This window comes from Sporacetigenium sp. TC11 (genome assembly GCF_058146105.1).
This window is the reverse complement of record NZ_JBYVNY010000009.1, coordinates 1-115343: the sequence shown is the minus strand read 5'-3', so window position 1 is coordinate 115343 and position 115343 is coordinate 1. Positions and strand designations below refer to the sequence as shown.

Sequence of the window (115343 nt, the reverse complement as noted above, 5' to 3'; positions counted from 1 at the left end):
AAAGGTGAGGTCGAGTAATGAATAAACTAGACTTTAAAAGTAAACTGGATATAATTGTAGCACTAGGGGTAGTAGGTATAGTTCTTATGATTATAATACCGCTGCCAACATTTATTCTAGATGCCCTGTTAGCTCTAAATATAAGTTTATCAGTTTTGATATTACTTATGACGTTATTTACGAAAGAAGTTTTAGAGTTATCCATATTCCCTACAATATTGCTAGTAACTACTTTGTTTAGATTGGGTCTTAACATATCGTCTACTAGACTTATATTAAGTCAAGGATATGCAGGAGAAGTTATAGAATCATTTGGTAGTTTTGTTGTAGGTGGGAATTATGTAGTTGGAGTAATAATATTCCTCATTATAATGATTGTACAGTTTATGGTTATAACTAATGGTTCAGGAAGAGTATCTGAAGTAACTGCTAGATTTACATTAGATGCTATGCCTGGTAAGCAAATGAGTATAGATGCAGATTTAAATGCAGGAATTATAAATGAAAAAGCAGCACAGAAAAGAAGAAAAGAATTACAACAAGAAGCTGATTTCTTTGGATCTATGGATGGGGCATCAAAGTTTGTAAAGGGAGATGCCATAGCTGGTATTATAGTTACCATAATAAATGTAATAGGCGGAATAATAATTGGAGTTTTGATGCTAGATATGACCTTTGGAGAATCTATCCAAACATATATTAGACTTACAATAGGCGACGGCTTGGTTAGCCAAATCCCAGCTCTATTAATATCAACGTCAGCAGGTATATTGGTAACTAGAGTTGCAAGTGAAGAGAACTTTGGTGATTTAGTTGGAAAACAGTTAACAGCCATACCTAAGGCTATAACTATAACAGGTGTAGTACTTCTGGTGTTAGGATTTATACCAGGGTTGCCTAAATTAGCGTTTTTCGTTTTGGGGGCTGGTGGTTTACTAATCGGATACCTATTAAACAAGGATGCAAAAGAAGAAATAGAAAGATCAATTACTAATGAAGGTGAAATAGAAGAGATAGAAAGTAATACTGTGGAGGATGTATCTTCTTTAGTAGAAATAGAGCCTATAGAAGTAGAAATAGGATACGGGTTAATACCTCTAGCAGATGAATCTAATGGAGGAGATCTTTTACAAAGAATAGCATCAATTAGGAGACAATGCGCAATAGAAATAGGAATTGTAGTTCAACCTATTAGAATTAGAGATAATCTACAACTAAATCCTAATCAATATAACATAAAAATTAAAGGAAATATAATTTCTGGATATGAGATTATGCCTAATATGGTACTTTGTATGGATCCAATGAATCAAGGGTTTGACATTGATGGAATACAAACAAAAGAGCCTACTTTTGGACTTGACGCTATATGGATAGATAAATTTAATCTTGAAGAGGCAGAATTAAGAGGGTATACAGTTGTAGATCCATCGACAATAATGATCACTCACTTATTAGATATTATAAAATCTAATGCCTATGAATTGTTGGGAAGACAAGAAGTTAAAAATATGCTAGATGCTGTAAAAGAGAAGTATAATGCTGTAGTAGATGAACTTATCCCAGATTTAATGACTTTAGGTGAAGTTCAAAAAGTACTTCAAAATTTATTGCGAGAAAAAATATGTATAAAGGATAGAGTGACTATATTAGAGACATTAGCAGATCAATCTCGAAATACTAAAGATTTGGAACTATTGACAGAGTATGTAAGGATATCTCTAAGTAGGACTATATGCTCTAATTTAGTGGATGAAAGTAAAACTATGGTAGTAGCCACTTTGGATATAGAAGTAGAGAATTTGGTAGCTAATAATTTACAAAGGTCTGTAAATGGAACGTATCCAGCTGTAGACCCTGAAACTACAAATAAAATATTTAGAAGCATACAAGATGTTGTACAAAATATTTATTTTAATCAAAACATACCAGTAATTATAGTATCTCCAAAAATAAGGGCTCCGTTTAGAAAATTAATAGAGATGGTATTTCCTAACTTAACAGTATTATCTCTAAACGAAATCCCTAATGATATTAAGATAAAGGCAGAAGGCGTGGTGAATATATAGATGTTTATAAAGAAATATGTTGCTGATACGTTAGAAGAAGCTATGTTTCTTATGAAACATGAATTGGGAGACAACACAGTAGTTATAAACAAAAAATATATAAGAAAACCAGGGATAAAAGGCCTTTTGGGTAAAAAGTCTATAGAAGTTACAGTTGCAGTAGACAACAGTAAAAAGGATAACGGGGATATTAGAAAAGAAGTAGATGAACTTAAAATCTTAATAAATAATATGGTTTCTAATAAAGAAGATGATAAAAATATAGAGAAGATAATAAAGAACTTAGAAGATATAGATGTAAATAAAAAAACAATAGATAATTTAGTTATAAATATTAAGGAAATGAATAAGGTAAGCAATAATACTAGTAAAAATCTAATAACTATATTAGAAAATAGTATAAATATATCTAGTATAAATATGGAAGGTAAAGTTATATTAGTAGGGCCTACAGGGGTAGGTAAAACTACAACTATTGCTAAGATAGCTGGAAACCTATCTTTTGTAGAGAAAAAGAAGGTCGGTATAATAACCATAGACACATATAGAATTGGAGCTGTTGAGCAGCTAAAAATATATTCAGAAATAATGAATATACCATTTAAAACTGTGATAAGCCCAACAGAAATGGAGTCTGCTATAGATGAATTTAAAGACTGTGATGTAATACTTATCGATACAACAGGTAGAAGTTGCAAAAACCTTATGCAAATTTCAGAATTAAGGGCATTTATAGATAATGCAAAAACAGAAAACATACATTTAGTAGTAAGTTGTACTACAAAGGATAGAGATATAGAAGCAATTATAAATTCATACAAAACTTTGAACTTTAACAATGTAATAATAACTAAATTAGATGAAACAACTACATATGGACCATTGTTAAACATATTAAATTACGCTAGTAAGCCATTGAGTTATATAACACTTGGACAAAGTGTTCCAGATGATATATTGAAACCAAGTAAAGAAAAATTAATAAAATTAATTTTAGGAGCTGAAGAAGTATGATAGATCAGGCAGAAAACCTTAGAAAATTAGCTATACAAAATACAGAAGGCAAGTCACGTCCTAAAATTATAACTATTGCATCTGGAAAAGGCGGTGTGGGAAAAAGTAACTTTACTGTTAACTTAGCTATATGTTTATCAAAATTAAATAAAAAAGTAGCTATATTAGATGCAGATATAGGTATGTCAAATATAGATATACTAATGGGGGAGTCCACCAATAAAACTATATGCGATGTAGTATACAATGATATAGATATAGAAGACATAATAATAGAGACAAAATATGGTGTAAAACTTATACCAGGAGGATCAGCCCTTAACCATGTAGAGGACTTTAATGAAAATCAGAGAAAAAAATTTTTAAATGAAATTGATAAAATAACAGATATAGACTATTTATTAATTGACACAGGAGCAGGTATAAATAAAAGTTTATTGGCCTTTATATCTTGTAGTAATGAATTTTTTGTAATAACTACACCAGAGCCTACATCTATAACGGATGCCTATAGTCTATTAAAGGCAACAAACAATCTTAATATAAAGGATAAGGCAAGTATTGTAATAAATAGATGTACTAGTGCTAAAGAAGCCAACTCTGTATATTTGAGAATAAAATCCGTTGTTGATAAGTTTCTAAATATGAATTTAGAATTTGGGGGCTATATATTAGATGATAAAAAGGTAAGTTCTTGTGTTAAAAAGCAGATTCCATTCTTTGCTGCTTACCCGAATATTGAAATTTCTAAATGTATAATGGCTATAGCAAAAAACATTTCAAAGGGTGAAGTTACCGAAACAACAGAAGTTAAAACTTTATTTAAAAAAGTATTAGGTTTATTTTCATAAGTAAAGAGGGGGAAGAGAAGTGCTTTTTGCTGATAAGGAACAAATCATACAAGAAAATATACCTCTTGTTAAACATATTGCATATAAATTATTTGTACCAAATAAAGGTTTAGAATATGATGATTTGGTTAGTTGCGGATATATGGGGCTTATAGATGCTATTGATAGATTTGATAAATCAAAGGGCGCTAAGTTTTCAACTTATGCAGCAATAAAAATAAAATCATATATATTAGATGAAATAAGAAGGCATTCGCCGGTATCAAAACACAATTTAACAAAGATAAATATATACAATAAAACAGTGAATTATTTACAGAATACCTTAATGAGAGAACCTAAAAGGAATGAAATAGCAGCACACATGAGTTCACCATTAAAAGAAATTATGGATATACAAAACAGTATAAGTTTATTAAGCGTTACCTCATTAGATGATATACCATTTAGTGATGATAATGAAGAGAGATTAGTAGATAAAATAAAAGACAGTGAGTCTATAATACCTATAAATATAGTAGAAAAAGAAGAAAAACTAGATACGTTATCAAAGGCAATAGATACATTGAAAGAAAGAGATAAACTTATATTATCACTATATTACTATGAAGAATTAAATTTAAAAGAGATAGGGTTAGTATTGGGATTATCAGAGTCAAGAGTCTGCCAACTTCATCAAAAGGCTATAACAAACTTAAGATCTATAATGAAAAAATATATTGATCTAGATAAAGGTGATTAACATGATAAATTTTTTATTAATTTTAACATCATTTATTATTATAATTATTTCAATAAAATTAATAATTAACGAAAAGAATAAATCTAATTTTGACTATATAATAAACTACAAACTAGAAGAAGAGGATATTGAATTATCAAATAACATAGTAGATATTACAACAAAAAAAGAAGACAAAATAAAGCAACTTATAAATGAAGGATATAAAGACGATGAAATTTGTAACGAGCTTAATATAGGAAGAGGTGAGTTGCTATTAATAAAGAAATGTTACAAAATATCATAGACATTCTTACCGATAAAAAATTTACACTAGGAATAGGGATAGGCATACTCATAGCAACCATAGTTATCACAATATGGGGTGGGAACTCCATGAACAAATCAGAAATAGAAATGAAGGCAAGGTCATATGGAATGAAATACCCAAGTGAGATTAAAGTTTTAGACTAGAAGGGGGAATATATTTTGATAAGAGGGCTATATACATCAGTTTCTTCTATGATTACATTAGAGCAAAAACAAAGTGTAGCTACTAACAACATAGCTAACATAAATTCATATGGATATAAAAGTGAAAAATTGCTATCAAAGAGTTTTGACGAAATGTTATTACAAAACAACGACAATTATAAAAATGGAGTTCCAGGCAAAACAGAATTAGGTGGTTTAAGTTTTGGTGTTTCAATAGATGAAACAGTTACTGATTTTTCTCAAGGAGTATTAAAAGAAACCAATAAAAAGGCAGATATGGGTATACAAGGAAGTGGCTTTTTTTCAGTTAGAAGTCCCGAAGGAAATATATCTTATACTAGGGATGGAAGTTTTAGAATAGATAATCAGGGAAATTTGACTACTAACACTGGTCATTATGTGTTAGGTAGTAATTTAAATACAGGTAATATAGAACCTATCAATGTAGGGCAAGGTAATATGGCCGTATCCCCTAATAATGTAATATCTGTAGATGGAGTAAATAAATATTCATTTAATATAGTAGATTTTGATGACTACAGTAATTTAAAAAAGCAAGGAGATAATATGTATTCTGGCGAAAATGGAAGGCCTACAGATAGTGCTCTTATAAAGCAAGGATTTATAGAAACATCTAATATAGATATTACATCAGAAATGGCTAATATGATGACCTTTGTAAGAGAATATGAAGCTAATCAAAAGGTAATACAAACTATAGATTCTACTTTGCAAAAAATAGCTAATGAAATAGGTGCGGTAAGATAATGAGGAGGATACATGTATACTATATTTAACAATAGTAAAAGCGCTATGAAGGCTAATCAAGAGAAAATGGATGTAATATCTAATAATATAGCCAATATAAATACAAATGGATATAAAAAAGTTGATTTGCAGTTTGTAGACTTATTAAGCCAAACACTAGATAGACAATCTTATCCTACTAATTCGGAAGATGCAATAACAGGTACGGGAGTAAAGACGACATCATTAGTTAGAGATAACACACAGGGGCCTCTAAGAGAAACAAGTACAAAAAGTGATATTGCTATAGATGGAGAAGGTTTTTATAGAGTTATAAGATCTAATGGAGAATATGCTTATACTAGAAATAGTAGCTTTATTATAGACTCTTCTGGTAAAATAGTAGATAATAATCAAAACATTTTGGATATACAATTTAATCAAGGATATGGATATAACAATGTAAATTTAAAAAATATGATTGTAAATAAGTCAGGCGAAGTATATATAGATAATGATAAGGTGGGACAAATTAATTTATATAAGCCAGTGGGGTCTAATGATCTTATATCTATAGGAGATAATTTATTTTCTACAGCACAAAACGCCCAATTAGCTATTACGAAAAACTCATCTATTTATCAAGGGTATGTTGAGTTATCTAATGTAAATATGCAAGAAGAAATGGTTGATATGCTAACAACTCAAAGGGCATATCAGTTGAGTTCTAGAGGAATTAAGACTGCTGATGATATGTGGGGTATGGCAAATAATTTACAATCTAGGTAATTATTAGATTTGAAGAGGACATATTTGGTTATGCGAAAAGAAGGGTTTTAATAAACGATTCTATAAATAAGGAGATATAGTATGTATAATGATCAAAATAATCTTATATCTGAAGAAGAAGCAAGACTGCTTTTAGGCGATACAGAAGATTTAATAGATTCTAACAAAAATATGGAAAGAGTGCTAGGTGTTGACCTAGAAATAACGGTCATAATTGGTAGGACGAAAATGTCTTTAAAAGATATATTCGAGCTAGGAAAAGGGTCATTAATAGAATTAGATGCATTAGCAAATCAAGATGTAGAGGTACTTATAAATGAAAAGGTATTAGCTTATGGAAAAGTTGTTGTTGTTGACCAACATTTTGGGGTGAAAATTACTAATATAGTAAGTGAAGAAGATAGGGTCAGAACAATATCTTAAAAATTGAACAAAAGTGAGGTTTAGGGTAAATATGTCTGAATCAAAGAATGAAGAAGCTAAAAATGAGAATATATTTCACTTAAATGCTATAAACAAATATAATAGTACAGCTCAAAGATGTGTAGATGCATGTTTAAATTATGGTGAAATTAGGCATAAAAACATGGATGGAAGTATAATGAAGGTAGAAGTCCCTCGAGATAAATATGAAGAAGCAGTTAGAGATATAGAGAAAAGAGTTTTTAATAAAGAAACTAGTTCAAATATAAAAATAGAAGATGCTGTAGAAATGTTAAAAAAAGGTAATGTAAGTTATACACAAGCTAAGACTTTAGCTAAAGAGGGAAAAATAGAAGGGTTATCATATTATGAGATAGATGGAAGTATAGAAAGTGACGGTATACTAGGTTTATCAGGGATGGTAGAATATGCACTTGCTATATGGGATGGACTTAGTAGAGAAGAAGCACTGGTAAAAGGGATAACAAGAACTATGAAAGTTTTTGATGCTTATTTTATAGACTGCTTAAAAATTAGCGATGAAAGTAAGAAAGATGAATACAAAAGGTTTGTTAAGAATAACAATGTTACAGGAAATGATGAAGAAATGAAACTTTACAGATACCCTACTAGTAATTTAAATTATGAAAATATGTACAATAGTATAGATATAAAAAGTTACAAAAGAAATAGTTTAGTAAATACATCTGAGATTGTAGGAACTATTACTAATGCAATATTTTCTAGCACAGATATGAAAAATGTATTATTAGGAGATACATCTAGTAAATCTTTTATTAAAAAGATATTAGTTATATTGCTTGGCGTATTAGGGGGAACTTTAGGCTGGATATTTGGTTCTTATGTAGGTAAGGTTATAGCTAGTGTGATTACATTTATACCATTAAATGTTGCATCAATAGTAGGTGGTATAATAGCATCTTTATTAATAGTAATGATATTTATAGGTGTAAGTAGGCTTTTATTGGACAAATACATAAAAGATGATGCAAAAGAAATTATAGATATATTTAATCAAGAGTTACAAATCGTTGAAATAGAAAATATGCTTACATCTAAAGAGGTATCTCTTATATTAAAACATATTACAAATGACAATATACCAAACTTACTAAGAGGTATGAAAGGTAGTGTTAATAAAAGAGTAACAGCATCTACAATGATAAATAAGGAATGTAGATTTATATTAGATGCAAGAAAACATATAGTAATTCCTTCAGAGCATGAAATTATTAATATGTTAGACTCTTTAGTTTATCAATATAGACAAAAACTAAATTTTGAATATAGTATTGAAACTGTGTAAAAGTCCTTTGAACTAAGGACTTTTTTTTACATAATATATCAGATAAGAGTATATAAAATTAAAAAGATTAGATTTCTAAAAATATTAATTGACTTGAAACTTAGGAAAGTGTAAAATTATGGTAATATTTTGTCGAAATATAATATGGTTAAACATGTAAACCATAAATATTAAGGCAATATGGCTTAATAATGATTACTTCTGGGGAGGAATATTTGTGAAAAATTTAACTATAGGCAAAAAGTTAGGCATATCATTTATTGTTTTATTGATAATTACAATATTTGCAAATGTTTATGTATTATCTAATTTAAAAAATTCAGCAAAACTAAGTAAGGATTTATTTGAGGGACCGTATGAATTAACAAATCAGTCTATGGGGATTCGAAGAGATATAGTTTCCATTGACCAAAATCTTATGAATGCAATTGCTATAGATAATCCTGCGGAATATGGAATTTACGCTATGAAAGATTTCGATAGTATTAATGAAAGAATTAAAATACTTAAAGAGGATTTTGCAGGAGATGAAAATTCACTTTCTAATCTTGAAAGCTCGTTATCAGAGTTAAGACAAGAATATGAAAAGGTTTATGAACTTAAAGAACAAGGAGAAGATAAGGCTGCACACGAAATGGCAACAAGTCCAGATAGTAAATATTATCAAGCGTATGATAAATGTGAAGCAAGTGCAATAGCACTTTATAAAGATGCAGAAATTCAAGGTATTGAATTTGACAAGAAAATACAAGATACAGCATCAACAGCATGGTTTATTTCTATAGCGCTGAGTGTATTTGCTATAGCAGCAGGAGTAGTTATAGCTGTGAATATTACAAAGAGATTAAAGCAGCCAATTGAAGAAATAAAAATAGCTGCAAATAAAATGGCTGTTGGTGACTTTGATACTATTATTAATTATGAATCAAAGGATGAATTAGGGAATTTATCAAATAGTATGCGCCAAATGAGTAACGAAATTAATGAAGTTATAAATGATACAGTTCGTGTTTTAGGAGAAATTGCATGTGGTAATTTTGATGTTACACCTGAAGTAGAATATATAGGAGTATTTAAAAATATTGAAAAATCAGTGATTAAAATTACTAATGATTTAAGTGAAACAGTATCACAAATAAATGTAGCGTCAGAAGAACTTGAGGCGGCATCAGAACAAGTGGCAGGAAGATCACAAATGTTATCACAAGGTGCTACTGAGCAAGCAAGTGCAATTGAAGAATTATCTGCTACTATGATTGAAATATCTGAAAAAATTAAAGATACTGCAGAAAATGCTAAAAAGGCTAATTCTTTAACATTAAATTCAAGTCGTCAAGTTAAAGAAGGTAATGAACAAATGAAACAAATGGTTAAAGCAATGGAGGAAATTTCACATACTTCTAATGAAATTGGTAGAATTATAAAAACAATAGATGATATTGCATTCCAAACAAATATATTAGCGTTAAATGCTGCTGTAGAAGCTGCTAGAGCTGGTTCTGCTGGAAAAGGATTTGCTGTTGTTGCCGATGAGGTGAGAAACCTTGCTGCCAAATCAGCAGAAGCTGCTAAAAATACAGCTACACTTATTGAAAATTCAATAAAAGCAGTTGACAATGGAAGTAAGATAGTGGATAATACAGCACAATCACTTCAAAAAATAATTAATACTACTAATAGAACTACTGAATTAGTTGACGAGATAGCTAGAGCATCTGAGGAAGAATCTAGTGCCATTGCTCAAGCTACACTAGGAGTAGAGCAAATTTCAGACGTAGTACAAACTAATTCTGCAACAGCAGAGGAAAGTGGCGCTGCTAGTGAAGAATTAAGCGGACAAGCAAAAATGTTAAAATCACTCATTGAAAACTTTAAATTAAAAGATAAATATTCTTCACATAAACATATAAACTTCGATAGTAATGAAATTGATTATTTCGGTATGAATGAATCTTAATAAAATATTATAATTCATAGTTTTAAAAAAGGAAGCTTTTAAGCTTCCTTTTTTATTTTAAAGATTAGATTTTTAAAATTAATAGTTAAATTATTCCATTTATTTTATTATTTGCGAAATATGCAGATTTATCACAAAATACACCAAAAAAATACAAAAATATAACTAAAGTATCTATATATTTATCCGATAAATTATTTAAGGTGATAAAAATGATTTATTGATTATGTAACATAAATTATAATAAATCAAATTATAGGGAGGAATGAGTATAATATGAAGGATTTAAAAATAGGTAAAAAGCTAATGGTATCTTTTGCTATTGTGTTGATACTTACAGCTTTTGCAAACCTTTATGCAGTGTCTAATTTGAAAAAAGCAGAAAAACTAAGTAATGATTTATTTACGGGGCCTTATGTAGTAACATCTGATTCTGTATGGATTCGTAGAGATTTAGCTAATATTGCAAGGAATATTAATAATACATTTCTTGAGAATGACCAAGAAGCATATAGAACAGTAATTTTAGCTGATTTTGATGATATTAATCAAAGAATTGAAAGTATTCGTAATGCTTCTACACTTCGTGATTCTGTTGAGGATCAAAGAACACTTGATGAGCTTGAGAATTTGGCGGCTGCGCTAAGACAAGAATATGAAAAAATATATTCAACTGCAAATAGTGAAGGTTTTAGTGGGAATATATTGGATATAGATACTAGCGGATGGGCTGATAAATTTGGTAAGATTTCAGAAATTATAATAGATTTTAGTGAACAGGCAGAGGTAGATGGTACTGAATTCAATAAAACCGTACATGATACAGTGTCAAAATCAACGTATGCTTCTATAGGAATGAGTGTATTTGCAATAATAGTAGGAGTAGTTATATCATTAAATATTACAAAGGGATTAAGAAAGCCAATTGAAGAAATAAAAATAGCTGCAAATAAAATGGCTATTGGTGATTTTGATATTAATATTAATTATGAATCAAAGGATGAATTAGGTGATTTATCAAATAGTATGCGCCAAATGAGTAATAAAACTAAGGAAATTATAAATGACACAGTTCGTGTTTTAGGAGACGTTGCATCAGGTAATTTTGATGTTGCACCTCAAGTAGAATACATAGGAGTATTTAAAAATATCGAAAAATCAGTGAATAGAATTACTAGTGATTTAAGTGAAACAATGTCACAAATTAATGTAGCTTCAGAAGAAGTTGGGGGAGCATCAGATCAAGTGGCAAGCGCATCACAAATGTTATCACAAGGTGCTACTGAGCAAGCAAGTGCAATTCAAGAGTTATCTGCAACTATTATAGAAATATCAGAAAAAATTAAAGATACTGCAGAGAATGCAAAAAAAGCTAATAATCTAACAATAAGTTCAGGCCGTCAAGTTAAAGAAGGTAATGAACAAATGAAACAAATGGTTAAAGCAATGGAAGAAATTTCATTTACTTCTAATGAGATAGGGAGAATAATAAAAACAATAGACGATATTGCATTCCAAACAAACATATTAGCATTAAATGCCGCTGTGGAAGCCGCTAGAGCAGGTTCTGCTGGTAAAGGATTTGCTGTCGTTGCTGATGAGGTGAGAAATCTTGCTGCTAAATCTGCAGAAGCTGCTAAGAACACAGCTACACTTATTGAAAATTCAATAAAATCAGTTGATAATGGAAGTAAGATTGTAGATAACACAGCTGAGTCACTACAGAAAATAATCAATACAACTAATAGAACTACTGTATTAGTGGATGAAATAGCTAAAGCATCTGAAGAACAAGCTACTGCTATTTCTCATGTTACATTAGGAGTAGAACAAATTTCAGAGGTAGTACAAACTAATTCTGCAACAGCAGAAGAGAGTGCTGCTAGTAGTGAAGAATTAAGCGGACAAGCACAGATGCTGAAATCACTTATCGAGAACTTTAAACTAAAGGATAAAAATCGTTCTCACAAACATATAAACTTCAATAGTGATGAAATTAATTATTTTGATATGGATGAATCTGAATCGTTCGCATAAACATATAAACTTCAATAGTAATGAAATTAATTATTTTATATAAATGAATCTAAATAATATATTATAATTTATGATTTTTTAAAATGGAAGCTTTTGGGCTTCCATTTTTAAAAACTGAACTTAAATATGAAGTAAGTTGAAATCTATAATGTTTAATTGATAAAGGAGAAAGAATATGAGCGGAATGGATTCTTTAACGGAATTTTACGTGCATGAAAATATGCAATTATTAGAGAAATTAGAAGTAATTTTACTTGTAAGTCAAGTAGATACTGGCAAGTTAGGGAAAGAAGAAATTGAAGAAATTTTCCGTGCAATGCACACTATTAAAGGTTCTTCAGCCATGATGGGATATGATAGTTTAACAAAACTTACTCATAGTATAGAAGATGTTTTTGATGAAATACGTAATGGTCTTGAGCTTTCTCATAGTAAGTGGGAAGAAGTCGTTGATGTTGTGTTAGCTATTATAGATTTCCTTAAAGCAGAAATGTTAAATGTACAAGAGGGATTACTTCCAGAGGCTAGCATTGATGAATTGCATGAAAGAGCTTTAGGTTTATTAAAAAATGATGATGAAAATAATGACGAAGATAACTTTTTAGATATAAACTTGCCTACACAAACAATTGGGGAAAGATACTTTGGGATAAAAGTTTTTTTCGAGAGTGGATGTGGTATGGAAGGAATTAGAGCACTTGGTGTAGCTACTATGATTGATGGCTTATGTTCTATTATGAAAACTATACCAGAAGATTTAAATGTAGAATGTGATGATGAGATAGTCAAAGATGGTTTTACAATGTATGTAAAAACAACTGTAGATAAATCTGAACTTGAAAAATCCATTGAGGAAACTATGTTTTTAAAAAGTCTTGAAATAATAGAAGCTACAGATGAAACACAATTAGAAAATGTTTTTGGCGTAGCTAATTCAATTGGTAGTCAGGACACTATAAATGATGAGATAGCAATCACCAATGATATACTTGAACAAGAAATTAAAGAAGAGATTGTTCAGTCAAATATATCTAATAAGATAAATGATGAAATAGCAATCACTAAGGATATATTAGAAAAAGAAATTAAAGAAGAAATTGTTCAGTCAAATATACCTAATAAGGTAAATGGTGAAATAGCAATCATTAATAATACATTAAAGAAAGAAATTAAAGAAGAAACTACTCAATCACAGGCATCTAATAAAAACAGTTATTTAACTGTAAATATCAATAAAGTTGATACATTAATGAACTTAGTTGGAGAAATTGTTACTACTGAATCTATGGTAGAAAAACAATCACAACTAGAAAATTTTGATCCAGAAAGCTTTGAAAAACAGGCAAGAAGGTTACATCAATTGACAAATGAATTACAAGATGTTGTTATGTCGATTCGTATGGTACCAATTTCTTCTACTTTTACTAAAATGCAAAGAGTTGTAAGAGATATGAGCAAAAAAACTGGCAAATTAGTAGATTTAGTATTGATTGGTGAACAAACTGAGGTAGATAAGAACATCTTGGAAAATATATCAGATCCTTTAATGCATATGATAAGGAATAGTATGGATCATGGTATTGAGATGCCACAAGAGCGTAGAGAACAGCTAAAACCAGAGAAGGCAACTATTACATTAGAAGCAAAAAATACTGGTGGAGATGTTGTCATTATTATTAAAGATGATGGGCGAGGGTTAAATAAAGAGGCTATTATTAAAAAAGCAATTGAAAAAGGAATTACAAGTAAAAGCATTGAAGAAATCAGTGATAAAGAGGCATACAACTTTATATTATCACCTGGATTTTCTACAAAAGATGCTGTAACTGAGTATTCAGGACGAGGCGTAGGTATGGATGTTGTATATACAAACATTCGTAAGTTAAGAGGTTCTATTAGTATAGATAGTGAAAAAGGAAAGGGTACTATGATTGTACTCCGTATTCCACTAACATTGGCAATTATAGATGGAATGAAAGTACAAATAGGTGATGAAATATATATTATTCCATCACTTAATATAAAAGAAGTGTTTAGGCATGGTGCTTATGAGATTGTTAAAAACCCAAATGGAGAAGAACATAGTATTATTAGAGGTAATTGCTATGAAATTCGTAGATTATCAAAGATACTTGATATAACTGCAAAATCTAATGAAGGTATTATGATTTTAGTAGAGTCTGAAATGGGAAATGTTTGTATCATCGTAGATAGTATTATTGGTCAACAACAAGTGGTAATTAAACCAATACCTACATTGTTGACACAGTTTGAAAAGGTTCAATCTTACATGTCAGGTTGTTCTATTTTAGAAGACGGTTCTATTAGTTTGATATTTGATGTAAACGCCGTTATAAATAAGTAAATAGTGTTAGTACAATATCATGTACAGAATTACTATAGATGAATCTGCCAAAATTGCTGATAAATTAGGCAAAAATCGTGTAGTAAGACAGCGGGGGCATTTAAAAGGAGAGGTAGTCTATGGAAGATAATAAAAAGATAAAAGTATTGGTAATTGATGACTCTATTATGTTTCGACGTGTTATAGCAAAGTATCTTCAAGAATATCCAGATTTGGAAGTTGTGGGAACGGCTAAAGACTCATATGATGCTAGAGATAAAATACTGCAACTTAGACCAGATGTATTAACATTAGACATCGAAATGCCAGGAATGAATGGAATTGAATTTTTAAAGATTTTAATGAATCAATACCCTATTCCTACAATTGTTATTAGTGGTGCTGATGATAGGTGTTTCGAAGCTATAAGTGCTGGAGCTGTTGGATTTGTTGAAAAACCAACAGCAAATACAATGAACGATTTTTCGAATGAGTTAGCATCTAAAATTAGAGAAGCATCCGTTGCTAAATTGGGCAAGGTGATTAATAATTCTGTACAGAAAAAAAGCACAGTAGACAGTACAAGTATAAGAAGAAAAAATAATAAAGAGATAATTGCTATTGGGGCATCTATGGGCGGTGTAGAAGCTGTTAGTAAATTATTAAGGCAATTACCTTTAGGATTACCTGGAATTGTTATTACGCAACATATGCCACCTGTATTCACCCAAAAATATGCAGAACGTTTAAATAGAGAATGTTCGATAACCGTGTCAGAGGCTAAAGATGGAGAAGAAGTATTAAGTGGACATGCATATATCGCACCTGGAGCTTTACATATGGGTATTGTAAATAAAGGTAATAAATATATATTACAAGTTAAAGAAGGAGAAAAAATTAGTGGCCATTGTCCTTCAGTAGATTACTTATTTGAATCTGTAGCAAAAGTTGCTAAAGAAAATGCTATAGGTGTTATATTAACTGGAATGGGCTCTGATGGAGCTAAAGGACTACTTGATATAAAGAAAGCAGGAGGCTATACTGTAGGTCAAAATAAACATTCTTGTGTTGTATATGGAATGCCAATGGCCGCGATGAATTTAGGGGCAGTTTTAAAAGAATCTTCCTTAGAAATGATTCCAAATGTAATATTAAATCAATTAAAGAGAAGAACATTAACAGTAAAATCTATAGATTAGGTAGAAAGTAGGTATATATGAGATTTGAATGTGATAAATTGAATGTATTTAGTGAGATTAGTAATATAGGTTCAGGAAATGCATCGAATTCATTAGCTATGATGTTAAATGAAATAGTTGATATAGGTCTTCCTAAAAGTGATATGATTAAGTTTTCAGATATAACTAATAGCTATAGTTCTCCCGAAGAGTTAGTTGTAGGAACTGTTTTACAACTTTCAGGAGATATGGAAGGGTTTATTATGGTTATTATGAAAATTGATTCGGCACTTAATTTATTATCAAAACTTTCTGGAAAAGAAATTATATGTGATAGAGATGATTACAATTCGGTTTGTGAAGAATTAAATTCAATAGGAGAAATTTGCAATATACTTTGTGGAACATACTTAACTGCAATATCTGATATGACAAATTTAACTATAGATCCATCAATTCCTTATTTTAGTGTAGATATGGTTATGGCAATTATGAATTTACCAGCTTCATTATATGGTGAGGTTGCTGACTCAATTTTATGTATTGAAACAGATTTTTTCACTACAGATCAAAAAATTGATGGAAAATATTATTTTATTCCTAAAGTAGAGTCATGTAAAAAACTATTAGCATCACTAGGATTTGTGGATTAATGGAAAATGTAACAGTGGGTATAGCAGAATTTAAGATTATAAAAGCGCCTAATCAAATTATGACTATAGGTTTGGGATCTTGTTGTGGGGTAGTACTTTACGACGAGGTAAATAAGATTGCTGGATTAGTTCATGTTTTACTTCCGAATTCAAACAATGAAAAAAACATAGTAAATAAGGCAAAATATGCAGATACTGGAATTGCATTATTATATAATGAAATGAAAAAAGCAGGTGCTAATACCAGATTTATAAAAGGGAAGTTAGCTGGTGGAGCACATATGTTTAATTTTAAAAATACAGGCAGTAGTATATTTACTGTTGGAGAAAAAAATGTAAAAGCATGCAAAGAAACATTAGCAAAATTGAATATTTCTATTGTTTCTGAAGATGTATTAGGTTCTAATGGAAGAACTATCATCTTTGATACTCTTACAAATAAACTGCGTATCAAGAGTATTGGAAAAATTGAAAAAGTAATTTAAAAGGATGGTGTATTACTTGTGAATACAAATGATGAGATAATAGAGAATAAAATAGATGATTTGTACATGGTATTTGTTATAAATAATCAAAAATATGCATTATCATCAAAATATATTATAGAAATTATTGAAATGTTGCCAATAACTAAAGTTCCATTCCTTCCTAAGTATATGAAAGGGATTATAAATTTAAGAAGTACTATTATTCCTGTAATGGATGCTAGGATGAGATTTGATATGGAGCCAATTGATTATAATGAGAGAACTTGTATTATTATAATAGAAAACAATATGGATAAAATGGGTTTAATAGTTGATGCTGTGAATGAAGTTATTAATATTTCACCTAATCAAAGTATGAAAATGACATCAAATAAAGAAGAAAGTAAGCAAAATTTCATAAAAGGTGTTAGTGAAATAAATAATGAAATTCAGTTAATATTAGACTGCGACTCGTTAATTGAAATTGTAGAGGATATGAATAATGGAATTAACTAATAAAGACTTTGTGCGATTAAAAAATTTTATGTATAATAATTATGGGATAAATCTTGAAAAGAAAAAAACACTGATTGAAACACGACTAGTATCGATAGTAAAGCGTTTAGGATTTGCTGACTTTAAAAGTTATATAGATAACCTGATGCAAGATAAGAGTGGAGAGCAAGTAACTATTTTAGTAGATAAGCTAACAACAAATTTTACTTATTTTATGCGTGAGGAACAACACTTTGAATTTTTAAAAGATGAGGTATTATTACCTAAGTTAAAAAGGCCATCAATCGGAGGAATAAAGATTTGGTGTGCAGCCTCATCAACCGGAGAAGAACCATACTGTATCGCTATGTCAGCAGCATCTATTTTTGGAAAGAACTCAAGGGCAAAAGTGTCTATAACAGCATCAGATATTTCAAATAGTGTGCTAAAACAAGCAAAGGCAGGTATTTATTCAGAAGACAAAGTATTGAAATTGCCACAATCATGGGTGAAAAATTTCTTTCAAAGGATAAACGATAAAAATTATGTAGTTATTGAAAATATCAAAAACTTAGTTGAATTTAAATATTTCAATTTAAATAATAGTATAGGTTGGGATAAGTGTAAATACGATGTTATTTTTTGTAGAAATGTTATGATTTATTTTGATAATGCTACAAACAAAAAATTATCTAAAAGATTATACGACTCGCTTAAACCAGGAGGATATTTGATAATTGGAATGTCTGAAAGTTTATCTAATTTAGAAACAGATTTTGAACGTGTAAAACCATCAGTGTATAGAAAACGATTATAATTGATAAAAAGGGAGGAAATTGTATGAAAAGAGTATTAATAGTTGATGACGCAGCATTTATGCGTATGTCTATTAAAAATATGCTTCAGAATTATGAGTTCGAGATAGTTGGTGAGGCAGAAAATGGTTTGATGGCAATTGAAAAATATAAAGAATTACAACCGGATATTGTAACGCTAGATATTACTATGCCAGAAATGGATGGTTTACAGGCCTTAAGAGAAATCAAAAAAATTGATCCAGGGGCATCAATTGTTATGGTATCAGCATTAGGGCAAGAAGCGAGAATGAAAGAGGCAATTATTTATGGAGCAAAAGGTTTTATTGTAAAGCCTTTTAAAGAAGAAATTATTGTGTCTGCTTTATCTAAACTGTAATTTATTTTGATGATAAATAATTAAACTTAGAGAACAACATATAGAATTAGTATTATAAAAGTAAGATGTTTAGACATCTTACTTTTATAATATTGGTGCTAGTATAATATTATAGACACATTTAAGAGGACAAATTATAATGGAGTGAGATAAAACAAAATTTAGAAAGGAGATACGATAAAATTTATGAAAAAAGAAATAATTGTATATGACTTTAAAAAGCCGCAAAAATATTCTACAGACAATATGCGATTTTTATCTGTAATATCAGAAGAATTTTGTAAGAGTATAAATCTATTTATAGCTTATGAATTAAAAAGGCCAAATATAGTATGTAAATTAGAAAAGACAGAACAAACAAACTACGAAGAATTTATAAATATGATATCCAATGATTCTGTAATTATTGAACATGCAATACAACCTTTAGTTCAAGGTCTTATATATCAATTAGACAAAAGTGTTGCGCTTTCACTGATAGATTTAATGCTTAGTGGAGATGGAATACTTGATGATTATAAAAGACAACTTGCTAAAATTGATAGAGAATTAATATCATATATAGCGAGTAACTTTTTAACAAAAATGCATATCTTTGAAGGTTGTGAATATAGAGAAGTTTCTAATGTTTATACTAATGTAGGCTCTAGTAAAAAATATCCAGTAAGTGAACCAGTTCTTATTTCTCATATGAAAATGATGAATGGCAATAAAGAAGTAGGAAAAATGAGTTTTTGTAATCCATATAGTTGTATGGAGCCAGTATTAGACCAATTAGAATCAAAGAGACTTTTTATAAGGGAAAACAAAGAATATGATTTTGAATTTACAAGTGCACTATACAACAGTATTTGTGGTGCAAATACTGATATAGTTGCAAGGCTAGGAAAGACAAAAATAAGTGTAGAAGAACTCTTAGACCTAAAAGTAGGTGATGTTATAACTCTAGATACTAAAATAAATGGAGATATAGATCTTAATGTAGGCTGTTCAAAGTCATTTAAATGTAAACCCGGTATTATTAAAAATAAAAAGGGCGTTATTATAACAAATAGCATGAAAGAGGAAGTGTAGAATAGAAATCTATTCTCAGTTAATTATCATTCTGAAGATATTCAATATATTAATAAGAGATGAACATAAAAAACCAAATAATAACATGGAAATGTAAAGGTTGTATCCAAATGGACACAATCTTTTTTATGTTTTAATGTATAATATATATAATAAACATTTAAGGGGATATATTAAAAATGGAAATTATAAATTCGTTAAAAAATATAGTTAATGACAACATAACGTCATTTCATATGCCAGGTCATAAAAAAGGAAGTATATATGAAAGACTCGGATATAAAGATATAGTATCAAATTTATATACTATGGACACAACAGAAATACCAGGTACTGATAACTTACATAATCCAGAAGAGGCTATAAAAGTGTCTCAAGAAAATGTATCTAATATATTTGGAAGCGATTATACATTCTATCTTGTGAATGGATCAACATGTGGTATACAATCAGCTATTATGAGTATATGTAATTCCAAGGAAAAAATAATAGTAAATAGAGACTGTCACCAATCGGTTATAAATGCTTGTATACTAGGAGATATAGAACCTATATATATAAATCCAAATATAGATTTAGAATATGGAATATCTACAGGATACACACTTAATGATATAAAGAATGTAGTAGAAGATAATATAGATGCTAAGGGTGTACTTCTTACATATCCATCTTACTTTGGAAATACATATGATTTAAAATCTATAGCAGATTATATACACAGTAAGGAAATGATATTAATAATAGATGAAGCTCACGGGTCACATTTAGAATTAAGTGAGAAGTTGCCAAATTCAGCACTAAAACTAGGAGCAGACATTGTTATACATAGTATTCACAAGACTCTACCTTCGTTTACACAATCTTCTATGATCCATATAAAAGGAGACAAAGTAAATATAGGTAAAATTAAATCATATTTGAGAATACTAGAATCATCTAGCCCATCTTACATATTGTTGTCATCATTAGAATTAGCAGTTGAGATATATAAAAATAATGGTAAGGATTTAATGGGAGAGCTTATATATAATATAATTGATTTAAAAAAATTCATAAAGAAATTAGACAACATAAAAGTATACGAACAAGATAGCCAAGATATTACCAAAGTTTATATATTAACTAAGGATTTAGGAATTACAGGATATGAATTAGGTAGTATTCTGAGAAATAAGTATAAGATTCAAGTGGAGTTATCAAATTACTATGGCGTATTATTAATAAGTAGTATAGGAAATACAAAACAAGACTTTGATAAATTAAAGCATGCATTAAGTGAAATAGACAAGCTTAAAAAAGATAATAAGTTATCTAAAACAATAAAATATCCAACTACACTTCCTAAAAAAATAATGAGTCCTAGAGATGCGTTTTATAGGAAGAAAATAGATATAAATATAAATGAATCTATAGGTAAGATTTGTGGAGAATATATAATACCTTATCCTCCTGGAGTTAGCTTGATATCACCTGGAGAAGAAATAACCAAAGAAGCTATAGATTATGTACTAAATTGCAAAAAATTAGGAATGGAAGTAAATGGAGTTAAGGATAATAATTTAGAATATGTACAAATAATAGATAAAGAATAAATACGGAGGAAAAAATGAGAGGAAAGCTAATCATAATAGAAAGTGGTTCAGATGCAAGTGGAAAAGCAACTCAAACTTCTAAGATATATGAAAGACTATTAAATGAAGGATATAAAATAAAAAAGGTTGAGTATCCTAATTACAAAAGTGATTCATCATCATTAGTAAAGATGTATTTAAGAGGAGACTTCGGGAAAAATCCATCAGATGTAGATCCATATGTAGCATCTACTTTTTACGCAGGGGATAGATATGCATCATATAAAACTGAATGGGAAAAATTCCATGAAGAGGGCGGAATAGTAATATGTGATAGATATACTACGTCAAATATGGTACATCAAGCATCTAAAATGGATACAAAAGAAAGAGATAAATTCTTGGATTGGCTATTTGACTTTGAATTTAATTTATATAAATTGCCACAGCCAGATTGTGTTGTGTTTTTAGATGTTCCAATAGAATACAGCCAAAGGCTTATGGCAAATAGAAAAAACAAAATAACAGGAGAATCAAAAAAGGATATACATGAAAGTGATATAGAGTATCTAACTAGATCATACAATAATTCACTGTATATAGCAGATAAATATAATTGGAAGAAGATAAGCTGCGTTACTAATGATAATTTAAGAAGTATAGAAGATATACATGAAGAAATATATAATAGTATAATATCTATAATAGATAAAAAATAAATTTTTTTGGAGAATACGGAGATATAATTATGTATTTTGAGAATATTATTGGGCAAGACTTTGCAAAAAAATATATGATAAACAGTTTAAATAAAAGTAGAGTAAGTCATGCCTATATTTTTGAAGGTAGTAATGGAATAGGAAAACATAAGTTTTCCGTGGAACTTTCAAAGATATTATTAGACATGAATAACTTAGAAAATAGTCCAGATTATATAGAGATAAATCCCAGTGGAAGTAGTATAAAAATATCTCAAATAAGGGAATTACAGTCAGATATAGTAATCAAGCCTCATAAAAACTACAAAATATATGTAATAAATGAAGCAGAAAAAATGACCGTAGAAGCTCAAAATGCCCTTTTAAAAACTCTAGAAGAACCGCCTGGATACGTTATTATAATACTTATAACAGAAAATAAAGAAACACTACTTAATACTATAAAATCTAGATGTGAAATAATGAAATTTACTCCGTTATCAATAATAGATATACAAAACTATCTTGTAGATAGACATAATATAGATGAAAAAAAAGCAAAATATATATCTTCTTTTTGCAGGGGAAGTATAGCAAAGGCATTGGAGTTAGTAGATTCTGAAGAATTTAAAAATACAAGAGCCAATATACAAAAGCTTATAGATTTAAGTATAGAAGGAAATATAGTTGATATACTCGATTTAATATCAAACTTTGAACAATATAAAGAAAATATAGTAGACACATTAGATATAATGATAACTTATTTTAGAGATATTATGATTATCAAGGAAAAAGCAAATAAGGAAATGTTAATAAACATAGACCAACTAGTGTACCTGCAAAACTTAAATAAAAAAATTTCCTATTCTCAAGTAGCTACTATTATTGATATAATAGAGGGAACTAAAAAAAAGCTAAGTAGCAATTGTAACTTTAATATAAGCCTACAAGTTATGGCTTTGAATATACATGAGGTGATCAAATGATAAATATAGTAGGAGTTAGATTTAAAAATGCAGGTAAGATATACTATTTTGATCCAATGGACCTTGAAATAGAAGAAGGAATAAATGTAGTGGTAGAAACTGCTAGAGGGCTTGAGTATGGTCTTGTAGTAGTAGGACCTAAAGAAGTAAGTGAAAATGAAATAGTATCCCCTCTTAAACCTATAGTTAGAATAGCTAATGACGAAGATACAAAAATATACAATGAAAATAAAGAAAGAGCCAAAGAAACATATGAAGTATGTACTCAAAAAATAAAAGAGCATAACTTAGATATGTTCCTTACAGACTGTGAATATACATTTGATAGAAATAAGCTTATATTCTACTTTACAGCAGAGGGAAGAATAGATTTTAGGGAGCTTGTAAAGGACTTAGCCTCAATATTTAAAACTAGAATAGAATTAAGGCAAATAGGTGTAAGAGATGAAGCAAAAACAATAGGAGGTCTAGGGCCTTGTGGAAGACCTTTATGCTGTTCTTATTGGCTTGGAGATTTCCAACCAGTATCTATAAAAATGGCAAAGGATCAAAACCTTTCTCTTAATCCAACAAAAATATCTGGTGTATGTGGAAGATTATTCTGTTGCTTAAAATATGAACATAATTCATATAGTGAGTCACTAGAAAAAATACCGCCAGTATCATCGATAGTAAAAACTCCAGATGGAAAAGGAAAAATAATAGATACTAATACACTATTAGAACAAATAAAGGTAGAATTAGAAAATAAGACTGTTAAATTATATGAAATACACGAAGTAACAGTTGTAGAAGCAGCTAAAAAATGTGGCGGTGGATGTTGTGGCAGTGGGGGTGGATGCAAACACGACCATGATGATTTAGACCCAGCTACACTAAAAATGTTAAAAAAATTAGAAGACTAATAAGAGGTAGGATTTTTCCTACCTTTTTTATATAATTTAAGGCAATAATAAATACATAATAATTTGTAAGGAGAATAATTATGGACATAATTTTAAAAGAAAATGAAAGAATAGATGATTTGCAATTAAAAGGACTTAAAATAATACAAGATACAACTGGATTTTGTTTTGGAGTAGATGCTGTATTACTTGCAAACTTTGCAACTGTAAAAAAGGATGCAAAGGTTGTTGATTTAGGGACGGGAACAGGTATAATACCTATACTTATAGCTGGCAAAAGTAATGCAAAGGAAATAATAGGAGTAGAAATACAAGAAGAAGTTTATGAAATGGCAAATCGCTCAGTTAAGCTAAATAGGTTAGAAGATAGATTAAAAATAATAAATGAGGATATAAAAAATATAGATAAGGTTTTACCTATTAATGGATTTCATGTCGTAACATCTAATCCACCGTATATGCACGAAGGTGGAATAAAAAATCCTAATGACAAAAAAGCAATATCAAGACATGAAGTAAAATGTACATTAGAAGATGTTATGAAAGCTGCTTCAAGGCTTCTTATGCCCCAAGGAAAATTTTTTATGGTACATAGACCAATTAGGCTTGTTGATATAATAACATTAGGAAGACAATACAAACTAGAACCAAAAAAAATTCAGTTTATACATCCTAAGCCTGGAAAAGCGCCTAACATTATGCTTGTTGAATTTGTTAAATCTGGAAGACCAGAACTTAAAGTATTAGACCCACTTTATGTTTATGACAATGACGGAAATTATAGTAAAGAAATAAGAGATATATATGCAAATGAAGATATAGGAGAGATATAAATGAGCGGAAAATTATACGTATGCCCAACACCAATAGGGAACTTAGAGGATATAACTTACAGAACTTTAAATGTATTGAAGGAAGTAGACTTAATAGCAGCTGAGGATACTAGACATAGTATAAGGTTATTAAACCACTTTAATATATCAAAACCTCTTACTAGTTATCATGAACACAATGAAGATTCTAAGGGAAGTTATCTTGTAGAAAAGTTATTAAATGGAGAAAATATAGCTATAATAACTGATGCAGGCATGCCTGGCATATCAGATCCGGGTGAGGTTATAATAAGACAGGCTATAGATGAAGGAGTAGAAGTAGAAGTGCTTCCTGGAGCTACAGCATTTGTAACGGCATTAGTAGGTTCTGGACTTCCAACAAATAAGTTTGCCTTTGAAGGCTTCTTGAGTAGAGACAAAAAAGTAAGAAGAAAACAATTGGATGAATTAAAACAAGAAAGAAGAACTATTATATTTTATGAATCTCCTCATAGATTGAAAGATACTTTAGAGGATATGTTAAATATATTAGGAAATAGAAATATATGTATAAATAGAGAATTAACTAAAAAATATCAAGAAGTAATAAGAGATAATATACAAAACTGTATAAATATATTAAATGAAAGAGATATAAAAGGTGAATTTGTAATTATAGTAGAAGGCTTTACTGGAGAAATTGAAGTTGTATCTAAATATGATGAATTAGATGAAAGGGCATATGTTATAAAACTTGTAGAAGAGGGTATGAACAAAAAAGAAGCTATAAAAATAGTATGTAAAGAGAGAAAACTATCTAAAAATGATGTATATCAACAAGTATTAGATTTATAAATTTAGAGGTGAATCTATGGAATTGGGAAGAGAAATTTTAGAAATTTTTAACGAGGATATAAGTTATAAATATATAAAGGATTTAGACAAAACAAGTAAGCTTAAAGAAATATTTCCAGAAATAGAACCTATGAAAGAAGTAGGAGAATGTAAGTATCATGTTTTAAACTGTTACGACCACTCTATTTATGTTTTGAAGACATTAGAAAGAATCTTGTATTCAGAAGATTTTTTAGAAAGACATATACGAGGTTATAATAGAGAACACTTATATGAAGTTATAGAAGATGATATAACTAGAATCCAACTGCTAAAACTAGGAGCTCTATTTCATGATGTAGGAAAGCCAGCTGCAAGAAAGGTAGATGAAACCGGAAGAGTTAGATTTAAAGGCCATGAAGTAATAGGGGCAGATATTATAGTAGATATAGGAAAAAGGTTAGGACTAGGGGATAAATCAATAAAAATATTATACAATTATGTAAGATATCACATGTGGCCGTTGTACTTATATAAACACAATGATATGTCATCTGAAAATCTTTTTAAAATGTTTAACGAAACAAAGAATGAAAGTGTAGATATAGCTTTAATAGGATATGCAGATATAGTTGCAACTAGAAAATTATTAAATCCAGATGAAGATATGGGATTGATAAAAACATTTATGGAATATACTGCAACAAATTATATATTTAGATATAGAGAATGCGAGAATATAGATGACTTATTGGATGATAATGTAGACAATGATACAAAATATATAGTTAGAAAGACTATATTCTCTGGAAAAGTTCCAAGAGATAAAGATAGAATAAAAGAATATATAAAGACCATAAAATAACCTCCTTTAATAAGGAGGTTATTTTATGGTCTTCTAGCACCCTTATAAACTTTATTATAAAAACTATTATCCAAACTTGACTTAACTACCTTATCTTTTCCAGATGAAGCATGGATAAATTCATTGTTTCCTATGTACATACCAACATGGTTTACATCCCCATCTTTATCTGTATCAAAAAATACTAAATCCCCAGGCTGTAAGTCTTTTTTCTCAACATGTAATCCATAGTTACTTTGTTGTATAGAGGTTCTAGGAATATTTTTATTAAATGCATTTTTGTATATATAAGAAGTAAGTCCTGAACAATCAAAATTACTAGGTCCTGTTGCACCCCATACATATGGCTTGTCTATTTGTTTATAAGCAAGGTTTATCGCAGCATCTGTTTGATTAGAGCTATTTGAATTATTTGTATTTATAATTTTTTGGCTATTTATATTTCCTTGTAGAGTATCTAAAGTATTAATATTATTTTCAAAACTAATACTATCAATAGGGGTACTAATATATGAACTTTCTTTTGCAAAAGAACTCATAAGAGAATTAAGTACTAAATTAAAATTTGATGAACTTTCACTTTTTTTATTTGATAAATTGTTTAGCAAGCTAAGCATAATTATTTTTTCAATATTTTGAACTGACATTTAAATACCTCTTAAATTTCTATTTTTTATATTAATTATCTCACATACATTGAATAATTTCTATATATATAAATAATTTGTCTTAATGTATATATATAAAATATTTGGTAATAAATCATATATACGCCACATATACATTCAATATAACTTATGAAAATGGAGGACAAATTATGAATGATATTACATTTATAGTAGTTTCTATGTATGTGATGATTATTGCAAATTTAATACCCATAAATATACTTGCTTTTGAAAATGCATTTCAATATAAAGGAATATTAATAGCATTAAATATCGTTGTTTTTACTTTGTTAAGTATAATGGGATTTATAGCTATAAATTCCAATAGAAATAAAAGTCATAAGCTACAAAATAAAAGAAATGAATTAAAGGATAATCCTAGTATAGTATACAATACTACTGTAAATTACCATGGAGAAGATCAATTAAAGAGTAGAAATAGCTACTTAAAAGACACAGATAATTATAATGGTTTAGATAAATGGGTATAAAATTCGCTGCGCTCATATAAAAAATATCGCTGAAAATTCAGCGATATTTTTGTGTTATTGAAGTTCTTTATTTCTAAACTTATAATTTTCATGTATCTCGTCTATTGGAACTTCAACTCTTGTAGGTTTTGAACGAAAAACTATAAAAGCAGATTCATTTTCATTATTTATACTTTCTATTAAAATAGGTTGGTCTCTAAAAAAAGCTGTTATATATCCATTTGAATCTTTTATCTCATGAGCTCTCTTTAAATTCATATTAATTCCTCCTTATAAAATAATCACTTCAATAATATATTTCTCATAAATGAGGAAAAATATTTTTGTTATTTATTACAAATAATAAAGATATAGACAATTTCCATATTTTTGTATATTATTAAATTTGAAATATACTAAATTAAAGCAAAAAAAGAATAATGAATTTTTTTATTAGTCTTAAAATTATAGATACTTTAATTTATGAGTATACTCTTGGGGTATTAATTGATAATATAATTATATAGATATTTTTAACTAAAGAAAACGTTAACAAACAGGAGGTAATATCATGAAACAAATATCTAATAAACTAAAATCTATAGCGCCATCTGTTACATTGGCTATAACAGCTAAGGCAAAAAAATTAAAAGCAGAAGGTATAGACATAATAGGTTTTGGAGCTGGAGAACCAGATTTTAAAACTCCACAGTACATAAGAGAAGCAGCTATAAAAGCTATAGAAGAAGAGAACATAGGATACACAGCAGCTTCAGGAATGGAAGACTTAAGATTAGCCATATGTGAAAAACTTAAAGAAGATAATAACTTAGATTATACAATAGATCAAATAGTTGTATCAAATGGAGCAAAACATTCATTATATAATATATTGTCAGCTATATGTAATACAGGAGATGAAGTTATAGTTCCAAATCCATACTGGGTTAGTTATCCAGAATTAGTTAAGTTAGCAGACGCGACTCCAGTATTTGTAGACTGTCCAGAAGAAAATGAATTTAAATATTCAATAAACGATTTAAGAAAATCTGTAAATGAAAAAACTAAAGCTATAATATTAAATAGCCCAAATAATCCAACAGGAACAGTTTATAAAAGAGAAGATTTAGAAGAGATAGCAAAAATAGCAGTTGAAAATAATATATACGTTATATCTGATGAAATATATGAAAAACTGTTATATGAAGGAGAACATGTAAGTATAGCTTCTTTAGGAGAAGAAATAAAGGACTTAACAATAGTAGTAAATGGAGTAGCAAAAGCATATGCTATGACAGGATGGAGAATAGGATATACAGCATCAAATAAGGAGTTAGCTAAGGTTATGGGTAACTTCCAAAGTCATGCAACATCTAACCCAAATACAATAGCTCAATATGCTACCATAGCAGCATTAAAAGGATCACAAGAGCCTATTAATGAAATGATAAAGGCATTTAAAGAAAGAAGAGAGTTTATGGTAGACAAAATAAATTCAATAGAAAATTTATCTTGCCTAAAACCACAAGGTGCGTTTTATGTGATGGTTAATATAAGTAAATTGTTAGGTAAAAAATTAAATGGGTATACTATAAATAATTCTATTGATTTTGCTGATTACTTACTAGAACATGCTAAAGTAGCAGTAGTTCCGGGAGTTGGATTTGGTAACGACAATTACATGAGACTTTCTTATGCTACATCTTTAGAAAATATAAAAGAAGGTTTAGATAGAATAGAAAAAGCAATTCAAGGATAGTAAACTAAGAAGGGATGAGTTTTATGAATAAGGTTAAGTTTACAGAGACAGTTTTAAGAGACGGACATCAATCTCTTATAGCCACAAGACTTAAAACTGACGAGATAATTCCCATACTAGAAACTATGGATAAAGTAGGATATCACGCATTAGAAATGTGGGGTGGAGCTACCTTTGATGCTTGCTTAAGATTCTTAAACGAAGACCCTTGGGAACGATTGAGACAGATAAGGGTTAGGATAAAAAATACTAAATTACAGATGCTTCTTAGAGGTCAAAATCTTTTAGGATATAGAAATTATTCTGATGATATAGTTGAAAGATTTATAAGAAAATCTATAGAAAATGGAATAGATATAATAAGGGTATTTGATGCATTAAACGATATAAGAAATTTAGAAACATCTATAAAAACTATAAAAAAAGAAAGTGCACATTGTCAATGTGCTATATCATATACAACAAGCCCTGTTCATAACACTAATTATTATTTAGAATTAGTAAAATCAATGGAAATTATGGGTGCTGATTCTATATGCATAAAGGATATGGCTGGAGTATTAACTCCATACAATTCATATGAATTAGTGAAAAAAATTAAGGAAACAACTAAACTCCCAATAGAAGTTCACACTCATTGCACAAGTGGTATAGCTGATATGATATATATGAAGGCTGTAGAAGGTGGAGCAGATATAATAGATACAGCTATATCTCCATTTTCAGGTGGAACATCTCAGCCGCCAACAGAATCACTAGCTGTAACATTTAGTGAAATGAATAGAAATCCAGAACTTAATATGAGTGCACTTATAGAGGTTGCTGAGTATTTTAAGCCTATAAGGGATAAATATATGAAAGATGGTATACTAGACCCTAAGGTATTATTTACAGAGCCTCAAACACTTAATTATAAAGTTCCAGGAGGAATGTTATCTAATTTATTATCTCAATTAAAACAACAAAATGCAATTGACAAATATGAAGATGTTTTAAGAGAAGTTCCAAAGGTTAGGGAAGATTTAGGATATCCACCACTTGTTACTCCTATGAGTCAAATGGTTGGAACCCAATCTTTATTCAACGTATTAATGGGTGAGCGGTATAAATTAGTTCCAAAAGAAATAAAGGACTATGTAAAAGGTTTATATGGTACGCCTCCATATCCTATTAAAGAAGAAATTAAACAAAAGATAATAGGGGATGAAGAAATAATTACAGTAAGGCCAGCTGATTTATTAGAACCAGAATACGATAAAACAAAAAAAGAAATAGAAAATTTAGCTAGAAGTGAAGAAGATGTGCTTTCATATGCATTGTTTCCACAGGTAGCTAAGAAATTCTTTGAAAATAGAATAAAAAAAGAACAAGGAATAGTTGATGTTCCTAAAGCAGAAGACGATGACGACGATATAGATGACTTTATAGAGTATTATTTAGATTTTGTACAATAAAATTCGCTACGCTCATGTCGCCAACGACGAGATGGGACCTTGCTCAAGGTTATAATGTTCTTTTAATTGAAAAAAGTTCCCAAATGGGAACTTTTTTATTTACTATAATATAGGTTTTGTCTCTATAGGGGTAGATAATATAACTGATGTTTTAGTTCGACCTAGAGCTTTAATATCGTCAATTAGTTTTTCTAACTCGTCCATATTTTTAACTATAACCTTTAGTACTAGACAGTCATCTCCTGTTATATGATGGCATTCAATAATACTATTTCTATTTTCAGCAAGTTCTAAAAAATCCTTGTATTTATCTCCAGGTAAACCTACAGTTATAAAAGCCTTTATTATTTTATTTAATTTCTCAGGGTTTACTACAGCTTTATATCCAGTTATTATTCCTGCTTCTTCTAGCCTCTTTACTCTTTCAGAAACAGCTGGAGAAGTAAGTCCTACTATTTTTCCTAAATCTTTCATTGATATCCTACCGTCAGTTTGAAGCATTTCTATTATCTTGTGATCTGTAATATCCATTAACATACTCCTCTCTATTTTTGTCTTTTGGCATCTAGCATATCTTGTTTTAATTTCCAAAGTTTATTAGATAAGTCTACTTTATATAGTTGAGGAGAAGATGTTCTTCTATACTCACTCCATAAAGTATCTAGTTCTTTTTTTACATACTCTCTTATTTCCATAACTGGTTTTTTAATATGCTTACAGTCTCCATTTATAAATAAAGGCTTTAACATTTCTTTTATAGTATAGTCTTTGTATGTCTTAGTTTTCCATGTATATACAGGATGGAAAAGTGTAAGTGGTTTAGATGTATCTATAGTTTCATCATATAATGATATTAAATCAGCCTCCGCCTTTCCTTGCTCATTATATATTCTAACAACTTTTTTGTATCCTGGGTTAGTTATTTTTTCAGGATCTTCAGATACTTTTATTTTTGGATCAAATTTTCCGTTTTCATAAGATGCAACAATTTTATAAACTCCACCTAAAGATGGCGAATCACTAGATGTTATAAGCTTAGTACCTACACCCCAAGAATTTATTTTAGCACCAGCAAGTTTAAGCTCTGTAATAGCATGTTCATCTAAGTCATTAGACGCAGTTATAGATATATCTCCAAATCCCGCTTCATTGAGCATTTTATATGCTTCCTTAGATAAATATGCTAAATCTCCAGAATCTAATCTTATACCAAGTGGCTTATATCCCTTTTCAGCTAGCTCCTTAAATACAGTAATGGCATTTGGAACTCCACTATTTAATACATTGTAAGTATCTACTAATAACAAACATTTGCTAGGGTAAACCGCAGCATATGCTCTAAAGGCTTCAAGTTCATTATCAAATTTTTGTACCCAACTATGAGCATGAGTTCCAGCTATAGGAACATCAAACATTTGACCTGCTAAAACGTTAGCAGTACCTGCACAACCCCCTATAATAGCAGCCCTAGATCCATATAAAGCGGCATCAGGCCCTTGAGCACGTCTTGAACCGAATTCTAAAACAGCATCTCCTTGTGCAGCAGAACATACTCTAGATGCCTTAGTTGCTATAAGAGATTGGAAATTTACTATATTTAACAAAGCAGTTTCTATTAATTGTGATTGGTATAGAGGTGCCTTCACTGTAATTATAGGTTCATTTGGAAACATTATGCTCCCCTCTTCAACTGCATATATATCTCCTGTAAATTTAAATTCCTGTAAAAGTTTTAAAAATTTATCGGAAAATAAATTCAAGCTTTTTAGATATTCTATATCTTCATTTGAAAAGTGTAAATTATTAACATAATCTACAAATTGCTCTATACCACAAACTATTGTATATCCACCTTTACATGCATTTTTTCTAAAAAACATATCAAATACAACAATATCCTCATGGACACCGTTTTCAAAATAACCGTTCATCATTGTAAGTTGGTATAAATCCGTAAGAAGTGTTAAATTTCTCATGCTTATTCTCCTTATCATATTATGTATATAGTAAAAAAATTAGAAAAGCCCATAATATTATGAAAACATAATATTAATCAAGTTTCAAGTATAAACCCTTAACTTAAAATCATAAAATTTAGTTAAGGGGGGATTATTATAGCTAAAATTTGGTTTTATATGATGAGTATAGGCATAGTAGGGAGTATTTTATGCAATAAACTTCCTAGTCTAAATACAACTATTATAAGTGAAGCCTCAAGAGGCGTAGAGTTCACTATAAGCTTAATAGGAATAATGGCCCTATGGATGGGAATAATGAATATAGCAAAGGATTCAGGATTAATTGATAAACTAGGAAAATCCTTATATAAGGTTCTAAAAAAGCTATTTCCATCTATTCCAAAGGGTCATAAAGCAATGTCTTATATGCTTATGAATATGGCTTTAAATATTTTAGGTGCAGGAAATGGAGCAACTGCTTTTGGCCTTAAAGCTATGGAGGAATTACAAACTTTAAATCCTAAAAAGGATACAGCTAGCAATGATATGATTATGTTTTTAGTTATAAACATATCATCAATTCAGATAATACCTTTTACAATGTTAAAGATTAGATTTGACAATGGAGCAACAAATCCTAATGAAATAATAATGAGTACCTTATTTGCAACTACAATATCTACTATAGTAGGAATAGTATCTTGCAAGCTACTACAGAGGAGGATTAAATAATGATAGATTTATTATCTAACTTATTAGTTCCTCTTATAATACTCATAATAATTGTATATGGTAAAATGCAAAAAGTAGACATATATGATAGTTTTGTAAAAGGAGCACTTGATGGTATAAAAACTACATATAAAATAGCACCTGCTATAATAGGTATATTCTTAGCCATTGGTGTATTTAAAAACGGTCAAGGACTATACGTTCTAGAATTATTATTCTCACCTGTAGCTAAATTATTTAGCATACCTAAAGAATTAATAGGGTTAATACTAGTAAAGCCGCTATCTGGAAGCGGAGCACTTGCCATGTATGCAGAACTTGCATCTAGAGTTGGAATAGATTCTATAATAGAAAAAATGGGAGCAACTATAGTAGGAGCCTCAGAAACTATTTTTTATACCATGGCTATATACTATGGAAGCCTAAAAATAAAACACACTAGACATACTTTGACTTGTGCTATGCTTAGCCATATAGCAGGGGTTTTGGCATCTGTATTTATATGTTATGTAATTTTTTCCTAAATATATTAAAAAATTGTAAAAAAATACTACATGAATATTAACTCCTATACTATGTAAAAACTAATAGAGAATAAATACTCAAAAAAGGAGTGATATCATGAAATCTGATAAAATGAAAAGTCACAAAAGAAATCAATACGAAAATGCATTTATTTTAAAAGAAATGGTAGCAGATCCTCAAGTAAAAAATATGGGATTTGAGTATTCAAACGAAGTTCTTCAAGATATAGATTTAGATTTACCAAAGACGACGAATAAGACTATGAGCAAAAGAGTTTCTAAATAATATACTTGACAGAGATAATAATATTATATAGAATTTAATTTAAAAATATTGGTAATAATTATATTATAAAATACAAGCTATGAAGAGAAGAGTAAATAAAATATTTTATCTACAGAGAGCTAGAAAAGGTGAAAGCTAGCGTTAAAAGATTTATTGAACATGGTCTCTGAGCTTTTCATCCGAACAACATAAACTATGTTTTTAAGATGAAACGATTAGACTCGTTATAGTCTACAAAGATATCTAAAATTTTTAGATAACTAGGGTGGTACCGCGAATAAACTCGCCCCTATATTGTATAGGGGCGTTTTTTTATTACAAAAAAACAAGGAGGAAAACAAATGCAAAAACCAACTTATTATGTGACGACACCTATATACTATCCAAGTGGCAATCTTCATATAGGACATACTTATACAACTGTTGCAGCAGACGCTATAGCTAGATTTAAACGTTTTAGTGGATACGAGGTAAAGTTTTTAACAGGAACAGATGAACATGGAGAAAAAATACAAAAGACAGCTAAGGAAAAGGGATTAAAAGAAATAGAATACTTAGATGGAATGGTAAACAATATAAAAGAATTATGGAGTACAATGGATATATCTTATGATGATTTTATAAGAACAACAGAAGAAAGACATAAGGTAGTTGTTCAAAAAATATTTGCAAAGTTATACGATCAAGGGGATATATACAAAGGAGAATACAAAGGATGGTATTGTACTCCATGTGAAAGCTTTTGGACAGAATCTCAGTTATCAGAAGATAAAAAATGCCCTGATTGTGGCAGGGAAACTTATATAGCAAAGGAAGAAGCATATTTCTTTAAATTATCTAATTATCAAGATAAACTTAAAAAACTATTTATAGACAATCCTAACTTCTGTTTCCCTGAGGCTAGAAAAAATGAAATGATAAGCAATTTCTTAGATAAAGGTCTTGAAGACTTATGCGTATCAAGAACTACTTTTGATTGGGGTATAAAAGTTCCATTTGATGAAAGACACATTATATATGTATGGTTTGACGCTGTATGTAACTACATAACTGCACTTGGATATATGAGCGAAGATGATAGTGATTATAAAAAGTTCTGGCCAGCAGAAGTTCATATAGTAGGCAAGGAAATAGTTAGGTTCCACAGTATAATATGGCCTGCTATACTTATGGCATTAGGAGAAGAAGTACCTAAGCAAATATACGGTCATGGATGGATATTGTTTGCTGATGATAAGATGAGTAAGTCTAAAGGCAATATAGTTTATCCAGAGCCGTTAATAAATAAATATGGAATAGATGCTCTTAAATACTTCTTACTTAAAGAATTTGCATTTGGACAAGATGGAAGTTATACACATAGAAACTTTGTAAGTAGAATAAATTCGGATCTGGCAAATGATTTAGGTAACTTAGTAAGCAGAACTGTTGCAATGGTAGAAAAGTACAACAACGGAATAATACCTATGTCTACAGAATCTTCTGATGTAGATGTTGAACTTAAAACTCAAGTTTTATCTTCAAGAGAAAACTTTGAATCTGAAATGAACAAACTTCAGTTTAACGATGCGCTAGAAGAAGTATGGAGAGCAGTTAGAAGAACTAATAAATATATAGATCAAACTATGCCTTGGGCACTAGCTAAAGATGAGTCTAAAAAAGGTGAGTTAGATGCTGTATTATACAACTTATGTGAATCTATAAGAATAATAGCTACCCTTGTAAATCCAATAATGAAGGATACTGCTAGCAAGATATATAGACAACTTGGAATAGAAGGAATAGAAGATTTAACTAGCTGGGAAAGCACTGATAGATTTGGACTTATAAGAGAAAACACTAAGGTATCAAAAGGTGAAGTATTATTCCCAAGATTAGACATTGAAGAAGAAGTTAAAGCTTTAGAAGAATTATTTGCTCCAAAGGATGAAGTTAAAGAAGAACCACTAACTCACAAAGAAGAAATAACTATAGATGACTTTGACAAAGTAGAACTTAGAATAGGTAAAGTATTAAGTGCCGAAAAACATCCAAAGGCAGATAAATTATTAGTATTTAAAGTAAAAGTAGGAAGTGAAGAAAGACAAATAGTTTCTGGAATAGCTAAATACTATAAACCAGAAGAAATGGTAGGAAAACAAGTTATAGTTGTATGTAACTTGAAGCCTGTTAAACTAAGAGGTGTAGAATCACAAGGTATGTTACTTGCTGGATCTGATGATAATAATTTAGCAGTGGCAACAGTTGATGGAGTAAAAGACGGAAGTATTGTAAGCTAGGAGTGATAATATGTTATTTGACTCACATGCACATTTAGATAATTCTAGATTCGATGAAGACAGAGAAGATTTAATAAATAAGTTAAAAGAAGAAAAAATAAAATATGTATTAAATCCCGGAGCAGATATACCTACATCTATAAACAGTGTGAAGTTAGCTAATAAATACGATTTTATATATGCTGCTGTTGGAATACATCCACATGATGTAGAAGATATGGATGAAGGCGCTGTAGATGTACTAAGGGATCTTGCCAAATCAAATCCAAAGGTTGTAGCTATAGGAGAAATAGGACTTGATTATTACTACGATAATTCTCCTAGAGATTTACAAAGAAAGTGGTTTGAAAAACAAATACAACTTGCTAATGAATTAAAACTTCCAATAATAGTACACGACAGAGATGCACATGGAGATACTTTTGATATAATAAGAAATAATAAGTCTAAAGATATAGGATGTGTACTTCATTGTTATAGTGGAAATGTAGATTTAGCAAAAGAATATATAAAAATGGGATGCTATATATCTATAGCAGGACCTCTTACATTTAATAACAACAAAAAAACTCCAGAGGTAGTTAGAGAAATACCTCTAGAGCATTTATTAATAGAGACAGATTCCCCATATTTAGCACCTCATCCTCATAGAGGGAAGCGAAATGACCCATCTTTTGTTAGATATGTTGCGGAAAGAATAGCTATAGAAAAAGGAATATCCTATGAAAAAGTATGTCAAGCTACATTAGAAAATGCAAAGAAATTCTTCAATATAAAATAATTATTTAAAACCTTTACATTAATTGTAAAGGTTTTTCCTGTTTTTGGTAGAATTAATATATTAAATTTACAATTTTTGTAACTTATTTGTAATAATTGGACAAACTTATGAATATACTTACTTATATAACTAGAAAGTAAAAAAAGATTACATTTTCTAAAAAATGCAATCTAATTTGAAAGGGGTTCTAATTATGGCTTTCTTAAAGAAGAATTCAAGTGCTTTAGCCTTTATGGTTTCTGTACCTATGATGGTACTAGGGGGTTATGATGCACTAAATAACGATGTTACTCTTAAGGTTGATGATAAGGTTGTACAGATGAGTACATTTAGTGGGGATGTAGAAGGCTTACTAAAGGAAAGAGGTATACAAATAGATTCAACAGATAAGGTACTTCCAGGTCTAGATGCTAAATTAGAGGATGGAATGGAAGTTGAGTTTAAGAATTCTTTTAAGATTAATTTAACTGTGGCAGGACTTCAAAAAGAAATAACTACAACTGAAGATACAGTAAAAGATTTGTTAAATAAGCAAAATATAAGAGTAAGTAGACTTGATATATTAAGTCATTCTCTAAATCATAAATTACAGCCAAATGAAAAAATAGATATAATAAAAGTTGAAGAAAAAATAGTAAAAGAAACAGCAAAGATACCTTATGAAGTAAAGACGGTATTAGATAACAATTTGTATAAAGGAGAAACAAGAAAAGCTAAAGTAGGAAAATTAGGTGAAAAGCAAATAGCTTATAAAGTTGTATATCACAATGGCAAACCAGTTAAAAAAATAGTAGTAGCTGAAAACATCACAGTTGAGCCAACTAATGAAATAGTAAAGAAGGGTACTGCAGAAATTAAGGTAGCTTCAGCAGCATTATCAAGAGGGTCAGTTTCAAGAGGTTCTACGCTTCAAGCAACATCAACATCAGGAATTAATATGACAGTAACAGCTACAGCATACACCGGAGGGGGAACAACTTCTACAGGAGTGCCAGCTAGATATGGACTTATAGCAGTAGACCCAAGAGTTATACCTTACGGAACAAAGGTATACATACCACAATTTGGAGGTACTTTTGTAGCTGCAGATACTGGAGGAGCTATAAAAGGAAACAAAATTGACGTATACTTAAATTCATATTCTGAGTGTATAAACTTTGGAAGAAGAACATTAGATATAGTTGTATTAGGAAGATAAAATTCGTGACTTTGCTTAGAAATTCGCTTTACTCAAAATGCGCATCTAAAAATAGATGTGCATTTTATGTTGCTAAAATTAATTATAAGACTTAAAATATAATTATTGTTTTTTGATAAAAATATATACGTATTTAATTTATAGAAGGTGATAATTATGATAAAGGAAATAATAGTAGTAGAAGGAAGAGACGATATAACAGCTGTCAAAAGAGCTTTAGACGCAGAACTTATAGCTACTGGAGGATTTGGTTTCCCAAAAGGAGTTATGGAAAGAATAAAAGAAGCTCAGAGACGAAGAGGAGTTATAATATTTACAGACCCGGATTTTGCTGGTGAAAAAATAAGAAAAAAGATAGCAGCTGAGGTTCCAGGATGCAAACACGCATTTTTACCTAGAGAAGAAGCAAAAAAAGATGGAGACATAGGTATTGAAAATGCAACACCCGAAAACATATTAAAAGCACTTGCAAAGGTTAGAAGTGAGAGTCTTGATAAAAGAAATGAGTTTAGCCAAGTAGATTTAATAAAAAATGGCCTTATAGGAAACGATGAAGCTTCTATAAGAAGAGACGAACTTGGAAAAATCCTAGGAATAGGCTATGGTAATGCAAAACAATTTTTAAATAGATTGAACAATTATGGAGTTACTAGAGAAGAATTTAAAGAATCACTAAAAAGTTTAAAATAAGGAGATATTATATGGATAGACTTTCTTCACATAAAGCAACAAAAGAGATAGTTCAAAAGCACAACTTTAGGTTTTCAAAGTCATTAGGTCAAAACTTTTTAATAGACGATACTATAATAGATAGAATAGTGGATGGTGCTAATATAGGTGAAAATGACTACGTAATGGAAGTTGGACCGGGGATTGGAACACTAACTCGTGAAATGGCAAAAAGATCAAAAAAGGTAGTGGCAATAGAAATAGATAAGTCATTAATACCTATATTAAAGGATACATTATCAGACTTAGACAATGCAGAAGTAGTAAATAGTGATATATTAAGGGTAGATGTAAATGAACTTATAGATGAAAAGCTAAACGGAGGACCTATAAAACTTGTAGCAAATTTACCTTATTATATAACTACTCCAATAGTAATGAAATTTTTAGAAGAAGACATACCTGTTACAAACATAGTAGTTATGGTTCAAAAAGAAGTTGCAGATAGAATGAAGGCAGAACCAAATACAAAGGATTATGGAGCTTTATCTGTTGCAGTTCAATACTACTGTGATGTTGAAATAGTAGCTAAGGTTCCAAGACATCTTTTCATGCCTCAACCAAATGTAGACTCAACAGTTATAGCTTTAAATGTAAGAGAAAACCCTGTATATAAGGTGGATAATGAAGAGATATTTTTTAAGGTTGTAAAAGCTTCGTTTGGACAAAGAAGAAAAACACTTTTAAATTCACTGTCTACATTAGGGTTTTTAAATAAAGATGAGATAAAAGAAGTTTTACAAAATTCAAACATAGACGAGAAAAGAAGAGGCGAAACCTTGTCTATAGAAGAATTTTCTAATTTATCAAATACAATAAATTCTAAAGTACTTCCTAAATAGGAAGTACTTTTTTTATACCCTAATGCATATATTGTTTATAGGAATATATGAGAAGGGGGTATACTCTTGAGTACAACAACCAAGAAGTTTAAGAGAGATTATATAATATTAGAAGCAAAAGATATGAATTTTAGGCTGAAAGATAGGGCTACACCTAAGGCATTTGCAAAAGTTGAAATAAACGAAGATAAGGCTGTAGTTGCTTTGTATGTAGAAAACGTTAAATTTGTTAAGGAAGGATATAAGGTTGTAGTAATAGAAAGTGATTATGCTGTAAGAGATATAGGAAGAATTATAGTTAATCAACAAGGAAAAGGAGAGTTTGTTCTTAATTTAAACGATGAAGATATAGAGGTAAAGGCAGTAGCCCTTACATACGAAAGAAGAGTTCCGTTAATAGGATTTAAGGGAGCAAAGATAGATAATTATGAAGATATAATATTTATAGATGAAGAAGAATATGAAGACGAGTATGAAGAGGAAGAAAACGATGAAGAATATAGATCTGAAGAAGATGAAGAAGTAGATTATAAAGTTGAAGAGGAACCAAGATATGAAGGATATAGTGATAAAGAGAAATATGAAAAATATAAAGAACAAGAAAAATATGAAGAACATGAAGTAGAACAATCTAGTGTAGAACAAGAAAAACAGGAATATAGCGATGTTAAAAATGAGGAAGTTCAAAGAAATTATAATGAAAATTATGATTATGAAGAAAGTATTGATGAAAGAGAAAATAATTATGATGTTAGAAATAGTAGACCTTATTTGATGCCGAGAAAAGTAAAGAAAGTATTAAAGAAATATAAAGAAGTAAAACCATTTACACAAGATGTAATAAAAGATACAAGATGGTGGAAAATAGATATAAATCCTACAAGTTTATGCAATTATTCTCTTCCTTGTTTAGGATATGTGAACTATTTGAATTACACTATGTATACTGATTGTGTAATGCATTCTTATAAATACAGACATTATGTATTTGGAGTTCAATATGATGATTATGGAAGACGTAAATATTATATATATGGGGTTCCAGGAACTAGAGATGAGCAACCAGATCAAGGATTTACTGGATTCTATAAGTATATACCATGCGATTGCAAGGATAGTAAATTAGGATATTGGCTATGCTTTATAGATGCTAGAACAAGAGAGATATATTACGAATAATAATACAAAAGGGAATAGGATTTTTTCTATTCTCTTTTTATTGTAAAGAAAAGCTTGTTAAATAATTTACATATTACTAAAAAATGGTATAATTATATTAGACATAAAATGAATTTTTTAGGAGGTACATAAATGATAAATAAGCAAAGAATAATAGATGAATTTGTAGAACTAGTGCAAATAGACAGCCCGACATCTAAAGAAGGTGCTGTTGCAAAGGTTTTAGTAGAAAAACTAAAAGAATTAGGATTAGATGTATATGTAGATGATGCTGGTGTTAAATCTGGTGGAGAAACTGGAAATGTTATAGCAACATTAAAGGGAAATAGAGAAGGTAAATCTGTATTATTCAGCGCTCATATGGATACGGTTAGTCCATGTATAGGAATAAAGCCTATAATAGATGAAGCTAACGGAATTATAAAAAGTGATGGAACGACTATATTAGGTTCTGATGATAAAGGCGGTATAGCTGCTATATTAGAAGCTATAAAAGTAATAAAGGAAAATAATATAGACCATGGAGATATACAAATAGTATTCTCTATATGGGAAGAAGGCGGACTGTTTGGCGCTAAATACCTAGATTACTCTAAGGTAAATGCTGATTATGCATTCGTATTAGATAGTGGAGGATCTCCTGGGGAAATAATAGTTAAGGCTCCTGCTCAAGATAAAATAGAAGTTAAAATAAAAGGTAGACCAGCACATGCAGGACTAGCTCCAGAAGAAGGTATAAGTGCAGTAATGGTTGCATCTAGAGCTATAGAAAAAATGAAACTACTTAGAATAGATGAAGAAACTACAGCAAACATAGGAAATATAAACGGTGGAGTTGCCACTAATATAGTTATGCCAGAGCTTGAAATAATAGCAGAAGCTAGAAGTTTAGACAACTCTAAATTAGATGTTCAAACTCAACATATGGTAGATACATTTAAAGAGGCTGCATCACAGTTTGGTGCAGAGATAGAAGTAAACACTGAAAGAATGTATGGCGCTTTCAACGTAGATGAAAATGATGATATAGTTAATATGGCAAAGAAAGTATTCTCTAACATGGGTGTAGATGTTAATGTTACTTCTACTGGAGGTGGAAGTGATACTAATATATTAAATGCCAACGGTTTAAAAGCTATTAACTTAGGAATAGGTATGAAGAAAGCTCATACGTTAGAAGAGTATATAGCTATAGAAGATTTATTGAATTCAGCTAGAATGGTAGTTGAAATAATAAAAGAAGCTTAATATGTAAGTTTTACAACCACTTAGTCTATTTGGCTAGGTGGTTTTTTGAATTTTTTGTTGTCGAGTTATGAAATTTCCCGGGAAATAATTGTAGGAAATAGTAGAAAGATGCTATAATTATCTGTATAGAATTTTCGTAATAGGGAGTGGAATTATGAGTAACAAAAAAAGAAAAGTAAGGAAAGAGTTTTTAATAGTGGGATGGATATTAGTGTTTTTTTGCGTATACCTTGTAACATTCAATAATATATCCAGTAAGCAAGATAAAATAACAGAAGAAAATATTAAAAAAACTCAAACTCCTAAAATAGATAATAGAGACCTATTGACGCAGATAAAAGATCAAGAGGCTATATATATAGACGATGACCAATTGAAGGATGTTTATTTAGAAGAAGAATATTGGCGTCAATTTAAATTTTTCTTTGAAGACTTCAAAGGTGGAGTCAGAAAACCTGATACTTATAAACCTATATATGAAGGCCATTCAGATAATAATATAAGATTTTCTACGGATTTAAGTTATTTTAGGGTATATACTGTAAATAAGGAAGAATATTATAAAGTGCCTGCTTATGAAAAGAAAGAATTTGAAACATTTTTAAACAAGAGTATTTATACATCTTTTGATGTTATCAAAAAATATAAGTCATGGGATGAGGTAACTGTAACATATAATGGAGATACAAAAGATATAAGTAATAGAAAGTATAATGACTTAACTTATAAGATGACTCAAAAGAGAATAGTTGGAAAGGTACAACCTGAGAAAAGTAAAGAAAGAAGCAAGTACAATTTTACAATTGATATAAAAGGAAATAAGTATAAAATAAAGGTAGATACTATGGGTAAGGACTATGTAAAGATAACTTACAACTCGGATATAGCTTACTATGAAGTCCATGAAAGTTTATACAACTACTTAAAAAATGATATATTTAAAATAGGACAACCGAAAAAATGGTGGCAAACTATATTTGAATAGATTAAAAAAACCTAGATTTGAAAATCTAGGTTTTTTATTATACATTTTTAGATGTTTTTACTACCATTTCAGCAACTTGGTATATAGGACCTGCGCCGGCAGTTATAACAAGATCATTTTCTTGTATATTTTCACATAAGAAAGATGCTATTTCTTCAAAAGTTTGCATATATACAACATCTACGCTATTTTGAGATATTCTATTTGTTAAATCTTTTGAATGAATATCTCCTGGATCATTTTCTCTAGCAGCATATATATCTGTTATTATAACTTTATCAGCTGAGTAAAATGCTTCAGAAAATTCATTTAATAAAGATTTAGTTCTAGTATAAGTATGTGGTTGGAATATACACCATAAGTTTCCTTTACATATTCTTCTAGCAGCAGCTAAAGTTGCTTTTAATTCTGTAGGATGATGAGCGTAATCATCTATTATCATTGCATCGTTGTATTTTCCTTTATACTCAAATCTTCTTCCAACACCTTTGTATAAAGATATGTTGTTTCTTATAAGCTCTAGGTCTATACCTGAAACATAAGATGCAATTATAGCACTAGTAGCATTATAAACGTTGTGTATTCCAGGAACAGAGAGTTGGAAACTGCCTAAGTCATTTCCGTTATATTCCAATTTGAAGAATCCATGTCCTAGTTCGTTAAAACTTATATCTTTTATAATTACGTTATTATCTTCAGTTTGACCATATTTTAGCACTGTTGCTTTTATATCATATAATACATCTTCAGTATTAGGGTCGTCTCCGTTGATAATGAAGAATCCATCTTCAGGCAATAATTTACCGAACTTATTAAAAGAAGCCTTTATTTCATCGATTCCTGAGAAGTAATCAAGATGATCTGCTTCTATATTTAAAACTATAGATATTTTAGGATTAAAATTTAAAAAACTATCGACATATTCACAAGCTTCAGTTATAAAATGTTGTGAGTTTCCTATTTTAACGTTTCCACCTATTATACTTAAGTTCCCACCAACAAGTATTGTTGGATCTAAATCAGAATACTCAAATATAGCTGATAGCATAGAAGTAGTTGTTGTTTTACCGTGAGTACCGGCAACGGCTATAGAGTTTTCATATTCTCTCATTATTTGGCCCAAAAATGCAGCTCTATTTATTATAAGTTTATTTTTTTCCTTAGCTTCTACAAGTTCCTCGTTATCATTTTTAACAGCAGCAGTATAAACAACCATATCTACATCGTCAGTTATATGCTCTTTTTTATGTCCCACATAAATGTTTGCGCCTTGCTCTTTTAAGGTATCAAGTATTGGTGATTGTGAAGAATCCGAACCAGATACAGTATAACCTTTATTTAAGCATATCTTAGCTAAAGCACTCATGCTTATCCCGCCAACGCCTATAAAAAATATATGCATAACAAAACTCCCTCTCTTTTCAAGTTAATTATCAAAGTGAACAATTTTTGTGTTATAATTAAATAATGTTCAAAATTTAATATTTTTAAAAAATACTACACATATTAATAATATGTTTAACCCTTAATAAAATGTGCAAAACATAGAAGATATTATATCATAGAACTCATTTTTATGCATTAGTTATTGATTTAATTCAGATATAGTAAATATAGGAGGAAACTATGAAGTTTAAGAGAACGGAGAGAATAGGTGCAATAGTTAAGATTCTTTCAGATAACCCAAATAGAGTTTTTACATTAAGTTATTTTACAGAAAAATTCAATGCAGCTAAGTCTACTATAAGTGAAGATTTGTTAGTTGTTAAAAATGTATTTGAAAAACTGGAGTTAGGCCAAGTTATAACTATAGCTGGAGCTGCAGGAGGGGTAAAATACATACCTAAAATATCCAAAGATGAAAACACTTCTTTTCTAGAAGAATTGTGTGGTTTAATAAATGACCCTGCTAGAATATTGCCAGGTGGTTTTTTATATCTTATAGACTTAATATACAACCCTACCATTGTTGCGAACATAGGTAAAATATTTGCATCATATATGGAGTATACAAAAGCTGATTATGTTGTCACTATGGAGACTAAGGGTATACCTATGGCTCTTATGACTGCAAAAGCTATGAATCTACCACTAGTTATAATAAGAAAAGATGCTAAGGTCTCAGAAGGGCCTACTCTAAGTATGACTTATATGAGCGGAAGCAGCAAAAAGGTAGAAAGTATGACCCTACCTAGGAAGGCATTAAAGCAAGGAAGCAAGGTTATTCTTATAGATGACTTCATGAAGGGCGGAGGAACTATAAAGGGAATGATAGATCTAATGAACGAGTTTGATGCAAAGGTTATAGCAACAGGGGTATTTATATCGACAAAAGAGCCTGAAGATAAAATGGTAAAAGACTATGTATCTTTATTAGAGCTTCAAAAAGTTGATGAAATAAATAATAAAATAGAGATTGAAGCTAATATAGATGTACTTAATGCTATAATGGACAAGATAACATACAAAAATATTGATAAAGAATAGGAAAAAGTAAGAAAATTTTACAAAAAATTTAAATTTTATAGAAGGATTACGAAAAACCATATAGAATAATACAAATATAACTAAAAATAAATTTAGAACCTAACTATTTTTATCTAATGGGGAAAGGTCAAAAATTACAAGGGGGATAAAACAAAATGAAAATAACAGACGTAAGAGTAAGAAAATTAACTGATGAAGGAAAAATGAAGTGCATAGTATCTGTAACTTTTAACAATTTATTTGTGATACACGATATAAAGGTTATAGAAGGTCACACTGGATTATTTATAGCTATGCCAAGTAGAAAAATAGGGGAAGGAAACTTCAGAGACATAGCTCATCCAATAAACTCAGAAATGAGACAAATATTGGAAGATGAAGTATTAAAAGCTTACAATGAAGCATTATCTACTTTAGAAGTAGCTGCTGAATAATAATATAAAATATAGAGAGCCGAACTGTAGGCTCTTTTTTTATTGTGAATTTGTGTAATAATGTGTACTTTTTTGTAAATTAGTGCTATATTATTTATTGTAATGTTTGTTGTATACATAAGATTTTTTTAACATATAATAATACGTAAAATTTTTGTTATAGGGGTGAAAAAATGAACTTCAAGGCTATAATACTTGCTGCAGGCAAAGGAACTAGGATGAAATCTAGATCCCCAAAGGTCGTTCACAAGGTATGCGGAAGAGAAATGGTCAACCATGTTATAGATATTTCTAAAAAAGCTGGAGTTAGCGATGTAGTGGTAATACTAGGCCATGAATCACATATAGTTGAAAATATATTGCCAGATAATACTAAGATAGCTATGCAAAATGAGCAATTAGGAACAGGTCATGCTGTTATGATGGCTAAAGATAATATAAGTGATGATGATACTATAGTAGTTTTATGTGGAGATACTCCTCTTATACAAGAAGATACTTTAAGAAGACTGTTTGACTATCATAAAGAAAATAGTTACTTTGCAACTGTTCTTACTACAGAAGTAGATAATCCTACGGGATATGGAAGAATAATAAGAGATGAAAATGGAGATTTACTAAAAATAGTAGAACAAAAGGATGCAAATGAAGAAGAAAAAGCTACAAAGGAAATAAATTCAGGTATATATTGTTTTAATGGCAAAGAGTTAAGAGTAAGCTTGGGAAGCTTGTCAAATGAAAATGCTCAAGGAGAATACTACTTAACTGATGTTATGGAAATACTAAGAAAACAAGGACTAAAAGTTGGAGCTTATAAAGGTTCTACTATAGAAGAGCTTATGGGTGTTAATTCAAGAATAGAGTTATCACAAGCTGAGAAAATAATGAGAAAAAGAATAAACCATAACCATATGGTAAATGGTGTAACTATAATAGATCCTGAAAATACATATATAGAATCTGATGTAATAATAGAAAACGATACAGTTGTATATCCAGGAGCAATGCTACAAGGGAAAACTGTAATAGGAAGCAACTGTGTAATAGGAATGAATTGTAGAATATCTAACTCTACTATAGGAGAGCATACCGAAGTCGAAAGTTCAGTTATAATAGATAGCAAAGTTGGATTTAATACTACTGTTGGTCCATTTGCTTATTTAAGACCAAATAGCAATATAGGAAATAACGTTAAAATTGGAGATTTCGTAGAAGTAAAAAATTCAACTATAGAAGATAATTCAAAGGCATCTCATCTTGCATACATAGGAGATGCTCATATAGGTAAAAATGTTAATATAGGTTGTGGCGTTGTGTTTGTAAATTACGATGGCAAAAACAAGTTTAAGTCAGTAATCAAAGACAATGCATTTATAGGGTCGAACTCTAATATAGTAGCTCCAGTTGTAGTTGAAGAAAAAGGATACGTAGCTACAGGTTCTACTATAACGAATGATGTTCCAAAAGGAGCGCTTGCAATAGCTAGAGAAAGACAGGTTAATAAAGAAGGCTGGGTAGAACAAAAAGGATTGTTAGATAAGAATGGTAAGTAATTAAACATAAATCTTTACTTTTAACTCGGGAGGTTAACAAATGAATATTAGCGGAAGCGAAATAAAATTACTAGCAGGGAATGCTTCGCCTGAATTAGCGAAGAAAATATCTGATTATTTAGGAGTACCTTTGGCGAAATGTGCAGTTGGAACATTTAGCGATGGAGAAATATCTGTAGATATAGGCGAAACAGTTAGAGGTGCAGACGTATTCGTAATTCAATCTACAAATAGTCCAGTTAATGACAATATAATGGAGTTATTAATAATGATAGATGCACTAAAAAGAGCATCTGCTGGTAGAATAACAGCTGTTATTCCTTACTATGGATATGCTAGACAAGATAGAAAAGCTAAGGCAAGAGATCCAATCACTGCTAAGTTATTTGCTGATATAATAACAGCAGCAGGAGCAGATAGAGTATTAACTATGGATTTACATGCTGCTCAAATACAAGGATATTTCGATATACCGCTTGATCATTTATTAGGGGGACCAATATTAGCTGAATACTTCAATGAAAAAGGTATAGAAGATTTAGTAGTTGTATCTCCTGACTTAGGAAGTGTTACAAGATCTAGAAAGTTTGCTAATTCGTTAGATGGAGATGTGCCACTAGCTATAATAGATAAGAGAAGACCGAGAGCTAACGTTTCTGAAATAATGAATATAATAGGAGACGTTAAAGGTAAAAATGTTATATTATTAGATGATATAATAGATACTGCAGGGACTATAGTAAATGCAGTTGATGCACTTAAAGAATTTGGTGCTAAAGATGTTTATGCTTGTTGTACACATGCAGTTTTATCAGGACCAGCTATAGAGAGAATACAAAATTCTGCTATGAAGGAATTAGTTATATTAGACACTATACAACTTCCTGAATCTAAGAATATAGATAAGATAAAGATAAAATCAGTTGCTCCATTATTTGGAAATGCTATAAAGAAAATATTCACAAATGAATCAGTAAGTAGATTATTTGACTAAGATAAAGATGGCTCTAGTAGCCATCTTTTTTGTTTAAATATTAATAATTTGCGGTATAAAAAATATTACGAAAATCTTACAAAAACTTTACAAAAGGTAAATCAAATGTGATATAATCAAAAAAGTATAATAATAGTACGTAAAATTACAAAAATTTCAGAGGGGGAAATCAAAAAATGTCGAAAATTTTAAAAATGTTAAACAAGAAGGTAAGAAAAGACAACAAAGGTTTTACATTAGTAGAGTTATTAGTAGTTATAGCAATTATAGGTATATTAGCAGCAGTAGCAGTGCCAACAATATTTAAGAATATTGATAAGTCAAAAGCTGCAGATTTAGAATCTGACTATAATGCAATTAAAACAGCGGTATTATCATTCTCAAGCGATAAAAGTGGCGCTCTTCCTACTGAGATTGGCGATTTAGACGCTTATTTAGATAAGCCTGCTGGAAATAGCCCATTTAAAGGTGCTTATTCAATAACAACATCGGATAATACTTGCACATTAAAATTCACTTCAGATCCAGTATTAAAAGATGAGGAAACTGTTATAGATAAACTTCAAGAAGACTTAGGCGAAGATGTAGTTTCAGTTGATGAGGATGGAGTTGTAAGTCTTATATTAGTAAAATAAATAATAAATTAAAGTAGGGAGTTTATTCCCTGCTTTTTTTTCAATATATTTTTAACATTCAGAAAATGATATAATATTGCATATAAGGAAATGAGGTGACATTATGTTAAGTTTAGGGATAAATAAAGTAAGATTGGGAGATAAATTAGTCGAAAATAAGCTTATAACTGAAGGACAATTAGCAGTTTGCTTACAAATACAAAAAAGTACTGGTAAAAAATTAGGGGAAATATTACTAGAAAAAGGACTCATAACACAAGAGGAGTTAGCAAATGTACTAAAAGAACACTTAGAGATAGAAAGTATATCTTTAACTCCATCTATTATAAATATAGAAGTAGCAAAAATAATTCCAGAAAATATATGCAAAAGACATGGAGTAATTCCATTTAAAATACAAGAGAATAAATTATGTTTGGCAATGCATGACCCTCAAGATAGAGAAGCGATACAAGATGTTAGACGTATATCAAACATGGATATTATACCATTTATAACAACTGCAAACGATATAGGTCAAGGTCTTGACTTAGTATATGCAAATTCACAGTTAGATAAAGCAATAGATGAATATGATACTGTGTCAAAACAAAATGTCAAAGAAGAGCCAAAAGAAGAAGAAGTAGATATAAATGCAGCTCCCATAGTTAGGCTAGTTAATAATATACTAGAAAGTGCTGTTAGAAATAGAGCCAGTGATATTCATATAGAGCCAGAAGAAACCTATATGAGAGTTAGATTTAGAATAGATGGAGTATTAAGTGAATACATGAGAACAAGTGTAAAGCCACATTTAGCAGTTGTAAGTCGTATTAAGATAATGGCTGGTCTTAATATATCAGAAAAAAGATTACCTCAAGATGGAAGAATATTTTTAAATATAGATAATAAACCAATAGATTTCAGAATCTCAACTATGCCAACAAGCAAATTAGAAAAGGTAGTTATGAGAGTATTAGACAAAAGTAACTTCTTAGTAAGTAAAGAAAAGCTTGGATTGAATCAGTATAGCATAGAAAAATATAATAGTTTGTTATCTAAACCATATGGGCTCATATTAGTTGTTGGACCAACGGGAAGTGGAAAGACAACAACTCTATACTCTATGGTAAGCCAATTAAACGATATAGAAACAAATGCATTAACCATAGAAGATCCTGTTGAATACGAATTAGAAGGTATAAATCAAAGTCAGATAAATTCCAAGGCAGGCCTTACTTTTGCCAGTGCACTAAGGTCCTTTTTAAGACAGGATCCAGACGTAATAATGGTTGGAGAAATAAGAGATCTTGAAACAGCAGAAATAGCAGTAAGGGCATCGCTTACAGGACATTTAGTTTTAAGTACACTACATGCAAACACTTCTGCAGGGGCTATTTCGAGACTTATTGATATGAAAGTAGATAATTTTTTAATAACATCTTCTTTAGTAGGGGTTATATCTCAAAGGTTAGTGAGAAAAATATGTCCACATTGTAGGGAAGAATATGTAGCTGAAAATAGAGAGAAACAAATATTAGGATACAACTTAAATGAAGAACTTATCTTATACAAAGGAAAAGGCTGCGATAAGTGCAATAACACTGGATATAGGGGAAGGATAGGGGTATACGAGGTAATGGAACTAACTAAATCTGTTAAAGATGCTATAGATAACAGTGGAAAAGAAGAAGATATATTTAATGCGGCCAAAGAACAAGGAATGTTAACCATGAAAGATGATTCAATTCAAAAGGTTGTAAATGGGGTAACTACTGTACAAGAAATGCTTAGAGTTACATTTATAAGTGAGTAAGGGAAGGTATTTAAATGAATGAATACAAATATAAAGCTTTATCACCTACCGGAACTAAAGTTAATGGAATAATTAGTGCTGAGAATCTAAAAGAAGCGAGAAATACACTAAAAAGTAGAAAGTTAATAGTAGTAAATATAGAGGAAGCCAAAAATAAGAGCTCTGTTTCTTTATTTGGACTTAATAAAAAATCCTTTGGAAAAAAATTAAAGTTAAATGAAGTCAGCCACTTTTGCAAACAATTTTCAATAATAATATCATCTGGAGTAAACAGTGTAGTAGGTCTTGAAACCTTAGCAAAAAGATCAAAAAATAAAATTTTAAAAGAAGAGTTACATAAAATAATCAGCGGAATAAAAATGGGAACAACTATATCTGAAGCTATGCTTCAAGATGGATCTAAATTCCCAAAGCTACTTGGAGCTATGGTGTCTACTGGAGAAGCAACAGGTACACTAGAAGAAGTATTAAAAAGTATGTCTGTGTTTTATGAAAGGGAATATAGGATTAGACAAAAGGTAAAAAATGCATCAACATATCCAACCATAGTAGTTTCTTTAACTACAGTTATGCTGTTTATATTTTCTAGTTTTGTAATGCCTAGAATGATGGAAACTGTTATACAAACAGGGGCTGAACTTCCAACTATAACTAAAATAGTTCTAGGATTTTCAGGCTTTATGAGTAACTATTGGTATATAGTATTAGCAGTATCAATAGTAGGCTTTTATTTTTTAAGGACATATATAAAAACTCCAGCAGGAAGATACCAAAAGGATGTATTGTTAAACAAAATACCTGGAGTAAGCAAGTCTTTAGGTGATATTGTTGCTATGAGATTTTCTAGGGCATTATATCTATTTACATCTTCTGGATATCCAATGCTTCAGGGATTAGATTATATAAAGGAAAACATGAACAATGCCATAGCTGAAAAAGCTATAGCTAATGCTAAAGAAGGATTGACAAAAGGGGAATCTTTGGCAGACAACATAGAAAAAGCTAATTATTTTGACCCAATATTAGTTCAGATGATATCGGTGGGTGAGCAAACAGGGCAATTAGAAACTATTATAAAGCAGATGGCTGATTTTTATGAACAAGAAGCGGAAATAGGATTAAACAGACTAGTATCTATGATAGAGCCTATTCTGATAATAGTAGTTGGAATAATAGTAGCTGTATTAGTAATATCAATATTTTTACCAATGATGAGTGTATATGATGCAATTTAGGAGGAGTATATAGAAGATGTCGAAGCTTTATATATCGTATTATGGGGACTATGTTTCCATTGTAGAAGGGACATATAACAAAAAAACAAAAAAATATGTTGTAGAAGAAAGTATGTTTGTGCCCTTACTACAAGATGATGAAACTGGGGATAGAGAAGAACAAAAATATAATTCATTTAAAAGAGCTTTAACAGCTAAGAATTTTAAAAGTAAAAAGGTAGTTTTGTGTTTAAGTAACAATGACATAATAGCTAAAAATATAAAAATTCCAAAGGTAAGCCCTAAGGATTTAAATTCTATTATGAATATGGAAATGGATGACATTATATCTTTGGATAGAGATGAATATGTACTTTCTTATGAGGTATTAGATGAAATAGAAGAAGATGAAAACAAGATGCTAGATATATTAGTAGCTGCAGCAAAAAAAGATAAGGTCAATGAAATATTAGATATCTTGGATAAATGCAAGTTACAAGTAGAATCTGTAGATGTACTTCCTAACTCTTATATAAAGTTTTTAAAGCAAATAGATTATAAAGATATTATGATTGTAAATTCAGGTCCTTATGGGACTATGATATCTATTTATAAAGAGGACTCATTATTTATTTATGATTATATACCAATAAAAATTGATGATACATTTGATTATATGAAATCTTTAGCTCTTGTAGATGAAGCAAAAGGACTTATAAATTATTATTCTTCTAGAAATTTTGGCAAGGTAGTTGATAGTATAGTTTTATTGGGAGAAGGCGCAAACAATCCAGATATTAAAAGGGCTTTTGAGTACTCATTCCAAAGTGAAGTTATATTTGGAATAGACAAATTATATGATATAAAAGAAGATATAGAAAATATATTTAATATTTCAGATGCTAGTTTATATGTTGAAAATCTAGGCATGATGTTAAGAGGAATAGATAAAAGAACTTATGCTGAAATGAATCTAATTCCTGATGAAATGAAATCAAAACAAAGAAAGAAGAAAATTGCTGCTCAATCATTAGCTTTGACTCCAATAGTATTAGCACTTATATTATCGCCTTATATGATATTTGGTTTATTAAATAAGTCTAACACTCAAAAGCTAGAAGAACTTAAAGATGAAATTGCTATTGCCAAGGAAGATGCAAAAGAAGCGGATGACTTGCAAGAGAGAATAAATTTAAAAAAGAAAGAACTAGAACAATATGATATTCTTCTTGAAAATCAAATCAGTTGGGGAAGAGTATTAAGTGATATGGATAAAGCCATACCATATAGGGCTGAACTTACTAATTTGAGTTTTAAGTATGAAGCAAAGGCAAAAGAGGATTCACAAGATAAAAAAGATACTGAGAATACACAAGCTAAAAATAATAATGATCAGAATACTAATAATCAAGATACGGTTACAACTGAAGCTGACAAGGAAATACCTGTATATAAACAGATACCTAATGTTGTTACTATAGAGGGAAGGGTAAGAACTTCTGATTTAGTAGGTAAGTTTGTATATGGTCTAAATAGGCTGGAATATTTTGAATCTGTAAAATTGGATAATATAACTAAGGATGAGAATGGACAGAAATTTTCTATAAAGGCATATATGAAAGAAGGTGCGATTATACATGAATAAAGACATATTAAATCAAGAAATAAGCATGAAAAATGTAGCTATAATAGCACTTGTCTTAGGAGCTTTATTTGTATATGCATACCTACTTTTATATCCTAAATACACAGAATATAAATCTGTCAGAGATAATTTGAATGCTGTTGAAACAGAGTTAAATTCTTATAAACAAAAATCAATGGATATGCCAAGACTTAAAGACGAATTAGCAAATACAAATTTACAGCTAAATACTAAGAGTAGAAGATTAAACTACGATATGGAAAATGGTATGTTTTTAATAGGTCTTTCTGATTATATGAAGACTTTCAATGTTAACTTGGATGAGTATACTGTAGCTGAAGCTATAAAATACGAAACTTTCTATGCAATACCAACAACTTTAAAGGTGTCAGGAAATTATAGATATATAAGAGAAGTTATGTATTACTTAGAAGAACAAAAAAATATGACTCAAATATTAGATTATGAAATGGTTTTAGTTGAACCAGAGGAAGTACCTCAAGAAGAAGTTATAACGACAATACAACCAGATGGAAGTGAGGTAACGATTCCAACAACACCTGTTGAAACTCCTAAGCCAAATGGAGATATAACTGCTACATTTAAACTTATGGTATATTCAGCTAATGATCCTACACTTGAGTTAAATACATCAAATCCTAACAAATGGAAATCAGGAAAGTTCAATCCATTTGTTCCAACTGTAGATTAAGGATGTGTATTATTATGAAGAATAGTAATAAAGGATTTACTTTAATAGAAGTATTAGTGGCTATGGGTATTGTTATGCTCATAGCTATGGCTTTTTTTAGTATTAATAATATGAGTATTAAAGTTAATGCAAAAAATGAAAAAAATATTCAATCTATGAATATAGCTCAAAGTGTAATGGAAGATGTAAGAGGTTATATAAAAGAAGGAACGGAAATTGGTTACCCTATAAATATTATTAGTGAAGTTAACTGGACAGAGAATAAATATAACAAAGATATAACAAGTACTCAAAATATAGGTTCTAGTATATATAATACAGATGTTAAAATAGAAAGACAAAAAATAGGTAGCAGATATTTATATACAGTAACAGTCAATGTATCAGCTCCAAATAGCAATAAAAATACTAAGCTTATAACTCAAATATTTGAGATGTAGATTAAGTGTAAGGAGATATTATATTGAATAAAAAAATATTGAATGAAAAGGGATTTACGTTGGTAGAAGTAATAATATCGATATCTATACTTATTGTAATTGTATCTATAGCTTATATGATTTTAAATAGTTCTAATAAGTTATTAGATAGTCAAAAAAACATATCAAATATACAGCAAGGTATGAACTTAGCTACAAGATATTTAACTAGGGATCTGGAGGATTCTGTATATATAAAACTTAAAAATAAAGATAATGAAGAGGTTATTTTAGATACAATTCTAAAGAATACTTCACAGGATACAGTTTATTACAAGTACGAGATAGTTACTACTGAAAATAATACTATAAGCTATGAAATACAGATAAGCAAAAAGGGAGATAAATATATTTATTCATTAAATAGAATTAGTAATAATAGTACTATAAATATAATATCTAATCAATTTATAAAGTACGAAAAGATAAATGGTATTCCAAGCATAGAGACACCTTTTGAAATAAAATACAATAATAAATTATATGATATATATATAGAATATCTAGATAAAAATCAAATAAAATCCTATAAATTCAAAGTCTATAAAAGAAATGATAAAATAGAAAATGTTGAATAGGGGGGTGTAAATTCTAGTGAGGGCGATAAAAAGTAAACTTAAAAATAGTAGGGGAGCGGCTTTAATATTGGTAATCTTTGCAATGCTAATGATTACAGCAGGAGTGGGAATAGTATCTTTGCAAGTTAATAATCAAATTGTATCCAATAAAAATAGAAGCAATAAATCTGAACAAGCATACTTAGCTGAAGCAGGCGTAGAAAAAACAATAGCGGATATATATGAAGCTATAGAATCTAAATTAAAGGATTTAAATAAAGGTACAGAACCAAAAACTAATGCTGATAAGTATATTGTTTATTGTTTAAAAGAATCTCAGAAGTACTTTATAAGGGCAAACGAAAATATGCCTGAAGGCCATAAGGATATAATAAATAATCAGATATTAAAAGTTTATACTGATGAAGAACTTATAAAAAACGCAGTTGCACCGTATACAAATACAAGTAGCAGTATAAGTAAAGTATTAGATGGGGTCAATAACCTTAAAATTCAGAGCTGGTATAATGGAGTAGCTAATAATTATAAAAAAGGAATAGGCTCAAATGTTGATATGGGAGTATATTATTTAAACTTAGCTAAGGAAACATTAGGTCATATGAATAGTAGAGATAGTGCTATTCATACTTCGCACACAAAGGGTACTAGTCAAGGAAGTGAAGATAAAACAATATACTTATCGCAGGCAGAATTAGATAAAGTAACTAATGCGTTATCTATATTTAGAACTAAGGTCTATAACTTTAAAGAGAGTCCATCAGAAAGAGACTCTGTATTTAATCAAAGCTGGCTACTTGCATATATAGATACTCTAAACAAAGAATTGACTATTAGTAATATAAATAGTGGTAACATAAAATTAAATTATATCCTAGCTAAATTAGAGAAGATAAAGGAAGTTGTTAAAATCTTAAAACCTCAGGGGAATGAAGTACGACCAACAATAGATGAAATTTATACAATTGAGAATGAATTTAAAAAGGCAACAATTTATTTATCAAATAAAGAATTATTAGCTAAAGCTACTACTGAATTATCCAACTACGGCAATATTATTGGAGAGTTTGCTGAGGGTTCAGGGAAAAACAAGTTAGTAACTAAAGCGGAGGTAACATCATCTATAGGAAAGATAAGTATGCAATTAAAGGCTATTGACATAAATAATAGTACTAATGATACAATAGCAAAAGCTTTAAATGAGATATTAGATGAATTGATTAAATTACAAGTAGATGTTACTAATTTAAAGCCTAAAGGAAATTCAGAGTTATCTAGTATCGCTGAAATAAATAGTATTAAAAGGTATTTAATAGAAGTAAAATGTAATATAGTAAGAACTGATTACTATGAAAAGCCTACAGATACAGTTACTGAAGTACAACTAGGAAAGTCTAAAGAGATTCTAGTGAGTATACCTGCATATACACATTATATAGATGGAAAATCTGTTTACAAAAGAGATGCAATAGAATTTAAGGTTATTGCTATTATTGATGAGTATAGAGTTAATGGATCTACTACAGAGATTATAAGAGAAATAAGGCCTACAACTGTAGATATAGTAGCATATGATTCTAACGATAAAAATAAAACAAAGGCTAATGTTACGTTTTATACTGAAACATTAAATGATGGAAGTAAATTTATGGTATATGATCATAAGGTAAATTCTTGGGATAGATAATAATTAAAACTAGGAGGAAATATGAATATATTTGATTTACTAAAGAAATCAATAGATATAGGGGCTTCTGATATTCATATAACAGTGGGGACACAGCCTGTTGCAAGATGTAAAGGTAGATTTGTTAAATTAAGTGAAGATACAATAACATCTAAATATGTTGAATCTATGGTTAGGGAAATTGCTGGAGATAAGAACTTTTCTAGAGTACTAGAAAACGGAGAGGCGGACTTTTCGGCATCTCTTGAAACTGGAGAGAGATTCAGGGTTAATGCATATAAGCAAAAGGGAAATTATGCCCTTGCTATAAGAACTATAACATCTGAAATTCCTACTTTTGATAAGTTAGGATTACCTAGTGTTATAAGTACTTTTGCAAATAAACATAAGGGGTTGGTACTTGTTACTGGTCCTACGGGAAGTGGTAAGAGTACTACTCTTGCAAGTATAATAGATATGATAAATGAAACTCGTGAAGCTCATATTATAACTTTAGAAGATCCTATTGAGTATGTTCACAATCACAAGAGAAGTATTGTAAATCAAAGGGAAATAGGAAGTGATTCACATAGTTTTGCAAGTGCTCTAAGAGCTGCTCTTCGTCAAGATCCAGATGTTATACTAATAGGTGAGATGAGAGATCCTGAGACTATTTCCATAGCTTTGACCGCTGCTGAAACTGGACACTTGGTTTTTTCTACTCTTCATACTATTGGATCTGCTAAGACTATAGATAGAATTGTAGATGTATTCCATCCAGAGCAACAACAACAAATTAAAACACAGCTTTCTATGGTTTGTGAAGGTGTTATATCTCAACAGCTTATACCATCTAGAGATGGAAATGGTAGGGTTGCAGCTGTTGAGGTTATGGTGGCAAATCCTGCTATAAGAAACCTTATAAGAGAAGGTAAGACTTATCAAATAGGCAATTTTATACAAACAGGGGCAAAGCAAGGGATGCAATCTATGGACCAACAGTTAGTAGATTTGTATAAAGCAGGAAAAATAAGTAGAGATAGTGTTTTAAGCCGTTGTGCGGATTATGAATATACATCAAGAATGATGGGTGGAGTATATTAATGGATAGTATTATGTTATTTGGTTATATATATTGTTTTATTGTAGGAATATGTATGGGAAGTTTTTTCAATGTTTGTATATACAGAATTCCAGGAGGAGAGTCTATAGTATCTCCTCCTTCTCATTGTTATAATTGTAATACAAAACTAAGAAGTGTCGATTTGGTACCTGTATTTAGTTATTTGTTTTTAGGAGGTAAATGTAGGTATTGTAGCACTAAGATATCCTTTAGATATCCATCTATAGAGCTTTTAACTGGATTTTTGTACTTACTAGTGTTTTCAGTTTACGGTTTTAGCGTGCAGAGTATATATTATATTGTATTAACATCATTATTAGTTATAATAAGTTTTATTGATTTAGATTATTTTATAATACCTGATAAATTGCTTATTATTGGAGCTGTATTTGGACTAGCTTTTAATATATTAGGTTATGGGATACCTTTTTTAGACGGCATATATGGAAGCCTAGTTTCTGTTGGCCTTCTTTTGTTCACTTTATTAATAGAGTTTATTATAAAAAAAGAGGCTATAGGTGGAGGAGATATAAAACTTCTTGGAATGATAGGTATTTTTTTAGGTCTAAAATATACTATATTGACAATAATATTAGCTATATATATTGGCGCTATATATGGAATCATAGTTATTTTATATAGTAAGATTAAAAATAAGAAATATAATGCTATGATACCATTTGGACCTTTTATTTCTTTAGGTGCTATTATATCTCTACTTTATGGAAGCAGTATAATAGACTTTTATTTTTATTTTATAATGTAAGGTAGGAAAAGTCCTACTATTGCTATAATTATTATGATATACATAATTTTATTTGGAGTTTTAATATCTTTAGTTACAAATATATCTATATATAAGGTTTGCAAAGATATAGATAAAAATAAGACTAGAGATACATTGGTAAGTATCATCACAGTTATTTTGCTTTGTCTTGTATACAATAAATATAAAATTAGTTTTGAATTCTTTAAGTATTCTGTGCTAATATATTTCTTAATGGTAATATCTATAATTGATTATTATACAACCTATATATACGATGTGGTTATTATAGGTGGGATATTGATAGGGATGGTATTCTTAGTAATATCATATTTTTCGGGATATCAATATGCCACTTATTTGCATGGAATGGTATTCGGTATAATAACTTCAAGTCTTCTGATATTCCTAACCAAATCTATGGGATGGGGAGATGTTGAAGTATATGCACTTTGCTGTTTGTATATAGGATTTGATTATAGTTTGATTATGATGTGCTTGTCTTTTATAGTTGGAAGTATTTATGGAATTTGCAGTATAATTTTAAAGGACAAGTGCAGAAAAGATATTATTCCATTTGCACCTAGTATAGCTATATCAACGATATTAGTTGTATTAACAGAATATGGTATACTGAATTGGTATGTAAATAAAATAATTTAATGCAATATAGCAAAAAATAGAACACACGAAGGAGGAGAATAAATGTATGTAATAGTAGGATTGGGAAATCCAGGAAAACAATATGAAAACACAAGGCACAACGTCGGTTTTAATTTAATAGATATATTATCAAAAGAACATAGTATACCAGTAAACAAAATAAAACATAAGGCCTTAATTGGAGAAGGAATAATAGGCGGCAATAAGGTATTATTGGTTAAGCCTCAAACATATATGAATTTGAGTGGAGAAACTCTAATAGGTATATATCAGTACTACAAAGTAGATCCTGAGAATATAATTGTAATATACGACGATATAGATTTGGATGTAGGAAAGCTTAGAATAAGGAAAAAGGGAAGTGGTGGCACTCACAATGGAATGAGATCTATAATAAAATGCCTAGGATTTGATAATTTTCCGAGAGTTAGGGTAGGTGTTTCAAAACCCGAACACGGACAAGACCTGGCATCTTTTGTGCTGTCGAGATTCCGAAAAGACGAAATAGAAGACTTACAAGAGGCTCTAGAGAGGGCTGCATTAGCCATAGAAACTACCATAAAGGACAACTTAGATTTGGCTATGAATAAATATAATGGATAGGTGAAAGGAAGATTTCTATGAATGATGTTTTCGTATATCCTTTGCAAAATTCAAAGGAATATAAAGATGTAATCAAAACTATAAAAACTAAAAAGTCATCATTACTTATAAATGGCCTTATACCTGTTCAAAGATCTCACATAACCTATGCTATGTTCAAAGATTTAAATAAACAGACATTGGTTATAACTCACAGTGATTTAGATGCAAAAAAGGTATATGAGGATTTGGTTTTTTATGCAAAAGATAAGGTAGAATATTTAGGATTTGAAGATATATATTTTTATTATTTAGATGCTAAAGATAGAAAAGAAGAAGCAAAAAAATTAAAGGTTCTCCTAAAGCTTTCTAGAGGAGAAGATATTATATTAGTCACTTCAATTGAAGCTGTTATGAGAAAATATATGCCAAAGGATGTTTTGAGGGAAAATATATTCTCATATAAAATTGGAGAGGTAATAAATATAGAAAACCTTGTAAATAAACTTGTAGCACTAGGATATGAAAGAGTTGCAAAGGTAGAAGGATTCGGCCAATTTAGTGTAAGAGGTGGAATAATAGACATATTCTCTTTAGAATACGATAATCCTATACGTATAGAATTATTCGATGATGAGATAGATTCTATAAGAACTTTTGACGTATTTACTCAAAAATCTATAGAAAAAATAAATAATTTTGAAATAACACCTTCTAGAGAATTTATATATCCAAAAGATATAAATTCATCTATTGATAGAATGAAAAGTGATATTAAAAAAGATACATCAGAAGATATATACACTAATTTAGAAAAGATAAACAATCATATATACTTTGATGGAATTGAAAATTATATAGATTATATATATACACAAGAAAATAAAAGTATATTTTCTTACTTGAAAAAAGATGCTCTTATAATGTTTAATGATATAACTAGAATAAAAGAAAAGTGTGACAATTATATAGATGAGTTTAAGGACAATTATAAGGTAAATTTAGAAAGAGGATTAGCCCTAAAATCACAAGGAAAGCTCCTTTATCATTATATAGACTTAGAACATTTAGTTGATGATAGATTTATAATATTAAACTCACTTTTACCTAAATCTATAAAAGACTTTAATATAAAATCTATAGTAAATTTTGAATGTAGAGAAGTTCCAACCTTTAACGGAAAGCTAGAACTTATAGGTGATGAAATTAAGTATTTAAGACATAACGGATATAAGGTTATACTTTCAACTAATACTTTTGATAGAGCTCAAAAATTACATGAAGATTTATTGAATATGGACGTAGAGACTATATTATTAAAGGGAAGAGATGCTGATATAAAATCATCTCAAGTTATAATAACTTCAGGTAATATATCATCAGGTTTCCAATATAACTCTATAAAGTTTGCGGTTATAACTGACAAAGAAATGATAGGAGTTCATAAAAGAGTAAATACCGGTAAATCTAAGAAAACTAGAAAAGGTCAAAAAATAGATACATTCTTAGATTTAGCAATAGGTGATTATGTTGTACATGAAAACCATGGTGTAGGTAGATATGTAGGTATAGAACAGTTAGTTGTAAATAATACAAAAAAGGATTATTTAAAAATAGTTTATGCTGCTGCTGATAACTTATATGTTCCTATAGACCAAATGGATAAAATTCAAAAATATATAGGAGCAGATGCAGAAAAAGTAAAGTTAAATAAGCTTGGTAATAGTGAATGGAGCAAAGCAAAGGCTAAGGTCAAAAAAGAAATAGAGGATATGACTAAGGATCTTATCGAACTTTATGCAAAAAGAGAAAAGGTAAAAGGATATAAATTTAGCGAAGATACACCTTGGCAAAGTGAATTCGAATCGTTATTCCCATATCAAGAAACAGAAGATCAATTAAATTCAATAGTAGATACAAAAAGAGATATGGAAAATGATAAGGTTATGGATAGGTTAATATGTGGAGATGTTGGATATGGCAAGACAGAAGTTGCGATAAGAGCTTTATTTAAAGCTTGTATGGAACAAAAGCAAGTTGCATTTTTGGTTCCAACCACTATACTAGCACAACAACATTACAACACAATAAAAGAAAGATTCAAAGACTACCCTATAAGAGTTGAGGTATTGAGTAGATTCAAAACTCCAAAGCAACAAAAGCAAATAATAGAAGATGCAAAAAAAGGATTAGTTGATATAGTTATTGGTACTCATAGAATAATATCTAAGGATATAGTATTCAAAGATTTAGGACTTGTTGTTATAGATGAAGAACAAAGATTTGGTGTAAAAGATAAGGAAAAATTGAAGAAGATAAAATCTACTGTAGATGTACTTACCTTATCGGCTACGCCTATACCTAGAACTCTTCATATGTCATTAAGTGGTATAAGAGATATGAGTGTTATAGAAGAGCCTCCTCAAGAGCGTCATCCAGTTTTAACTTATGTTGCTGAAGGAAAAGAAAGTATAATACAAGATGCCATAGAAAGAGAATTAGCTCGTGGCGGACAGGTATTCTTTGTATATAATAGGGTACAAGATATAGATGAAAAAGCTAGTATGATAAAAAGATTAGTTCCAGATGCAAATGTTGCAGTAGGTCATGGAAAAATGACTGGAAGGAATTTAGAGAATATAATATTCGGATTTTTAAATAAAGATTATGATGTTCTTGTATGTACAACTATAATAGAAACTGGAATGGATATATCTAATGCTAATACTATTATAGTTTATGATGCAGATAAAATGGGTCTTGCACAACTTTATCAATTAAGAGGTAGAGTCGGTAGAAGCACAAGACAAGGCTATGCATATTTTATGTATGAAAAAGATAAAGTATTAAGTGAAGTAGCAGAAAAAAGGCTAAAGGCTATAAAAGAATTTACTGAATTTGGATCTGGATTCAAAATAGCCATGAGAGACTTAGAAATAAGAGGGGCTGGTAATATACTTGGGCCTCAACAACATGGTCATATGGCTGTAATCGGTTACGATTTATATGTAAAAATGCTAAATGAAGCTATAAGAAAGGTAAAGGGAGAAGATGTAGCGCAAGAACTAGAAGTAGAAATAGATTTAAGTGTAAATGCATACATACCTGGAACTTATGTACAAGATGAACTTACTAAAATAGAAATGTACAAAAAAATAGCTTCTATAGAAAGTAAAAAAGATATGTATGAAGTTGAAGAAGAACTAGAAGATAGATTTTCAGATCTTCCTACTCCTGTCAAAACATTGCTATCTATAGCATATATAAAATCTATGTGTAAGAAGTTAAAAGTAGAAAGTGTAAAGCAAGTTGGAGATAAAATATTCCTAAAACCTCAGTATGTTCACAAAACTAAAGAAAAAAATCAATACAAAATGGTTAAAGAAATTGAAGAATTATTAGAAAAGATGTTATAATTTACCTAATTGTTTTATAAAACTAAGGAAGGGGTGTATGAATTGAAAAAAATATTATCTATAATAATGGCTTCTGTGTTGGCAATATCAATGTCAGCATGTACTAAAAAAAGTCCAGTGGCTACTGTAAACGGTGTAGATATAACTTTAGAGAAGTATCAAGATACTCTTAATGCATATAAAGTTACTTTTGAAAATATGTATGGAAAAGATGTATGGAATCAGCAAGTAGAAGGAGATAAAACTCGTGGAGATGAGTTTAAAGAAGATATATTAAACAGAATGATTCAAGATGAGTTGGTCTATCAAAAATCAGAAGACAAGAAGCTAGTACCTTCTGATGAAGAAGTAAATAAGCAATACGATGAATTCAAAAAAAGTATCGGAGATAATGGAGAATATATAAAAAAACTAAAAGATGCTGGTATAGATGAAGCGTTTCTTAAAGATCAAATGAAAAAAGATGTAGCTATACAAAACTATAGTGCAGAATATATTGCAAATCTTAAAACTAGTAATGATGATTTAAATAAATATTATAACAATAAAAAAGAAGAATTTAGAAAAGAAGAGGTTAAAGCATCTCATATATTAATATCTACTCAGGATGCTGAAGGTAAGGCACTTTCAGACAAAGATAAGGCTAATAAGAAAAAAGAAGCAGAAGATATACTTGCAAAAATAAAAGCAGGAGAAGACTTTGAAGATTTAGCTAAAAAGTATTCTAATGACCCAGGGTCAGCTAAAAATGGTGGGGATTTAGGTTTTTTTGCTAAAGGGGTAATGGTTGCTGAATTTGAAAATACTGCGTTTAGTTTAGAAAAAGGAAAGGTATCTGACTTAGTTGAAAGTGAATTTGGATATCATATAATAAAGGTTACAGATAAAGTAAATGAAATTAAGCCATTTGCAGAAGTAAAAGACGAAATTAAGGAAAAAATAGAACAAGAAAAGTATAATGCACATATAAATGAAATACAAAAAAATTCTAAAATACAAAAAAATGAAGATGTTATAAAAAATGTAAAACTATAAGAATTTAATAATGTTGGAAAAAAAACCTATATATTTCTATATATAGGTTTTTTTTGCATATTTTTTTTATAACTGGTAAAAAATATATTCAAAGTTATTTATGGAGGGATGAGCATAAAATGAGAGCAACAGGAATAGTTAGAAGAATAGATGATCTTGGAAGAGTTGTTATACCAAAAGAAATAAGAAAAACTTTGAGAATAAGAGAAGGAGACCCTCTTGAGATATTTACAGCTAAAGATGGAGAAGTGATACTTAAAAAGTATTCCCCAATAGGTGAATTAAATGAGTTCTCTCAAGAGTATGCAGAAACCCTAGGAGAAACTGTAGGGCATGGTGTTTTAGTAACAGACTTAGATAGTATAATAGCTGTATCTAAACTTCCAAAGAAAGATTATAAAGAAAAAAGTATAAGTAAAGAATTAGAAGATATTATAGAAAATAGAACAAGCTGTTTTGTAAAAGACAACAAGATAATCCCTATACACAAAGATGACTCAATGGAATACAAGCAACAGATAATTATGCCTATAATAAGTACATCAGGAGATTGCATAGGATCGATTATACTAGTGGCTAAAGAAAATGATAACTTAGTAGATAGTGATGAAAAGTTATTAAAGGTCGCTGTTAACTTCTTAGGTAAACAAGTTCAATAATATCAAGGATTGGAGACCCTAAAAGAAGGGTCTTTTTTCCGTTCTTTTTTCACCTAAAGAACATATTATATTGAAGTAATAAACATTAATATGGTATATTAGAGTTTGTTATCTATATAAATATGGAGGGAATACTATGAGTACCAAATCTAATAAAGATTCATTTTTAAAAGGTGCATTCATACTTGGGTTAGCTGGTATCGTAGTTAAGATAATAGGTGCTTTCTTTAGAATACCCCTTGGAAACTTAATAGGAGCTGAGGGTATGGGGTATTATCAAGCAGCATATCCTGTGTACGTATTATTCTTAACTTTAGCAACAGCTGGGTTCCCAACGGCATTGGCAAAGTTAGTATCAGAAAAAATAGCTTTTGGAGATTATGTAGGCGCAAATAAGGTATTTAAAGTGTCTCATAATGTGTTATTTATAACTGGGATAGTTTCATTTTGCATATTCTTCTTTGGGGCTAATTTTATAGTTAAAGATATACTACATAACCCTAATGCATACTATGCTATGTTAGCTATAGCACCGTCATTATTATTCGTACCTGTAATGTCTTCTTATAGAGGATATTTTCAAGGTAGAAGAGAAATGACACCGATAGCCTTATCACAGATAAATGAACAGTTTATAAGGGTTATTTTAGGCCTTGGATTAGCTTATGTGCTTATGAATACCAAAGGGTCACAATTAGGTGCTGCTGGAGCAATATCCGGTTCTACCTTTGGGGCAATAGCAGCAATGGTATATTTAATCTGGATTTACTTCAGAAAAGGTAAGATTATAAAAGGTGAGATAAAAAGCGCTAAAAAGTTTAAACCTGAAACTACTTGGAGTGTACTAAATAAATTACTTGTAATAGCTATTCCAATAACTATAGGAGCTTGCGTTATACCGTTGGTTAATACATTAGACTCTATAATAGTTATAAGAAGACTTGAAGTTGCTGGATATAGTTATGCACAAGCTAATGCATTATTTGGTCAATTGACAGGTATGGCTATGTCAATAATAAATATGCCAGCGGTTATAACAGTATCTCTTTCTATGAGTTTAGTCCCTGCAATATCTCAACATTATGCTATAGGAGATTTAAAAGCAGCTCAAAAAGAAATAAAAACAGGGCTAAAGGTTACTTTATACATGGTATTGCCAGCTGCATTTGGATTAGCATCGCTTGCCACTCCAATAATGCAGTTATTGTTCCCTAATGAGCCAGCGTCTATAGGAACTATACTATTTGTATTAACTCCTTCAGTAGTATTTTTAGGATTAATACAAACACTTACAGGGGCTCTACAAGGTATGGGCAAACCTATGATACCAGTTTTGGGGTTGGTAGTAGGAATGGCATTTAAAGCGGTTATAAGTTATGTTTTAACAGCTATACCAGAAATAAATGTAGTAGGGTCAGCACTTGGTACAATAACAGCTTATTTAATAGCAGCTGCTGTAGACATATACTATGTCAAAAAATATAGTAAGGTTAAGTTCCCTGTAAAGGAATTTATAATTAAGCCATTTACAACTGTTATAGTTATGAGTTTAGTTGTTGTTCTTGCTTATATGGGTCTACAAGGACTTATTGGCAATAAGATAGCAACTGTAATATCAATAGCTATAGGAGCATTAGTATATTTAGTAATGATATTTGCAATAGGTGGAATATCAAAAGAAGAGCTACTTAAGATGCCAAAAGGAAATAAATTATATAAACTACTTAAAAAAGTTAAATTAATGAGATAAATTAGAATATATATATGTAGATATTGGAAATACTTATATAATAAGTATTTCCTTTATTTTTGAGCAACGGACCTGCCTCTCAAGGTCGTTGGCGATATGAGCGTAGCGAATTTTAGTAATACAAAGGAGTGGGATTATGAGTAAAATCACCATAGTAGGACTTGGACCAGGAGATTACAATCTTATTAGCCAAGGAGCATTAGAATCTATAAAAAATAAAGAAAACGTGTATTTTAGGACAGTGAAGCATCCAATAGTTCACCAGTTTGATGATAGCATAAAATATCAAGGATTAGATTGTTTTTATGAATCTGAAGATGACTTTGAAAAGGTATATGAGAGTATATCAAATTTTATTATAGAAAAAGCTAAAGATAATAATATAGTATATGCAGTTCCTGGACATCCTAGGGTCGCTGAGAACACTGTTTCAATTATAGAAGGCAAAGCTAAGGAAAATAATATAGAATTAGAAATTATACCGTCTATGAGCTTTGTAGATGCAATGTTTAACTATATAGGAGTAGACCCTGTACATGGATTTAGCCTTATAGATGCACTTGAGATAAAAAATTCATATATAGACACCAAAAGCTCAACTATAATAACTCAGGTTTATGATAGGTTAATAGCTTCTAATGTAAAGCTATCTTTAATGGAATATTATAGTGATGAACAAGAAGTATGTATAATTAGGGCTGCAGGTGTTAAGAATGTAGAGAAAAAGACATTTGTTAAATTATATGAATTAGACAGAAGTGAAAACAACTTTGATTATTTAACTAGTTTGTACATAGCTAAATCTAATGAAAAGATATATAATAATGTATCTGACTTAGAAAATATAGTTTCTAGATTAAGAGCTCCAAATGGATGTCCTTGGGATGCAGAACAAACTCATCATAGTCTTAAAAAACATATAATAGAAGAGGCATATGAGCTTGCACAAGCAATAGATAACGATGATATAGACGAAATGATAGAGGAACTAGGTGACATACTTTTACACGTAGTATTTCATGCAGAAATAGGACAAGAAAAAGGATATTTTGATCTAAAAGAAATTATAGCATCTATATGCAATAAATTGGTATATAGACATCCTCATGTATTTGGTGAAGCTAAATATGAAAAAGACGAATACGACAAAACATGGGAAGAACTAAAGAAAAAGGAAAAAGGAGAAAAAACTGTAACAGAAAGTTTAAAAAGAATACCAAAATATCTTCCTGCATTGACTAAAGCTCATAAAGTTCAACATAAAGCTGCATTAGTTGGCTTTGATTGGGATAATATAGAAGATGTATACAAAAAAATACAAGAAGAATATAAAGAATTACTTGACGAATGTAAACTTGGGAATATACAATACATACAGGAAGAATTAGGAGATTTAATATTTTCTATAGTAAATCTGGCTAGATTTTTAGATTTAGACCCAGAAGAAGCTTTGAATAAAACTACTCAAAAGTTTATAAATAGATTTAGTTTTATAGAAGATACTGCTTTAAAAAGTGATATTCAACTAGAAAATATGACGTTAGAAGAGATGGACAAACTCTGGAATGAAGCTAAATTAAAAAAATAATCTAAAAAAGAGGAGTTTTGTAAAAAAGCTAGAATTTTACAGTTATGTAAAAACAATAAATTAACATACTTTTAGGGAGGTAACTATCGTGAACAAGGCTGAATTAGTAACAAAAATATCTGAAAAGAGTGGATTAACAAAGAAAGATGCAGAACAAGCATTAAACGCTTTTATGGGCGCAGTTGAAGAAGCATTAGTTTCTGGAGACAAGGTTCAATTAGTAGGATTTGGTACTTTCGAAACTAGAGAAAGAGCTGCTAGACAAGGTAGAAATCCAAGAAACCCAGAAGAAGTTATAGATATACCTGCTTCTAAGGCTCCAGTATTCAAAGCTGGTAAAGGCTTAAAAGACACTATAAACGCATAATATTATAATAACTAAAGTGTGGGGTATACCACACTTTTTTTATATTAAGGAAATTTTAATTTCCATCATATAAGCTTGAGCAAGGTCATTGGCGACATGAGCAAAGCGAATTTTAGGAGGTTAATTTATGAGATTAGATAAATTCTTAAAAGTATCTAGAGTTATAAAAAGAAGAACTGTAGCAAAGGAAGCTTGTGACAAAGGTATAGTTAGTATAAATGGAAAGGTAGCAAGAGCCTCTGCAGAAGTAAATATAGGTGATATACTAGAAATACAATTTGGAGAAAAAAAGGTAAAAGTAAAAGTATCTGAAGTAAGAGAGCATGTACTTAAAAATGAAGCTAAAGAAATGTATGAGATAATAGAATAAATTTAGAACTCACCTCGTATATTATAAGGAGAAAATAATATACGGGGGGGATATTATGGAACATAATGTGACTATGAAAAACAGAAGTGATTTAGTTGTGTCTGGGGTAGAACACATATATTCCTTTAATGATAAGAAAGTAGAAATAAGGACAGTTGCTGGAGATCTTGTAATAGAAGGCGAAAATTTAGACATGGGAAAGCTAAGTATAGATGATAAGATAATATCTGTAAAAGGAACTGTAAATTCAATGGCATATACTAAAGCTAAGAAGCCCCAAGAAAGCTTTATAAAAAAGGTATTTAGATAGTTATGATGCCATTTACAGAGGATATAGCAGTATTTCTAACAACTATATACGGTGGAATAATAATAGGACTTATATATGATTTTTATAGGGCAACCAAGAAAAATTTTAAGATTCCAAAATTATTCACAATAATCCATGATACTGCATTTTGGATTGTTATAACCATACTAGTATTTGTAACAATAAACTTAATAGAGTCGTTTGATTTAAGATATTATCATTTTGTGGCTTTAGGAATAGGGTATTTAATATATTTAAATACAATAAGTAAGTATATATTGTTGTTTTTCACCAAATTATTATATTTAATTACAAGTACTATAGTAACCATTGTGAAATATCTAGTCGCTATTTTAACCAATTTGTATTACGTTACCATCTACTCTATACACCTACTATTTGATATTATATTTTATATACCCAATTTAATTTTAAATTTCAGGCGCAAACAAAAAAGTAAGTTAAAAATTAAAAAGCCTAAGAAAGACAAAGTTAAAGGAAAAAATAAAAAATATAAAAAAAGTAAATTTTAAAGAGTGGGTGGGGGAAATGAACAAAAGAAAAAATTTTACAGGTCAATATGCTGTTGTTTCAATATTTTTAGTATTGACTGTTTTATCTATGGGATACGGTGTTGTAGATCAGGCTTTAAAAGTAAGAGAGTATAAGGAAGAAATGAAGTCTTTAAGATCTCAAATTAATAAGGTGGATGAAGATATAAGAGAATTACAGGAAAATAAGAAGTATATAAACGAAGATGAATACATAGAAAAAATAGCGAGAGAGAAGTTAAACATGGTTAAACCTGAAGAAATAATATATATAGACATAAACAAAAAGGAGTGAGAACTCCTTTTGTTTTGCGAAATTTTAAATAGGAGGTACGAAAGATGAGATTAGGTGCTATAGATATAGGAACTAACTCCATGAGGCTTTTAATAGCAGATTATGTTGATGGAAAGTTTTATAATAGACAAAAGTTCGTAAATACAACTAGAATAGGCCAAGATGTAGATAAAGAAGGATACATATCCAATGACGCAATAAGTAGAAATATAGATGCATTAAAAGAATTTGTAGATAAATCAAAAAAAGAAAACTGTGAATATATATATGCTATAGGTACCTCAGCTCTTAGGGATAGTAAAAATAAAGAAGAATTTCTTAAATTAGCGAAAGAAGAAGCTAATATAGAAGTTGAGATAATAGATGGGAAAAATGAAGCTAATTTGGGGTTCTTAGGTGTATTACATGGTTTAGAAGAAAAAGATAATATATTAGTTATTGATATTGGTGGAGGATCTACTGAATTTATAGTTGGGAATAAAGAAGGAATAATATTTTCTAAAAGTGAAAATATTGGAGCTCTCAGAATGACAGAGAAGTTTTTGACTATAGACCCGACAGATGAAATAGAATTTGAAAATATGGAAGGCTTTATACAAAAGAACATTGAGGATACACTAAAAAATATAAAAAATAATACTATATCAAAGTTAGTTGGTATAGGCGGTACAATAACTACTTTATGTGCTATGAATCAGGAATTGGAAGTTTATGATATGGATAAAATACATAACAGTAAAATATACATAAAAGAATTAGAAAATATTCTACAAAAAATTAAAAAAATGACAATAAATGATAAAAGAAGATTAAAAGGATTGCAGCCAAAAAGAGCAGATATTATAACGGCTGGTGTAGGAATATTGGATATAATAATGAAAAATATGGAATTTGATAAAATAATTGTAAGTGAATTTGATAATTTAGAAGGATTAATATGTCAAAAGGTAAAAAATATGTCTTAATTTTCTCAATAATTCACTACTTATTATGACAAAAAACTTTCTCCCTTTTTGTTACAATTTGATTAGAAACAAAAGGGGGGATTTTTATATGCAAAAAAGCATTGCTATAAATACTAAAGGATCAATAAAGACAAAGGATTTACCAAAATTCAATCAAATTAATTCAACGGTTATAATATTATCTCTTATAGGATTTCTTTTAAGTAGGGCTGTTATAGTAGATACAGTTGCACCACTGGGTATAGCCTACTATCTCTATATATCTAGAGTGAAAAAATATAGTATACCGGTATTTTTATCTGTAGCCTTAGGTATAATGTCTACTGGAAATATTGGACCACATACTATAAAATATATTGCTGCACTTATGTTAATAGGATTATTGACAAAACCTATAAGAAATATAACTTCTATATTCAAGGTTGCATTTATAGGTTTGGTAGTAATGATTATATCAGCTATGGGACAAGCATTTATAAGTGGGAGTTATATATATGATATTATAGTTGCTTTATTTGAAGGGTTAGCTGTATTTGCATTAGTCTATATATATTCATTTGGTGTTCCTCTTATAATAAAGAGAGATATGAGAGAGAGTATATCAAATGAAGAGATAATAGCACTATCTGTACTAATAACATTGAGTATAATGGGAATTGGAAATTTAGATATATTTGGAATATCAATACAAAAGGTATTATCGACGCTTCTTATATTAATATTCGCTTATACAGGTGGAGCATCTCTGGGTGCCTCTACAGGTGTAATAATAGGATTAGCAACAATAGTAAATGATATATCATCTTCTTTATATATAGGTATATACAGTTTTGCTGGATTACTTTCTGGAGGATTTAGTAAAATAAATAAATATTTAAGTATATGTGGTTATATAATAGGGTGGTCAATAATAATGATATATACTCAAGGATCAGCAGACTTAATATCAAGTTTAAGAGAAGTAATACTTGCTAGTTTGATTATGTTATTAATACCAAATGAAAAATTAGCATACATAGAAAAGTTCACCAAAGGAGTTTTAGGAAGTTATCAAAGTGCAAATGATCATATAAAAAGAGCGAAAGAAATAACTAATAATAGATTGATAAGCATGTACAAAACATACGGAGAGCTTGCAGATACCTTTGATAAAGTAAGGGAAAAGGATAGAATATTAGGACAAAAAGATATAGCAAGTGTTATAGATATGATACAGAATGATGAATGTAGACAATGTGGTATGAAAAGAAGCTGTTGGGATATGAAATTTAACCATACATATACAGCATTTACAAATATACTTCAGATACTAGAAGAAAGAGGAAAAATAGACTATAATAATCTGCCATATAGTTTTAACAAATCTTGTATAAAGCCTGAATCGGTGGTAAAAACAGCTAATCATTATTTCAGATTGTTTGCATTAGATTATGACTGGAATCAAAGACTTGTAGAGGCTAGAAGATTAGTATCAAATCAAATAAGATGCATATCTAGTTCTATAGAAGATCTTGCAAATGATTTACAGACAGGTATGGAATTTGATTTACAAATGGAAAATGATATTTTAGTAGAATTAGATAGAAGTAATATAGGTGTTAATAAGTTAAACTTCTTAAGAAAAGAAAACGATGATTTTGAAATAACTATAGAAAAAGAAACTTGCTATTCAGGTTCTATGTGTGATGAAAAACTTATAAACATAATATCCGAGGTAGTTGGATGTAAACTTTCTGCCCAAAAAGTTGGGTGTAGTTCAATAGGAGATAGATGTAAGGTTACTTTAAGTAAGGCTCAAGAATATAATGCTGTAACAGAAGTAGCATATATGTCCAAAGATGGTCACATATATTGTGGAGATAATTATACCTATATGGAGATATTTGATGGCAAGTATATGGCTGCATTAAGCGACGGTATGGGCAAAGGTAAAAAAGCATTCGAACAATCATCTGTAACAATAGACATATTAGAAAAGATGATGGAATCTAGAATAAAAGAAGAATTAACAATAGACACTATAAATAATATGTTAATGCTTAAATCATCAGAGGAAATGTTCTCGACTCTTGACTTAAGTATAATAGATCTTAAACAAGGAGAACTTGAAACTGTTAAAATGGGAGCTTGCTCAACGTTTATAAAAAGAGATAGAGGAAATGTGGAAGTTATATCATCTTCATCGTTACCAGTTGGAATAATATCCGAGGTAAAAGTAGATAGGGATAAAAGAAGAATAAAAGACGGAGATTATATAATAATGATGTCAGATGGTATAGTTGATGCAGGAAAGGATAAAAGCTTAGGAGATAACTGGCTATATTCATATATAGATAAAATAAATACTACAAATCCAAAAGAAATTTCTAAAATGATATTAAATTATGCACTTGATATTCAAGATGGGAATATACAAGACGATATGACTGTACTAGTGACTAAGATATGTAAAAATTAACATAGTAATCCACAAAACTGTTGATAAAGATGTTAGTATTGTGGATAAGTTAGTAACAAATTTTGAAGCATAGTATTTGCTATGGAAAACGCTTTACAACTAAGTTCGACATTAGATGATAAAATTAGAACTTAGTTGTAAAAAATTTTTTTTGTGAATAAGTTAATTGAATATGGGAAACATATGAAATTTATGTGTTTTTTGAGGAAAACTATTTAAAAAATGTGGATAATGTGAATTAATTTGTGCATAAGTTTATGAATAAATAAATAATATTATGGGTATAATATGGCTATAAATGTTGAAATTTCTTTTTTTTATGTAGAAATTTGCATGTGAATATGTGGATTAATATGTGTATAACATATAGATGTAAGTAGAGCGAATAATTGAATAATATATGATATTTTAGCCATCCTATATACTAAGTATACTTAGAGAAAGGATGGCTTTTTTATGAATAAAAGTAAACATAAATTGCTAAGTATTCTTCTTGTTGGATTGCTATCTTCTTTTATGCTAGTAGGATGCAAAGAAAGTTCTCTAGATACATTTAATCCTCAAGAGGGTACTGGAAAAACTAATGAAGATAAAAAGCAAGAGAATAAAGAAGTTAAACCAAAAATCGACTATACAAAGTATATATGGAATTTAACTGAGCTCTACAAAAGTGATAATGAATGGAATACTGATTTAAAAAAATTTGAAAAGGATATGAAGGAACTTGAAAATTACAAGGGAAAATTTACTAAGTCTCCTACACATTTATCTTTTGCACTTGGAATAAAGGAAAAATTAGATATAAAAGAAGAGAAATTATATGCTTATATAAATTTGAAAAAGGATGTAAACAAAGCTAATTATAGATATCTAGATATGACAGAAAAGTTTAAACAACTAGATATAGAATATAGCAAGATTTGTTCGGATTTAGAATTAGAAATAATAAAAGCCCCTGATAGACAAATACAAAAAATCATAAAGGATAAAAAGATATCTAAAAAATACGGAATGTATGTGAAAGATATAATGAGAAACAAAAGTAGATATCTTAAGGAAGAAAGTGAAGATATATTAGGACTTACGGGAATGATTTCTACTATTCCTAAAGATGTTTATGAATTATTTACTAATATGGATAAAAAGTCAACATTGACTCCTGCTCAATACTCAAAAAACTTGCAGTCTACAGATAGAGAGTTGAGAAAAAAGACATTCCAAACTGAATTTGTATTATACAATGACAATATAAATACTATATCTGGGTTACTTGCTGGGCAAGTAAGTAAAAATATATTTTATTCTAAAGTAAGAGATTATGATTCAGCTATGGAGATGTATTTATCAAGTGATGATGTAAACCCTAAGGTCTATAATAATTTAATAAGTTCTGTAGATAAAAATTTAAAATATTTACACAAATATGTAGAGTTGAGAAAAGAAGTTCTAAAATTAGATAAGGTATATTATTATGATATGTTTGTTCCTCTAACTAAAGAAGTTGAACAAAACATACCTTATGAAAGGGCCCAAAGTATAATATATTCAGCTTTAAAACCTTTGGGAAAAGAGTATAATGATACTCTATATAAGGCTTTTAATGAAAGATGGATAGATGTATATTCTAATAAGGATAAAGTAAGTGGTGCTTACTCTGCATCAGTATATTCAACCCATCCTTATGTACTGTTAAATTATAACGGAACTCTAAATTCCGTATCAACACTAGCTCATGAATTAGGTCATGCAGCTCATGGATATATGAGTGCTAAAAATCAAAATTACACTAATTATCATCCATCTATAGTTACTGCAGAAGTAGCATCTATAACTAATGAATCTTTATTATATGAGTCATTAATAAAAAATGCTGCTAATAAAGAACAAAAGGCATATTATATAAGCCAATATTTAGATTTAATAAAAGATACTTTATATACTCAGACAATGTATGCTGAGTTTGAAAAAATAATACATGAGAAATCTCAAAAAGGCGAGCCTATAAATGTATTGGTCATGAATGATACATGGGGAGGTCTTCTTAAAAAGTACTATGGAAAAGATTTTGAAGTAGAACCACTAGCTATGGTAGGATGGGCTAGAATACCACACTTTTATAACAGTTTCTATGTTTATAAGTATGCTACAGGATGTGCAGCAGCTATTAGTTTCTCACAAGATATATTGAACAACTCAAAGGGAACTGATAATTATATGAAATTTTTATCAAAAGGTGGATCTAACTATCCTATAGATATACTAAAACAAAGTGGAATAAACTTAAATAGTGATAAACCTATAGAAAAGACACTTAATAAATTTGAAAGTCTAGTAAAAGAATTAGATACTCTAATAAAGTAAATAATATATAAAAATCCTTTTCTATAATAGAAAGGGATTTTTTATAGTGAATACAATCAATGTATTTGATATAATTAAATAGATAAAGTAAATTTTGGAGGTAATATAATGTTAAAGACTGTAAGAAAAGCAGTAATCCCTGCAGCAGGACTAGGGACTAGGTTTTTACCTGCGACAAAGGCTCAGCCAAAAGAGATGCTGCCTATTGTTGACAAACCTACTTTACAGTACATAATAGAAGAAGCTGTTAATTCCGGAATAGAGGAAATACTTATAATAACAGGAAGAAATAAAAAGTCTATAGAGGACCATTTTGATAAATCAGTAGAACTTGAATTAGAGTTAGAACAAAAGGGAAAAACAGAGTTATTAGAGATAGTACAGAGTATATCTAATATGATAAATATACATTATATAAGACAAAAAGAGCCTAAAGGATTAGGAGATGCTATATATTGTGCTAGACATTTTATAGGTGATGAACCTTTTGCAGTCATGCTAGGAGATGATATAGTTGATGCGAAAAAACCTTGTCTAAAACAACTTATGGATGCCTATGAGGAGTATAGAACTACTATATTGGGAGTTCAAGAGGTATCAAAACAAGATACAAATAAGTATGGCATAGTAGGGGTTAAACATATAGAAGATAGAGTTTATAAAGTTAAGGACTTAGTAGAAAAGCCAGAGCCAGAAAAATCTCCTTCAAATATAGCTATATTAGGAAGATACATAATAACTCCTGAGATATTTGACATACTTGAAAACCTTCCTCCAGGAAAAGGTGGAGAAGTTCAATTGACTGATGCTTTAAAGGAGCTTGCTAAGAAAGAAGCTATGTATGCTTATAATTTTGAAGGAAGAAGATATGATGTTGGAGATAAATTAGGATTTTTACAAGCCACTGTAGATTTTGCTCTTAAGAGAGAAGATTTAAGAGATGGATTTATTAATTACTTACAAAGTGTAGCTTGTGAATATAGCAAAGTAGACAATAAAAATAAAGAAAAAATAGAAAAATAAGAAAAAATGAGGGGTGGGTAATCCATGGTTAAACATATCGTGTTTTTTAAATTTGATAATAAAGAAGATATAAAAGAGGTAAAGAAAAGACTTTTGGATATGGACGGAAAAATAGATGTTTTAAAATACATAGAGGTTGGTGAAAATTTCTTGGAAAGTGAAAGAAATTACGACTTATGTCTTATAACTCATTTTGACACTAAAGAAGATTTAAAAATATATGCAGATCACCTAGTTCATGTTCCTGTAAAGCAATACATAAGTACAGTTGCGAAGTCTTCAGTTGTTGTTGACTACGAGATATAATTTTGTATTTTGGACTAAATATATGGTATATTTAATTTATAAAAAATAGAAAATATAATGGAGTGATTATATGAGTAAAAAAAGAAACAAAGCTCAAAGAATAATAGCTCTAAGCATAATAGGCATATTCGTATTCACAACAGTTGTTATGTCTCTTATGTATGCGCTATAAAATAATTTGTAAGTATAGAAAGGATGTATTTTAGAATGAAGTTATTTATCGATACGGCAAACGTAGATGAAATAAAAGAAATAAATGAGTGGGGAGTTATACAAGGGGTAACTACTAACCCATCTCTTATAGCTAAAGAAGGAAGAATATTTGAAGAAGTAGTAAAAGAAATAACAGATATAGTGGATGGTCCTATATCTGCAGAAGTAATATCTATGAATAGTGAAGAAATGATAAAAGAAGGCATCGAGTTAAGTAAAATAAACAAAAATATAGTTATAAAAATACCTATGTGTGAAGAAGGATTAAAAGCTGTAAAAGAGTTATCACAAAAAGGAATAAAAACTAATGTTACTTTGATATTTTCATCATTACAAGCTTTACTTGCAGCTAGGTCTGGAGCAACTTATGTAAGTCCATTTGTTGGAAGACTTGATGATATAGGGCAAGAAGGAATAGATCTTATATCAGAAGTAGCAAATATATTTGATATACACGGTATAGATACAGAAATAATATCAGCAAGTATAAGACACCCTCAACATGTATTGGCTTCAGCTAAAGCTGGCGCTCATATATCAACTATTCCGTATAATGTATTTAAACAAATGGTTAAACACCCTATGACTGATAGTGGTATAGATAAATTTTTAAAAGATTGGGAAAGTGTTCCAAAAAATTAAGTAAATAAATTATTTAAAAGCCTTAATATACAGTTATATTAGGGCTTTTTTGTGTTATATAAATACAATATGTACTACACTACTTATAAAAAGTATACAATAAATATTTACTAATAATTAAATGTGATATATAATTTTTATGTAATCATAAATAAGGAGATGAGACAATGGATAGAAATCTTGCATTAGAGTTAGTAAGAGTAACAGAAATGGCTGCGTTAATATCTTCAAAGTTTATGGGCAGAGGAGATAAAAACGGAGCAGATGGTGCAGCTGTTGAAGGCATGAGAAGAGCATTTGAATCAGTAAATGTAAGAGGAGAAGTAGTTATAGGTGAAGGCGAATTAGATGAGGCACCTATGTTATATATAGGAGAAAAAGTTGGTTGTGGAACTATAGATAGTATGGAAGTTGATATAGCTGTAGACCCACTAGAGGGAACTTCATTAATAGCAAAAGGGCTACCAAACGCGATATCTGTAATGGCTGTAGGGAAAAAAGGAAGCTTGCTTAATGCTCCTGATACTTATATGAAAAAAATAATTGTAGGGCCAAAGGCTAAAGGATGTATAGATATAAATGCATCTGTAGAAGAAAATATAACTAATGTAGCTAAGGCATTAAATAAGGATATAACAGATATAACTATAATAGTACAAGATAGAGAAAGACATAATGATATAATTTCTGCTGCTAGAAAAATGGGAGCTAGAATAAAACTGTTTAGTGATGGAGACGTTGCTACTGGAATTGCAACTTGTTTTGAGGAAACTGGTATAGATATGTTACTAGGTATAGGTGGAGCACCAGAAGGTGTTATAACTGCTGCCGCAGTTAAATGTATGGGCGGAGATATGCAAGGACAGCTATATCCTATGAGTGATGAAGAAAAACAAAGATGTTATGAAATGAACTTTACAGATGAAGATATAGAGAAAGTGCTTTATATGGATGATTTAGCAAAAGGAGAAGATTTATTCTTCGCTGCAACAGGAATAACTGGTGGAGATTTATTAAAAGGGGTTGTATCTCTAGGAGATCATAGAGCAACAACACAATCAGTTGTAATGAGATGTAAAACTGGAACTATAAGATTTGTAGATGCAATACACAGACTAGATAAAAATGATATATTAATAGATTTAATGAAAAAATATAATAATATATAAACTAGTTAAATTAAAGCCATACACTTATATAAGTGTATGGCTTTTTTATTTCTTGACCATAATATCAACTAGTGATAATATTTATTTAATAAAGATAACTATTCTTTTTCACACCTTTTATTCCCAACTGCTTACCTTAGAATATATTTTCATTGTACGAGGAGGATTTTTTTTGAATTTACAGGATAAAACATTAACGGAGATTAGAGATATAGCTAAAAATTTAGGAATAAAGTCGATTACCAAATATAAGAAAAGTGAACTTATAGATATTATCATCGATAAAAATAAGGAAGATAATAAAAATATAATAGATGAAAATGTACAAATAAATGTAGAACCAATAAGTGTAGAAAAAGAGAATAACGATATACAACAAGTTAGTACTATAGTAAATGAAAAAAAGTCTACGGAAGAAGTAAAGGTCGTAGTGGAATCTAAAATTGTAAAAGAAGATATAGTAGGAGGGGTATTAGAGATATTACCTGATGGATTTGGATTTTTAAGAGGTCCAAATTATCTTTCTACAGATCAAGATGTTTACATATCACCGTCGCAAATAAGAAGATTTAATATGAAAACAGGGGATAAAGTTACGGGAATAACTAGGCCTCCTAAAAGCGGTGAAAAATTCAGAGCTTTATTATATGTTCAAAAAATAAATGATGAACAACCGGATACTGCTACAAGAAGAAGGTCATTTGAGACTTTAACTCCTATATATCCAGACCATAAGCTTAAATTAGAAAAGGACTGTAGTGAAATATCTACAAGACTGATAGATTTAATTGCACCTATAGGTATGGGTCAAAGAGGGTTGATTGTAGCTCCTCCAAAGGCTGGTAAGACAATATTACTAAAGAGTGTAGCTAACAGCATAGCAAAAAATCACCCTAATGTAGAGCTAATAGTCCTTCTTATAGATGAAAGACCTGAAGAAGTTACAGATATGCAAGAGTCTATAGATGGTGAAGTTATATATTCTACTTTTGATCAAGTATCAAGCCATCATGTGAAAGTTGCAGAAATGGTTTTAAATAGAGCGCAAAGACTTGTAGAACACGGCAAAGATGTAGTTATATTACTAGATAGTATAACTAGACTTGCTAGAGCTTACAACTTAACTATATCTCCAACAGGCAGAACTCTATCTGGAGGGTTAGATCCTGGAGCCCTTCACGGACCTAAGAAATTTTTTGGTGCAGCTAGAAATATAAGACAGGGAGGTTCCCTTACTATATTAGCAACAGCACTAGTTGAAACTGGGTCTAGAATGGACGATGTTATATTTGAAGAATTCAAAGGAACTGGAAACATGGAACTTCATTTAGATAGAAAACTAGCTGAAAAGAGAATATACCCAGCTGTAGATATATACAAATCAGGAACTAGAAGAGAAGATCTATTACTTACAGAAGAAGAAAAAACGTCTTTATGGAAACTAAGAAAAGAGATGAGTAATAAGTCTATTATAGAGGTTACAGAGGAAGTGTTACAACTTCTACAAAAAACTAAAAATAATGATCAATTTATAGAAATTATTAAAAGAATTTGGAATTAATAAACATCAATATTACTCTTGAACTACTAAAAGACCTATGATATAATGGTATAGTTGAAAAAAAGAGTAATTAAAATTAATATACTAATGAGTAAAAGAGAAGAGGTGACAATAATGCAAAACGAAATACAACCAAAATACAATGAAGTTGAAGTACATTGCGCTTGCGGAAATACATTCAAGGCTGGTTCAACTAATGATGAGATAAGAGTTGAAATATGTTCAGAATGCCATCCTTTCTATACAGGAAAGCAAAAGTCTATAGACAAAGGTGGAAGAATAGACAAGTTCAAGAAGAGATTCAAAATAGACTAATTGTAGATAGGGAGTTGGTAAACCAACTCCTATTTTTAATTATAAGAAAAGTATAATTTATCTGAGCAAAGCAATTTTTTTATGTAAAAGTGAGGTGCTAAAATGTACAGACCTGTCAATCATGGATACATAGAAGTGGCAATTGGGCCTATGTATAGTGGAAAAAGCGAAGAGCTTATTAGAAGAATGAAAAGGGCAAAAATAGCTAAGCAGAAAATAATGGTTTTTAAACCTGCCATAGATAATAGATATAGTAAAGATGATGTAGTATCTCATAGTGGAGACAGTATAGGTGCAATTCCTATAAAAGAATCAAAGGATATATACGGATATTTAGACGAAGATGTTCAAGTAGTAGGCATAGATGAGGTTCAATTCTTTGATGAAAATGTAGTTAACGTAGCTATAGATTTAGCTGATAAAGGAATAAGGGTAATATGTGCTGGTCTTGATATGGACTTTAGAGGAGAACCATTTGGACCCACTCCACAATTATTAGCTGTTGCTGAATTTGTAGATAAACTGCAAGCTATATGCTCTGTTTGTGGACAACCCGCTACAAGGTCTCAAAGACTTATAAATGAAAATCCAGCTAAGTACGATGATCCTATAATACAGATAGGAGCCGTAGAGAGCTATGAAGCTAGATGTAGAAAATGTCATGTTATAGACATGGAATAAATAATAAAGCACCTTATAATAAGGTGCTTTATTATTTATATATATGGTAATATTATAATGGAGGTGATGTTTTGAAAAAAGAATTTGTAGGTGGCCAAGCTGTTATAGAAGGCGTTATGATGCAAAATAAAACTAAAAGAGCTATAGCTGTTAGAAAATCAGATGGAAATATAGAACTTGATAAAAAAAATATAAAGAGTTGGGTAAGAGATAAAAATATTGACAAGGTACCTTTCGTTAGAGGTGCTTTTATGTTAATAGATAGTATGGTAGAAGGAATTAAAAGTCTTAATTTCTCATCGCAGTTTTTTTTAGAAGAAGAAGAAGAGTCAAAATTTGATGAGTTTATAAGAAAAATATTTAAGGATAAAGCCACAAATGTAATGATATATATATCTTTGTTTATATCAATTATAATATCTATGGGATTATTCGTTTTTGTACCAACTATGATAGGTGGAATTTTTAAGAGTGTAGTAGATAATACTATAATATTGCACTTAGTAGAAGGGGTTATCCGTATAACCATACTTTTGTTGTACTTGTACTTTATCTCAAAGGTTGAAGATATAAAAAGAGTCTTTGAATACCATGGAGCAGAACATAAAACCATACATTGTTATGAGAGTGGTTTAGATTTGACTGTAGAAAATGCAAGAAAATTTACTACACTACATCCTAGATGTGGAACTAACTTTTTATTTATAGTTATGATTATATCTATAATAGTTTTTTCATTTTCAGGATGGCCAAATTTAGTTATGAGAGTTATAACTAGGCTGTTGTGCATGCCTATAGTAGCTGGTATAGCTTATGAAATAATAAGATTTTTTGGGAAATTTGATAATATAACTACTAAGATATTTTCATATCCAGGGCTGATGCTTCAAAAGATAACTACAAGAGAGCCTGATGATAGGCAATTAGAAGTAGCTATAACTGCTTTAAGAGCAGTATTAGATATAGAGGTGAGATCTGATGACGATAAAAGATGCGATTTTACAGTACACTAATGAATTGAATAATATAAGTGATAGTCCTCGTCTGGACACAGAATTGCTAATTAGGAAAGCATTAGGAGATGTAGATAAATTATATATTCATTTAAATTTTAATAAAGATTTAACATGTGAAGAAAAAAATAAGCTAATAGACATGGTAGACCAACGAAAAAAAGGTAGACCTATAGCCTATATACTAGGGACCAGAGAATTTATGGGATTAGATTTTTATGTAAAAGAAGGTGTTTTAATCCCAAGACCTGATACAGAAATATTAGTAGAAGAAGTTATAAATTTATGTAAAAGTATACAAAATCCATTTATATTAGATATAGGAACTGGTTCTGGTGCTATAAGTATAAGCTTAGCTAAATATATATCACATTCAAAAATTTATTCATTTGATATATCGGATACAGCCCTAGAGGTGGGAAATATAAATGCTATAAGCAACAATGTAGAAGATAAAATAAGTTTTGTTAAATCTGATTTGTTTGATTTCATAGAAGATAAAGATATTATCTTTGATGCCATAGTATCTAATCCTCCATATATAAGAAAAAAGGACATGCCGACTTTACACACTCAAGTTAAAGATTATGAACCACATATAGCTCTAGAAGGTGGAGAAGATGGATTAGATTTTTATAGAAGAATAACAGAAGAATCTATAAATCATATAAAAGAAAATGGAATACTAGCTTATGAGGTAGGCCATGACCAAGCGTTAGATGTTAAGGATATAATGATACAAAATGGATATCATAATATAACGATAAGGCAAGACTTAAGTGGTATAGATAGAGTTGTTATAGGACATAAAATATGATATAATGAAAAATTGATATGCTACTAATAGAGAGGTGAACGGAAATGCTGGAAAAATTACAAGTTCTAGAAGTTAAATATAAAGAAATAAGTGAAAAGATAGCTGATCCAGAAGTAATAAATGATCAGAAGGTATGGCAAAAATATATTAAAGAACATTCAGATTTAGAAACTATAGTTATGAAGTATAGAGAGTATAGAGAAGTTATGGATAGTATAAAGGAATCTAAACAAATACTTCAGGAAGAATCTGATGAAGAATTAAGAGAATTAGCTAAAATGGAATTATCTGAATTAGAATGTCAAGTAGAGCCCTTAGAAAGTGAATTAAGAATATTAATGTTACCATCAGACCCTAATGATGATAAGAATGTTATTGTCGAAATAAGAGGTGGAGCTGGCGGAGATGAGGCGGCTTTATTTGCTGCAAATTTATTTAGAATGTATGCTAGATATGCAGAAAGACATCGTTGGAAAATAGAATTAATGAGTACAAATGAAACAGGCGTAGGGGGATATAAAGAAGTTTCTTTCTTAATAAAAGGTAAAGGTGCTTATTCTAAACTAAAATATGAATCTGGAGTTCATAGAGTTCAAAGAATACCTGCAACTGAATCAGGAGGTAGAATACACACATCAACAGCTACAGTAGCAGTTTTACCAGAAGTAGATGATGTTGAAGCTGTTAATATAAATCCAAATGATTTAAGAATAGATGTTTTCCGTTCTTCTGGTAATGGTGGACAAAGTGTTAACACTACTGACTCTGCAGTTAGAATAACACACATACCTAGTGGAGAAGTTGTATCATGCCAAGATGAAAAGTCACAGTTAAAAAATAAAGAAAAAGCATTAAAGGTATTACAGGCTAGATTATATGATAAAGCTTTAGCTGATCAAAATAAAGAAATAGCAGCTGAGAGAAAGAGTCAAGTTGGTACTGGAGATAGATCTGAAAGAATAAGAACTTATAACTATCCTCAAGGAAGAGTGACTGATCATAGAATAAATCTAACATTATATAAATTAGATTCTTTCTTAGATGGAGATATAACTGAGATGATAGACGCTTTAACAACTGTTGATCAAACAGAAAGAATGCAAGCTGTATAAATCCCTATTTTATAGGGGTTTTTTTGTAGGATTTTTCAAATCTTATTTCTATATAAGCATAATAGATTTATTTATTTCATAAATACTACTAATTATGTTTATTTGGAGGTGTATATAGTGTGATTTGGAAAATAACATTAATAGGTTTATTGGCTGGTGTAATAGGAACAGGTTTAGGGGGAATGATATCATCAATATTTAGAAAGAATGTAAGTAAATATTTAGACTTTTTTATGGGCTTGTCTGGAGGGATAATGCTTGCTGTAGTAGTATTTGACTTGTTAAAGGAGTCTATGAATGAGATAGGTGTAATATTTACGATTATAGCCACATTTATAGGTGCTTTAATAAGTATGTTTATAAAAGATAAAATTCATGTTGAAGGAAGCTTAAAAGCTGGATATCTTATATTTATAAGTATATTATTACATAATTTACCGGAAGGCTTAGCTATAGGGTCTTCATTTATGTCTGCTGAGAAGTTAGGTATGACTTTAGCAATAGTTATAGGAATACATAACATTCCAGAAGGTCTAGCCATGGGACTTAGTTTAGTAGGTGGAAAAATAAAGATTAGAACAATGATTTGGATGACTATAATAGCTGGAATTCCAATGGGAATAGGAAGTTTTTTTGGTGCTTATTTTGGAGGGTTGTTTCATGCTATGATAGGAGTTTTTTTGGCAGTAGCAGGAGGAACTATGATGTATGTAACGCTAGAAGAGATATTTCCATCTTCAAAGACTATGTACTCTATATTCGGTTTTTTGGTAGGTATGGTAATAGTGAAATTAATATAAACTAATGGGAGGAGAGAGACTAATGAAAAATACTATATTGAGTAATATAGATAAAGAAAATATAGATATTGATGAAATAAGAAAACATGCAAATTTATTAAAACAAGGGGCAACAGTAATATTTCCTACAGAAACAGTTTATGGATTAGGTGCAAATGCTCTTGATGAAGGAGCTGTAGCAAAGATTTATGAGGCTAAGGGAAGACCTAGTGATAATCCACTTATAGTTCATATATGTGATAAAAAAGATTTGTACAATCTAGCGAATAACATAAGTGAAAAAGCAGAAATGATAATGGATAAATTTTGGCCAGGCCCACTTACTATAATATTTCAAAAAAAGGATATAATACCTAATAGAACTAGCGGAGGACTGAATACAGTAGCTGTAAGAATGCCATCACATCCTATAGCAATATCTTTAATAAAAGAAAGTGGTGTTCCTATAGCTGCACCATCTGCAAATATATCAGGGAGACCTTCTCCAACAAATGAAAAGCATGTATATGAAGAAATGAATGGACGTGTAGATGGAATTATATTAGGTGGGGATTGTAATTATGGGTTGGAATCTACTGTACTAGATTTAACTAATAATATTCCTATGATATTAAGACCTGGAAGTATAACTAAAGAGGATTTAGAAGAATATTTGGGAAGAGTAGATATAGACCCTGCATTAATAAAAAAAGAAGATAATATAGTCGCTAAAGCTCCAGGAATGAAGTATACTCATTACTCACCAGAAGCAGATGTTTACATAGTGTATGGAAATAAAGAAGATACTATGAATAAGATAAACTACTTAATAAATGAAAATAATAATAATGGATTAAAGTGTGGAGTAATGTGTATGACTCAACATATAAATAGGTATAATGGAGAAGTGATAGGGTTAGGAGACAATCTAGAAGAAGTAGGATATAACTTATTTAAATCTTTAAGAGAAATGGATAAAAAGGGTGTAGATATAATATATTCTGAGGCTTTTGAAGATAGAGGAGTAGGTCAAGCTATAATGAATAGATTATTAAAATCTGCAGGATATAAAATAATACAAGCTTAGTAGAAGGTGATTAAATGAATATAGTTATAGTATGTACAGGAAATACATGTAGGAGCCCTATGGCAGAGGCAATACTTAAAGATGCTCTTATAAAAAGAGGAGAAGAAATAGATAAATTTAATATAACTTCATCAGGAATTTCAACTATAGACGGGTTAGATGCATCTAATCATTCAATAAGTGCTTTGAAAGAAATGAATATAGATTTAAAAAATCATAAAAGTAAATTATTAACTCTGGACTTAGTAAAAAAATCGGATTTAATACTAACTATGACTAAAGCACATAAGGATATAATATTAAACTCTATGCCGCAGTTTTCAGACAAGGTATTTACATTAAAAGAGTTTGCTGATGATAAAGATATGGATATAGTAGATCCATTTGGAGGAAATTTAGAAATTTATAAATTTACAGCAAGAGATATACAAAATACAATAAATAAACTTGTAGACAAAATTCTACAAAAAAAGAAGGATAAATAAAATCCTTGTCGAATATAATATAGATTTTAGTATTTTATATGGAGGTATTCAATATGAAAATAGGAATTGGAAGTGACCATGGCGGATACAGATTAAAAGAAGATATAAAAAAATACCTTGAAGATAAGGGTATAGAATATGTTGACTTTGGTGCAGATAGTGCTAATACTTCTGTTGACTATCCAAAATTTGGACTTGCAGTTGCTGAAGCAGTTGTAAATAAAGAAATAGAAAAAGGAATAGTATGTTGTGGTACAGGAATTGGTATATCTTTAGCAGCTAATAAAGTTCCTGGAATAAGATGTGCTGTAGTATCAGATACTTTTTCAGCAAAAATGTCTAGAGCTCACAATGATGCAAATATGTTATCTTTGGGAGAACGAGTTTTGGGCAGAGGATTGGCGCTTGAGATAGTTGAAGCTTGGTTAAATGAGGAATTTGAAGGAGATAGACACCAAAAAAGAATAGATATGTTATCTGAAATAGAAAAAAAATATAATAAATAGGAGGAATTAATATGGGAAAGGTTGTAGTTATAGATCATCCACTAATTCAGCACAAACTTACTTTAATGAGAGATAAAAATACTGGTTCTAAGGATTTTAGAGAATTACTAACAGAAATATCTATGATCATGGGATATGAAATAACAAGAGATTTACAATTAGAAGAAATAGAAATAGAAACGCCTGTTGTTAGAACTAAGTCAAAGATAATATCAGGTAAAAAATTAGGAATAATTCCTATATTAAGAGCTGGTCTTGGTATGGTAGATGGTCTTGTTAATTTAATACCGGCAGCTAAAGTTGGACATGTTGGATTATATAGAGATCCAGAAACTTTAAAACCTGTTGAGTATTATAGCAAGTTGCCTCAGGATATAAATGAAAGAGATATAATAATAGTTGATCCTATGCTTGCTACAGGAGGGTCTGCAGTCGCAGCAATAGACGTATTAAAGGCAAACGGTGCTAATAATATAAAACTAGTTAATATAGTATCTTGCCCGGAAGGAATAGAAGAAGTTCAAAGATGTCATCCTGATGTAGATATATATGTTGCATCTATAGATGAAAAGTTAAATGACCATGGATATATAGTTCCTGGTCTTGGAGATGCAGGAGATAGAATATTTGGAACTAAGTAATAGATTGTTGTATAATTTGAGTATCTATATTTTTATATAGATACTTTTTTTATAACTTAGAGGAGGAATAAATATGAGACCATCTTGGGATGAATACTTTATGGAGATAGCGGATATAGTTAAAAAGAGATCAACATGTTTAAGAAGGCAAGTGGGAGCTGTAATAGTAAAAAATAAGCAGATATTATGTACTGGATATAATGGAGCTCCAAAAGAATTAAAGCATTGTAGTGAAATAGGATGTAAAAGACAGGAATTAAATATTCCATCTGGAGAAAGACATGAATTATGTAGAGCTTTACATGCAGAACAAAATGCAATAATACAAGCTGCCTATAATGGTGTAAGCATAAAAGATTCAACGTTATATGCTACAACTAGACCTTGTATATTGTGTGCTAAGATGTGCATAAATGCTGGTATTAACAGGATTGTGTTTAAAGGAGATTATCCAGACGAAATGTCAGTTCAAATATTAAAAGAAGCTGGAATTGAGCTAGTGAATATTCTTCAAGATTAATTATTTTGATAAATTAGGAATAATTAGAATAGTAAAGGAATTGATGCAATAACAGGCGTAAATGAACTAAAAATGGTATAAAAACTGTTTTCTTGGCGGTTGTAAAAAGAATAATAATGAATATAATATAGTAATACCAATTAAGAAGGTTCTACAAATCCATAGATATTGCATATCATTTTGATAATAAGGGGCGGTAGACAAATTTTTAACAATTATGTAATAAAATATGTTGACTATGTAGAAATATGGAGTTAAAATTAAAAAAAGTGAATTGAAAAACTTTACAAAATATAAAGACAATTTATCAATTTGATAGGAGTTAAGTTTTTTATGAGCAAGAAAAAGGAAATTTTTGATGTTGTAAGTCTCTTAAGTTTAGTAACGCAATTAGGACTTATGATGGTTATACCAATTCTAGGGTGTACACTATTAGGAAAATATATAGATGATAAGTTAAACACAACTCCTATATTTTTGTTAATACTGTTAATACTAGGTATAGGTGGGGCCTTTTCTGGTGTTTATAAAACTGTAATTATGTATACAAGGACAAAAAGGAAGTGATGTTTTGGATGAAAAGGTACGTAATGAAGTCACGAGGGTAACTAAGGGAGTTTTAATATTTGATTTATTTGTTATAATAATTCTTTTAGCTACATCTCATTTTAATAAACCGATGTTGATAGGTCTTTTATTTGGAAGTATATTTTCCGTATTAAATTTTAGATTATTGGCTATTAGCCTCCACCATGCAGTTAGACGTGAACCTAGTAAAGCGCAATTATATGCTGCTAGCAGATATCTTGTAAGATTTATACTTACAGCTTTAGTAATATATGTATCTGTTAAGGCTCCTTACATAAATGTTATTGGAACTACAATAGGCCTTAGTGCCACAGTTATGGTAATATTAGCTACAAATCTACTTCCAGTAAGTAAAAAATTAAATAGAAAGGAGGAATAGTCATGAATGGACCTAGGATTATATTGCAAATAGGATCTATTGGTATAAGCGAAACAGTAGTTGTAAGTTGGATTATAATAGCATTCCTTGCAGTAGTTTCTTATTTTGCAACTAGAAATCTTCAGAAAGTTCCAAAAGGTCACCAAATTATAGTTGAGGCTTTGGTAGGAACTTTTAATAGTTTTGTACCGGAGACTATGGGCCACAATGTAGTAAAATTCATGCCAAACATAGTTCCGTACATAGGAAGTTTATTTTTATTCTTTGCATGTTCTAACTTAGCTGGGCTAATTGGGCTTAGATCGCCTACAACAGATTTAAACACAACAGTAGCTTGGGCTCTTATAACATTCTTTATGATCTACGTGAATGGAGTTAGAACTAAAGGTTTAGCTCACTTTAAGGAATTATTAGAACCAGTACCTTTTCTGTTACCATTAAATATTATAGGGGAGCTAGCTAAGCCAGTTTCACTAAGTTTCCGTCCATTCGGAAACATAACAGGTGGTACCGTTATAATGGCTCTGCTTTATAGTTTCTTAGGATTTCTAAGTAACGCTTTATTTAAAATAGAAATTCCAATTTTACAATTAGTAATACCAGTACCACTTCATTTATACTTTGATATATTTTCAGGGATATTACAATCATTCATATTTATAATGCTTACTATGGTATTTGTAAGTAGTGCAATGGAATTACCTGAAGAAGAAAAATCAGAAGAAATTAGTCCAAACACATCTATAATATAAATATAAACAAAAATCAAAAAAATTATAAATTCTAGAGGAGGAAATTATTATGGAAATGGCAATACTTTTAGCTGGATCAGCTATAGGAGCAGGTTTAGCAGTTATGACAGGTATAGGAGCAGGTATAGGTCAAGGATACGCTGCAGGTAAAGCTTCAGAAGCGGTTAGTAGAAACCCAGAAGCACAAGGTGATATAACAAGAACACTTTTACTAGGGGATGCTATCGCGGAATCTTCAGCAATATATGGACTTGTTATAGCGATAATTCTTATATTTGCTAATCCATTTATAGGGAAACTTTAATAATAATTAACTTGAAATTATAATTGGGAGATGGAATCATTCCATCTCCTAATTATAAATATGTGATTGGCAGAAAGGAGGACAAATATGGAAGTTAAACCACTTATAAATCTAAGTTACGAGCTTATATTTCAGCTTATAAATACATTTTTAGTATATTTAGTTCTAAAGAAGTTATTATTTAAACCAGTTACTGAATTTATGAACAAAAGAGCAGCAGAGGTTGAAAATAACTTGGCACTAGGAGAAAATACTAAAAGAGAAGGCGAAGAATACAAAAAGCAATATGAATCTAAGTTAGAGGAAGCTAAGCAAGAAAGCCACGATATAATAAAACAAGCTACTGTAAGAGCTGAGGAAAAATCAGAAGAGATAATATCTGGTGCGAAAACAGAGGCTTCTAGGTTAGTAGAAAGAGCAAATAGTGAGATACAAAAAGAGAGACAAAAGGTTATGAATGAGCTTAAGGAGGATATATCTTCTATAGCGTTAATGGCAGCATCTAAAGTAATAGAACAGGATTTAGACGAAGCTAAGCATGAGAAGTTAATAAACAACTTTATTAAAGAGGTAGGCGAAACTAAATGATAGGTGTAGTTGCCAATAGATATGCTCAAGCCTTATTTGAAGTTGGAGAAGAAAGTGGCAAATTACATATCTTCAATGAAGAACTAAAGGCTATAGTAGAAATATTAATAGACAATAAAGACTTCTATGAAGCGTTAAAGTCACCCTTAATACAAAAGCATGAAAAGAAAACATTATTAGGAAATGTATTTACTGATAATGTTGATATAGAGATATTAAACTTCTTAAGTATATTAGTGGATAAAGATAGAATATCTATAGTAGATAAGATATACGAAGGTTTCAAAGCACTTGTAAATAAGAAAAATAACGTAGTAGAAGCTGTTGCTATAACAGCTATACCTATGAAAGAAGAAATGTTGAAACAACTTCAGGATAGAATTTCTGATATGACTAAAAAGACAGTTATACTTAAAAATGAAGTAAATGAAAATGTAATAGGTGGAGTTCTTATAAGATTAGGTAACGAAGAAATAGATGGAACCGTAAAAGGACGTTTAGAAAAACTAAAAGAAGAACTATCACAAGTAATAGCTTAGGAGGGCGGTGAACCCATGAATTTAAGACCTGAAGAAATAAGTTCTATAATAAAAGATCAAATAAAAAATTATCAAAATAAAATACAATTAACTGATACAGGAAGCGTTTTAAAAGTTGGAGATGGTATAGCTAGCGTATATGGGTTAGAAAAGTGTATGGCTGGTGAACTTCTAGAATTCCCTGGAGAAGTATATGGTATGGCACTAAACCTTGAAGAAGATATGGTTGGTACAGTTATACTAGGTGATGATGAAGGTATAAAAGAGGGAGATATAGTTAAGAGAACAGGAAATATAGTTCAAGTTCCTGTTGGAGATGCGTTAATAGGAAGGGTTGTAAACTCATTGGGACAACCTATAGATGGAAAAGGACCTATATCAACTGATAAATATAGACCCATGGAATCAAATGCACCTGGTATAATAGATAGAAAATCAGTTCATGAACCACTTCAAACTGGTATAAAATCTATAGACTCTATGACACCTATTGGTAGAGGTCAAAGAGAGCTTATAATAGGTGATAGACAAACTGGTAAAACTTCAATAGTTATAGATACTATAATTAACCAAAAAGGAAAAGATGTTATATGTGTATACGTAGCTATAGGTCAAAAACGTTCTACTGTAGCTCAATTAGTTAATACACTTGAAAAAGCAGGAGCTATGGACTATACAATAGTAGTATCAGCTTCAGCTTCTGAATCAGCTCCTCTACAATACATAGCTCCATATGCAGGTACTTCAATAGCTGAAGAATTTATGCATAATGGTAAACACGTACTTGTAGTGTATGATGACTTAACAAAACATGCAGTAGCATATCGTCAAATGTCATTACTTTTAAGAAGACCACCAGGACGTGAAGCATATCCAGGGGATGTATTCTACTTACACTCAAGATTACTTGAGAGATCAGCTAAATTATCTGATGAATTAGGTGGAGGATCAATAACTTCATTACCTATAATAGAAACACAAGCAGGAGACGTTTCTGCTTATATACCAACTAACGTTATATCTATAACTGATGGTCAAATATTCCTCGAATCAGAGTTATTCTATGCAGGAGTAAGACCAGCTGTTAACCCAGGTATATCAGTATCGAGGGTTGGTGGTGCTGCACAGATAAAATCTATGAAAAAAGTTGCAGGATCATTAAAACTTATATACTCTCAATATAAAGAACTTGCAGCATTTGCTCAATTTGGTTCAGACCTTGATGCAGACACTAAGAGAAGACTTTCTCAAGGGGAAAGGGTTGTTGAGGTACTAAAACAACCAGAGCATAAACCTATGTCTGTTGATAAGCAAGTTATAATAATACATGCAGTTTCTAATAACTACTTATCAGATATACCAGTAAGTAACGTAGGTAGATTTGAAGAAGAACTATATGAATTTATAGATAATAACTATCCACAAATAGCTGTAAAAATAATGGACGGCTCTGACTTTATAGATGAATTAAATGTAGCTATAGATGAATTTAAAAAGAAATTCGTAATTGAAGAGTAATCCTCTTTATAAGGAGGTGGAATAAGTGGCAGGAGCAGGAATTAAAGATATTAAAAGACGTATGAAAAGTGTAGAAAGTACAAAGCAAATAACTAAGGCCATGGAACTTGTAGCTTCTTCTAAGCTTAGAAAGGCAAAAGAAAGAGCTGGAAATTCAAGACCGTATTTTTCTACTCTTTATAATACTGTTATAAGTATATCTAAAAATACTAGTGGAATAAAAAATGAATTTTTAGATAAAAGAGATGTTAAAAATAAGTGTTATATAGTTATAGCTGGAGATAGAGGATTAGCTGGAGGATATAATTCAAACATATTAAAAGCCTCAGTTGCCCATATGGAAGGCAAGAAAGAAAAAATTATAGCTGTAGGTAAAAAATCGTTAGAATTCTTTAAAAAAAGGGAATACGATATATTAGAAACTGTTAATAGTGTTGAGTATAGTGGATACGGTGAAGCTAGCAAGATAGCCAATGTAGCTATGAATGCTTATAAAAATGGAGATGTAGATGAAGTTTATGTATATTATACTGAATTTGTATCACCTTTAGTACAAGAGGTTAAAATGTTAAAGCTTCTTCCTATTACATTTGATGCTAATGAACAATATGAAGCAAAAGCTCCAGGGGTAGTTGAGTACGAGCCTTCTCCTGAAGATGTTTTAAATTATATAATACCTAAATATGTAGCAGGAAGTATATACGGATCGATATTAGAAGCCTTTGCTTCTGAACAAGGTGCGAGAAGAATTTCTATGGAATCGGCAACTGATAATGCTGATGATATGATAGATAAATTAGAATTAAGTTACAATAGAGCAAGACAATCTGCTATAACTCAAGAAATATCGGAAATAGTTGGGGGATCTGAAGCTCTAAAATAAGGAGGTAAGACAATGGCAAACGTAGGCAAAGTAGCTCAGGTTATAGGTGCGGTATTGGACGTTAAGTTTGATAGTGGAGAAAACTTACCTAATCTACTAAATGCTATAGTGATAAAGCAAGGGGACAGACAAATAGTAGCAGAGGTTGCACAACATATAGGAGACGATACAGTTAGATGTATAGCGATGAGTTCTACTGACGGTTTAGTTAGAGGTACAGATGCAGTAGATACAGGACAACCTATAAGTGTTCCAGTAGGAGATGAAACGTTGGGAAGGATATTCAACGTATTAGGTGAACCTGTAGATGCTAAGGAAGCACCAAAAAACGCTCATAAAATGTCTATACATAGACCAGCTCCAGCTTACGAAGATATACAACCTACTGCAGAAATGTTTGAAACAGGTATAAAGGTAGTTGATTTATTAGCACCTTACTTAAAGGGTGGTAAGATAGGTCTATTCGGCGGTGCCGGAGTTGGAAAAACAGTTCTTATACAAGAACTTATAAACAATATAGCTAAACAACACGGTGGTATATCAGTATTTGCCGGAGTTGGAGAAAGAACAAGAGAAGGTAATGACCTTTATCATGAAATGATAGATTCTGGAGTTATAGACAAAACAGCTCTAGTATTTGGACAAATGAATGAGCCCCCTGGAGCAAGAATGAGGGTTGCATTAACAGGTCTTACTATGGCTGAGCACTTCAGAGACGAACAAGGGCAAGACGTTTTATTATTCATAGATAATATATTCCGTTTCACTCAAGCTGGTTCAGAGGTTTCGGCTCTTCTTGGACGTATACCATCAGCAGTTGGTTACCAACCAACACTAGCAACGGAAATGGGTATGCTACAAGAAAGAATAACTTCAACTAAAAAAGGATCTATAACATCTGTTCAAGCAGTATATGTTCCAGCGGATGACTTAACAGACCCGGCTCCAGCTACTACATTTGCTCACTTAGATGCTAAAACAGTTTTATCAAGACAAATAGCATCGTTAGGTATATATCCTGCTGTTGATCCATTAGAGTCAACTTCAAGAATATTAGATCCAAGTGTAGTTGGTAAAGAACATTATGAAGTAGCTCGTGGAGTTCAATCTATACTTCAAAGATACAAAGAACTTCAAGATATTATAGCGATACTAGGGATGGATGAATTATCAGATGAAGATAAGCAAACTGTTTCTCGTGCAAGAAAGATACAAAGATTCTTGTCACAACCATTTAGTGTTGCAGAACAGTTTACAGGATTCCCAGGTAAATATGTATCTATAAAAGAAACTGTAAGAGGATTTAGAGAAATACTTGAAGGAAAACATGATGATTTACCAGAATCTGCATTCCTTTTTGTTGGAACTATAGATGAAGCGGTAGAGAATGCTAAAAGGGAGAGTAGATAACGATGGCAAATCCATTTGGACTTGAAATAGTTACTCCTGATAAGGTATTTTATAAAGGAACTGCAGAAATGGTTGTAGTTACAACTACAGAAGGAGACATAGGTATACTAAGAAATCATACACCTTATGTAGCCGGATTAGCTGTTGGAAAGTTAAGATTAAAACTTGAAGGCAAATTTACAGAAGCTGCTATAGCTGGTGGATTTATTCAAGTAGACAAAGAAAAAACTACTATACTAACAGAAGCTGCAGAATGGGCAGAAGATATAGATATAGATAGAGCAAAAAAGTCAAAAGAAAAAGTAGAGAATGAATTAAAAAACACTACAGACAAACAAAAAATAGAAGAATTAGAACTTAAGCTAAAAATGGCTGTAAACAGAATAAATATTTCTCAAAAATAAGACTAGAGTTTTCTCTAGTCTTTTTTTGAATAACGGGCGAATTTTTCAATATCTGTATAAAGAAAGGTCATATAAATATATAATACTTACATATAATAAATTTTGGAGGAGCATATGAATATATACGGTATTGGTATTGATATAGTAGAAATACATAGAATAAAAGAAGCTATAGATAAAAATAAAAAATTTTTAAATAGGGTGTTTACTAAAAAGGAAATTGAATACTTTGAATCGAAAAACTTAAATAACAATACAATATCAGGAAATTTTGCTGGAAAAGAAGCTGTAAGCAAGGCTATAGGAACTGGAATAAGAAATTATAATTTCAAGGATATAGAAATTTTAAGAGATAATCAAGGAAAACCATTTGTAAACATTCAAAATAATTTAATTAATATATGTGAAGAATTAAAAATAAAAGAAATAATGATATCTATATCGCATTCTAAAAACTATGCTGTTGCAAATGCAGTAGCAATTACAAAGGAGAGATAACTATTATGGGTAAAAAAGCAAAGGATATAATGACAAGTGATGTAATAGTTGCAAAAAAAGATAGCCTAATAAAAGACATAGCAAAAATACTTCTTGAAAAAAGAATAGGTGGAGTGCCTGTAGTTGATGAAGATGATAAGGTTATAGGCATAATATCTGAAACTGATATAATTAAAAAAGAAGGTAATATAGATACACCTACTATCATAACATTACTACAGGGAGTAATTTATTTTCCAGATTTAAAGAAAGTAGAAAGAGAGATATTAGACATAGCATCATATAAAGTAGAAGACCTTATGTCAACAGATGTTACAAAAGTAAATGAAGAAGATAGCTTTGAAGATGTAGCAAATCTTATGATAAAAAGATCTATAAATAGAGTCCCTGTTGTAGATTGTGATAACAAGTTAAAAGGCATAATTTGTAGATATGACATAATAAAATCTATGTATAGTGAATAATATAAGATAGGGGGGGATTTTGTGAAAGGCAAGTGGACTATCTTTATAAGCTTAATATTACTTATAAGCTTTTGGAGTGTAGGTTGTAATAAAGCTGAGTCCACAAAAGAAGAAGTCTATAAAGACTTTACAAACCAAATATCAAAGATGAAATCTTACTCATGTATAGCAGAAATAAATGTAGTAGGAAATAAGAATCCAAAAGAATATGTAATGCAACATAATTATACTAAACCCGATAATTTTAAAATAAAAATAATATCACCAGATGATTTAAAAGGCAAAATTATAATGTATGATAAGGAAAAAATAGTGATTAAAAATCCTAATGTAGATGACTATATAGAGTTACCAAACAAAGTAAAAGATAACCAATATTTATTTATAGGTGATTTTATTAAAAATTTATTTCAAAATGAGGAATTAAATATGTCATTAAAAGGGGATTACTTAATACTAGAGACTACTATACAAAATTCCTCAGAGTATTTTAATAAACAAGTTTTATATGTAGATAAAGAAAGTATTAAACCTGCTAAGCTAGAAATTTATGATAATGAAGGAAAAGCTAGGTTTACAGTAACATATAAAAACTTTAAGTACAATAAGTAAGGGGGACTAAAGAATGTTAAATAGAGTAACAGCTCCTACGTGGGCGGAGATAAGTTTGGATAATTTGAAATTTAATATGGGGAATATAAAAAAATTACTTAAAGAAGATACTAAAATTTGTGGAGTAGTAAAAGCTAATGCTTATGGCCATGGATCTGTAGAAATATCTAAAGCTTTAATAACTGAAGGAGTTGACTATATAGCTGTTGCTAGGTTAGAAGAGGCAATGGAACTAAGACAAAACAATATAATCATACCTATATTGTGTCTTGGATATATAGACGAAAATGCTTTAGAAAACGCTGTAAAAAATAATATAGATATAACTATATACTCTTATGAAGCAGCGTATAAATTAAATGAGATATGTAGAAAATTAGGAGAGCAATCTAAAATTCATATAAAAATAGACACAGGAATGTCTAGAATAGGATTTCTTCCAAATGTTAAATCTATAGACGAAATAGAGAATATAAGTAAACTATCTAACATAAGTATAGAAGGTATGTATACGCATTTCGCAGTTGCAGATGAAAAAGATAAAGATTTCACTTATAAACAAGTAGACAGATTTAATTATGTAGTAGAAGAACTTGAAAATAGAGATATATTCATACCTATAAAACATGTGTCAAATAGTGCAGCAACTATGGATTGTTGCGATTTAAATTTCAATATGGTAAGATGCGGAATAATATTATATGGTCATTATCCTTCTGATGATGTAAATAAAGAAATCCTTCCTTTAAAGCCTGTAATGACTTTAAAAACAAAAGTAGCTCACATAAAAGAGGTCGAATCAGATGTGGGGATAAGTTACGGTTTAAGGTATAAAACTTCAGAAAAAACAAAGATTGCTACTATTCCAATAGGATATGCAGATGGATTCACTAGATTACTTACAGATAAAGTAAAAGTTAAAGTAAATGGAGAAATGGTTCCAGTAGTTGGAAAAATTTGTATGGACCAATGCATGATAAAAATTAATAAAAATAATGACATAAAAGTCGGCGATGAGGTTATAATATTTGGGGAAGGCAATGAACTAAGAATAGAAAACTTAGCTAATGAGCTAGGAACTATAAATTATGAAATGTTATGTATGATATCTAGAAGAATAGAACGTGTATACATGGAAGGAAATGTAATTTTACAAAAGACTAATTATTTGATAAAATAGAGATAGTCATTATATCTTGGGAGGCGATTTTGTGTACAATTTAGAAAAGGAAAGAGTAGTGTTTACTTTACCAGACTCTCTAGTAACCGAAGTAGACAAAATAGTTAAAACTGAAAATACAAATAGAGAAGAGTTTGCGAAGGCAGCTTTCCAATTTTATATAACGCAAAAGAAAAAAACAGATTTAAAAGACGCTATGATAAAAGGCTATAAGGAAATGGGCCAAATAAATCTAGCATTAGCTGAATTAGGTATGACAATTGAGGTATCTTCCAATGAGTATTGTGAAGGGAAGATAGCACAAGGTGAGTTCTAATAATAATTTAGAAATAAAACGTGGAGATTTATTTTATGCAGATTTAAGCCCAGTAGTTGGATCTGAGCAAGGTGGAGTTAGACCAGTACTTATTATTCAAAATGACATTGGTAATAAGTACAGTCCAACTGTCATTGTAGCTGCTATAACATCACAAATTAACAAAGCAAAATTGCCTACTCATATAGAAATAAGTGCTAATGAATATGGGCTTAATAAAGATTCTGTAGTTCTTTTAGAGCAAATAAGAACAATAGACAAAAAAAGACTTAGAGAAAAAATAGGTAATTTAGACGAAGGTATAATGATAGCAGTAGATAATGGACTTCAAGTAAGTTTAGGTTTGTTTAGATTTTAAACTATCATACATTTTTAATATAAAAAATTATATATAATTAATATACAAATTCGCTTTATATACGTTATAAGGCGAATTTTTTATATTTATGGCATATTTTGTATACATTTTTTGACTAAAGTGCAGAAAACAATGATATAATAAAGGAGTATTGGGAAAAATAAGTTTAATATGTTGTTCAAAAGGAGTAATAATATGGACAAGAATAATAAACTTTTATATTATTTATATGTGTTATTCATGATTTTTTTGGGAACCTTTTTAATGGCTATATCCCTTAATATGTTTTTGGAGCCATATACAATAGCTCCAGGAGGTTTAACGGGTTTTGCAATAGTAGTAAACAAAATAACTGGAACTCCTCTATGGATTATAAATGTAGTTATAAACATACCTTTATTTTTACTAGGATATAAATTTTTAGGAAAAGAAGGGACGATAAAGACAGCTCTAGGAATAATACTACTAACTTATTTTTTAAATGCAACATTAAAATTAGGAAACATAAAAACTACGGATGATGTTTTGCTAGCCTCTATCTGTGGAGGCATAATAATGGGAATAGCTTTGGGATTAGTATTTAGGATTGAAGGTTCTACAGGAGGAACAGACCTCATAGGCCTTATATTAAATAAGTTTTTTCCAAATATAAGCGTTCCAAAACTTATGATGATTGTAGATTCAATGGTAGTTGTAATGGCAGGTATAGTAGATAAAAATATAGAAACTGCTCTATATTCAGCATTAGCTTTATATATTTCAGTTAGAGTTGCAGATGCTATAATAGAAGGATTTAGCTACTCAAAAGGATTTTTAATAATATCTAATAAATCAGATGATATAAGTAAAGCTATAATGGATGAATTAGGTAGAGGAGTTACATTGTTAGAAGGAAAAGGCGCATATACTAAACAACAAAAAGATATAATATTTGTTGTAGTAGGAAGAAATCAAGAAGTGTCAGTTAAACAAATAGTAAAAATGATAGATCCACATGCATTTATGACAGTAAATACTGTACATGAGGTTTTAGGAGAAGGGTTTAAGCCTTTTAAAGCATAGATATAGGAGGTAATTATATGAGAGATTACAAAGAACTAAAGGTAGCTACACGTAAAATAAGAGAAAATATAGTAACTATGATACATAGCGCAAATTCTGGACATCCAGGGGGTTCTCTTTCTGCTGTTGAAATACTAACAGCATTATATTTTGAAGAAATGAATATAGACCCTAAAAATCCAAAAAAAGATGATAGAGATAGATTTGTACTGTCTAAGGGTCATGCTGCTCCAGTTTTATATGCAACTTTAGCCGAAAAAGGATATTTTGATAAATCTGAATTAACTTCTCTTAGAAAAATAAACTCTATGCTACAAGGACATCCTGATATGAAAGGAATTCCAGGAGTAGAAATGTCTACAGGTTCTCTAGGCCAAGGTTTTTCAGTAGCTTGTGGTATGGCTATGGCTTCTAAGCTTGATGATGCATCATGGAGAGTATATGCTTTATTAGGAGATGGAGAAGTTCAGGAAGGTATAGTGTGGGAAGCGGCTATGAGTGCGGCTCATTATAAATTAGATAATTTAGTTGCATTCCTAGATTATAACGGTCTTCAAATAGATGGAGAAACTGAAAAGGTTATGAATATTAACCCTATAGTAGATAAATTTAAAGCATTTGGATGGAATGTAGTAGAAATAGATGGACACGATTTTGATCAAATATTTGCTGTATTAGATGTGGCTAAAGAAACAGTTGGAAAACCAACTATGGTTATAGCTAAAACTGTAAAAGGTAAGGGTGTATCATTTATGGAACACGCTGCTGGATGGCATGGAACAGCTCCTAGCGATGATGATGTTAGAAAAGCTTTAGAAGAATTAGGAGGTGCTGATAATGAGTAATGTAGCTACAAGAGACGCTTATGGTAAGGCATTAGTTAAATTAGGTGAAAAAAATAATAAAATAGTGGTTTTAGATGCAGACCTTTCGAAGTCTACTAAGACCAATGATTTTTACAAACAATATCCAGAGAGATTTTTTAATATGGGTATAGCAGAACAAAACTTAATAGGTGCAGCTTGCGGATTTGCAGCAGCTGGGAAAATACCTTTTGCGAGTACTTTTGCTATGTTTGCAACTGGAAGAGCTTTTGAAATAATAAGAAACTCAGTGTGTTACCCTAAGTTAAATGTTAAAGTATGTGCAACACATGCTGGATTAACAGTAGGAGAAGATGGTGCTTCTCATCAATCAGTTGAAGATATGGCTATAATGAGAGCTATACCAAATATGACAGTTATAGTACCCGCTGATGGAGTTGAAACAGAAAAGGTTATATTCAATGTAGCAGAATTCAATGGTCCTGTATATGTAAGACTAGGAAGATCTGCAGTTCCAACTTTATTTGATGAAAACTATGAATTTAAAATAGGTAAAGGTTCTGTACTTAGAGAAGGTAGCGATGTATCTATAATAGCTTGTGGTATAATGGTTAATGAAGCTATAATAGCACATGATATATTAAAAAGTGAAGGAATAAATGCCAAAGTTATAAATATGTCTACTATAAAACCTATAGATAAAGAATTAATAATTGAAGCAGCTAAAGAAACAGGAGCAATAGTAACTGCTGAAGAGCACAGTGTAATAGGTGGATTAGGATCTGCTGTATCTGAAGTATTATGTGAAGGACACCCTGTTGTTGTTAGAAAAGTAGGAGTAAAAGATACATTTGGTGAATCAGGAACTCCAAAAGAATTGCTAAAGAAATATGGACTAACAGCAGTAGATATAGCTATGGCAGCTAAAGATGCAATATCGAACAAAAGATAAAAAATTAACAATAAAATATTGTAAATGATTTATTTGTATGTTAATATATAATTAATTAAATATAATTGATAATTTAAACCATGAAGGTTTATACATCCTATATAAATATAGGGTTATATCTTCATGGTTTTTTGTTTTGAAATCAAGGGGAATAAAAAATTTAAAGGGGGATGTAGGAATGAAAATTAAAAAAATAATTTCCATAGCAATTGTAATAGCAATGTGTTTGGGATCATTAGTTGGATGTTCTACAAAGCAAGTGGACGATGTAAAAGCATCTAAAAGGAATACTTTAACATATGGAAGTAATGATTACAGCAGAATAAATTCAGCGTTAGATGAACATGGAGAAATACATAAACTTATATTTTCAGGTCTGACCAAACACGATGAAAATAACAAAGTAATTCCTGACTTAGCAGAGAATTGGTCATATGATGAATCTAATTATACATATACATTTAAATTAAAACATAATGTAAAGTGGCATGACGGAAAAGAATTTACAGCTGAAGATGTTAAATTTACAATAGATACTATAAAAGAACCTAAAAATAATTCTGAAATATCTTCTAACTACCAAGATGTAAAAAATGTAGAAGTAGTTGATAAGTATACAGTAAATATTACGTTATTAAACCACAACGTTGCAATATTAGATTATTTAAGTACAGGTATAATACCTAAACATTTATTAGAAGGAAAAGATATACAAAATGATGAATTTAATAAGAAGCCTATAGGAACAGGAATATACAAATTTAGTGATTGGAAAGATGGGCAATATATAAAATTAAATTCCAATAATGAATATTATGGAAATGTTCCTAAGATAGATGAAGTTGTATTTAAAATAATACCTGATGATAAAGCTAAAGCAATGCAATTAAAGTCAGGAGAAATAGATATAGCTCAGATAGATCCTAAAGATGTAAGTATGTTTGAAAATGATAAACAATTTACTACATATCAATTTAAAACAGCAGATTACAGAGGGTTAATGTATAACTTTAATAAACCTCTATTTAAAGAAAATAAAGAAGTTATAAAAGCTCTAAGTTATTCTGTAGATAGGAAAGCTATAATAGATGGCGTACTTATGGGAATGGGAGAGTCTGCCTATTCACCACTACAACTAGGCGAATACAATAATAAAGATGTAGAAAAATATGAGTATAATCCAACAAAATCTAGACAAATACTAGAAGGTGCTGGATGGAAGCTTAATAATGAAGGTATATATCAAAAAGGAAATCAAAAACTAGAGTTTAATATAACTTGTTTTGATGGAGACCAAGTGAGAATAGATATGGCTACTATTGTATCACAAAACTTTAAAGAAATAGGCGTTAATGCCAAGGTAGATATACAAAGTGATATAGATTGGGCTAATTTAGATTCATTCTTAATAGGATGGGGAAGTCCATTTGATCCAGATGATCATACTTATAAGGTGTTCCATTCAAGTCAAATAGAATCTGGAATGAATTTAAATGGTTATATAAACCCTAACGTTGATAAAGCTTTAGAAAAAGCTAGAAGTACTGATAATAATGAAGATAGAATTAAATATTATAAAGAATTCCAAGAAGAAATGAGTAATGACTTACCGTTTACATTTTTAGCATATATAGATTATATATATATATCTAAATCTAATATAAAAGGAATAGATGATAATAAAGTTTTAGGACATCATGGAGTAGGAATGTTATGGAATATAGAGGATTGGGATGTAAAATAAAATGATTAAATATGTATTGAATAAATTTATACATCTTGTTATGACATTATTTGTATTATCTTTTATTGTATTCACTATATCTCATTTAGCACCAGGAGATCCTTTAAGAGCATACTTTGGTGATATATCAGAGAGACTTTCTCATCAACAAAGAGAAAATGCCATAGAAGAACTGGGGCTAAATGAGCCCTTATTAATACAATATGAAACTTGGGTACAAAATGCTTTGAAAGGTGATTTAGGAGAATCATATAAATATAAAAGACCTGTAAGTGAAGTTATAGCAGGGGCATATGTTAATACTATAGTACTCACTGGTAGCTCATTTTTGATAATATTTTTAGGAGCTTTATCTTTGGGAGTATTATGTGCTATGAATGAAGGAAAGTTTATAGATAAGGTTTTATATCAAATAGGAACTGCTATGAACTGTATACCATCTTTTTGGATATCTCTTGTATTGATACTTATATTTAGTGTTAATCTAAGACTACTACCTTCAGGAGGAGTATACGACATAGGATATGAACAGAGTATATTAAATAGGGTAATTCATCTTATATTGCCCTTATTTGTCATGGTAGTAGGACATATATGGTACTATGCATTTTTTGTTAGAAATAAATTATTAGAAGAACTTAAAGAAGATTATGTTTTGTTAGCTAAGTCAATGGGATTTTCAAATAAAGAAATAGTATTCAAATATTGTATAAGAAATATAATGTCTTCATATACAACCTTAATGTCTATGTCATTACCTCATATACTAACTGGGGCATATATAGTAGAATATATATTTTCTTATCCAGGACTAGGCAGTTTAAGCTTTGAAAGTGCTAAGTTTCACGATTATAACTTACTTATGGCTTTATGTATAATAACAGGAATTATAGTTGTATTGTCTAGCTTTATATCCGATATTTTAAATATAGCTATAGACCCTAGAATGAGAAATTTGGAGATGAGTGAATAAATGGATTTAGTATCTAATAAATTTAAATTAGTTGGAATAGATAAGGAATTATCTCATAAGAGCATTCATAGTACTAAAGATAATAAGCATATATACAATAAAATAAAAAATACGCCTTATATATCTATATCTATACTAACGATAATATTATTAGGGTGTTTATTTGCTCCTTTTGTAAATAATAATGATCCTACCTATATGAACTTAACTAGCCAATATCAACAACCAAATAGTCAGTATTTATTTGGAACTGATTCTATGGGAAGAGATATATATTCAAGGATATGGTATGGAGGAAGGGTTTCTATATTAATAGGATTGTTGTCTTCTTTTATATCCACTTCTATAGGCATAACATACGGAAGTATAAGTGGATACATGGGAAAAAATATAGACGGCATAATGATGAGGTTTATAGATATAATGTTAAGTATACCATCAATACTCATAATGATACTTATACAGTCTATAACTGGAGCAGATAGCTACTTGAGCATAGCTTTTGTAATAGCTATAACTAGTTGGATGACAATGGCGAAGGTAGTTAGAAGTGAAGTTATGGAGTTGAAAAATAGAGAGTTTATATATGCTGCAAAGATTATGGGTGCTAGTTTTAAACATATATTTATAAAACATCTACTTCCAAATTTTTTGCCAACTATTATATATATGAGTGTTATGAACATAATAAGCGCTATAATAATGGAATCAACATTAAGTTTCTTAGGTATGGGGATACCTATAGAGTTGGCGTCTTGGGGAAGTATGTTATCTCAAGGCCAAGATGCAATTTTGGGAAATAGGTGGTGGATAATCTTAATCCCTGGGTTGTTCATATTAATAACTTTAGTTTGTATAAATAATATAGCTGATTATATAAGAAAGATAAATAATAAAAAACTTAATAACTTATAAAAAATCTACCTATTTAAAATAGGTAGATTTTTTTGAGCAACGGGCCTATTTTTCAAGGTCGTTGGCGAAAAGAAGGGCGCGAATTTTTATTTGTCTATTCTATTATATTCTAAATGTTCATATATTTAAATTAGATAAATTAGGGGGTGATTTAGATGAAGGTAAATTGGAATATTAAAGGCATAGTGTATGGTTTAATCGCTCTAGCTTTAGTAGTAGGTGGATTTGTGTTAATACCTAAGATGTTTTCTAATGAAGCAAAGGCTGTAGAGTATACCATAGTACAAAGAGATGCCATACCAGAGAAGATATTAGATGTAATGGGTAAATACGCTGATGAAGAAAGAGCTTTGGCTATAAAAACCGATGATAAAATATATGTTGTTGCTACTAGAGGAAAAGATATGAATCAAGGAATACAAATAGAAAAAATACAAATGACTAAAGATGAAGGAAAGGATGTTATGAAAGTAAATATCGTTTATAAAAATAAAGATGATGCACATCCTTACATAGTTGTAGAAACAGATCTAAAAGATTTACCAGATAGAATAGAACTAAACACTGATTTACAAGATGATACAAATAAAAAATAATAGAAGAAGGTCTCCTGTTTTAAATAGGAGGCCTTTTTTATATTATTTTTTATTTGTTTTAAAACTTTGTTATTATTTTTTCTAATTTAGGAGAAAATATTTTAATAACAACGACAAATCTAGGAGTGAATTAAATGCTAAATATAGATAAATATAAAGTTAAAATTGAAGATTTAAAGAAAGTATCTAACTTAGGAAACTTTGATTTCAAAAGCACTAAAGAATTGGTTCCTCTAAGGGGAATAATAGGTCAAGATAGAGCTGTACAAGCTATGAATTTTGGCCTTAAAATGAAGAAAAAAGGATATAATATATTTGTAGCAGGGGCTAGTGGAACAGGTAGAGCAAGTTATACATGTTCATTAATAGAACAATTAGCTCAAAATGAAAAGCAAAATAAGGACTGGGTATATGTAAATAACTTTAAAAATACTAATGAGCCTATAGCGTTATATCTAGAAGCTGGTGAAGGTAAAAATTTCAAAAAAGATATAGAAGAAATAATAGAAAAATTGAAAGAAGAAGTTCCGAAGGTATTTGATTCAAAGGAATATGAACAAAATAGCAGATTCTTAATGGAAGATTTAGAAAAAAATATAGAGTCTGTAATAGAGGAATTAAATAAATTTGCTCAAACTAGAGGATTTAAGTATCAAATAACGGAAAGAGGCCTGCTGAGTGTTCCTATTAAACAAGATGGAACGGTTATGCAAGAATCAGAGTACGGTCAATTAACTCCTGAACAAGTTGTGGCAATAAGAGAAGAAGCCATAAAATTAAATCAAGATAGTAAAGATTATTTAGATCAAATAAAATCAACTGAGGAAGATTATAAAAATAAGGTTCAAAACTTAGACAAAAATGTTGCAAAGAGTATAATAGATTTTTATTCTCATTATTTAATTGAAAAGTATGGTAAGTTTAAAAAGATAATAAGCTATATAAGAGATTTTAGTGATGACATAGTAGATAATATATCTAAGTTTAGAGCGCCACAAGAACAAGGGCAACAAGGCCCGATGGCCTTACTAGGGTTAATGCAACAAAAAGACGATGCTAAATTCTTTAATAGATATGGGGTAAACTTATTTATAGATAATAGCGATACTAAGTGTGCTAGTGTAGTAAGAGAAACAAATCCCACTTATTATAACTTGACAGGATCTATAGAATATAAAAATGAGATAGGAGCCCTAACTACAAGCTTTATGGAAATAAAGCCTGGAGCCCTTCATAAAGCAAACGGAGGTTTCTTAATATTAAATGTAAGAGATTTATTTTCACATCCATTTGCTTGGGAAGGACTAAAAAGATCATTAAAAACAAAAAAAATAGCTATGGAATCCTTAAATAAACAATATGGATATATAGTAACTTCTACTCTAAAGCCTGAACCCATAGATTTAGATACAAAGGTTATATTAATAGGAGATAGTTATACCTATAGTATTTTATATGCACATGATGAAGATTTTAGGAACTTATTTAAAATTATGGCCGATTTTGATATAGAACTTGAAAGAAATGAAGAAAATCTATACAAAACTGCTCAATTTATAGCTAGTCACTGCGAAGAAGAAAATCTAAAACACTTTGATAAGACTGCAGTTGAAAGGATAATAGAATACAGTTCAAGAATAAGTGATAATAAAGAAAAATTAACAGCTAAATTTAATAAAATAGTAGATGTGCTATATGAGGCAGATGCGTTAAGCGATCCAAATAAAGACTATGTAACTAAAGAAGATGTAGAAAATGCTATTAAACAAAAGGTATATAGAAACAATAAGTATGAAGAAAAATTAAATGAGATGTTTGAAGATGGAACTCTTCTTATAGATATAAGTGGAGAGAAAATAGGACAAATAAATGGATTAGCTGTTATGGGAACTGGAGAATATAGTTTTGGTAAGCCATCTAAGATAACTGCATCTACCTATAAAGGAAGAACAGGGATAATAAATGTAGAAAGAGAAGTTAAGCATAGTGGAAGTATACATGATAAAGGAGTTTTAATATTAAGTGGATATTTAGGAGAAAGATATGGAAAAGAAAAACCTTTATCTATATCTACATCTATAACATTTGAACAAAATTACTCTGGTATTGATGGAGACAGTGCATCTAGTACAGAATTGTATGTAGTTATATCAAATATTGCTCAATTACCTATAAAACAACATATAGCTGTTACGGGATCTGTAAGTCAAAAAGGAGAAATACAACCTATAGGTGGAGCAAATGAAAAAATAGAAGGATTCTTTGATGTATGTAAGTTAAAAGGGCTTACTGGAAATCAAGGGGTAATGATACCTATACAAAATGTCAAAAACCTAATGTTAAAAGACGAAGTAATAGAAGCTGTAAAAGAAGGTAAATTCCACATATACTCTGTATCTAAAATAGAAGAGGGATTAGAAATATTAACAGGATTTACTATGGATGAAATAGATAAGAAAGTAAATGAACAATTAGAAAAATATCGTAAATTTGATAAAGAGGAAAAAGAAAAAGAAGATAAGGAAGATAAATAAAAATATGAGCATGGTTTATCCATGCTCATTATTTTTATTTACAGGGACATTATAATTTATTTATTTTCAATATTTTGCTTTGAGTAATTATATAATCAAGTTGTGCGTCATGGGGTTCTTTTGGAATATTATCAAATATTTGAAGATCAAATGCTACACCTATTGTAGTAACATCATCTCTAAGGGTTTGTAAAAATCTATCATAAAAACCTCCACCGTATCCTAATCTATACCCATTTTCATCATATGCAACACCAGGAACTATAACTAAATCTATTTCCTTATTGTCTACTGGCCTTATAAATTGTTCCATTGGTTCTCTAATTCCAAAGGTCCCTATTTTTAATTCACTATCTAAATTTCTTATTTCAGAAGGAATAAGTTTTCTTTCTTTTAAAATTGTGATAGGAATTAGGACTTTTTTGTCTAAATATATAAGAGTGTCGATTAATTTGTCAGTTTTTACTTCATTATTAAAATCTAAGTAAGTCATTATTGTTTTTGCTTTTTTTACTTCATCCATATTAAGTAATTTTTGAATTATAAGTTTGGAATTGTGATCTACGGAATTGATGTCTTGATTATTTCTTAAATCTAGCACTTTTTTTCTGAATTCCTTTTTCATATGGTCAATCCCCCTTTTGAATATGGTATAATCATGTAAAATGTTACCATAAACATTATATCATATTAATAAAACTATTATAATACGTTGTTAATATTAGATTGGAGCTGGTAAAATGATAAAGTTTGTAGATGTAAATAAGGTTTATCCCAATGGGAATAAATCATTAGTTGATATAAATTTAAGTATAAATTCAGGGGAGTTTGTTTTTTTGATTGGGCATTCAGGGGCAGGAAAATCTACTCTTTTAAAACTTTTATTAAAAGAAGAGAATATAACATCTGGAAAGCTAAATATATTAGAACATGATATAAAAGCTATAAATAAAAAGAATATACATAAGTTTAGAAGGAAATTGGGGATAGTATTCCAGGATTTTAGATTATTAAATGATAAAACTGTATATGAAAATGTAGAATTTGCAATGAGAGTAATAGGACAAAGTCCAAAAAATATAAAATCAAGAGTTCCTGAGGTTTTGGAATTAGTAGGGTTAAAGGATAAATCTAATTGTTATCCAAGTCAGCTTTCTGGAGGAGAAGCTCAGAGGGTCGGAATCGCTAGAGCAATAGTTAATAACCCATCAATCTTAATTGCTGATGAGTGTACAGGTAATTTAGACTATAAAACTTCTAGAGAAATAATGAAATTATTAATAGACATCAATAAAAAAGGGACAACTGTTATAATGGCCACTCACGCACTAAACCTAATAGAAGAATTTAGTGCAAGAGTTGTAATGCTTCATAAAGGAAGAATAGTACGTGACACTAAAGGAGGAGCTTATGAACATATTGTATAGTACTCTTTATAATATTAAACAAGGATTTAAAGGATTAGCATCTAGTAAAACAATGGCATTAATATCAATAGGTTCCATAACCTCTTCTTTGGTTATATTTGGGATGGTTTTAATGATAATTTTAAATATAAATCAATTTGTATTATCTACAAAAGATCAAATTACTGAAGTTAGGGTTTTCATGAACGACAATATGGGAAATAAAGATATAGAAGATTTAAATAAAAAGATTGGTTCAATAAATAATATTAAGAATATTAGATATGAAACTAAGGAAAAATCCTTTGAAACTATGAAAAGAAGCTGGGGAGAAGATAAATACTTATTAGAAGGTATCGAAAATCCATTGCAAAATTCATTTATTATAACTGTAAAGGATCCACAATTTATAAAGGGTGTAGTAGATGAATTGAAACAATATGATAACATAGAAGATATAACTTACTATCAAGATGTTATAAATAAGTTTTTGGTAATATCTGAAACACTGAAAAAAATTGGAATAGGTATAATTATATGCTTATTAATAGTGAGTTTAGTTATATTATCAAATACTATAAAATCTAGAGTCTATAGTAAGAAAGAAGAAATTGGAATTATGAAGTATATAGGGGCAAGTGACTGGTTTGTAATATCACCTTTTATAATAGAAGGAGTTATTGTAGGAGTTTTAGGAGCTTTAATTGCGTTATGTGTATCGTCGTTAATGTATAGCTATTTATATGATAAGATAAACAAAGCTTTATATAGCTTTATACCTAATATATTATTAACTACAACAGATGTTATAGGGCTACTAAGTGTGACTTTTATATCTATAGGTATAGTTATAGGAGCATTTGGTAGTGTTATATCTGTTAAAAAACATCTAAGAGTATAAAAAGTTCGCTACGCAAATACTAATATCAATCGATTAGGGGGAAATTATGAAAAAGATATGCTTAGTTTTAGTTGGTTTAATGTTAATTAGTACAAGTAGTATATATGCACAAAACACAAATTCTTTAAATATAGAATTGCAAAAAAATATAAGGAAACAACAAGATGTAAGCGAAGATATAATAATTTTGGATGATAAAATAAATAAGGCATCACAAGAGATACAAGAGAGTGATATGAAATTACAAAACATAAGTAATGAAATTGAAGAAGTAAATAAAGATATAGATCAGTTAGAAAAAACAATAAAAGAGAATCAAGGAATACTAGAACAAAGATTGAGAGCTAGTAATAAAAACTTGTCGCTAGGGTATATACAAATATTGTTTAGAAGTGAAAATCTATCTGAATTTTTGACTAATTTACAGACTATAAAAGAAATAGTAACTTATGATAAAAACATACTTGAAGAATTATCAAAAACTAGCGAAAGTCTAGATATAAAAAAGAAAGATCTAAGTTCAAAGCAAGATGAAATAAAGCTACTAAGTAATACTCTAAATAGCAAAAAATCAGATTTAGAAAAGGATAAAAAGGAATTAGGAGAGTTAAAATCTAAGTTAGAAACCGAAGAAAACGATATACAAAACAAAATAAGTGAAATATCAAATGTTAATAACGGTACAGTAGATAACAATAACTATATAGTTAGTAATAATGGTTGGCCTGTACTAGGATATACTAGAATAAGTTCTCCTTACGGTATGAGAATGCACCCTGTATTAAAGGTTCGTAAAATGCATACAGGTATAGATATACCTGCACCAACAGGAACAAATGTATTATCTATAGACAATGGAAAAGTTATATTTGCTGGAGTTCAAAGTGGATATGGAAATACAGTTATGATATTACATGATGACGGTAAAGTTTCTTTATATGCCCATAACTCTAGAATTACAGTAAGCAGTGGACAAAGAGTAAGTAAAGGCCAAGTTATAGCAAAGATAGGTTCCACAGGAAGATCTACAGGGCCTCATCTTCATTTTGAAATTCGTATAAATGGAAGCCACGTAAATCCTACAAACTATTTAAGGTAATAAAAAAAGAGTCAAGCACATATACTAAATAGTAGATTATGTAAAAGGAGATGCATTAGATGATATCTAAGAAAAAGGCTTTAATTTATGGAATAGTTTTGGTTATGATTACTGCCCTTGCGACATCAACTTTCCAGATGTCAGTTGGTAATAAGGTAATTGTATCTAAGTCTAATTATGAAGAGTATAAAAGATATTCTAAATTGCTTGGATTAAAACAGATGATAGAAGCAGATTATTATAAAAAGCCTAAACAAGATGAACTACTAACGGGATCTATAAAAGGGATGTTTGAGGGACTAAATGATCCATACTCTCAATATTATACTGAAGAAGAGTTCAAAGATCTTATGGAACAAACATCAGGTACATATACAGGTATAGGTGTAGTTATAAGTCCTGGAGAAGACAATCTTATAACGGTAGTATCTCCTATAGAAGGATCTCCAGCTGCAAAATCAGGTATAAAACCTGGAGATAAAATTATGAAAATAGATGGAAAAAATATAACAGCTAAGGATATTGACAAAGCAACACATATGATAAAAGGAAAACCAGGAACAGATGTAATATTAACTATAAAAAGAAACAATAAAGATTTTGATATAACTATAAAGAGACAAGAGATAAAGATGCAAACAGTTAAGTCTGAGGTGTTAGAAGATTCTATAGGATACATAAAAATAACATCATTTGATGAAACTACAGATAAAGATTTTGAAGAAAATATAAAAAGTTTAAAAGAACAAAATATAAAAGGATTAGTAATAGACTTAAGAGATAATCCAGGAGGATTATTAGACGTATGCCATAAAATAGGTGATCTGTTAGTAGGAAAAGGAACTATAGTATATACTAAGGATAACAAGGGAAATACAGAATATCTAAAGTCGGATGAAGATAGTCTCGGATTACCTATTGCTGTACTTATAAATGGGGGATCTGCTTCTGCTTCAGAAATACTAACTGGAGCAATAGTTGACAATAAAGTAGGTATAGCAGTTGGAACAACTAGTTTTGGCAAAGGGCTTGTTCAAACAGTAAGAGAATTAAAGGATGGAACTGGTTATAAGTTGACTATAGCTCAATACTTTACACCAAATGGAAGCTATATACATGGAAAAGGAATTAAACCTAATATAGAAGTTGAAGATGAGACTAAACAATTAGATACAGCTGTTGATTGGGTAAAAGAAAAAATTAAATAAAAATTCTCGATCCTCATGTCGCCAACGACCTTGAGAGAGGGGTCCATTGCTCAAGTTTATTAAGTTGAATATTACAATTTGAAAAACGCTTAGTTTTTACAACTAAGCGTTTTTTGTGTGTTATTCGACATAATAAAGTTCATTTATACAAAATATATATCTTTTTTACAAAAACATGTTGACTATAATAATATCACATGATATAGTTATACTTGTCCTTAAGAAGAGGGCAAAAACATTGAACTTTGAAAATTAAACAGTAGGATAATTAAACACCATTTATTTATAAAGTAATGCCAAGTTTATCATGAGAGTTTGATCCTGGCTCAGGATGAACGCTGGCGGCGTGCCTAACACATGCAAGTCGAGCGAGGACTTCGGTCCTAGCGGCGGACGGGTGAGTAACGCGTGGGT

Annotated in this window: 120 protein-coding genes, 1 rRNA gene and 1 other annotated feature (1 of these 122 running past the window's edge); of the genes, 115 read left to right on the top strand and 6 right to left on the bottom strand. The window is 29.9% G+C overall.

The window, feature by feature from the left end; translation table 11 throughout:
* The 27 genes from ACUSRV_RS13085 to ACUSRV_RS12955 form a co-directional block, all read left to right on the top strand.
* Position 1, top strand: partial view of a fused FliR family export protein/FlhB family type III secretion system protein gene (locus ACUSRV_RS13085; RefSeq protein WP_490142418.1) — a 1-nt sliver only. Its footprint begins 1811 nt before the window's first position; just 1 of its 1812 coding nucleotides falls inside the window; its start codon lies off the left edge, out of view; the stop codon is cut by the window's left edge — 1 of its three bases falls inside, at position 1.
* A 16-nt stretch (positions 2 to 17) separates the two neighbouring features.
* The gene (gene flhA, locus ACUSRV_RS13080) at positions 18 to 2069 is read left to right on the top strand and encodes a flagellar biosynthesis protein FlhA (RefSeq protein ID WP_490142417.1); all 2052 of its coding nucleotides are present in this window, start codon (positions 18 to 20) and stop codon (positions 2067 to 2069) included.
* Positions 2070 to 3083: a flagellar biosynthesis GTPase FlhF gene (gene flhF / locus ACUSRV_RS13075; RefSeq protein ID WP_490142416.1), complete on the top strand. Its 1014-nt coding sequence runs from the start codon at positions 2070 to 2072 to the stop codon at positions 3081 to 3083.
* The gene (locus tag ACUSRV_RS13070; protein WP_490142415.1) at positions 3080 to 3934 is read left to right on the top strand and encodes a MinD/ParA family protein; all 855 of its coding nucleotides are present in this window, start codon (positions 3080 to 3082) and stop codon (positions 3932 to 3934) included. The genes flhF and ACUSRV_RS13070 overlap by 4 nt, the downstream gene beginning before the upstream one ends.
* Positions 3935 to 3953: 19 nt before the next feature.
* On the top strand, positions 3954 to 4676 hold the full coding sequence (locus ACUSRV_RS13065; protein WP_490142414.1) for a sigma-70 family RNA polymerase sigma factor: 723 nt from the start codon (positions 3954 to 3956) through the stop codon (positions 4674 to 4676).
* Position 4677: 1 nt separating this feature from the next.
* Complete coding sequence (locus tag ACUSRV_RS13060; RefSeq protein ID WP_490142413.1) at positions 4678 to 4962, top strand: hypothetical protein; 285 nt, start codon at positions 4678 to 4680, stop codon at positions 4960 to 4962.
* Positions 4963 to 5144: 182 nt separating this feature from the next.
* A complete protein-coding gene (locus tag ACUSRV_RS13055; RefSeq protein ID WP_490142412.1) occupies positions 5145 to 5918 on the top strand; it encodes a flagellar hook-basal body complex protein in 774 nt (257 codons plus the stop codon).
* A 12-nt stretch (positions 5919 to 5930) separates the two neighbouring features.
* Positions 5931 to 6686 (top strand): flagellar hook-basal body complex protein, encoded by a 756-nt coding sequence (locus ACUSRV_RS13050; RefSeq protein WP_490142411.1) that lies wholly within the window; start codon positions 5931 to 5933, stop codon positions 6684 to 6686.
* Between the two features lie 81 nt (positions 6687 to 6767).
* A complete protein-coding gene (locus tag ACUSRV_RS13045; protein WP_490142410.1) occupies positions 6768 to 7109 on the top strand; it encodes a FliM/FliN family flagellar motor switch protein in 342 nt (113 codons plus the stop codon).
* Positions 7110 to 7140: 31 nt separating this feature from the next.
* Complete coding sequence (locus ACUSRV_RS13040; RefSeq protein WP_490142409.1) at positions 7141 to 8436, top strand: hypothetical protein; 1296 nt, start codon at positions 7141 to 7143, stop codon at positions 8434 to 8436.
* A gap of 217 nt (positions 8437 to 8653) precedes the next feature.
* Entirely contained in the window at positions 8654 to 10393 is a 1740-nt protein-coding gene (locus ACUSRV_RS13035; RefSeq protein WP_490142408.1) for a methyl-accepting chemotaxis protein, read from the top strand.
* Between the two features lie 276 nt (positions 10394 to 10669).
* Positions 10670 to 12430 (top strand): methyl-accepting chemotaxis protein, encoded by a 1761-nt coding sequence (locus tag ACUSRV_RS13030; protein WP_490142407.1) that lies wholly within the window; start codon positions 10670 to 10672, stop codon positions 12428 to 12430.
* 175 nt (positions 12431 to 12605) lie between these two features.
* Positions 12606 to 14795, top strand: a complete 2190-nt coding sequence (locus tag ACUSRV_RS13025; protein ID WP_490142406.1) for a chemotaxis protein CheW — start codon at positions 12606 to 12608, stop codon at positions 14793 to 14795.
* Between the two features lie 119 nt (positions 14796 to 14914).
* Positions 14915 to 15973 (top strand): protein-glutamate methylesterase/protein-glutamine glutaminase, encoded by a 1059-nt coding sequence (locus ACUSRV_RS13020; protein WP_490142405.1) that lies wholly within the window; start codon positions 14915 to 14917, stop codon positions 15971 to 15973.
* Between the two features lie 17 nt (positions 15974 to 15990).
* Positions 15991 to 16605, top strand: coding sequence for a chemotaxis protein CheC (locus tag ACUSRV_RS13015; protein WP_490142404.1), 615 nt, complete (start codon positions 15991 to 15993; stop codon positions 16603 to 16605).
* Positions 16605 to 17090, top strand: a complete 486-nt coding sequence (locus tag ACUSRV_RS13010; protein ID WP_490142403.1) for a chemotaxis protein CheD — start codon at positions 16605 to 16607, stop codon at positions 17088 to 17090. Before ACUSRV_RS13015 ends, ACUSRV_RS13010 begins: the two co-directional genes overlap by 1 nt.
* Before the next feature lie 18 nt (positions 17091 to 17108).
* On the top strand, positions 17109 to 17588 hold the full coding sequence (locus tag ACUSRV_RS13005; RefSeq protein ID WP_490142402.1) for a chemotaxis protein CheW: 480 nt from the start codon (positions 17109 to 17111) through the stop codon (positions 17586 to 17588).
* Positions 17575 to 18384: a CheR family methyltransferase gene (locus tag ACUSRV_RS13000; protein ID WP_490142401.1), complete on the top strand. Its 810-nt coding sequence runs from the start codon at positions 17575 to 17577 to the stop codon at positions 18382 to 18384. Before ACUSRV_RS13005 ends, ACUSRV_RS13000 begins: the two co-directional genes overlap by 14 nt.
* Before the next feature lie 23 nt (positions 18385 to 18407).
* Positions 18408 to 18761, top strand: a complete 354-nt coding sequence (locus tag ACUSRV_RS12995) for a response regulator (RefSeq protein WP_490142400.1) — start codon at positions 18408 to 18410, stop codon at positions 18759 to 18761.
* A 186-nt stretch (positions 18762 to 18947) separates the two neighbouring features.
* A complete protein-coding gene (locus ACUSRV_RS12990) occupies positions 18948 to 19835 on the top strand; it encodes a flagellar motor switch protein FliM (protein ID WP_490142399.1) in 888 nt (295 codons plus the stop codon).
* Positions 19836 to 20014: 179 nt separating this feature from the next.
* Positions 20015 to 21430, top strand: coding sequence for an aminotransferase class I/II-fold pyridoxal phosphate-dependent enzyme (locus ACUSRV_RS12985; RefSeq protein WP_490142398.1), 1416 nt, complete (start codon positions 20015 to 20017; stop codon positions 21428 to 21430).
* Between the two features lie 14 nt (positions 21431 to 21444).
* Positions 21445 to 22128, top strand: a complete 684-nt coding sequence (locus tag ACUSRV_RS12980; RefSeq protein WP_490142397.1) for a dTMP kinase — start codon at positions 21445 to 21447, stop codon at positions 22126 to 22128.
* A 29-nt stretch (positions 22129 to 22157) separates the two neighbouring features.
* Positions 22158 to 23096: a DNA polymerase III subunit gene (locus ACUSRV_RS12975; protein ID WP_490142396.1), complete on the top strand. Its 939-nt coding sequence runs from the start codon at positions 22158 to 22160 to the stop codon at positions 23094 to 23096.
* Positions 23093 to 24001 (top strand): PSP1 domain-containing protein, encoded by a 909-nt coding sequence (locus ACUSRV_RS12970; RefSeq protein ID WP_490142395.1) that lies wholly within the window; start codon positions 23093 to 23095, stop codon positions 23999 to 24001. The genes ACUSRV_RS12975 and ACUSRV_RS12970 overlap by 4 nt, the downstream gene beginning before the upstream one ends.
* Positions 24002 to 24081: 80 nt before the next feature.
* Positions 24082 to 24834, top strand: a complete 753-nt coding sequence (locus tag ACUSRV_RS12965; RefSeq protein ID WP_490142394.1) for a tRNA1(Val) (adenine(37)-N6)-methyltransferase — start codon at positions 24082 to 24084, stop codon at positions 24832 to 24834.
* Positions 24835 to 25668 carry a 16S rRNA (cytidine(1402)-2'-O)-methyltransferase gene (rsmI, locus tag ACUSRV_RS12960; protein WP_490142393.1) on the top strand — a complete coding sequence of 278 codons (834 nt, stop codon included), beginning with the start codon at positions 24835 to 24837 and terminating at the stop codon, positions 25666 to 25668.
* Positions 25669 to 25684: 16 nt separating this feature from the next.
* Complete coding sequence (locus ACUSRV_RS12955; RefSeq protein ID WP_490142392.1) at positions 25685 to 26512, top strand: HD domain-containing protein; 828 nt, start codon at positions 25685 to 25687, stop codon at positions 26510 to 26512.
* A 23-nt stretch (positions 26513 to 26535) separates the two neighbouring features.
* On the opposite strand, the gene ACUSRV_RS12950 is transcribed toward ACUSRV_RS12955, so the two are convergent.
* Complete coding sequence (locus tag ACUSRV_RS12950) at positions 26536 to 27159, bottom strand: C40 family peptidase (RefSeq protein ID WP_490142391.1); 624 nt, start codon at positions 27157 to 27159, stop codon at positions 26536 to 26538.
* A 170-nt stretch (positions 27160 to 27329) separates the two neighbouring features.
* On the opposite strand from ACUSRV_RS12950, the gene ACUSRV_RS12945 reads away from it, so the two are divergent.
* A complete protein-coding gene (locus ACUSRV_RS12945) occupies positions 27330 to 27671 on the top strand; it encodes a hypothetical protein (protein ID WP_490142390.1) in 342 nt (113 codons plus the stop codon).
* A gap of 54 nt (positions 27672 to 27725) precedes the next feature.
* On the opposite strand, the gene ACUSRV_RS12940 is transcribed toward ACUSRV_RS12945, so the two are convergent.
* The gene (locus ACUSRV_RS12940; RefSeq protein WP_490142389.1) at positions 27726 to 27929 is read right to left on the bottom strand and encodes a small, acid-soluble spore protein, H family; all 204 of its coding nucleotides are present in this window, start codon (positions 27927 to 27929) and stop codon (positions 27726 to 27728) included.
* A gap of 292 nt (positions 27930 to 28221) precedes the next feature.
* Here ACUSRV_RS12940 and ACUSRV_RS12935 point away from each other — a divergent pair, with 292 nt between their 5' ends.
* Together ACUSRV_RS12935 and ACUSRV_RS12930 are read left to right on the top strand one after the other, a co-directional pair.
* Positions 28222 to 29409: a pyridoxal phosphate-dependent aminotransferase gene (locus ACUSRV_RS12935; RefSeq protein ID WP_490142388.1), complete on the top strand. Its 1188-nt coding sequence runs from the start codon at positions 28222 to 28224 to the stop codon at positions 29407 to 29409.
* A 23-nt stretch (positions 29410 to 29432) separates the two neighbouring features.
* Positions 29433 to 30863 (top strand): oxaloacetate decarboxylase subunit alpha, encoded by a 1431-nt coding sequence (locus ACUSRV_RS12930; RefSeq protein WP_490142387.1) that lies wholly within the window; start codon positions 29433 to 29435, stop codon positions 30861 to 30863.
* A 102-nt stretch (positions 30864 to 30965) separates the two neighbouring features.
* On the opposite strand, the gene ACUSRV_RS12925 is transcribed toward ACUSRV_RS12930, so the two are convergent.
* Together ACUSRV_RS12925 and ACUSRV_RS12920 are read right to left on the bottom strand one after the other, a co-directional pair.
* Positions 30966 to 31394, bottom strand: coding sequence for an Lrp/AsnC family transcriptional regulator (locus ACUSRV_RS12925; protein WP_490142386.1), 429 nt, complete (start codon positions 31392 to 31394; stop codon positions 30966 to 30968).
* A gap of 14 nt (positions 31395 to 31408) precedes the next feature.
* Positions 31409 to 32839, bottom strand: coding sequence for a nicotinate phosphoribosyltransferase (locus ACUSRV_RS12920; protein ID WP_490142385.1), 1431 nt, complete (start codon positions 32837 to 32839; stop codon positions 31409 to 31411).
* Between the two features lie 159 nt (positions 32840 to 32998).
* On the opposite strand from ACUSRV_RS12920, the gene ACUSRV_RS12915 reads away from it, so the two are divergent.
* The 11 genes from ACUSRV_RS12915 (at position 32999) to ACUSRV_RS12865 (ending at position 43604) form a co-directional block, all read left to right on the top strand.
* Positions 32999 to 33553, top strand: a complete 555-nt coding sequence (locus ACUSRV_RS12915) for a nucleoside recognition domain-containing protein (RefSeq protein WP_490142384.1) — start codon at positions 32999 to 33001, stop codon at positions 33551 to 33553.
* On the top strand, positions 33553 to 34077 hold the full coding sequence (locus tag ACUSRV_RS12910) for a spore maturation protein (protein WP_490142383.1): 525 nt from the start codon (positions 33553 to 33555) through the stop codon (positions 34075 to 34077). The genes ACUSRV_RS12915 and ACUSRV_RS12910 overlap by 1 nt, the downstream gene beginning before the upstream one ends.
* A 97-nt stretch (positions 34078 to 34174) precedes the next feature.
* The gene (locus ACUSRV_RS12905) at positions 34175 to 34363 is read left to right on the top strand and encodes a hypothetical protein (protein WP_490142382.1); all 189 of its coding nucleotides are present in this window, start codon (positions 34175 to 34177) and stop codon (positions 34361 to 34363) included.
* A gap of 70 nt (positions 34364 to 34433) precedes the next feature.
* Positions 34434 to 34657, top strand: a binding site (T-box leader).
* A gap of 47 nt (positions 34658 to 34704) precedes the next feature.
* Positions 34705 to 36642 carry a methionine--tRNA ligase gene (gene metG / locus ACUSRV_RS12900; protein WP_490142381.1) on the top strand — a complete coding sequence of 646 codons (1938 nt, stop codon included), beginning with the start codon at positions 34705 to 34707 and terminating at the stop codon, positions 36640 to 36642.
* Between the two features lie 10 nt (positions 36643 to 36652).
* The gene (locus ACUSRV_RS12895) at positions 36653 to 37423 is read left to right on the top strand and encodes a TatD family hydrolase (protein ID WP_490142380.1); all 771 of its coding nucleotides are present in this window, start codon (positions 36653 to 36655) and stop codon (positions 37421 to 37423) included.
* Between the two features lie 193 nt (positions 37424 to 37616).
* On the top strand, positions 37617 to 38621 hold the full coding sequence (locus tag ACUSRV_RS12890) for a resuscitation-promoting factor (protein ID WP_490142379.1): 1005 nt from the start codon (positions 37617 to 37619) through the stop codon (positions 38619 to 38621).
* A 156-nt stretch (positions 38622 to 38777) separates the two neighbouring features.
* A complete protein-coding gene (gene rnmV, locus ACUSRV_RS12885) occupies positions 38778 to 39311 on the top strand; it encodes a ribonuclease M5 (protein WP_490142378.1) in 534 nt (177 codons plus the stop codon).
* A gap of 11 nt (positions 39312 to 39322) precedes the next feature.
* Positions 39323 to 40192: a 16S rRNA (adenine(1518)-N(6)/adenine(1519)-N(6))-dimethyltransferase RsmA gene (gene rsmA, locus ACUSRV_RS12880; protein WP_490142377.1), complete on the top strand. Its 870-nt coding sequence runs from the start codon at positions 39323 to 39325 to the stop codon at positions 40190 to 40192.
* Positions 40193 to 40258: 66 nt separating this feature from the next.
* A complete protein-coding gene (locus ACUSRV_RS12875) occupies positions 40259 to 41371 on the top strand; it encodes a hypothetical protein (protein WP_490142376.1) in 1113 nt (370 codons plus the stop codon).
* A 132-nt stretch (positions 41372 to 41503) separates the two neighbouring features.
* Positions 41504 to 42619 carry a M20/M25/M40 family metallo-hydrolase gene (locus ACUSRV_RS12870; RefSeq protein ID WP_490142375.1) on the top strand — a complete coding sequence of 372 codons (1116 nt, stop codon included), beginning with the start codon at positions 41504 to 41506 and terminating at the stop codon, positions 42617 to 42619.
* Between the two features lie 154 nt (positions 42620 to 42773).
* The gene (locus tag ACUSRV_RS12865; protein ID WP_490142374.1) at positions 42774 to 43604 is read left to right on the top strand and encodes a hypothetical protein; all 831 of its coding nucleotides are present in this window, start codon (positions 42774 to 42776) and stop codon (positions 43602 to 43604) included.
* A 37-nt stretch (positions 43605 to 43641) separates the two neighbouring features.
* On the opposite strand, the gene murC is transcribed toward ACUSRV_RS12865, so the two are convergent.
* Positions 43642 to 45006, bottom strand: a complete 1365-nt coding sequence (gene murC / locus ACUSRV_RS12860) for a UDP-N-acetylmuramate--L-alanine ligase (protein WP_490142373.1) — start codon at positions 45004 to 45006, stop codon at positions 43642 to 43644.
* Between the two features lie 224 nt (positions 45007 to 45230).
* Here murC and purR point away from each other — a divergent pair, with 224 nt between their 5' ends.
* The 69 genes from purR (at position 45231) to ACUSRV_RS12515 (ending at position 110315) form a co-directional block, all read left to right on the top strand.
* Complete coding sequence (purR, locus tag ACUSRV_RS12855) at positions 45231 to 46091, top strand: pur operon repressor (RefSeq protein WP_490142372.1); 861 nt, start codon at positions 45231 to 45233, stop codon at positions 46089 to 46091.
* A 155-nt stretch (positions 46092 to 46246) separates the two neighbouring features.
* Positions 46247 to 46525: a septation regulator SpoVG gene (gene spoVG / locus ACUSRV_RS12850; RefSeq protein WP_490142371.1), complete on the top strand. Its 279-nt coding sequence runs from the start codon at positions 46247 to 46249 to the stop codon at positions 46523 to 46525.
* Positions 46526 to 46698: 173 nt separating this feature from the next.
* The gene (glmU, locus tag ACUSRV_RS12845; protein WP_490142370.1) at positions 46699 to 48078 is read left to right on the top strand and encodes a bifunctional UDP-N-acetylglucosamine diphosphorylase/glucosamine-1-phosphate N-acetyltransferase GlmU; all 1380 of its coding nucleotides are present in this window, start codon (positions 46699 to 46701) and stop codon (positions 48076 to 48078) included.
* Positions 48079 to 48118: 40 nt separating this feature from the next.
* A complete protein-coding gene (locus ACUSRV_RS12840; protein ID WP_490142369.1) occupies positions 48119 to 49072 on the top strand; it encodes a ribose-phosphate diphosphokinase in 954 nt (317 codons plus the stop codon).
* A 176-nt stretch (positions 49073 to 49248) separates the two neighbouring features.
* Complete coding sequence (locus ACUSRV_RS12835; protein ID WP_490142368.1) at positions 49249 to 49707, top strand: type II secretion system protein; 459 nt, start codon at positions 49249 to 49251, stop codon at positions 49705 to 49707.
* A 103-nt stretch (positions 49708 to 49810) separates the two neighbouring features.
* Entirely contained in the window at positions 49811 to 51502 is a 1692-nt protein-coding gene (locus ACUSRV_RS12830) for a GspE/PulE family protein (RefSeq protein WP_490142367.1), read from the top strand.
* Between the two features lie 14 nt (positions 51503 to 51516).
* Positions 51517 to 52737 (top strand): type II secretion system F family protein, encoded by a 1221-nt coding sequence (locus ACUSRV_RS12825; RefSeq protein ID WP_490142366.1) that lies wholly within the window; start codon positions 51517 to 51519, stop codon positions 52735 to 52737.
* Positions 52738 to 52753: 16 nt separating this feature from the next.
* On the top strand, positions 52754 to 54361 hold the full coding sequence (pilM, locus tag ACUSRV_RS12820) for a pilus assembly protein PilM (protein WP_490142365.1): 1608 nt from the start codon (positions 52754 to 52756) through the stop codon (positions 54359 to 54361).
* Positions 54354 to 55073: a hypothetical protein gene (locus ACUSRV_RS12815; RefSeq protein ID WP_490142364.1), complete on the top strand. Its 720-nt coding sequence runs from the start codon at positions 54354 to 54356 to the stop codon at positions 55071 to 55073. The genes pilM and ACUSRV_RS12815 overlap by 8 nt, the downstream gene beginning before the upstream one ends.
* A gap of 14 nt (positions 55074 to 55087) precedes the next feature.
* The gene (locus ACUSRV_RS12810) at positions 55088 to 55513 is read left to right on the top strand and encodes a type IV pilus modification PilV family protein (protein ID WP_490142363.1); all 426 of its coding nucleotides are present in this window, start codon (positions 55088 to 55090) and stop codon (positions 55511 to 55513) included.
* A gap of 23 nt (positions 55514 to 55536) precedes the next feature.
* The gene (locus tag ACUSRV_RS12805) at positions 55537 to 56130 is read left to right on the top strand and encodes a prepilin-type N-terminal cleavage/methylation domain-containing protein (RefSeq protein ID WP_490142362.1); all 594 of its coding nucleotides are present in this window, start codon (positions 55537 to 55539) and stop codon (positions 56128 to 56130) included.
* Positions 56131 to 56146: 16 nt separating this feature from the next.
* On the top strand, positions 56147 to 57814 hold the full coding sequence (locus ACUSRV_RS12800) for a hypothetical protein (RefSeq protein WP_490142361.1): 1668 nt from the start codon (positions 56147 to 56149) through the stop codon (positions 57812 to 57814).
* 21 nt (positions 57815 to 57835) lie between these two features.
* Positions 57836 to 58897: a type IV pilus twitching motility protein PilT gene (locus ACUSRV_RS12795; protein WP_490142360.1), complete on the top strand. Its 1062-nt coding sequence runs from the start codon at positions 57836 to 57838 to the stop codon at positions 58895 to 58897.
* The gene (locus ACUSRV_RS12790) at positions 58897 to 59682 is read left to right on the top strand and encodes a prepilin peptidase (RefSeq protein ID WP_490142359.1); all 786 of its coding nucleotides are present in this window, start codon (positions 58897 to 58899) and stop codon (positions 59680 to 59682) included. Before ACUSRV_RS12795 ends, ACUSRV_RS12790 begins: the two co-directional genes overlap by 1 nt.
* 33 nt (positions 59683 to 59715) lie before the next feature.
* Entirely contained in the window at positions 59716 to 60345 is a 630-nt protein-coding gene (locus ACUSRV_RS12785; RefSeq protein ID WP_490142358.1) for a prepilin peptidase, read from the top strand.
* A 42-nt stretch (positions 60346 to 60387) separates the two neighbouring features.
* Entirely contained in the window at positions 60388 to 60948 is a 561-nt protein-coding gene (gene pth / locus ACUSRV_RS12780; protein WP_490142357.1) for an aminoacyl-tRNA hydrolase, read from the top strand.
* A 17-nt stretch (positions 60949 to 60965) separates the two neighbouring features.
* A complete protein-coding gene (mfd, locus tag ACUSRV_RS12775; RefSeq protein WP_490142356.1) occupies positions 60966 to 64343 on the top strand; it encodes a transcription-repair coupling factor in 3378 nt (1125 codons plus the stop codon).
* 42 nt (positions 64344 to 64385) lie between these two features.
* The gene (locus tag ACUSRV_RS12770) at positions 64386 to 65378 is read left to right on the top strand and encodes a peptidylprolyl isomerase (protein WP_490142355.1); all 993 of its coding nucleotides are present in this window, start codon (positions 64386 to 64388) and stop codon (positions 65376 to 65378) included.
* 119 nt (positions 65379 to 65497) lie between these two features.
* Entirely contained in the window at positions 65498 to 66037 is a 540-nt protein-coding gene (gene spoVT / locus ACUSRV_RS12765) for a stage V sporulation protein T (protein WP_490142354.1), read from the top strand.
* 136 nt (positions 66038 to 66173) lie between these two features.
* Positions 66174 to 67787, top strand: a complete 1614-nt coding sequence (locus tag ACUSRV_RS12760) for a putative polysaccharide biosynthesis protein (protein WP_490142353.1) — start codon at positions 66174 to 66176, stop codon at positions 67785 to 67787.
* A gap of 136 nt (positions 67788 to 67923) precedes the next feature.
* On the top strand, positions 67924 to 69375 hold the full coding sequence (gene yabN / locus ACUSRV_RS12755) for a bifunctional methyltransferase/pyrophosphohydrolase YabN (RefSeq protein ID WP_490142352.1): 1452 nt from the start codon (positions 67924 to 67926) through the stop codon (positions 69373 to 69375).
* A gap of 88 nt (positions 69376 to 69463) precedes the next feature.
* Positions 69464 to 69742: an HU family DNA-binding protein gene (locus tag ACUSRV_RS12750; protein WP_490142351.1), complete on the top strand. Its 279-nt coding sequence runs from the start codon at positions 69464 to 69466 to the stop codon at positions 69740 to 69742.
* A gap of 127 nt (positions 69743 to 69869) precedes the next feature.
* Positions 69870 to 70112 carry an RNA-binding S4 domain-containing protein gene (locus ACUSRV_RS12745; RefSeq protein WP_490142350.1) on the top strand — a complete coding sequence of 81 codons (243 nt, stop codon included), beginning with the start codon at positions 69870 to 69872 and terminating at the stop codon, positions 70110 to 70112.
* 55 nt (positions 70113 to 70167) lie between these two features.
* Positions 70168 to 70422 (top strand): YabP/YqfC family sporulation protein, encoded by a 255-nt coding sequence (locus ACUSRV_RS12740; RefSeq protein WP_490142349.1) that lies wholly within the window; start codon positions 70168 to 70170, stop codon positions 70420 to 70422.
* A gap of 2 nt (positions 70423 to 70424) precedes the next feature.
* On the top strand, positions 70425 to 70955 hold the full coding sequence (gene yabQ, locus ACUSRV_RS12735) for a spore cortex biosynthesis protein YabQ (protein WP_490142348.1): 531 nt from the start codon (positions 70425 to 70427) through the stop codon (positions 70953 to 70955).
* A gap of 16 nt (positions 70956 to 70971) precedes the next feature.
* On the top strand, positions 70972 to 71268 hold the full coding sequence (locus tag ACUSRV_RS12730) for an FtsB family cell division protein (RefSeq protein WP_490142347.1): 297 nt from the start codon (positions 70972 to 70974) through the stop codon (positions 71266 to 71268).
* Positions 71269 to 71312: 44 nt separating this feature from the next.
* Entirely contained in the window at positions 71313 to 72233 is a 921-nt protein-coding gene (locus tag ACUSRV_RS12725) for a Ppx/GppA phosphatase family protein (RefSeq protein ID WP_490142346.1), read from the top strand.
* An 88-nt stretch (positions 72234 to 72321) separates the two neighbouring features.
* Positions 72322 to 74691, top strand: coding sequence for a stage II sporulation protein E (spoIIE, locus tag ACUSRV_RS12720; protein WP_490142345.1), 2370 nt, complete (start codon positions 72322 to 72324; stop codon positions 74689 to 74691).
* 456 nt (positions 74692 to 75147) lie between these two features.
* Positions 75148 to 77052: an oligoendopeptidase F gene (pepF, locus tag ACUSRV_RS12715; RefSeq protein WP_490142344.1), complete on the top strand. Its 1905-nt coding sequence runs from the start codon at positions 75148 to 75150 to the stop codon at positions 77050 to 77052.
* Between the two features lie 108 nt (positions 77053 to 77160).
* Positions 77161 to 78075, top strand: a complete 915-nt coding sequence (gene galU / locus ACUSRV_RS12710; RefSeq protein ID WP_490142343.1) for a UTP--glucose-1-phosphate uridylyltransferase GalU — start codon at positions 77161 to 77163, stop codon at positions 78073 to 78075.
* A gap of 24 nt (positions 78076 to 78099) precedes the next feature.
* Positions 78100 to 78381, top strand: a complete 282-nt coding sequence (locus tag ACUSRV_RS12705; protein WP_490142342.1) for a Dabb family protein — start codon at positions 78100 to 78102, stop codon at positions 78379 to 78381.
* Between the two features lie 207 nt (positions 78382 to 78588).
* Positions 78589 to 79236, top strand: coding sequence for a fructose-6-phosphate aldolase (gene fsa / locus ACUSRV_RS12700; RefSeq protein ID WP_490142341.1), 648 nt, complete (start codon positions 78589 to 78591; stop codon positions 79234 to 79236).
* Positions 79237 to 79403: 167 nt separating this feature from the next.
* The gene (gene glpX, locus ACUSRV_RS12695) at positions 79404 to 80405 is read left to right on the top strand and encodes a class II fructose-bisphosphatase (RefSeq protein ID WP_490142340.1); all 1002 of its coding nucleotides are present in this window, start codon (positions 79404 to 79406) and stop codon (positions 80403 to 80405) included.
* A 172-nt stretch (positions 80406 to 80577) separates the two neighbouring features.
* Entirely contained in the window at positions 80578 to 81966 is a 1389-nt protein-coding gene (gene rho, locus ACUSRV_RS12690; RefSeq protein ID WP_490142339.1) for a transcription termination factor Rho, read from the top strand.
* A gap of 114 nt (positions 81967 to 82080) precedes the next feature.
* The gene (gene rpmE / locus ACUSRV_RS12685; RefSeq protein WP_490142338.1) at positions 82081 to 82281 is read left to right on the top strand and encodes a 50S ribosomal protein L31; all 201 of its coding nucleotides are present in this window, start codon (positions 82081 to 82083) and stop codon (positions 82279 to 82281) included.
* 102 nt (positions 82282 to 82383) lie between these two features.
* Complete coding sequence (locus ACUSRV_RS12680; protein ID WP_490142337.1) at positions 82384 to 82962, top strand: thymidine kinase; 579 nt, start codon at positions 82384 to 82386, stop codon at positions 82960 to 82962.
* Positions 82963 to 83033: 71 nt separating this feature from the next.
* Positions 83034 to 83975: a DUF1385 domain-containing protein gene (locus tag ACUSRV_RS12675; protein WP_490142336.1), complete on the top strand. Its 942-nt coding sequence runs from the start codon at positions 83034 to 83036 to the stop codon at positions 83973 to 83975.
* Complete coding sequence (gene prmC, locus ACUSRV_RS12670) at positions 83941 to 84792, top strand: peptide chain release factor N(5)-glutamine methyltransferase (protein WP_490142335.1); 852 nt, start codon at positions 83941 to 83943, stop codon at positions 84790 to 84792. Before ACUSRV_RS12675 ends, prmC begins: the two co-directional genes overlap by 35 nt.
* A gap of 44 nt (positions 84793 to 84836) precedes the next feature.
* Entirely contained in the window at positions 84837 to 85904 is a 1068-nt protein-coding gene (gene prfA / locus ACUSRV_RS12665; RefSeq protein ID WP_490142334.1) for a peptide chain release factor 1, read from the top strand.
* A gap of 119 nt (positions 85905 to 86023) precedes the next feature.
* Positions 86024 to 86704 (top strand): ZIP family metal transporter, encoded by a 681-nt coding sequence (locus tag ACUSRV_RS12660; protein ID WP_490142333.1) that lies wholly within the window; start codon positions 86024 to 86026, stop codon positions 86702 to 86704.
* Between the two features lie 22 nt (positions 86705 to 86726).
* Entirely contained in the window at positions 86727 to 87770 is a 1044-nt protein-coding gene (locus ACUSRV_RS12655; RefSeq protein WP_490142332.1) for an L-threonylcarbamoyladenylate synthase, read from the top strand.
* A 14-nt stretch (positions 87771 to 87784) separates the two neighbouring features.
* Positions 87785 to 88255: a low molecular weight protein arginine phosphatase gene (locus ACUSRV_RS12650; RefSeq protein ID WP_490142331.1), complete on the top strand. Its 471-nt coding sequence runs from the start codon at positions 87785 to 87787 to the stop codon at positions 88253 to 88255.
* Positions 88256 to 88308: 53 nt separating this feature from the next.
* Positions 88309 to 88761: a ribose 5-phosphate isomerase B gene (rpiB, locus tag ACUSRV_RS12645; RefSeq protein WP_490142330.1), complete on the top strand. Its 453-nt coding sequence runs from the start codon at positions 88309 to 88311 to the stop codon at positions 88759 to 88761.
* A gap of 11 nt (positions 88762 to 88772) precedes the next feature.
* A complete protein-coding gene (upp, locus tag ACUSRV_RS12640; protein ID WP_490142329.1) occupies positions 88773 to 89402 on the top strand; it encodes a uracil phosphoribosyltransferase in 630 nt (209 codons plus the stop codon).
* 73 nt (positions 89403 to 89475) lie between these two features.
* Positions 89476 to 89922 (top strand): deoxycytidylate deaminase, encoded by a 447-nt coding sequence (locus tag ACUSRV_RS12635; RefSeq protein ID WP_490142328.1) that lies wholly within the window; start codon positions 89476 to 89478, stop codon positions 89920 to 89922.
* Between the two features lie 333 nt (positions 89923 to 90255).
* Positions 90256 to 90489: an AtpZ/AtpI family protein gene (locus ACUSRV_RS12630; protein WP_490142327.1), complete on the top strand. Its 234-nt coding sequence runs from the start codon at positions 90256 to 90258 to the stop codon at positions 90487 to 90489.
* A 4-nt stretch (positions 90490 to 90493) separates the two neighbouring features.
* Positions 90494 to 90889 (top strand): ATP synthase subunit I, encoded by a 396-nt coding sequence (locus ACUSRV_RS12625; RefSeq protein WP_490142326.1) that lies wholly within the window; start codon positions 90494 to 90496, stop codon positions 90887 to 90889.
* Between the two features lie 2 nt (positions 90890 to 90891).
* The gene (atpB, locus tag ACUSRV_RS12620; RefSeq protein ID WP_490142325.1) at positions 90892 to 91641 is read left to right on the top strand and encodes a F0F1 ATP synthase subunit A; all 750 of its coding nucleotides are present in this window, start codon (positions 90892 to 90894) and stop codon (positions 91639 to 91641) included.
* A gap of 49 nt (positions 91642 to 91690) precedes the next feature.
* Positions 91691 to 91945, top strand: a complete 255-nt coding sequence (atpE, locus tag ACUSRV_RS12615; protein WP_490142324.1) for an ATP synthase F0 subunit C — start codon at positions 91691 to 91693, stop codon at positions 91943 to 91945.
* Positions 91946 to 92032: 87 nt separating this feature from the next.
* Entirely contained in the window at positions 92033 to 92533 is a 501-nt protein-coding gene (gene atpF / locus ACUSRV_RS12610) for a F0F1 ATP synthase subunit B (RefSeq protein ID WP_490142323.1), read from the top strand.
* A complete protein-coding gene (locus ACUSRV_RS12605; RefSeq protein WP_490142322.1) occupies positions 92530 to 93072 on the top strand; it encodes a F0F1 ATP synthase subunit delta in 543 nt (180 codons plus the stop codon). Before atpF ends, ACUSRV_RS12605 begins: the two co-directional genes overlap by 4 nt.
* 15 nt (positions 93073 to 93087) lie before the next feature.
* Positions 93088 to 94590: a F0F1 ATP synthase subunit alpha gene (gene atpA / locus ACUSRV_RS12600; RefSeq protein ID WP_490142321.1), complete on the top strand. Its 1503-nt coding sequence runs from the start codon at positions 93088 to 93090 to the stop codon at positions 94588 to 94590.
* A 25-nt stretch (positions 94591 to 94615) separates the two neighbouring features.
* Positions 94616 to 95473 carry an ATP synthase F1 subunit gamma gene (gene atpG / locus ACUSRV_RS12595; RefSeq protein ID WP_490142320.1) on the top strand — a complete coding sequence of 286 codons (858 nt, stop codon included), beginning with the start codon at positions 94616 to 94618 and terminating at the stop codon, positions 95471 to 95473.
* A 12-nt stretch (positions 95474 to 95485) separates the two neighbouring features.
* The gene (atpD, locus tag ACUSRV_RS12590; protein ID WP_490142319.1) at positions 95486 to 96883 is read left to right on the top strand and encodes a F0F1 ATP synthase subunit beta; all 1398 of its coding nucleotides are present in this window, start codon (positions 95486 to 95488) and stop codon (positions 96881 to 96883) included.
* A 2-nt stretch (positions 96884 to 96885) separates the two neighbouring features.
* A complete protein-coding gene (atpC, locus tag ACUSRV_RS12585; RefSeq protein ID WP_490142318.1) occupies positions 96886 to 97287 on the top strand; it encodes an ATP synthase F1 subunit epsilon in 402 nt (133 codons plus the stop codon).
* 114 nt (positions 97288 to 97401) lie between these two features.
* On the top strand, positions 97402 to 97785 hold the full coding sequence (gene acpS / locus ACUSRV_RS12580) for a holo-ACP synthase (protein ID WP_490142317.1): 384 nt from the start codon (positions 97402 to 97404) through the stop codon (positions 97783 to 97785).
* A 5-nt stretch (positions 97786 to 97790) separates the two neighbouring features.
* The gene (locus ACUSRV_RS12575; RefSeq protein ID WP_490142316.1) at positions 97791 to 98249 is read left to right on the top strand and encodes a CBS domain-containing protein; all 459 of its coding nucleotides are present in this window, start codon (positions 97791 to 97793) and stop codon (positions 98247 to 98249) included.
* A 21-nt stretch (positions 98250 to 98270) separates the two neighbouring features.
* Positions 98271 to 98861, top strand: coding sequence for a germination lipoprotein GerS (gerS, locus tag ACUSRV_RS12570; protein WP_490142315.1), 591 nt, complete (start codon positions 98271 to 98273; stop codon positions 98859 to 98861).
* A gap of 13 nt (positions 98862 to 98874) precedes the next feature.
* Entirely contained in the window at positions 98875 to 100041 is a 1167-nt protein-coding gene (alr, locus tag ACUSRV_RS12565) for an alanine racemase (RefSeq protein ID WP_490142314.1), read from the top strand.
* A gap of 31 nt (positions 100042 to 100072) precedes the next feature.
* Positions 100073 to 100357, top strand: a complete 285-nt coding sequence (locus ACUSRV_RS12560; protein ID WP_490142313.1) for an antitoxin — start codon at positions 100073 to 100075, stop codon at positions 100355 to 100357.
* A complete protein-coding gene (locus tag ACUSRV_RS12555) occupies positions 100347 to 100715 on the top strand; it encodes a type II toxin-antitoxin system PemK/MazF family toxin (RefSeq protein ID WP_490142312.1) in 369 nt (122 codons plus the stop codon). The genes ACUSRV_RS12560 and ACUSRV_RS12555 overlap by 11 nt, the downstream gene beginning before the upstream one ends.
* 195 nt (positions 100716 to 100910) lie before the next feature.
* On the top strand, positions 100911 to 101777 hold the full coding sequence (locus tag ACUSRV_RS12550) for a YitT family protein (RefSeq protein ID WP_490142311.1): 867 nt from the start codon (positions 100911 to 100913) through the stop codon (positions 101775 to 101777).
* Between the two features lie 17 nt (positions 101778 to 101794).
* Entirely contained in the window at positions 101795 to 102622 is an 828-nt protein-coding gene (locus ACUSRV_RS12545) for a transketolase (protein WP_490142310.1), read from the top strand.
* Positions 102615 to 103553 carry a transketolase family protein gene (locus ACUSRV_RS12540; RefSeq protein WP_490142309.1) on the top strand — a complete coding sequence of 313 codons (939 nt, stop codon included), beginning with the start codon at positions 102615 to 102617 and terminating at the stop codon, positions 103551 to 103553. Before ACUSRV_RS12545 ends, ACUSRV_RS12540 begins: the two co-directional genes overlap by 8 nt.
* A 178-nt stretch (positions 103554 to 103731) precedes the next feature.
* On the top strand, positions 103732 to 105297 hold the full coding sequence (locus tag ACUSRV_RS12535) for an ABC transporter substrate-binding protein (protein ID WP_490142308.1): 1566 nt from the start codon (positions 103732 to 103734) through the stop codon (positions 105295 to 105297).
* Between the two features lies 1 nt (position 105298).
* Positions 105299 to 106270 carry an ABC transporter permease gene (locus ACUSRV_RS12530; RefSeq protein WP_490142307.1) on the top strand — a complete coding sequence of 324 codons (972 nt, stop codon included), beginning with the start codon at positions 105299 to 105301 and terminating at the stop codon, positions 106268 to 106270.
* Entirely contained in the window at positions 106271 to 107185 is a 915-nt protein-coding gene (locus tag ACUSRV_RS12525; protein ID WP_490142306.1) for an ABC transporter permease, read from the top strand.
* A 155-nt stretch (positions 107186 to 107340) separates the two neighbouring features.
* Positions 107341 to 107781: a hypothetical protein gene (locus ACUSRV_RS12520; RefSeq protein WP_490142305.1), complete on the top strand. Its 441-nt coding sequence runs from the start codon at positions 107341 to 107343 to the stop codon at positions 107779 to 107781.
* 134 nt (positions 107782 to 107915) lie between these two features.
* Complete coding sequence (locus ACUSRV_RS12515) at positions 107916 to 110315, top strand: Lon protease family protein (RefSeq protein WP_490142304.1); 2400 nt, start codon at positions 107916 to 107918, stop codon at positions 110313 to 110315.
* Positions 110316 to 110364: 49 nt separating this feature from the next.
* Here ACUSRV_RS12515 and ACUSRV_RS12510 read toward each other — a convergent pair whose 3' ends face one another.
* Positions 110365 to 110940: a 5-formyltetrahydrofolate cyclo-ligase gene (locus ACUSRV_RS12510; RefSeq protein ID WP_490142303.1), complete on the bottom strand. Its 576-nt coding sequence runs from the start codon at positions 110938 to 110940 to the stop codon at positions 110365 to 110367.
* A 115-nt stretch (positions 110941 to 111055) separates the two neighbouring features.
* On the opposite strand from ACUSRV_RS12510, the gene ftsE reads away from it, so the two are divergent.
* The 5 genes from ftsE to ACUSRV_RS12485 form a co-directional block, all read left to right on the top strand.
* Positions 111056 to 111742, top strand: coding sequence for a cell division ATP-binding protein FtsE (ftsE, locus tag ACUSRV_RS12505; protein ID WP_490142302.1), 687 nt, complete (start codon positions 111056 to 111058; stop codon positions 111740 to 111742).
* Positions 111726 to 112622 (top strand): permease-like cell division protein FtsX, encoded by an 897-nt coding sequence (ftsX, locus tag ACUSRV_RS12500; RefSeq protein ID WP_490142301.1) that lies wholly within the window; start codon positions 111726 to 111728, stop codon positions 112620 to 112622. The genes ftsE and ftsX overlap by 17 nt, the downstream gene beginning before the upstream one ends.
* 46 nt (positions 112623 to 112668) lie before the next feature.
* Positions 112669 to 113721: a murein hydrolase activator EnvC family protein gene (locus ACUSRV_RS12495; RefSeq protein ID WP_490142300.1), complete on the top strand. Its 1053-nt coding sequence runs from the start codon at positions 112669 to 112671 to the stop codon at positions 113719 to 113721.
* 59 nt (positions 113722 to 113780) lie between these two features.
* Positions 113781 to 114929: a S41 family peptidase gene (locus ACUSRV_RS12490; protein ID WP_490142299.1), complete on the top strand. Its 1149-nt coding sequence runs from the start codon at positions 113781 to 113783 to the stop codon at positions 114927 to 114929.
* A gap of 303 nt (positions 114930 to 115232) precedes the next feature.
* A 16S ribosomal RNA gene (locus ACUSRV_RS12485) occupies positions 115233 to 115343 on the top strand; the annotation flags it as partial.

Excerpts from the sequence above, each read along its gene's own strand:
- flhA (WP_490142417.1), top strand. The coding sequence starts at position 18 with ATGAATAAACTAGACTTTAAAAGTAAACTGGATATAATTGTAGCACTA.
- flhF (WP_490142416.1), top strand. The coding sequence starts at position 2,070 with ATGTTTATAAAGAAATATGTTGCTGATACGTTAGAAGAAGCTATGTTT.
- ACUSRV_RS13070 (WP_490142415.1), top strand. The coding sequence starts at position 3,080 with ATGATAGATCAGGCAGAAAACCTTAGAAAATTAGCTATACAAAATACA.
- ACUSRV_RS13060 (WP_490142413.1), top strand. The coding sequence starts at position 4,678 with ATGATAAATTTTTTATTAATTTTAACATCATTTATTATTATAATTATT.
- ACUSRV_RS13050 (WP_490142411.1), top strand. The coding sequence starts at position 5,931 with ATGTATACTATATTTAACAATAGTAAAAGCGCTATGAAGGCTAATCAA.
- ACUSRV_RS13045 (WP_490142410.1), top strand. The coding sequence starts at position 6,768 with ATGTATAATGATCAAAATAATCTTATATCTGAAGAAGAAGCAAGACTG.
- ACUSRV_RS13040 (WP_490142409.1), top strand. The coding sequence starts at position 7,141 with ATGTCTGAATCAAAGAATGAAGAAGCTAAAAATGAGAATATATTTCAC.
- ACUSRV_RS13030 (WP_490142407.1), top strand. The coding sequence starts at position 10,670 with ATGAAGGATTTAAAAATAGGTAAAAAGCTAATGGTATCTTTTGCTATT.
- ACUSRV_RS13025 (WP_490142406.1), top strand. The coding sequence starts at position 12,606 with ATGAGCGGAATGGATTCTTTAACGGAATTTTACGTGCATGAAAATATG.
- ACUSRV_RS13020 (WP_490142405.1), top strand. The coding sequence starts at position 14,915 with ATGGAAGATAATAAAAAGATAAAAGTATTGGTAATTGATGACTCTATT.
- ACUSRV_RS13015 (WP_490142404.1), top strand. The coding sequence starts at position 15,991 with ATGAGATTTGAATGTGATAAATTGAATGTATTTAGTGAGATTAGTAAT.
- ACUSRV_RS13010 (WP_490142403.1), top strand. The coding sequence starts at position 16,605 with ATGGAAAATGTAACAGTGGGTATAGCAGAATTTAAGATTATAAAAGCG.
- ACUSRV_RS13000 (WP_490142401.1), top strand. The coding sequence starts at position 17,575 with ATGGAATTAACTAATAAAGACTTTGTGCGATTAAAAAATTTTATGTAT.
- ACUSRV_RS12995 (WP_490142400.1), top strand. The coding sequence starts at position 18,408 with ATGAAAAGAGTATTAATAGTTGATGACGCAGCATTTATGCGTATGTCT.
- ACUSRV_RS12990 (WP_490142399.1), top strand. The coding sequence starts at position 18,948 with ATGAAAAAAGAAATAATTGTATATGACTTTAAAAAGCCGCAAAAATAT.
- ACUSRV_RS12985 (WP_490142398.1), top strand. The coding sequence starts at position 20,015 with ATGGAAATTATAAATTCGTTAAAAAATATAGTTAATGACAACATAACG.
- ACUSRV_RS12980 (WP_490142397.1), top strand. The coding sequence starts at position 21,445 with ATGAGAGGAAAGCTAATCATAATAGAAAGTGGTTCAGATGCAAGTGGA.
- ACUSRV_RS12975 (WP_490142396.1), top strand. The coding sequence starts at position 22,158 with ATGTATTTTGAGAATATTATTGGGCAAGACTTTGCAAAAAAATATATG.
- ACUSRV_RS12970 (WP_490142395.1), top strand. The coding sequence starts at position 23,093 with ATGATAAATATAGTAGGAGTTAGATTTAAAAATGCAGGTAAGATATAC.
- ACUSRV_RS12965 (WP_490142394.1), top strand. The coding sequence starts at position 24,082 with ATGGACATAATTTTAAAAGAAAATGAAAGAATAGATGATTTGCAATTA.
- rsmI (WP_490142393.1), top strand. The coding sequence starts at position 24,835 with ATGAGCGGAAAATTATACGTATGCCCAACACCAATAGGGAACTTAGAG.
- ACUSRV_RS12955 (WP_490142392.1), top strand. The coding sequence starts at position 25,685 with ATGGAATTGGGAAGAGAAATTTTAGAAATTTTTAACGAGGATATAAGT.
- ACUSRV_RS12950 (WP_490142391.1), bottom strand. The coding sequence starts at position 27,159 with ATGTCAGTTCAAAATATTGAAAAAATAATTATGCTTAGCTTGCTAAAC.
- ACUSRV_RS12945 (WP_490142390.1), top strand. The coding sequence starts at position 27,330 with ATGAATGATATTACATTTATAGTAGTTTCTATGTATGTGATGATTATT.
- ACUSRV_RS12940 (WP_490142389.1), bottom strand. The coding sequence starts at position 27,929 with ATGAATTTAAAGAGAGCTCATGAGATAAAAGATTCAAATGGATATATA.
- ACUSRV_RS12935 (WP_490142388.1), top strand. The coding sequence starts at position 28,222 with ATGAAACAAATATCTAATAAACTAAAATCTATAGCGCCATCTGTTACA.
- ACUSRV_RS12930 (WP_490142387.1), top strand. The coding sequence starts at position 29,433 with ATGAATAAGGTTAAGTTTACAGAGACAGTTTTAAGAGACGGACATCAA.
- ACUSRV_RS12925 (WP_490142386.1), bottom strand. The coding sequence starts at position 31,394 with ATGGATATTACAGATCACAAGATAATAGAAATGCTTCAAACTGACGGT.
- ACUSRV_RS12920 (WP_490142385.1), bottom strand. The coding sequence starts at position 32,839 with ATGAGAAATTTAACACTTCTTACGGATTTATACCAACTTACAATGATG.
- ACUSRV_RS12915 (WP_490142384.1), top strand. The coding sequence starts at position 32,999 with ATGATGAGTATAGGCATAGTAGGGAGTATTTTATGCAATAAACTTCCT.
- ACUSRV_RS12910 (WP_490142383.1), top strand. The coding sequence starts at position 33,553 with ATGATAGATTTATTATCTAACTTATTAGTTCCTCTTATAATACTCATA.
- ACUSRV_RS12905 (WP_490142382.1), top strand. The coding sequence starts at position 34,175 with ATGAAATCTGATAAAATGAAAAGTCACAAAAGAAATCAATACGAAAAT.
- metG (WP_490142381.1), top strand. The coding sequence starts at position 34,705 with ATGCAAAAACCAACTTATTATGTGACGACACCTATATACTATCCAAGT.
- ACUSRV_RS12895 (WP_490142380.1), top strand. The coding sequence starts at position 36,653 with ATGTTATTTGACTCACATGCACATTTAGATAATTCTAGATTCGATGAA.
- ACUSRV_RS12890 (WP_490142379.1), top strand. The coding sequence starts at position 37,617 with ATGGCTTTCTTAAAGAAGAATTCAAGTGCTTTAGCCTTTATGGTTTCT.
- rnmV (WP_490142378.1), top strand. The coding sequence starts at position 38,778 with ATGATAAAGGAAATAATAGTAGTAGAAGGAAGAGACGATATAACAGCT.
- rsmA (WP_490142377.1), top strand. The coding sequence starts at position 39,323 with ATGGATAGACTTTCTTCACATAAAGCAACAAAAGAGATAGTTCAAAAG.
- ACUSRV_RS12870 (WP_490142375.1), top strand. The coding sequence starts at position 41,504 with ATGATAAATAAGCAAAGAATAATAGATGAATTTGTAGAACTAGTGCAA.
- ACUSRV_RS12865 (WP_490142374.1), top strand. The coding sequence starts at position 42,774 with ATGAGTAACAAAAAAAGAAAAGTAAGGAAAGAGTTTTTAATAGTGGGA.
- murC (WP_490142373.1), bottom strand. The coding sequence starts at position 45,006 with ATGCATATATTTTTTATAGGCGTTGGCGGGATAAGCATGAGTGCTTTA.
- purR (WP_490142372.1), top strand. The coding sequence starts at position 45,231 with ATGAAGTTTAAGAGAACGGAGAGAATAGGTGCAATAGTTAAGATTCTT.
- spoVG (WP_490142371.1), top strand. The coding sequence starts at position 46,247 with ATGAAAATAACAGACGTAAGAGTAAGAAAATTAACTGATGAAGGAAAA.
- glmU (WP_490142370.1), top strand. The coding sequence starts at position 46,699 with ATGAACTTCAAGGCTATAATACTTGCTGCAGGCAAAGGAACTAGGATG.
- ACUSRV_RS12840 (WP_490142369.1), top strand. The coding sequence starts at position 48,119 with ATGAATATTAGCGGAAGCGAAATAAAATTACTAGCAGGGAATGCTTCG.
- ACUSRV_RS12835 (WP_490142368.1), top strand. The coding sequence starts at position 49,249 with ATGTCGAAAATTTTAAAAATGTTAAACAAGAAGGTAAGAAAAGACAAC.
- ACUSRV_RS12830 (WP_490142367.1), top strand. The coding sequence starts at position 49,811 with ATGTTAAGTTTAGGGATAAATAAAGTAAGATTGGGAGATAAATTAGTC.
- ACUSRV_RS12825 (WP_490142366.1), top strand. The coding sequence starts at position 51,517 with ATGAATGAATACAAATATAAAGCTTTATCACCTACCGGAACTAAAGTT.
- pilM (WP_490142365.1), top strand. The coding sequence starts at position 52,754 with ATGTCGAAGCTTTATATATCGTATTATGGGGACTATGTTTCCATTGTA.
- ACUSRV_RS12815 (WP_490142364.1), top strand. The coding sequence starts at position 54,354 with ATGAATAAAGACATATTAAATCAAGAAATAAGCATGAAAAATGTAGCT.
- ACUSRV_RS12810 (WP_490142363.1), top strand. The coding sequence starts at position 55,088 with ATGAAGAATAGTAATAAAGGATTTACTTTAATAGAAGTATTAGTGGCT.
- ACUSRV_RS12795 (WP_490142360.1), top strand. The coding sequence starts at position 57,836 with ATGAATATATTTGATTTACTAAAGAAATCAATAGATATAGGGGCTTCT.
- ACUSRV_RS12790 (WP_490142359.1), top strand. The coding sequence starts at position 58,897 with ATGGATAGTATTATGTTATTTGGTTATATATATTGTTTTATTGTAGGA.
- ACUSRV_RS12785 (WP_490142358.1), top strand. The coding sequence starts at position 59,716 with ATGATATACATAATTTTATTTGGAGTTTTAATATCTTTAGTTACAAAT.
- pth (WP_490142357.1), top strand. The coding sequence starts at position 60,388 with ATGTATGTAATAGTAGGATTGGGAAATCCAGGAAAACAATATGAAAAC.
- mfd (WP_490142356.1), top strand. The coding sequence starts at position 60,966 with ATGAATGATGTTTTCGTATATCCTTTGCAAAATTCAAAGGAATATAAA.
- spoVT (WP_490142354.1), top strand. The coding sequence starts at position 65,498 with ATGAGAGCAACAGGAATAGTTAGAAGAATAGATGATCTTGGAAGAGTT.
- ACUSRV_RS12760 (WP_490142353.1), top strand. The coding sequence starts at position 66,174 with ATGAGTACCAAATCTAATAAAGATTCATTTTTAAAAGGTGCATTCATA.
- yabN (WP_490142352.1), top strand. The coding sequence starts at position 67,924 with ATGAGTAAAATCACCATAGTAGGACTTGGACCAGGAGATTACAATCTT.
- ACUSRV_RS12745 (WP_490142350.1), top strand. The coding sequence starts at position 69,870 with ATGAGATTAGATAAATTCTTAAAAGTATCTAGAGTTATAAAAAGAAGA.
- ACUSRV_RS12740 (WP_490142349.1), top strand. The coding sequence starts at position 70,168 with ATGGAACATAATGTGACTATGAAAAACAGAAGTGATTTAGTTGTGTCT.
- yabQ (WP_490142348.1), top strand. The coding sequence starts at position 70,425 with ATGATGCCATTTACAGAGGATATAGCAGTATTTCTAACAACTATATAC.
- ACUSRV_RS12730 (WP_490142347.1), top strand. The coding sequence starts at position 70,972 with ATGAACAAAAGAAAAAATTTTACAGGTCAATATGCTGTTGTTTCAATA.
- ACUSRV_RS12725 (WP_490142346.1), top strand. The coding sequence starts at position 71,313 with ATGAGATTAGGTGCTATAGATATAGGAACTAACTCCATGAGGCTTTTA.
- spoIIE (WP_490142345.1), top strand. The coding sequence starts at position 72,322 with ATGCAAAAAAGCATTGCTATAAATACTAAAGGATCAATAAAGACAAAG.
- pepF (WP_490142344.1), top strand. The coding sequence starts at position 75,148 with ATGAATAAAAGTAAACATAAATTGCTAAGTATTCTTCTTGTTGGATTG.
- galU (WP_490142343.1), top strand. The coding sequence starts at position 77,161 with ATGTTAAAGACTGTAAGAAAAGCAGTAATCCCTGCAGCAGGACTAGGG.
- ACUSRV_RS12705 (WP_490142342.1), top strand. The coding sequence starts at position 78,100 with ATGGTTAAACATATCGTGTTTTTTAAATTTGATAATAAAGAAGATATA.
- fsa (WP_490142341.1), top strand. The coding sequence starts at position 78,589 with ATGAAGTTATTTATCGATACGGCAAACGTAGATGAAATAAAAGAAATA.
- glpX (WP_490142340.1), top strand. The coding sequence starts at position 79,404 with ATGGATAGAAATCTTGCATTAGAGTTAGTAAGAGTAACAGAAATGGCT.
- rpmE (WP_490142338.1), top strand. The coding sequence starts at position 82,081 with ATGCAAAACGAAATACAACCAAAATACAATGAAGTTGAAGTACATTGC.
- ACUSRV_RS12680 (WP_490142337.1), top strand. The coding sequence starts at position 82,384 with ATGTACAGACCTGTCAATCATGGATACATAGAAGTGGCAATTGGGCCT.
- prmC (WP_490142335.1), top strand. The coding sequence starts at position 83,941 with ATGACGATAAAAGATGCGATTTTACAGTACACTAATGAATTGAATAAT.
- prfA (WP_490142334.1), top strand. The coding sequence starts at position 84,837 with ATGCTGGAAAAATTACAAGTTCTAGAAGTTAAATATAAAGAAATAAGT.
- ACUSRV_RS12655 (WP_490142332.1), top strand. The coding sequence starts at position 86,727 with ATGAAAAATACTATATTGAGTAATATAGATAAAGAAAATATAGATATT.
- ACUSRV_RS12650 (WP_490142331.1), top strand. The coding sequence starts at position 87,785 with ATGAATATAGTTATAGTATGTACAGGAAATACATGTAGGAGCCCTATG.
- rpiB (WP_490142330.1), top strand. The coding sequence starts at position 88,309 with ATGAAAATAGGAATTGGAAGTGACCATGGCGGATACAGATTAAAAGAA.
- upp (WP_490142329.1), top strand. The coding sequence starts at position 88,773 with ATGGGAAAGGTTGTAGTTATAGATCATCCACTAATTCAGCACAAACTT.
- ACUSRV_RS12635 (WP_490142328.1), top strand. The coding sequence starts at position 89,476 with ATGAGACCATCTTGGGATGAATACTTTATGGAGATAGCGGATATAGTT.
- ACUSRV_RS12630 (WP_490142327.1), top strand. The coding sequence starts at position 90,256 with ATGAGCAAGAAAAAGGAAATTTTTGATGTTGTAAGTCTCTTAAGTTTA.
- atpB (WP_490142325.1), top strand. The coding sequence starts at position 90,892 with ATGAATGGACCTAGGATTATATTGCAAATAGGATCTATTGGTATAAGC.
- atpE (WP_490142324.1), top strand. The coding sequence starts at position 91,691 with ATGGAAATGGCAATACTTTTAGCTGGATCAGCTATAGGAGCAGGTTTA.
- atpF (WP_490142323.1), top strand. The coding sequence starts at position 92,033 with ATGGAAGTTAAACCACTTATAAATCTAAGTTACGAGCTTATATTTCAG.
- ACUSRV_RS12605 (WP_490142322.1), top strand. The coding sequence starts at position 92,530 with ATGATAGGTGTAGTTGCCAATAGATATGCTCAAGCCTTATTTGAAGTT.
- atpA (WP_490142321.1), top strand. The coding sequence starts at position 93,088 with ATGAATTTAAGACCTGAAGAAATAAGTTCTATAATAAAAGATCAAATA.
- atpD (WP_490142319.1), top strand. The coding sequence starts at position 95,486 with ATGGCAAACGTAGGCAAAGTAGCTCAGGTTATAGGTGCGGTATTGGAC.
- atpC (WP_490142318.1), top strand. The coding sequence starts at position 96,886 with ATGGCAAATCCATTTGGACTTGAAATAGTTACTCCTGATAAGGTATTT.
- acpS (WP_490142317.1), top strand. The coding sequence starts at position 97,402 with ATGAATATATACGGTATTGGTATTGATATAGTAGAAATACATAGAATA.
- ACUSRV_RS12575 (WP_490142316.1), top strand. The coding sequence starts at position 97,791 with ATGGGTAAAAAAGCAAAGGATATAATGACAAGTGATGTAATAGTTGCA.
- alr (WP_490142314.1), top strand. The coding sequence starts at position 98,875 with ATGTTAAATAGAGTAACAGCTCCTACGTGGGCGGAGATAAGTTTGGAT.
- ACUSRV_RS12550 (WP_490142311.1), top strand. The coding sequence starts at position 100,911 with ATGGACAAGAATAATAAACTTTTATATTATTTATATGTGTTATTCATG.
- ACUSRV_RS12545 (WP_490142310.1), top strand. The coding sequence starts at position 101,795 with ATGAGAGATTACAAAGAACTAAAGGTAGCTACACGTAAAATAAGAGAA.
- ACUSRV_RS12540 (WP_490142309.1), top strand. The coding sequence starts at position 102,615 with ATGAGTAATGTAGCTACAAGAGACGCTTATGGTAAGGCATTAGTTAAA.
- ACUSRV_RS12535 (WP_490142308.1), top strand. The coding sequence starts at position 103,732 with ATGAAAATTAAAAAAATAATTTCCATAGCAATTGTAATAGCAATGTGT.
- ACUSRV_RS12530 (WP_490142307.1), top strand. The coding sequence starts at position 105,299 with ATGATTAAATATGTATTGAATAAATTTATACATCTTGTTATGACATTA.
- ACUSRV_RS12525 (WP_490142306.1), top strand. The coding sequence starts at position 106,271 with ATGGATTTAGTATCTAATAAATTTAAATTAGTTGGAATAGATAAGGAA.
- ACUSRV_RS12520 (WP_490142305.1), top strand. The coding sequence starts at position 107,341 with ATGAAGGTAAATTGGAATATTAAAGGCATAGTGTATGGTTTAATCGCT.
- ACUSRV_RS12515 (WP_490142304.1), top strand. The coding sequence starts at position 107,916 with ATGCTAAATATAGATAAATATAAAGTTAAAATTGAAGATTTAAAGAAA.
- ACUSRV_RS12510 (WP_490142303.1), bottom strand. The coding sequence starts at position 110,940 with ATGAAAAAGGAATTCAGAAAAAAAGTGCTAGATTTAAGAAATAATCAA.
- ftsE (WP_490142302.1), top strand. The coding sequence starts at position 111,056 with ATGATAAAGTTTGTAGATGTAAATAAGGTTTATCCCAATGGGAATAAA.
- ftsX (WP_490142301.1), top strand. The coding sequence starts at position 111,726 with ATGAACATATTGTATAGTACTCTTTATAATATTAAACAAGGATTTAAA.
- ACUSRV_RS12495 (WP_490142300.1), top strand. The coding sequence starts at position 112,669 with ATGAAAAAGATATGCTTAGTTTTAGTTGGTTTAATGTTAATTAGTACA.
- ACUSRV_RS12490 (WP_490142299.1), top strand. The coding sequence starts at position 113,781 with ATGATATCTAAGAAAAAGGCTTTAATTTATGGAATAGTTTTGGTTATG.